Below are 115,343 nucleotides of genomic sequence, written 5' to 3'. Positions count from 1 at the left end.
CTGGTGATGAAGCTGCATAATCTTCACGATGATGCTCACCTATGCCAAACACATCAAGTCCTACCTGATCCGCAAGGACGATTTCTTCGACGACTTCTCGTAATCGCTGTGCGTGACTCATCACAACTCCGGTCTCAGTATCAGGCTTTGTTTCTATGAACGAAGTAACACCTATTTCCATAGTTAATCTCTCCTTATATTTTCTCTTGCAATTCGCCCGACATCATCGGTGCAACCCAATTTTTTAAGAAGAATGCTCAAGACAACGGATTAAAGCCGTCCAATCCAACTCACCATAACCATTGGCAATTCCTTCAGACAAGTGATGGTGGATAAGCTGACCTAAAGGTAGAGGAGTTTGAACGGACTTCGCTGCCTCAATAGCCAATGCAACATCTTTTAACCCAAGCTTCATTTTAAAACCGGCCGGTTCAAAGCGTTGTTCGCTCATGATCGCTCCATAGTTCTGATATATTGGAGATTGAAAAAGAGCATTCACGACATTCATAAATCGGGACGAATCAATACCGTGCTTTTCTACCATTAGCTGCACTTCCGACAAAGCTTCCAGCATTGAAGCAATTAGAAAGTTAACGCCAATTTTCACAACGTTCCCTTCTTCGCCGTGATCCCCAATCTCTACTATCTCTTGACCCAATGCTGTTAAAACGGGAAGTACCCGTTGTCTTGCTTGTTCCGGACCAGCTAAAATAATACGCAATTTAGCTTCTTTAGCGGCATCTGGGCGCCCCATCACCGTGGCAGACACAAAGTGTTGCTTTCGCTCCGCATGCGAGACGGATAATTTTCGAGCCAGATCTACGCTGATTGTACTGGCAGAGATGTGAATTCCATTTTCCGACAATCCATTCAGAACACCATCTGGTCCCTCGACGACCTCCTTCAAAGCAGCATCATCAGAAAGCATGGTAATTACAAGATTGCTTTCTTTCACTGCCTCTAGCGGTGTTTTGGCATATCGTGCTCCCTGTTTCATTAAGGGTTCAACTTTTTCAAGGGTTCGATTAAAGATGACTAATTCATAACCCGCTTTCAACAGATTTTGGGCCATTGGGAGCCCCATATTTCCAAGCCCAATAAACGATACTTTCATTAGACACCTCTCCTTATTTTGAGGGATTTCTCAATAATGGAATGATCGTTCCGTAATAATTAAAAAAAATATAGTCTAACACATACTCCTTAATTAGCACCTTCAAAATATGGGGAATATGATAACGGAACGATCGTTCCGAAATAATTAAAAAAAATTAGATTCCTGCTATTACAAAGCTAATCATCTCTTTTGCACGTTCCGGATTCTGATCTGCTTTGGCCATAATATTAATGCTTTGATGTAAATTCAACAATAAATAAGACAACACTTTGATATCAGTCGTTTTATCAATTTCTCCCCGTTGCTGGCCCTTTTCTAAAAGGTCACAAAAAGCTTGCTCTAATTCCAAAAAACTAGCCTTTATCAACTCATTAATTTTTTCATCTGGCGACTCCAATGTTGTAGCTACATTCGTAACAAAACACCCGCCCGGCAGGCTGGTATCGTATGCTGAAGCAATATGATACTCAAAAAATTGAAGAATTCCATCTCTAACGCTAGATGCATGTTCAAGAATAGCCTGCTTATTGAAATTCCCCTTTTTATAATGCTCAAGGGCATCTGTATACAAGGTTTGCTTGTCGGAAAACGTATCGTAAAGGCTGGATCTGCTGATGCCCATCACCTCTAGTAAATCCGGTATGCTAGCCGCTTCATATCCTTTTTTCCAAAACAACAGCATGGCTTGATGCAGCGCTTGATCTTTGTTAAATTCTTTTGTCCTAGCGATAAGTAACACCTCCCGTCATTGAAATATAACATATCTGAACTGATCAGTCCAGATTTATAAAATAAACGGACACTCATATTGGTGTCCGTTCTTAAGAGCAAATACTTATTTATTGAATTGCTCAAAAATATCTTTTATCCAAACATCAATGTTTGTTGCATATTATTCTAGTTTAATGATCAAATCAGCTAGTTCAGAGTTAGGCATCTCGTTTACGGTAAAATATAATAGCTGCTGTAATAAAGATCAGTGTCCATAGCAGGGAAATACCTGTCCCTTCCATTGGTGTAAGGACATTTATTTCATTAGAGGAAGGTGGCATATACATATAATATCCTGCTGTATCCGGAAAAAAATATTTAGTATTGTGTAGAAAATCTTTCGACAATGGACTGACAATGAAGTAATAGCCAAGCAGTACCACTAAAGCAGGAGTAGTTCGTCTTAATAATGCACCTATAGCTGCACTGAGAAGTGTGGTTAAAGTTAGATAGCCTGTTGCACCTGCTAATGATTTTATCATTTCGTCTATTTCAATCACTACTGCTGTGTCTTTCATCATGATAAAGGTATATAGCACACCTGATGCAGTAGTAAAAGACGCCGCAGGAATGGTTATAATGGCCAAGGCCAAATACTTCGTGGATAATTGGAACCCTCGCCAAGGTATCGTAGTTAAAGTAGTTCGAATCTGTCCCCCTGTATACTCTGAACAAGTAGCTAAGATGCCAAGAATAATGAACCCTGCTTGTAGATATCCCATAGAAGAAAGTCCTGTATTCAGTATATTTTGCGTTCCTGCTGCCTCTTGTAGATCAACAGAAGTAAAAGCTGCGGCTAAACCTAAATTAAGAATGAATGTAACCAAAAGAGTGAGCCCTATCAATGGTAATGTAACTAATTTATCCAGTTCAGCACCCAGGATTTGTGTTATCTTTCTACTAGATGAGACACTCATGCTGCAACGTCCCTCCTATGGAATACAATAGCTGCAACAATGAAAACAACGACTACCCAGGCAAACATGACTAAACCGCCTGTGAAGGGGGTGTGAAACCTCTCGAATAAACTGCCTGTGGACGTGTTGTCCGTAAACATAAACATTTCAGCGCCAGCCCTATCTGGTAAGTAAAACGCCAACTTTGTAACCCTATACAACAGGACACTAAATGATACAACGGATGAATTTATTATGAGCACAGCAAGCGGGAGGATGCCATTCTTAGTTAGAAAAGTAATTCCAAGTGCTAAAAGAGCAGTGAATGTCCAGTAACAAATGGCACCGATAAGTCTGGACCATTCAAATGCAGGGGCATATTCACCAAGAATAAGATGCGTTGCAGACACAGTTGTCATAATAGCAACAATACAAAGCAGTATGCTGATCAAAGTCACAGCACCTGCTTTTGCCAATAAAAAATGATGTCGGGATGAAACAACAGTTAAACTCGTTGTAATCTGTTGTCCTCCACCAGATTCACTACTCTCTGTCATATACTCACTGCTGACAGCAAGCACACCAAGAATAATAACGCCTTGAATACCAAGAGCTAACCCGATATAGCCAACTTCCGATAGCCGCGTGCTAACTCCAGCTATAATCTCTTCTTTTTGTGCTATGCTGTCCAAGGCAGAAATGAGTGCTGGGGCAAACGCTCCAATGAGAAAAGCAAGCCAAATACCCGGTAAGGAGAACAATTTAGATAGTTCCGCGTTAAATACTCTCATACAACATCACCTGTAATTTCAGATGTCAGGGCAAAAAAAGCTTCCTCCAGTGTGGAATGGTTACCTATTACTTCTTCCAATGTTCCATCTGCAACGATGGTTCCATGCTTAATAATCACCACATCATCAACCGTCTCTGCAAGCTCTCCCATTAGGTGACTGGATAACAACACCGTATTTCTAGACTCAGCACGTTCACGTAAAAATGTCCGAATCCACCGAATTCCTTCTGGGTCGAGCCCATTTACGGGTTCATCTAAAATCAATATTTTTGGATCACCGAGTAGCGCAGCTGCTATTCCAAGTCTCCTCCCCATACCAAGAGAATACTTCCCAACTCTTTTTCCGGCTGCATTAGTAAGACCTACTATTTCCAGAACTTCCTCGACACGTGAGTTAGACAATCCTGCGGCACGAGCAATCCAACGCAAGTGTGCCCGTCCTGTTCGCATACGATGAGCACCGAATCCATCAAGTGCGGCACCTACTGTTGATACAGGATTATGTAATTCTGCGTATGGCTTTCCATTGATTAGTGCACTCCCTGAGGTAGCACGATCTAATCCAAGCAGGATGCGAAGTGTAGAGCTTTTACCTGCTCCATTTGGACCTAGAAAACCAGTTACTCTGCCAGGTCTAGCTTTAAAACTGATACCTGATAAGATTTTCCCAGTTCCGCGATGTTTGACTAAGTTATTAATTGTAAGCAACCATAACACTTCCTTTCTGTTATGGTTCTAATTATAAAGAAGCAAAGTTACATCTCGGTTATCCTGCTGTTTACTTCTGGTTTAACTTTAGGTTAAGCTCTACCAATAGCCACTGTTGTGCCGTTTTCATTTGATGTAAAGCCAGCTTTCAGCTTCATTTTATTCAACATATAATTTGAAGTCGATATACCTATCCCCGCCCCACGCTCATAGGAAGAGTTATCCATCCCCGGACCTCTGTCTGCAACAATGATCTGTTCTTTTTCTACATCAACCACAATGTTTACATATTTCCCCTCTGCTGCATGGCGAAGAATATTCTGAAATAAATTATCCAGAACACGTGTCATCCATTTAGGATCTGCTTCCCAATAAAAAGTCTTCTCTGTCGGTAAATCAACCTCGATCCGGATTTCTTTTTCTTCAAATACAGGATACCACGCAGCAACAGATGCTCTTACTAAACGTCCAATATCTGTTGAAGTGGGCTCAAAAGGATGTTTTCCTGATGTAAGCAATGTATAGGAAAGTAAATCATCCATTAGATCTCCGACTCTAGTAATCGTATGGTTCATCTCTGATAATGAGTTTTGTCCTTCTAGACTCATTGATTCTTTATTTAATCGGGTGACATGTCCTCTCAAAATGGTAAGCGGCGTTCGTAAGTCGTGAGATAAATTCGCGATGAGTCGATGTCGTAACAATTCCTCTTCATGTTCTCGCTTGCGACTGTCTTCAAGCTGTTGAATCATCCAATTAAAAGAACTTCCTAACTGGTCTATTTCATCCATACGATCACTTTGAACAGCTATTGGTTTAGGAAATGAGTTATGATTAGCTGAAAATGACATGACTTCCTGTAAGCAGGTGAGACGTTTACGAAGTCTCAAGAAGAAAATCCAAGAGATTACCACAAATGCGACAATAATAAAACCAAACACAAGAAGTACAATGTAAAAATAATTTAACTTATTCAGCTCTTCTTCATTAAAAGGAGACGCAATGAACGCAGATAAGAAAATAAGTACGATCGGAGGTAAAAAGATAAATAGAAAATGTCCTTTTAGAAAACGACGAAATAATGATTTAGTCTGTTTCATAGTTTCACCCGATAGCCTATTCCCTTCAATGTTTCAATAATCTCTGGGGAGTCTGGATGGCGTTCCAGCTTTTGACGCAGTCGATGAATATGTACCATTAATGTTTTATCACCTGTGATATAAGCTTCTTCCCAGATGGCTTCATAGATTTGTTCTTTTGGTAAAACTTGATTAGGGTGGCGTAAGAAGTACATCAAAATATGATGTTGTTTCCCTGTCAATATAATTTCTTCTCCTGTGTGTTTGTCAAATACCATTTGGATTTCTGGATCTACTTCAATATAATTCCCTAATGAAATGCGTTCGGAATGTGTTCCGCCCTTTCGACGGATTAATACTTCTAATCTAGCAATTAGTTCATCCGTATGGAATGGTTTCGTTAAATAGTCATCAGCAAATTGTAACCCTTCTACCTTATCATCTATCGATGTTCGAGCAGTTAACAGCAAAATAGGAACAGCAGGAGCTGCCTTTTTTAATCGTTTTCCCACAGTAAAGCCGTCTAAACCGGGTAACATGATATCCAAAATAACGATTTCATGCTGATTTACTTCTTTTTCAGCTCCTTCACCAGAAAGCAGCCACTGTACTGAAAATCCTCGTTGTTCCAATTCTTCCTTTACCCAACTGCCTATCTTCTCATTATCTTCAATATATAATACGTTTCTTTTCAAGTAACTTCCCTCTTTCTAAACCGAGTTCACTATTAGACAGATTAACACAATCTAAAGAATTGTTTCCAGTTAAGATAATTTTATCGTTCGTGCGGACTTTCACCGCCAAGTTATCGTCCATGACTGGCGCACACTAGAAAACCCTCTAACATGGCAGTGCATGTTAGAGGGTTTCGAGCGTAGCTGCTAATTTTAGGAAATACTACTTCATGATACTAATAGATTTCAAAGTATTATCAAAGAATATATTTGCACCAAAATACTCAACAATGAAACGTAATGGGAGCATAGTACGACCGTTTACAAGTTCAGCTGCTACATCCATTCCTGGTGCAAGTTCACCGATCTTAATCGATAAAGTCTGACCTTTCAAGGTGATCATTACGGTTTTCGTAACGTTATCCCAGCTTACATTTGCTCCTAAGCTCTCGGCAATGAAGCGCAGTGGGACTAACGTTCTGCCTTTAACTACCGTTGAAGCAACGTCCATACTCATTTCGATTCCGTTTAATTTATATCCTGTCTTTCCTAAAGTGAATTCCAATTTCACAGGTTCAGGCTTGGCTGTAATGAAGATATAACCTAGTCCTTTTGCCGTGAAAGTAAATTTACCTGTCTCACGCTCATAGTTGCCGCCTAAACGCTCCATGTTACCGTTCAATTGAAGCATAACACCGCATAACATGTTAAGCTCGTTTGTCGACAGCTTCTCTTTTGACAGATCGAAGGTTACGGGTATAAGCCCTGTATAATCCGTTACTTCCCGGCCATCCACGAAGATCTTTAACTCATATCCCCGCCCTATAGCTCCGCCTCTTTCATCTACAGGTATAATGACAACCTTCATCCGCTTTCCTGTATTCAACTGCTTCAACAATTCAGCGGACAATTTAACAGATATGGTGTCATTCGTAACGATTAGCGGTTTGTCGGCATTAATAATCGCACCGATCGTATCGCTTTGAATCTCAAGCTCATCTTTTCCGGCTGACATCGTCAATTCAATGGAATTACCCTTCTTCAGCTGCTCTTTGATTGTAGCATCAATACGCTCCGCTACTGATGACTCTGGCGAAGGAGTCGGCGTACTGCTGTGGCCATTTGAATTGCCGCCATTGTTATTGCCATTATTGCCACCACTGTCATTTGTAGTAATTACAATAGTTAACTCTATCGTATCCATGCCAGCATGATTGGAAGCCGTAATATTGAATTTGTAAGTTCCCGCTTCAGTAGGCACGCCTGAAATAATACCCGTAGCTCCTTCTAAATTCAGCCCAGCAGGTAAATAATTATCACTCACTTTCCAGGTAATCGGTTTGTCGCCGTAAACCGCTAATGTTACCGTATACGGTTGTCCAACGTTGCCGCTTAGAAGATTCTTAGTGATAATCTCCGGAGCTGTATCCACTGGCTTATCTTCTTTAATCTCGATGCTCAATTCTCGCTCATCTTTACCAAAATCATTCGTTGCTACAACAGTGAATTCGTAATATCCCGCCTCTAGAGGCTTACCCGAGATAACGCCTGTTGCTTCATCTAGGTTCAAATCTACTGGCAAATCTCCTCCCTGGACCTTCCAAGAAATCGGTTCACTGCCATATACCGCTAGTGTTACTGTATACGGTTGTCCAACTTTGCCATTTGGTAAATTCTTAGTGATAACCTCCGGAGCTGTATCAACTGAGACATCTTCAGTGATCACTATATTGAACTGTTTTGTGTCACTGCCAACGTCATTGTTTGCTTGAACTTTGAACGTAAATTGACCCCATTGATCCGGTGTACCAGAGATAACACCAACATCTTCATCCAAGCTCAATCCTGATGGTAATTGACCCTCTACAACAGCCCATTTGATCGGCTTATCGCCATCAGTGGTAAGAACTGCCGAATAAGGTTGTCCTACCTTGCCATCCGCAAGCGAATTCGTCGTAATCGTTGGTGCCGTACCTGCGTCTTCAGCCCATTTCGCATATAATTCAATATCCCTTGTAACAGGATCAGCATCGAAATCCCAAGCATCGTTTAATCCTTTATCTTGATACCAACCGCCGAAAACAGTTTTATCTTTTGTCGGCGCTGTTGGCTCGGTAATTGTACCGCCCATGTCAGCGAACTTCACCGCAACTTCACTGCCCCCATTGGAATCAAAAGTTACCGCATAAGGGTTGTGCGCGCCGATGGAATGCGTTCTAGCGCTAAGTGAATTGCCGAAGAAGTCTGTTCTCTCCGTCATATGAGGCAGAGCATTCGCCCGATCCACATATGGGCTTACAATCTCGGCACCTGCACCATAGGCCAGGTTATTACCATCCGCAAGACGGAACCCGTTCATCGCACTGTAATCAAGCTTGGCATCCACTGTCCCACTGTTGGTAATCCAATGTTCAGGCGCAGATTTATAGTCTTTTAATATAGAATTCAGTTCCTCTTCCGTTACATAGCGGTTGTCTGTTGCTGTTACGCCTGCACCTAGATATCCGCCTCCACCTGCGTTCATACTGCCAAAAAGATTAGCCGGATATACAATGTTGTTCGTAAACCGTCCGGCTGCAAATGGAGCTGATGTTCCCCCGCCTTTCAGACCAACCTGGTTGTTTGCCCCAGTGTAGGCAAATATATTATTTTGGAAATAAATGTGCAAGTTGGAGGCTGTCGGGTCAAATACTAACGAACTGCTATTCTTCAATGGTGTGACGATGACATTGTTATAGTATAAGCCACTTAATTCCTCGCTCGTTGAAGAACCTCCTGCAAGCAATATTAGACTGTTAAAGCTCTTGTTAAAATCGGGGCTGCGGCCGTCGTTCACGCTAATATTATAGCGAACGATATTGCCCTTGGCAGCATTCATCTGTAAGTACCAACCACCATAGTTATTTCGGCTGTAATTGTATTCATACACATTGTCCTGACAATAGTTGTCAATGTCCCAAGCCATACCGTCATTACTTGCATGATAAGGGTTATCCACAGCTTCATTATAGCGGAAGATGGTGCCTTTACTTGCCATAATCCACGCAGCCGCATAGTTTTGCGAACCTAGATATGTTGGTGTTGTATTATTTGGCCCCCAGTTCGTAACCAGATTGCCGCTCTTATCGCTTAAATAGCTATAACCGTTGTCTGTGACCACATTTCGTTCCACAAGGGAGTTGTTCCCGCCGGACATGACAATGCCATCTCCAACCGAACTAGAAACCCAGTTGTTTCTAAACACAGCGTTGGATGCCCAAGGATAGCTAGAATTACTCCAAGTAATGCCTGTGTTATTAGTCCCAGGATTGCTTGGCCCGTAGGCATTATTGCGAATACCTTCGTTATCACAACGAAGGGTTTTGTTGCCTTCAACCAATATATCCACATAACCATTAATAATGATGCCGCCGGATACCTTACTTGCTCCATTTGCTTGGTGCAGCCCATTAACATCATGAACATAGTTATCTCGAATGACGATTCCTTGCATACGAGCATCAGCATAATCTTGAATATTAAACTGACCTTGTCCCAGCTTGGAAATCCGTGACATTACAGCGATACCGGAGCGGCCGTCACCTGCCGCATTGCCGATGTTCGTTACTTCAATTCCACTGACTACCCAATAGTTTACGTCATATAACTCTATGGTACCGTTTAAGGAAATGCCTGATGGGCTCGACGCTGTTCCTCCACCATTAATTACCGGGCGTTGGTTAGGGTCGGTCGTATTATATTTTGTAAGCGTAATCGGATTTCCTTCCTCACCATTGCCGCGCAGTCTGATTTGTTCGTTCCATACGCTATTCGCATCCAGATAAATAGTTGAACCTGGCATAAATACATATTCATTAATCTTGGAGATTGATTTCCATGCCGTAGCTGGTGTGCGTCCATCTGCATGATCGTCACCGTTATTGGAGAGATAATAATCACGGACTTCAAGGGGTACAATGTTCAACTCGAAGGTGATTTCGGCAGGATACAGATCAAGTCTAACGGTATATTTTCCCGGCACGATATTATTTCTTGTGAATGATTCTTTGTTAATCTTCAATACATTACCGCTAACCGTATAATCCACATCCCGCAGCAGAGTTACAGCGCCGATCTTCACTCCAGCCAGATCCGTTAAATCAGGATTTACGGTGATATTATAGTCATCCAGACCAATAACATATGTGCTGTCTTCCAAGTGACTATACTCTTTAGGCAAGAGCTTTAGCGTAATAGAAGCTGTTCCGGTTTGGGCTGCTATTCCACTATCGATAACATATACGTCATCGATAAAATGCCTGTTCTGTATATCCTTAACCGTTCCAGGTTTGTTGCCCCAGTTCGTAGCAAGCTGCAATGCATCGATCTTGGAAATATTGTTCTTAACTGGAGTATCAAAATTTCCGCCAGCTGTTGTTTGCCTTTGAATGTCTTGTCCATCGATTTTATAGGTTGTTCCTGTTGATGTAACGAACCATTGAAATTTATGCCAACCTTCGCTTCGCTTGACATCTACAGGATAGAATCTCCCGGATGAACCAGGCCTGACTGCGTAATTGGTCAGATTTGCCGCCCAGTCACCATCTCCATTGCCATAATTTATTGCGATATGTTCATTGGACGATGGGGTTAAGCCAAAGACAGCGTGGTCATTGGAAGCCGCTCTGCCATCATCATAGTACCAAGCAGTAACGATTGTTGTCTTACCGGTTGCAGGGGCATAATTATAGGTACCTGGAACAGTCGCCACCTGACCGGCGCCGCTTGATGTCGCGGCCTTTCCTCCGGTACGGGACATCACATCGCTGTGAACATATCCGTTCGCACCATTTGAAAATTTCTTCTCCCCTTCAAATCCATCGTAAAACTTAGTGTCAGCCTTATTGAAGTAATCAACGCTCACATGTACAGTAACTTCTTCGTTCCCTGTCGGAATATAACCTTTCTTAACCGTCACGAATCCGGCATCATCAACTTCAATCTTATCCTTGTCTTGATCCGCCGGACTGAAGCTGATGTTATCAGCAACGAACATATCAGCTGTGTCAACCATTAACCGCGTTCTATCTCCTGCCCGTAATGTATCGTTCTGGCGAATTAGCGCAATGTTCGCTGAATATTGTGCACTCTCCCCTGACTCATCAGAGTCTAAGAATCGTGACGTTGCGTTGCCGTTTGCTTTTATTTTAAATGTATCATTTAAAGTCGGGGACAAAGCCGCATCATTGCTTGTTGCTGCAATCGGGCTTCCTTTAGCCACTCCATTACTGAAGAGTTGAACCGAATAGGCAGATGCGTTAGCGACGCGATCCCATGTAGCGTATGTGCCGTTCCATCTGGCATTTGCCGGTACAGGCAATTTCTCAATCTTTAATATTCCGGATGCTGCAACTTCTTCACTGATATCTCCCGCATTATTTATGACAATAGCTGTAACAGTGTAGTTGCCCACTCCCAGTGCCCTTGCATAGGGCAGAACATGATGCCTTTCATGATTGTTAGGCTGGTCGGGTCCCCCATTTTTCGATAAATAATAACCAACAGGTCCACCGTCTTTGAACAGTGTTACAAGGGTATCCCCGTAATTGGAAGCGCCATTATAAATACCCGTATCCGAGTCAAGCGTTGGATTAATTGGTGCATTCACCTGCGTATTGGTGGTTATCAACAACGGTACAGCATGGGATTTCACTACAACTCCCTCTGCCGAGGAAACTTCGCAATAATAAAAATTGCCTTGTTGTGAAGCTGCGTCCACATTGGAAAGTGTTAATACTGCCTTATCAGCTCCGCTGACTTTTGTCCCGCTCAAGCCAGTCTCATCATCAGATACATACCATTGATAAGCAGTAGCAGCGGCTGATGCCGTAATGCTAAATGTTGCTGTCTCACCTTGTTTCACTTCTGCAGCTGTTGGCTGAGTGCTTATTTCTAAATTTGGCAATCCGCCGGGAGGCACCAAATTCACTGTTAATGTTCTGGTTCCTGTTGTTGTAGCCACATCTTTTACAACATAAAAATCGTCGATTAGATGTTTATTTTTAATATAAGCTTTGTTCCCTGTCTGGCTATTCCATCCTCCCGCTATTTTAGGCTGAATGGTTGTACCGCTCTTCATAGCTCTGTAAATATCACTTTGCGCTGAATCGGATATTAATGTTCCGTCTATTTGTAACGTCGCACCATTTGGTGTAATAAGCCACTCGAATTTATGCCAGCCTGTGGAACGTAAAGCCCCGCTATCTTTCCAACGGTTGCCTGCTGTACCCGCTGATGATGGTGCATAAGCCCAAGTATATTTCGTCGGGTTATGAATAACATCAGCCTCTGAACTTTGATAGAATGTCCCGGCAAAGGTGGCATTTTTGCCATCTACAATAGCAAATTGCGTTCTATCCGTCGCTGTCTTCTCCTCATTAGGATACGGGTCAAAATACCATGCCGTCATCTTATAATTGCTGCCAGCCGGCAATGGCACGTCTTGGGCTACCTTTTCATTATTCGTATCATCCGAAGGTGTAATCGCTTTCAATCCAGAGCGGGACTGTGCATCGGACAGCGTGAATGACGAACCTAATTTGCTCATCGATGTCATCGGACCATTGTTGTTCTCGAAGTCCTCCATGAATAACACTTCTGAGTCAGGGTAATAACCCGCCCTGGCCGTGATTGTCACCGGGACGCCCGGAGCATCTGGCGACGCAAATGTATAACCGTTAGATAAAGTAATGTTCCCCTGATTATTAACAGTTAAAAGTTGCGAATTGCTGGAATCATAACTTACCTCGTCAATAACCGGTCCTTTAACCAGACTGCTTAAAGGTGAACCTTTATACGTAAGATTTACCCTACCTGTTTGACCTGCCGCTTGTGTCAATTCTAGTACAACGGAGTCAAAAGATTCACTCCCTCCCGCAGCTGACACTTCGGATGAAGGTGCCAAGCCGAACAGACCAGGGAATGCCAACGTTGTAGCCGTAACTATCGACAAAGCTTTTTGCATCCATTTCGATCGTATCATTCCAAAATTTCCTCCCTTTGAAATTAATAAATTTATACTTTATAAAAAATCTGTATCTATGGAAGTCTCAATAGACATAGATTTTTATAAACTTAAAAACTAACTATTCTAGTTCACTACTAACTCACTGAATCGATTACCGTTATACACGATCTTCAATTCATTCGTATTTGCAATTAACGCTCGCAAGTCAGACTCCGCCGATCCGTATAGAATGGAATCTTTCACTTCTTCCAGTTTAAGCTTGGTGATTTCCGGTTTTGTGGTTAATGTAGCAACGACATCCTCACCCATATATTTACCGATTACTGTCTCACCTACAGAAGCAGCAGATAAAGACTCCCAGAACTTAAGAGACTCGGTATCTTCTTTGGATATATCCAAACGATTTAGCACTTTTTCTTCTTTGGCCTGCCCCGCTGTCGCTAACGCAGCCGTTAATTTATCAGCAACACGAACATATTCCGCACTTTTTGATGCATACTCAACTTGTAACTCGGTGTCGCTCATTTTCGTTTTCTTTACCTGGGTTTCTATCAAATCCGGCCAACGGGCGCCACTTAAATATTGCATGTATTGATATAAATCAAACTGAGGCAACCCATAGTAAGTCTCTCCTGAATCATCCATCTTAGCTCGCTTAACATTTTCTTCTTCCATGTCGGATTTAAGCTCATCAAAGCTTTGGTAAGGGGCGATTCCTCGCTTGTCTGCAATAAATTGCTCCTGCTTGGACATTAGCAATGCTGTCATCGCAGAATTTTTGGCGTATTCAGAGGGGGTTTCATGATTTTTGCCGTATTGACGTGTCCAGAAGCCCTCATCTACTTGGGCCCCATAAGTTCTGAAGAAATAGTCTACCGTTATAGCTCTCTGCTCTTTGACAAAAGATTGAAATTCTTCCTCTGTTACGGCGTATCCATCTACTGAAAATATCCAATTTTCAGGCAGTTCCGCCTTTTTGTTAGTTAAGCCCAACATGAGTAAAGCAAGAACAATCAGAGCGGTAAACAAGATAATCACTGTTGGTTTTCGTCTTGTAATCCCCATGACAGCCTCCTCTCCAATATTCAACCTAGCTTTGCATGAAAGCCATGACAGTGAAATTCTTCGCCGTTGCAGGAGAAGTTCCCAAATTTAAATGGTTAGACATTATTGTAAGTTTAGCCACCCCCTAATGTAAGCGCTTATTTATACTGAATTAGAACAAATTTGACATGTTCAAATTACCACGTTTGGTTGAAAACGCCCTGCTAATCTAGCATGAGCAGTATTATGTAGATATCACCCAGTTGAGAGCCTTGAAAGAATAGCTTTTTGTATAGCTCTATACTAAATTCCAGGAAATAAAAAAGCCGAATGGATTGTTCTCATCCACTCAGCTCATAAGTTTATTTTACAATAATCTGTATCGTATCACTTTCCGTTGTTCCACTTCCATTCATAAACTCACCGCGATAGTGATAGATGCCAGGAGATTTCCCTGAAATTTGTGTAATGGCCGATTGAGCACTTGGTGTTTGTGAAGATAAAGATTGCGTCTCAATAAGTTCGCCATTTTCATATAATCGATACTGTACTGCGTTCGTGCCCCACCACATATTAGCAGTAATACTATAGTCGCCATCTTGATCCCAGTTGTCACTAGACAACACAGGTTTGCCGGGATTCGCCTCAGCCACGGTGACGGTGTGTGGATCACATGAAGTCGTTCCATACAAATTCGATAACTCACATGTATACACATAGGTTCCATTCGGCTTTCCTTGAATAGGAATAATGGAAGTCTGGGCGGCTGGCGAAACATCGGCCAGTGACTTCGTTTGGATCAATTGACCATTCTCGTACAACTTATACTGTGAGCCATTGTTTCCCCACCACATATTCATTGTAACCTCATAATTGCCATCATTTATACCTGTCGCAACACCGCTATTATTCGAAAGTATCGGTTTACCTGGCACCCCATTTGCAAGCAATTCCGGGCTAACGGAATGCCGTTCGAACTTGACTGCATCAGCCCTCGTATAAATCATATCGGCAGGTAGAGTTGGTGGATCTACCGTTGTCGGAGTAACCCTGGTTAGACGAACGTACTCGCTGCCGTCTCCAGTAAAGTCGAACGTTCCTAGATTAACCCAACCTGATGAGCCGACGGTTGCATCAATATACGTAACCTCGGTAACCGACTGATGCTTCACTTCCACTTTGACATAGTTATCGTTTGCCGTCGTATGGACGAGTTTGTAAATGGAGACCGTATATTTCCCCTCTGGAAACTGGCCTTTCCACGTCGCTGATGAACCTTGAACGGTAGAATAACGGGACTTAACCCCAATTTTGTATCCAGCTAAATTGCTTTGGCTCCAAGATCCTTCTGTCGTGTATAACCCAGTTGTATTCGTGCTGTCGACAATAACCGTTAAGTCCCTGATCGCAATTGTCATAGAAGGTGTTGTTAAGGTCACCCCGTCAATCGTTACAGTGGCCCATACCTCAATATGATCCGTTTCTCCGTCGAGAATTAGAAGGGTCAACATACCGCTACTGTCCACTTCAGCCAGATCGGTTCGATCAACGAAATACTGCACATTTGCCTGTGATAGATCACCAATCAGACCGTTATCCAAATAGCCGGTCACGCTTAGTTGTGCGGTTTGAGTCATTTGCAGTTCATCCCGATCCGACAGGATCACCACAGACTCCAATTGCGGCATACTGTTTGGATCCACCCACATCATCGCATCGGCAACTACCCGTGACTTGTTGGCCTTATTGGTTAATTCGACATATCCGCTATCGCCTGCTGCAAAAGGATAATCTCCCAGGTGCACCCAAGTCCCATTGGCCGTTGTCTCATCAACGGTAACCGTCTCGGAGCCTCCACTATAATAAACGGTAAATGAGGCATTCGTTGCCCAATTTTCACTTGTAGCGGTTATTTGCGGAAGCTTGTAATACACACTGTAAGTAACACTTTCCGGCAGCTCAGGCCGCCATTTAATTCTGCTTGTCGCTGTGCCGGCAGCCGATTTGGCGTACACATAGTTATCATAGTAATAGTCGTTAGCCGTTGTATCCCGTATCCAGACGCCTTCTGTCTCTGCCTCCGTATTATCCACAATGATCGATGAACTCTCCTGCCAATCCGGTTGAACTGGAGTTTCTTGTACTTGATCAGGCAAATAGAGTGTCCGCTTGCGGGTCTGTTTCCCATCCGATTCCACATAATAAGTGAAGGTTTGGGATAAATCGTTTACCCGTATCGACCATTCCATCGGATAGATCGTATCTGGAATGGTTGTATACGTTACTCCGCCATCCAAGGAATAATGGATCGTCGCTGGTTTTGTCGTTTTTGCCTGCACATAAGCATCATAGGCCGTTTCGTCGGGCTTGACGATCAGCATACCTTTAACCGCATCTATTGGACTGTGGATATCGAAGAAATAGCTTGCATCCGATGTATCAGCAGTTCTGACCTGGTGCAGCGGCACATCAATGTTGAGTCCTTCTACAATGATAGCGGTTATTCCCTTGCTTGAAACCGTGGCTTGAATGATTCCGCCACTCATAACCGCTTGCTCTGGTATGCCATTGTCGCGGATGATGGTTACGGTATAATCTTGTGCCGGGTTGAACCCAATGATTTGCGCATTCAATTCGATCGGAGTCTGGACTTCAGCTGACGATTCGTTACTTAACCCGATGTAGAATTTATTCCCGCTCTCTCCCGTTATCCAGTTCAATTGAGGATGGTTGGTCTTGATAATCCCCTTGGGCATCCAGAGCCAAACGTCGGAATTACCGTAAAAATCCCCTGGTTTATTTCCATAAAGGTGATATTTGAACCATAAAAAATTAGTTTCAAAAACAGAAGGAAATGTAATACTACCATTCGATTTCAACGTTTGTTCGCTGATCAAATAATCCATCGTTTGCCCGAGCTGTCCCGGGATATGGTGATAATAGATGGATGTAGCCCCGCTTGGGCCTTCCAGAGGAAACTCTGGCTCAAGTTGGCTAACGGCGAAGCCCTTATAGTAATAACCTGGATAACTAGAATATCGTCCAATAACTGCATTATGAGCAATATCCTGCAGCAGTTTATCACCTGTATAGAGCGACAATCTCAGCATGAATGGAGCTTCCTGAGCATTCATCCGATAATAGCCAGTTGTACTTCCCGCTTCAAACGTCAATCCATTGGGAGAAACAAGCCAACTATCCGCTTGTACGCCTCCGGCTACATCTTCTGGGAGCTTGATCCGAGGATATTGATATTTACCACTTTCCGGCCAATGGAACGACTCCGCGTAATTATACGTCTCAGGCTGCGGAATCGTAACGCTACCTTCAGGAACCGGACGAGCAACGAACATCGTTGCATACCGTTTGGCTTCCTTATAAGCAGCATTCAAGTATTTGGGATCCTGAGTTTCCTCGTAAAGCTCCAAGATCTCCATCCACAGCTTGCTATAATAATAAATGAACTCATTTTTACTAACATTAACAGATGCAGGCGTATCAATATGCTGCATGATATAGCTGTCGGCTGCATCCTTGGCAGCCTGTAAATACTGCGTTTCTCCCGTCATACGATACATCATCAGGGGTTGAATAACAGGACCCCGGTCTTTCTGGTCAGGATCACGTACGAGGTACTCTTCTTGTGCCAGCGCCCCAATTCCTGCCGAAGTACCCATCATCTGATTGACAGCGGTTACGCTTGAAAAATCAAACGGCAAGGTTGCCATTTTCCATAACGACGGCACACCGTATACTGGCTTTTGCGTCGGCGACCAGCCTATACCATTTCGCGATAAGCCATACTGGACGGACGGCAATGCTCTCGTATCGTAGAGCTGGTCATCCCCAGTCAAATAGTAAGCCCCCAAAAGAACCGCATTCGAGCTTGTTCGAACGCTATCCTCGTTTTCGATGTCAATAAAGCCCTTGGCACGGCTCCACCACCCGCTGGGTGACGGGACATAATCAACAGAGTCATCCCCTTGCGGCTCTATCTTAAGTAAATCGATCATATTGAACATCGCGTCAGTAAGCGACTGATCTGATACATTTTCCCGGTATGCAGAATAACCGTACTCTTTGCGAAGAATATCCGCGTAGGACTCATACAATTTGCTTTTTTGAGCGATTAGTCCCATATGAAATTGATAAGTGCTTTCTGCGTTCATTTGCGAATAGGTCCCTAATTGAGGAGCATACAAGATTGGCTGCACGCTGCCTTCGTTGTTGACAAGGCTCATGCCAAGCCTTTGCTTCGTAACGCCTCCCGTCGGTTCAAATTCAACCGGAAGCTCATCCGACGGTACAAATACCCCATATGTCAATGGATTCCCCGAACCGTCATTCTTCTCAATTAGACTCATCGGAGCGCTTAGTTCCCTTAAGCTTGTTGATTCCACTGAACCTACCATTTTGGCGTGTGATCTGAAACCATTTAACACTTCATTGACGTCTGAGATTTGCTCTGTTGTGAAGGACTGATAACCGATTACATAATTGCCATCCTTGCGAGGTGTAAAGGCGAAGGAAACATCAGGTTTGTCCCCTGACATGGACCAGTTCACTTGTAAATCGTAATCGCTTTCATGTGAAGAATCGGTTAATATCGCCGTGTGGCTGTCTGGGAAATTGATCTCGTCGAATGTAATCCAGCGTTTGTTCATCGTATCGTAATAATTGGTTCGACTCCCCGCATTCCCATCCAATAAGACCCATTGTTCTTCAAGTCTTTCCGCCACATTATTGACAGGCACCCAGTTCCCCGTATCCGTATCCTTGTAGAACATATCACGAACGATGGTTTTGCCTTCATCCCAAGCAGCTTCATAAAAGGAAGCCTTATAGCTGGCATTCTCGATGCTGCCTTTTTCCGTGTAACTGAGATTCGCCAATGTACGGCTGCGCAGCGGAGGCAACGGCGGAGCTTGCTGCCGTATATTTCCTTCAAATTTGACCGCATCGGCCCGCGTAATGATTTTTCCGGTCGTAGGTTGTGTTCGGGTCAGTCTGACAAATTCGCTATCATCACCACTGAAATAATAGGACCCCAAATCAACCCATCCGGCCGATGGCCCCGACGAGGGTCTCAGATCCATAAACATAACATCCGTAATCCCATTGTGAACAATTTCGATTTTAACATTACTGTCTGCTTTATCCGCCCAATCAAGCTTGTTGAATGAAATTTTCGCCGTCCCTGCTTCTAATCGCGGATTCCATGTGATGCTTCTTCCTACTGCATCGGTAAATTTGGAACTGGAATTATTATATCCCTTCACTCCCGTACTTGTAGTCCAATCAGGAGCGGAGAACCCGTTATTTGCGTTATCTACATCAGTGGTGACGACATCATCAATCGTGAGGCTTCCATCATCAATGATGATCGTCTTATGAGGCTCTTTTTGCTGAATATTCCCTTCGAACTTGACCGCATCTGCACGAGTAAGTATCGTGCTGGTTGTGCTGGTAGACCGAGTTAATCTAACGAATTCGTTACCAACTCCGGAAAAATAGTACTCTCCCAAATCAACCCATCCCACAGAAGCGCCAAATGAAGGTCTCAAATCCATAAAGAGAACATCCGTCGTTCCATTGTGGACGATTTCAATTTTTACATTGCTATCCGCTTTATCTTCCCAGTTAAGCTTGTATAACGAAATTCTCGCCGTTCCTGCTTCCAATCGTGGATTCCATGATATCGTTCTGCCTGCTGTACTCGTATATTTGGAGCTGGAGTTATCATACCCCTTCACCCCTGTACTTGTGGTCCAATTTGGAGCCGAATATCCGTTGTTCTCGTTACCCACATCAGGTGTCACAACATCATTGATCGTGATGCTCCCGTCATCGATGATAATCGTCTTATACGGTAAGGTCTCTGCATAAGCGGTCCTTATTCCGTCTAGGCTGAAAGGAACTAATATCGTCACGATGAAAACGATTAAGAAAAACAGCTTCCTTTTTATCATACAACTCACAGCCTCCCTTAAGTTGATAACGCTTACAAAATAATAAAACCCTCCTTTGTTCTAAGATCATAAAGAAGCAATCAGCCGTATTCTTCTGGCTAATCCCGCTCCGTCGTTTTTATCATAGCATGTCACATAACTGTGAAATTTCTTTGATTTCAAGAATTTCTTATAAGATTTTAAGCAAGAAGAAACGACATTGTCTTCCTTTAAAAAGAGACCTACATCATAACTGGCTGCTCAACTGCAGTCAGTATGATATAGGTCTTTCAATTGGAGAAAACCTTATGATTAATTATAATGGCGGCTGCACCAATAACAACTTCCCAAGCTGGATCACCGTTTGATCATACCAATCTGGATGCTGCCGAACATGCTCAATACTTCGTTCATTGTCGCATGCCTCAAATACAGCCGCTTTGTCTGTCTTTTCGGTATCGACTTCGAAGCGCACCGTATGTTTCCCATTCGGGAGCTCCGGCAAGAATACATACTGATTACGATTATGATCGTTGTGTAGTGTGAATCGATCGACAATAAAGGGTTCCCCACCATCCACCGACACCTTCAATCTGCCAGAATCAGGCCCCCCGATATCGAATAACCCGATATGGGTTCCCTCGAACTGCACCGTAATAGCCTCTCCAGGATCGACTGCTCGCCACAGGCCGGGGAACAACCAATTGTACTCGCGTACTAAAGCACAATCATCGGGAGTCATGTAAGACCATCCTGCGGAAAAATCGGTAAGACTATCCAATGACAGCATGCTCGCATATTCCCAAGGATTAGCCGGGACCAACGGATTCTGAGGTAAGTGATGTACTGACCTTCCTGGATGATCCTGAAGTTCTCTAATTTTCTCAAATGACCGGGTGATCGTATCCGTGTAAATCTGATGTCCTTCGGGAATAGTCGGATGGATCGAATCATGTGTAAAAACAACGGCTCCGGAAATGGACACGTCTTCCCTTGAGGTGAAAACGAGTTTTCCCTCCGACACCAAGTGACTGACCGCTACGCCCAGATGAATCGAAGGAATACCGTAATAGTCGGCCACTTCCTCTTGCATTAGAGCCCCCTTCTGGTATTCTCCAGACTGAAATAAGGCCACATCCCGCTCCTTCAGCGTATAAACGAACAGGATATCGGTAAACCGGCTCCGCTTGCGGATCTGACGGACAATCCCTTCGATCCGCGCCTTGGATTCGGGATCTCCGCCATCATTACCGACAAATTCAACAAATACTAGATCAGGTCGATGACGCAGTACATCTGTCTCCAAACGGGCACAGCCCAAATCCGATCCTGTCCCATCAATGCCTGCATTCACAGAGCGGATATCCGCCTTAGGATATTGCTTACGAAGCCAATCCGCCGTCATAACCCTGTAGCCTTCAGAACGTGTATTACTGCCGCCGAAATAGACGATTGTTACGGTATCCCCATTTTCCAATTTTTGAATTATATTGGGGAGCCCTTTACGAGGGAATAATTCCTTCATCGTGACTTCACCTGTCCTCATTTATCGATTTTAGGAGCAAACAATTTCACAGCAAACACTTCAAAATAAGGCAAACCATAAGTTGCGCAGAAATTAATCCGGATTCGGGTTACACCGTTCGCATCTATCTTATGTTTATTCAACGTGAGATAATTTCCACGAGTTATGATTGTCCTCTCGGTTCCGTCTTCTAAGGTCAAGGTCATATCATAATCTTGGATAAGGGACTCAATCGGGTCGTTGAAATGCTCCAAATCCAGCTGCGAATTAAAAACAAGATGAATTTCGTCCAGATTTTTGGGGCTTGCAAAACAGAATTCCAACCATTCCTGTCCTTCCGAATGTTCAGAAATCCAGCCATTCGGTTGGCCATAAGGTCTGGAGTAGCCATTGACAACATTCTCAGGACTATACATATTCTGAGCTGGCACCAGGTCCTTAAAGCAAATGCTCTTATTGAATTTCTTCAGCCTGGACGGCTCTTCCGGCCTATAGTGGAAGCTGACCGCTCCTGTCAATTTCTCTTCATTACCGTATATGGCAAGGCTCGCCGTGCCCTCCAATATGATGTAGATTTTGTCGTCAGCCGGTTTCTTGCAGTCCAAGTCTAGCGTAATCCAGTCGTCATGACCGGCTGTAATAACCAAGTGGTAGTCTCTCAACTCGCTGGTTGGAATGTAGTTTTCCTTCCATTCCCCGCCAAAAAGCTTCACATGTAGAGTTTCCGAATGCTTGGAGCTATTTTTAATTTTGAACCGTACGCTTTCAGCCACGGATGTCTGAATCGGCAAGACCAAACATAACCCTTTCTCCAAGGAAATCTCTTCGGTTGGATGAAGATTGTCATAGCTGCGCTGAGACGAGGCACGAATAGTTAATCCGTCAGCGAAGTAAGGATCCAATTCCTCTTGAAGGCCTACAATGGTTTGTCCGTCTCGAAGCAATAGCGTCTGCAGCTCCCCCATATGAGCTTCGACTATGGCCGCGGGGTCTACCTCATATTTCGAGCACAACGAAGCAGCCGTTCCAACCGCCTGCCCCATACAACCGCAGGTTGCCATAACCCTTGTAGATCCGAAAGCCACATGGGTAGCACTTATATTGCGACCAGCGAACATGAGATTAGGAATATTTCGTGAATATAAGCTGCGGAAAGGGATATTGTACAATCCAGGCACGAAATTCCAAGCTGTAGCCGGCCCCTCATCGTAGATGCCCTTATTAGCATGTAAATCCATATACCATCCACCGACCGATACAGCATCTTCGAAATGCGGCTTTGCTGTGAGATCGTTCTGAGACAACATGTGATCCCCAATAAACCGCCTCGACTCCCGCTTTCCCGGGATCGGGCATACATAATCCAAAATGAGATTGTCTACATCATCAAATTCACCGCTATTTTTGAGATAATCCCAAATCCCGTATACCAATTTCCGCAGCTCCAACGCGATGTCTTCATTATTTTTGATAATATCCATATGTCCGCCGTATTCCAGCCACCACAATCCGCCAAGCCCGTTGATTTTTCTTGGAAAAGCCCGATGGTTTAAGCCTTTTCTGATACTATCGAAAAAGGCCAACTTCGTAATATCATACGCAAAGCCAGGTCTTTTGTATGGAACGGAATATCCTACGTCACGGGCTTGAAACAGGATCGTATCGCCCATGGTGTAATGGTCCGCCACTTCAGGAGCCAATTCTTCCTTGTATTCATGTTTCGCTTCTCTCCCCCATCGGAAGAGAGCACCTGCCTGATATCCGACAACTCCATCTCCAGAGCAATCGATATAGGTTCGGCTTTCAAAACGGAATTTCCTTTCGGAAGCCAATTGAAGGCCTTCCACCCATTTAATTCTGCCGTTCTCCATGCCCGTCTCATGCACGCATGTATTCAGAAATAGAGAAATGTTAGGCTCAGCATAGACCATATCCAACAAGACCGTATCCGAAAGCGAAAGCATCAGCTTCTTGTTGTATAACGGATTATAGTGGAAAATCTTCAACTTGAGTTCTTCCACCAACCCTCCTTCGCGTGCATAATAGGATGGACTGTTTCCGAGATATGCCGACCCGTTGATATGAACCCTGACCTCGCTGCTCGCATTTCCCCCAAGAACCGGTCGATCATTAATAAGTGACACTTGCAGCCCTTGGCGTGCGGCAGCAATGGCAGCGCATATCCCAGCAATACCTCCGCCGACGACGGTTACATCTGCTTTAATAAGCTCCATTTTGATAACCTCCATGATTAGATCCTTCTATCATGGTAATCCTTTTGCTCCCTTTTTTTTTACATGATTTCGCGAAAAAATCACACATTTTTTGCAACCTTAATTGGATTCATACCGTGTCATTTTTATCCGATATTGCTTAGGAGTATCACCCGTATATTCCTTAAATAATTTACAAAAATAACCTTCATTCACAATTCCTACTTCTTCGCACAATTCCAATATAGAATAATCCTGAACATTTAACAGCTCGAGAGCTAATTGGATTTTTTTACGATTGATGTAGCTGATAACGCCTTCATTCATTGTTTTTTTGAATAAGCTGCTAAAATACGATGGAGCTAAATTCACTTCCTCGGCAATCGCCTCGAGCGTTAATCGCTGTTTCAGATTTTTCTCTATAAACCGCATAGCACTCATGATTTCTATACGATGCAAAAGTTGGCCAGCGTGCACATATTCAAAGGTAAAGTCGCCAATATAGGCAAGCTGCTCCCGAAAGGCTAAAAATTCTATAGGAAACTCTGCTACTTCCGTGGCTAACTTGTTCCCCGATTTAAACTTCACAATAATGTCTCTGTATAAGTCTCTTAGCATAGGCGCCATGATGGACTTATGGATTTTATGGTCCGTAACAAATTGGTTCAGATCAGCAAATGCTTTCTCCAGCTCTTCCTTGGAAACCTTTCTTTTCACCCCAGCAAGAAAATCAGCCAATTTCTGCTGAACTTCTTCTTTTCTGTCATTATGGTACTGGAACCGATGCATGGGTGTTTTTACAACTTTCTCTGTATGATAATAGAAATCATCACTCACATTTTGTGCTTCCGTGTAAGCTTGTTTGATGGATTCCCAGCCTCGGTGCGGACCTCCAAAAGCGACGGATACTCTTTGATTCAAATATTGATGCAAATGGGAGACGATCTGCCCCCCCAATGTCTGGCAATCATATTCCGTTTCCAGATCACTGCGATTATTTTCCCAGGATAGAAAGCCAATAAAACGATTATCGGATAGATCCGCAGCTACACCACTGCCACCATTCATCACCGTTTCTTCGATTATATTTGTAATCGCATACCTCAATATGTTCTGATCAGACGCTGAATAATCATTTCGGAAACTTTCATACATATTCATCTCGACAATGAAGCAGCGATAGTTGGCTTGAAAGAAATGAAACTGCATACGATTGGCAAAATCTGATGCCCGATGAGAAGGGATTTCACCTCTGATAAGCTCGTTAAAAAATTGTTTGCGGACTCGATATTTATTTTCAAGCACGGATACGTTTAAAGATTGAAATTCCGCTTCTTTTTTCTTAACTTCATTTAAAATCCCGGCTGCCTTATCTAAAGCTCGATCCAAATCCGCATCTCTGAGCGGAACCTTAACAATGTACTCCAATACGTTGGCTTGAATAGCTCTCTGGGCGTATTCAAAGGATGAATAAGCGGTCAAAAGAATGAATTGGGTATGGGGAAGCTTTGGCTTTAGCTGCTCAATCATGGAAATCCCATCCATTCGCGGCATGACGATATCAGATATTACGATATCCGGCTTAAGCTTTACGATCTCCTCTATCCCCTTCAGCCCATTATTCGCTTTTCCCACTAAATGAAATCGCTTATCCCTAAGGGAGCGCTCGTGAAAAAACAATTCCAATCTCTGAATGATTAGATCTTCATCGTCAACAATGAAGCAGGTGTAGTCTCTCATCATCATGCATCTCCTTTAAACAAGCCTGCTGGGAATAAGGCGCGAACCCGGGTTATTTCCTTAGGTATGCTTATGATTTGGAGCCCGAACTGTTCTCCGTAGTGAAGTCTGATTCGGTCATGAATATTGTTTAACCCGATTCTTTTCCTTTTCAATTCCACATCCCCCGGTTCTGAAATTAAAATATGCTTTATTTTATCAGTTGGAATTCCCTCGCCCTGATCAACTACTTCTATGATGACGTTGCCACCCTCCCTGTACGCATGAATAGTAATAGGGCCTTCGATCCCCCCTCCGTTATAACCATGGAAGATACTATTCTCCACAAGGGGCTGCAACAGCATTCGAAAAACCGGAAAATCTATTAGCCCTGCTTCAATATTTTCGATTAAGTGGAAGTTTCGGTTATAGCGGATGTTCTGGATCGCGATATAGTCTGATACATTTTGCAATTCCTGACGCAGTGATACCTTCTCCGAAGCGTCGGCTATCCCATATTCCAATATTGAAATGAGAGACTCGATCACCACATCTACTTTCTCTATTTGTCCGAGTCGTATGACATTGCTGATAGAACCAAGCGTGTTATACAGAAAATGAGGGTTTATTTGAGACTGCAGCACTTGAATTTCCAGCTTTCGTTCAAGTTCGTTATGAAGCTCTGCTCCCCGAATCAGTTCCACAATTTGCTGCAGCATACGATCGAATGCTCGGGAGAGATCTCCAAACTCATCATTTCGGTTAATCGATATTGTAGTTGTGAGGGAGCCTTGCTCCACCCGCTTCATTTTTGTTTTGAGTGCATAGAGCGGGTTCCTTATATATTTGGCAATAAAGAAGGAAACGAACAGACTTAAGAGAAAACCAGCAGCTAGAAGCTCGATATAATAGGTTTCCAATCTGGATAAAGCAGCTTTCAAGCGTGATTCATCGTTGATTGAGATGATGGTCCAGTTGAATTTTTCAGTCGGTTTTTTTAGAAGGGAGACTTGAATCCCCTCCTTGGTGTGCAGTTGAAGGTTTGTTTCTGTAGTATCCAGAATTTCTTCTGCTGACGTTTCACCGATTGAAAAAGTATGATCTTGAACATTCAGGGGGCCTTTATTTTCCGAAAATCCGGCAATGATTTTTCCCGATGCGGTGATTAGAGCCAAATTCATTTGTTCTTTTTTATTAATCTTGAACAAGGTATCTTCAATGGCATTTAGATCTAAATCTACTGCAATGGCCATAGGAAACGGAGCACTGTTCAGATATCGGACCATCGTAACTGTCCAGCCGGAATATTTAGATTTGTAAGGATCACTGACAAATGTAATTCTTCTATTCTTGTCAGCTGCATTAAACAATGGTTCTCTTTCAGCTAAAGGTTCATCAAATATTCGGGTAGGTGTACTTCCGCCTAGAATAGATAAATCGTTTTTGATCAAATAAATATTACTGACGTAATTACTGTTGAGTTCATAGAGCTCTCTTAATTGCTTTTTAATCACGTCCGGATTGTCAATGTTGGCTTTCACCGATGACTCGACCGAGAACAGCATCGTCTGGAAGGAGGAAAAATTAACTGTGAAATACTGATCAATCTTATCAAGTATTTGGTTGGTGTAATAAATGTCAGAGGTTCTTATTTCCTTTTGGACATAACGATAAGACAATTGGCTTATCAAGATTATGCAGCTTAATACAAATGCAAACACGATAAAAAATAGTTTTAAAGGCAAGCTGATTCTTCTTCGCATCGATCATCTTCCTTTTAAATCTGTAATAAACAAATAATAGCATATGATAAGAAGAAACGCCTTCGGCGTCCTTTTTAAGGACGATAAGCGTTTCTTCGAAAAATAGAAGGATAAAGTATAAAGTAAAACTTATACTTTCTTATATTTCAATAAAGAGAGGGGCTAATTATAGCCGCTCTCTTCGTTTGATTTACTTGATTAAGCCTGCTTCTTTAAATTGCTTGATTACTGAATCTTTATACTTCTGCATGTCAAACTTAGATTCCAATGTATTAAGGAAATTGTCCCAGTTCGAAAGAGGCTCTTTGCCAGTCATAAATTTGACCAAGCTTTCATTAATGTAGCGTTGGCGGTCAGCAGCCAATGAATCGTTCGGGTCTTCAGTCAATAAATTCCCGGGCAACGTAGCCGCCACGTATTTCTGATTGTTCTCAAAAGCTTCTGCCGTCTTAGGATTCTGGAAGCTGAAGTACTCAGCATCATCACCACGACGCGGCATTCTATAATGATCGACCCATAAGTACTTTTCTTTCATTTCCTTTGATAATTCGGAGGTTTTATTTTTGATCTTGCCGTCTACCAAATCCCAATGAATCCCTTTAATTCCGTATGCAAAATTCGGATATGCGTCTTTGTCGGTAAAGAGATAATTCAGCATGGACAAGATCCGAATGATTTTGTCCTTATCCGCTTTCTTGGATATGGCCCATGAATTGCCTTGGAACGATTTTCTCTCTACAATTTGATCACCATAAGGACCTGTCATTGGAGGGATGACGATCCATTCCGGCACCTCTCCACTGATTTCTTTCATTTTTTGCTGATAATCTGGTTCCAGCCTGCGGGCATCTCTTATCATAAAGCCAACTTTACCCTTAAATAACTTTTGGTCCAATAAATCGGGAGTATTCATCGTCACCCAGTCTGGATCTACAACTTTAGCTTCCATCATTTTATTGATATAAGCGAGCGCTTCTTTCATTTTTGGGTCGGTAAACAGGAACACCGGTTCATTGTCTTTCACATCAATGGCTGAGGGAGGATTGACTCCAAACATCCACATCAAACTATCGAAGCCATAGGTTTGCAGATTGCCTTCTTTATTCATACCGCCTATGAATCCGTACGTATCATTTTTGCCATTGCCGTCCGGGTCTTTCTCTGTAAAGGCTTTCATAACTTCAAATAGCTCGTCAGGTGTTGTTGGCACTTCCATATTCAGCTTTTTCAGCCAATCATTACGGATAAAGAAGCTTCGACTAATACCGTTTACATTATCATAACCTGGAACTCCAATGGTTTTTCCCTGATAGGACATCGCCTCCCAGGAGTCGTTGCTAAAACGTTTCTGCAATTCAGGAAATTGATCCAGATACGGTGTCAAATCCGCAAGAACGCCTTGGTCATAATATTGCGCGAGATCAGCACGGCTCTTCAAAAAGATCAAATCTGGAATATCTCCGCCAGCAATGAGCGTATTTAATTTAGTCGTTGCTTGCCCTGATTGAGGAATCATCATTTCCAAGTCGATATTTACTGCTTTCTCCAACATTTGGCGTTGGATATCTTCTTCACGGGGAGGAATCGGAGCAGCAGCATTGAAAGTTCCTTGGTTAAACATCGAAATTTTCAATTTGGTTTCAAAGGGACTAGACTGGCCTTGTGAATTACCCGAAGCTGTCGATGTAACCTCTTTTTGTTCCCCACAGCCTGACAATACTGTTCCCACACCGACCATTGCTGTCAGAATAGCAAATGTAATCGCTTTACGTTGCATAATGACCTCTCCTTTGCTTCTATATTATCACGGTTTCCCCGTAACAACTCAGGTTGGAATATCTTTTTAACCTTTAACCGATCCCAAGAGCACACCTTTGGTAAAATGCTTTTGCATAAATGGGTAAACGATCAAAATCGGAACTGTAGTCACGACAACTGCTGCCATTTGTATAGCGAACGTACTAACAGCTCCGGTATTGGCAAGCGAATCAGCACTTTGTGTTGCGACGTTAAGCAGGATGTTGCGCAAGATCACTTGGAGCGGCATTAAGTTGGAATCATTGATATAAACAATAGCATCGAAGTAACTATTCCAATGCCCGACTGCGTAAAATAATGAAATTGTGGAAAGGACGGGCAAGGACAGAGGTAAAATGATCCGCCATAACGACTGAAGTTCACTTGCACCGTCTACCCTCGCTGATTCCTCGATTTCAGCAGGCAATTGCTCGAAAAAGCCTTTAATGATCACCAGATTAAATGCACTAATGAGATTTGGAATAATCAGTACCCACGGACTGTTTAGCAATCCCAGAGAGCGGACTAGTAAATAAGTCGGAATTAATCCTCCCCCAAACATCATGGTAAAGACAATGAATAGTAAAAATGGGCTGCGACCCGGCAAATATTTTTTGGATAACGGATATGCCGCGATTACCGTAAAGAACACATTGAGAGCAGTGCCTACAATCGTTCGAAACAATGTGATTTTATACGCCTGCCCAATACCATGAGAAATGAATACTTCTTTATAGGCTAGAAAGGTAAAGGTTTCTGGTATAATAACAATTCCTCTTCTTAGCACTTCCGATTCTGGCGTTACTGAAACAGCAACCACATATAGAAAGGGTAGTAAGCAAAGTAGAGCTAGCAAAATAAGAATAAAATAAACGAATGCTTGCCAGACCTTTTCTCCGATTGTCAAATTGATCATTTTGATAACCACCTCACCAAATTTGCCCATCGAATTTTTTGGCGAGCTTATTCGCTGCCAACACTAAAACAAATCCGATGACCGCTTTAAATAATCCCACAGCAGTAGCCAAGCCAATCTTAAGTCGCTCGAGCCCTTCACGGTATACCCATGTGTCGATAATGTCGATCTTCTCCTGATTAAAGCTGTTGGCAAACATGAATATTTGGTCAAAACCAGCATCCAGAATATGGCTTAATTTAAGGATCAGCATCAGAATCATCACGCCTCGAATGCCGGGAAGTGTTACATGCCATAGCTGTCTCCACTTGGAAGCGCCATCAATTCTAGCCGCTTCATATAAGCTTGGATCGATTCCTGCTAATGCTGCAAGGTACAATATCGCTCCCCATCCAATATCCTTCCATATTTCAGATAAGATGATCAGCAGTCTGCCCCAGGCAGGTTCCGTTAGGAATGAGATGGGTTCAACTCCAGTTTCCTTCAAGATCATGTTAAAAAGACCATCCCCTGGGGCTAATAATGCCACCATCATTCCATAAACAATGACCCATGATAGAAAGTGGGGTAAATAAGTGATCGTTTGTACGATTTTCTTAAACCATTGGGTATAAACTTCATTGAGCAGCAAAGCAAGTATGATAGGAGCTGAGAAACCGAACAACAGCTTATACAGGGATATGATAATCGTATTTCTCATGATGTCCCAGAAATAAACGCCGTTCATAAAATCTGTGAAATTTCTAAATCCCACCCATGGGCTATCCCATAGTCCCAAAGCTAGGTTATAGTTTTTAAAGGCAATAATGATTCCCGCCATAGGAATGTATTTGAATACGGCAAAGTAAACTAATGCCGGGAACAAGAGAGCGTACATCACTTTATACTTTTTTATCGTCCTTATCCATGAGTTCCGCTTTTTGGGGAGGGGAATGGCGTCCGCTGCCAATTTTGCTTGCATATCATCACCTCGTCTTTATTTGTATTTGTATAATAGCATCCCCCTATTGGATAAATTTCTGTAATTTCAAGAATTTCTTATAAGATATTAAGTAAGTACAGCCCTGGATAATTCCAATGCAATAGGCATGATTGTCTTGATTTAAAGCTGTACAATAACTCTGGCTCGAAAGTTTGAGTATAGACCAAATACAATCCTGAGGTCCCAAACAAAAAAAAGCCCTAGAAAAAATTGGGCTTAATTTAATGAGTCATGTTTTTTATATAATGCATCCACGTATTTTATTTTCCATTACTAAAAACTACATTCATGAGCAAAAAAAAGGTATCCTCCATCCCTGTTCACGTAAGATTAGACTTCCCAATATATAAATCAATAATGCTTATGACTGGGCTAAAATTCCTTTAACAAACAATGAGACACTATGCTTGTAGAACTCTTCCTCGGTGACGAATTGGGATTGATATTGCCGGTGAATCAGCTCGCTCATCTGAAATCCGTAGCACATCGAGAGAAAAGACATTGCGACAAGACGCTCATCCTGTCTGGCGATAACTTTTTTCTTCTGCAAGCGTTCAAAATATTCAACCAGCAAGGAGTGAAGCTTCGCCGGCGGATCGGCGAGCATTCTGTCTAATTCGGGAAGCATTCCTTTGTCGCGGATGCCAATCAAAATGATGTCCGCATTTTTATGGAAAAATAAACGGTACTGCTGACTTACATTCAGCAGATCGACTTCCGGATTATCGGTCGCTTCCTCTTTTAACAGCTTCTCAAATTGCGGAATATCCGAATGTCTTTCAATGATGGCTTCCAATATGCCTTGCTTGCTTCCAAATTGCCGAAAAATCGTAGATTCATTGACTTTAGCTTCCGTTGCAATGGCTTTGGTGCTTACTCCCCGATAGCCATTCTTTTTGATGAGCTGTGTCGCGGCTTCAATGATTCTGTCTGAAGTTTGCATTGTAGTTCTCCTTTTGCATATGTTAATCCTATTCTACTACAAGTTCTGCATATGCAGCAGGGTCGGGGTTCATCATTTTGATAAACGTTTTTTAAGGCAAATCGCTTCTTTTTTCCCAGCGGCTTGGTTCCGTAATCTTGATATGATCAGGCACCAATTGCGTGAGCGTGCCTAATTTATCAAATGTAATCTGGATTCGGTCAGAGGGCAACAGCCATTCTTCGGTCTCGATTGCGCAGCAATCCGGTATCGTCCCCATTCCTATAATCGTGCCCGGGAGCGGCGTGAAAACTTTGAGAACCTCCTCCATCACTTTTGCAGGGTGTGCAGAATACTCGGATGTGCTCCCCTTCCAGTGCAGTCTCTCCCCGATGCATACATTCACATCCAGTACCAGCGGATTGTCGATTTCATCCGGCGTAACCAGAAATGGCCCTATGCCTTTGCTGCGATCAAAATCTTTGCAGCGCGTCGGTCCGGTCAGCCCCTGGAAATCCGGCCATTGCACATCACGGACAGTACTGTCATTAAAAATAACATAACCTGCAATGCAGTTCTCCATCCCTGTAACAAAGGCCAGCTCCGGCTCAATATCCAGGTAGGAAGAGTACGAAGGCCAATGAATTGTATCTCCATCGCCAATTAATGCATTATGGTTACATTTGTAATAACTGAAAGTTACTTTATTCGGATCTTGCTGGAATTTTTCAGTGATTTTTTGTTTAAGCTCTTCTCTTTCCGACCCTGTATATTCTCTTTGCAGCAGATTTACGCCAGCATTTCTCAGATGTCTTGGCGTCAGCCCGAAATCGATAAGCGCAGCCGGATTTGGAACTGGCGGCAGCAGTTTTACTGCTACAATCGGGCAGATTTCATTTTCATTAAATTGATGCGACTGTTCGACAGCATATTGCATCAATTCCTTAGCGGCATCATAACTTGCCGGCAAATAATGAAGATAGCTGTCCATACTTTCAAGACTGTCAACGAATGTTCCCTGCTTTTTCATGATTGCGGCAAAAGACACGACAAATTTCTCGTTAATTACAAGCCCAAACAAAGGTTCCTGGGATATTTTGGTTTGAAAGGTTACTAGCTTCATGTTGCAGCGCCTCCATACATGTAGTGTGATGTTGTTCTGTTACTATCATATCGTACAGCATAAATGCATGCAAGTACATGCTTGCATTTTTGTTTTCCGTTCTCTATAATAAAGCCATAGTCAGTATGCCTTATCCTAAAAACATATACGTAAAGGAGAATTTTTATGAAGTATGGACGTATTATCCAAAAACCTCGCGTTAAATTTTTTGAAGTCGCAGATGGCGTCTTTGCTGGTATTTCGCCGTATCGTGGGATCAGTTGGGCCAATGCCGGATTCATCAACAAGGGTGATGGGTTGGTGTATGACACGTTCTTCGATTTGTTCCATGCGCGGGAAATGCGGGAGGCTTTTATGGAAGTAAGCAACGGCGGCTCTCCCGCATATGTGGTGAACTCGCACTATAACAGCGACCATGCCTGGGGAAACAAAGTGTTTGAAGATGCTTGTATTATTATGCACAAGGAAGCCTCTAGAGAGCGTCTCACCGAAAATATCTCTTGGATGGACAGCGTCATCAGAAGAGGAAAGAATTCTCCGGAATCGACTCCGGGCGAGCGGTTTTTTGCAGCGGAATTTGAAGGATTTGACCTGGAAGGCGTAGAATGGGTGCTCCCGAATATTGAGATAAAGGACGATATCAACATCCGTCTTGGCGATACAGAAGTTATGATTCAGAACGTAGCTCCAGCCCACTCTGATAGTGACTTACTGTTGTGGATGCCAAAAGAAAAAGTACTGTTCGCTGGCGATGTCGTGTTTAATGGTTGTACGGCATACAGCGAAGAGGGAACCCTCAATTGGGTTAAAGTGCTTGATCGCATTATTGATGAAATTAAACCCGAAATCGTTGTTCCAGGGCATGGCGCCATTTGCGGCTTGGATTTCGTAAAGGAGCAGAGAGACTACCTCTTGAACCTGATCAGCGAGTTCAACAAGCATTACAATGACGAAATCGATTCCTTGTCCCTGACCAAGCAAATGGATATTTCCCGCTTCCTTCATTGGATTCAGCCAGAACGCTTGTATGTTACAGTGGATATCCTATTGAAAAGCAAACGAGGGTTACCACCCCATCCAGTTTGGAATGAGGTGCCTGCTAAGCTGGAAGACATGAAAGCTTTTTTGGCTGGAAAATATGACAATCAGATCAAGCCATGGGACCCTATGAGTGTTTGGCAAGAATAGCAATTTACAGCTAACCTATGAAAAACAAAAAAACGGCCCTGTCGCAAATGATGCGAACAGCGGCCGTTCTTTTGCATTGTTCCACGGAATTAAAATCGGTGCTTAGAAACGATTATGATAAAAAATGAAGAAGGACTATGGTTTACTAGAGGGGAATCCCCCCAATTGGATGGGAGGAGATTCCCGTTGTTGTTGTATTTATTATTCCAAATAGCCTTCGGCAAGTTTCATTAGGGTTTCTTTGCTTACTTTATTTAGGTCACCCCGTAAAGTATAGGCGTATTTCACCTTTTTGTCTGGGCTCTCGTATACCCATTTCAGCTCGTGCGTCTGCGAAGGAGCAAATTCTGTATGCAGCATCTCTACTCCCTTCACTTGAACCTTCTCCTGCTTAAATTCAACCTTCTCGTCAATATACATTGTAGGATCGCTCTTTCCACTCAGATTAGTGATATCAACCCCGATTTTATCTTCGCCATTTTGATACGTAGCAAAGAGAAGGAAAAACTGATCTGTCATTTCAACCGGCATCATGGCATATCCCTGATTGGATTCTTCCGCCTGCCTTCTCAGCTTTTCTGCCATTTTCTTTTTTTCTTCCGAAGAAGGAGGATTCACTTCCTGAGCATTTTTAAAGATTACGTCCGCCTTTTGGAATGTATAATTTCCATTGATGTTGTCTGCGATCTTAATGGATTTATCCGTAATCTTATCGCGCAATTGAGATGGATCATGGAAGATCGTCAACTTTGTTCCAAGATCTGTTTGATGATTCGGGTTATTGGCAACCATATAGAACAGCCCAGCTTCCCCGTTCTTAAGCACCTTTTCCTTCACTTCAAAAAATGCCTTGAACCGCGCTGCCTCATCTTTCGTTTCTGTTTTTACGTAATCTTTTGTAGATTTAGTTTCATATACGACTTTGCCATCTTTATTGGTCAAAGAATGATATTGAACTGCCGCATAACCCGTGGAGGCCATTAACATCATCCCTACACACGCAGTCAGAACAACTTTATATTTCATAAAAAACCTCTCCTTTTCTTTTGGCTTAGCATGTATTATTCTCATTACTTTTCCTGTCAAGTCGGCGTCGGGAATGCGCGCGTCATCAAACAGTTTTTTCAAATCCCGATCCCTGTCCATATTCATACACTCCCACTCCCTTCACTTGCGCATAATACTTTCGAAATTTTGCAGATGTACGTTCGTATCTTTTACGAAGGCTGGCGCTGTTTTTACCGAGAATCAATCCGATCTCCTGATAGCTTTTATCCTCGACACAACGTAAGATTAACAAATTACGCTCTTCCGCCGATAATTTTGCCATGGCCTGATGTACGGATTCATCAAAATAGTTGGCTTCAATATGCAAATCGACTTCATTATTTTCTTTCTCATCTTGGTAAAAGAAAGGCAAATATTTCACCAACTTTCGCTTACGGATGATGTCGATACATTGATGGTAGGCAATCTTGTATACCCAGGCACCAAAATCCATCTGATATTGGGTATATTTTTTCAAGGTGCGGAAGGTCTTCAAAAATACCTCCTGTGCGTTTTCCTCGGCTTCGGCATAATTGCCCAGCATGTGATAACAGTAGAGAAAAATCGGTTTTTGATAAATCTCCATGATTTTCTCGAATTGTTCTGTGTTCCCATCCAACACATCTGCAATGATCTGATTTAACTCCGTATCATTCAAGCTGTCTCCCCCCCTTTCACTCTATACAACGAAGAGCTCGACCTAAAATGTGACAGCAATAAAAATCTCAAGAATAAATCTTCTTTATTAACCCCTCGTTTTTTAGCATCTCCCTTGGCACATATAGCTTTTCAAACTTTAATGTTAATAAACATAACAAAGAAGCCCTTCTTGTGAGGGCTTTCTTTGTTTTTCTTACTCAAATATCAGGAGCCTATGAATAATTATTGAGGTTGAAAATCTGAGAACCCTGAGATTAGTACCCTCAACCCCTTGCTGACGCTATCGACCTTCCATACACCATTCGTAAATACGAGAGTGATCGTACGATCCTCGGCATATTGATCTTCTCCTGTTAGACCATTTGCCAATATAACCGATTGCGCAAGCGTGGCTAAAGTCTTGTTAATGTATACTGGCGACGAGGCAGGCGATTCATAGGTACTAGCTGTATTCAAGCCTTTATTTTGAACGATAGACTTAATTAATTTATCGGTAAAGTACGGTTTGAAGTAGGAACTAATATTTTTAATTGAAGAGATATCAGCTGCTTGATTTAATTTATCGGAGAGTTGTTTTAACCGTGGATCCATAATTTTCTGCTTATCAGAGATTTGAATAGGTTGTTGCTCCATGTTGACTACGAGTTCCTTACCCCCCAATGTTATGGTCGCCTGCTTAGACTGTTGGTTCCATAAGACATTTGCACCTAGCGATTGACCGACAAAGCGTAGCGGAACATAGGTTGTTCCTTTAATGACCTGCGTGGCAGTATCTATATCAATATATTCCCGGTGCGGAATATCCGGGTTATCTGTAGTCGGTGGTGATTCAATAATTGCGCGTTTGAAATTTGCAGCAAGCCAGAGGGTCGAGTCTCCATTTTTAATCTTTACTTCTTTCTCCGTTTGAAACCATTCCACACTTGCGCCTAAATTTTCTGAAACAGCTCGTAACGGAATGAGAACTCGACCGTTGTTAATTTGGCCGTTATTTATGATCGTAGGTTTGGATGTATCCGCTGCAAAGCTATGCACCGGTATTACTGGAAGCACAAGTAAAGCTGAGGCAAATAAGGAAATCATCAATTTTTTCTTCATAATAAAACCTCCCATAATAGATTTATCTTAATAATAGAAGTTTTCCTTTCTTATTTTGTTTGAGTTGTTTGAATACCCAAATTGTTATAAGTTTATCCAATATTTATACACTATTACATGCAACGAATCTAGAGAAACTTCCATACTATTAATGAGCTGTAGCGTAAGCGATGCTGTATCTCAGAATCGCGTCCGTAGAAACATCAACAAATTGCCGAAAGCTTTAAGCGCTTTATTTGACTTGAAAGATTTAAGTACATCCAATGCGCTAGTTGAGAAGCACTGTCCGGGCCGGCGTTCGAGAATAAACCTGTTCATCAAGTCCTGCCGATCAATCTTTAAGTTCATATGACCACTCCGTTATATGACGAGTGTTTTCAAAATTTCAATACCAAATTCATCGCTGCATATTCTGCTTTCTCCAGGCCTTCGGTGTCACCCCTATCATTTTTTTAAATACTGTAGCAAAATGCTGACTTGTCTTAAATCCAAGTTCCATGGCAATATCCGTGATGGACATCTTCGATTCCTTCAGCATCTGGCTTGCACAATCTATACGAACTCGTTCCATATACACTATAGGCGATTGTCCATTCGTCTCTCGGAACACACGATAGAAATGCGACTCACTCAACCCGAACTCCTTTGCAAGCTGTTCAATTGAATAACGAGCAGATGGATTCTGCTGAAGTCTGTCCTTCAGCTGCTGCGTGTAGGTATGCATGTTTGGGGAATGCACAACAAGCTGCGAATGATGAAATAGATGCAGCAAAATTTCCATGACATAATGCCGAAGTTGAAATTCCAGCAGTACCGTACTCTGGTTCTGTAGAAGCTGCTTCAATTGTTTGAAATAGACGACAACGTCCTTGCTGACCAATTGAATGCGTGGACAGTTCTGCATCCAATTAACGAAGATCTGACGCTCCTCCTCTTGAAGCCCGAACCATTCCTTGTTTCGGGCTGGGTCGCGAATAATCATCCACCAAATGGTGGATGGACCAATATAATCAAATTTGGCACGGTGCCGCTCCCCCGGACTTGTATGTATAACTTGCTGGGCATTCGTATGGTATGTTTCGTCTCCGATCTCCCAGTCGACAGCCCCCTGATCAACATAGACGAATTCGTATGCATCCTCATGCACATGATTCGTTAAAGGCATCGCTTTGCTAAAATGGTCATACCCCATTAACAATAAATCCTTTACTCGAGCCGAGTTGCCATTCTCTCCCTCTATGACATATACCCACCGTTCATTTTTGATATGATTCGCCACAATCTATACTCCACCTCTGCATGATTTGTTTCTGATCCTATTCAATATAAATCGAAAAGTCAAATGAGATAAATTGCTATACACTGAAATCGTGATTATGAGGAAGGAGCGATGAACTTGAATCAGAGCGCAACACACATTCACGTTATATTCAAAACACACTTGGATATTGGCTACACGGATTTCGCGAAAAATGTGACGGACCGATATATGGGGCAACTTTTTCCAAGTGCGATTCAAACAGCGAAATATTTTGCCGAGAACCCGGAGAAAGGTTCCTTTATCTGGACAACGGGCTCATGGTTAATCCATCATCTATTAAAGCACGGTTCCGACGAAGTAAGACAACAAGTCGAAGAAGCGATTGCAAAGGATTATTTAAGATGGCATGGTCTTCCTTTCACCACATATACCGAGTTATATGATCGCGAATTGCTTGACTATGGCATTCAAATGGCGACGCGACTTGATGAGCGATTTGGCAAGCGTACGATCGCAGCCAAAATGACGGACGTTCCCGGTCATACACGCTCGTTAATCACGCATATGGCAAAGGCTGGTCTAAAGTATTTGCACTTAGGCGTTAACCCTTCCAGCTATGTTCCTCACGTTCCTGAAATGTTCTTATGGCGAAATACGGACGGATCTGAAATTGTTGTCCACTACAGCAAAGATTACGGCACAACCTTTGACATCGAAAGTTTGAACGATATCCTTTACTTCGCGCATACCCATGATAATCATGGCCCTTCTACGGTGCAGCAGATTGAAGCTGAGTTCGCCAAGCTGCGAGAAGCTTATCCGCAGGCAGTGATACAAGCTTCCACATTAGACCAGTATGCCGAAAAGGTATGGGCTATTCGTAATACCTTAACTGTCGTAGAAGAAGAAATCGGCGATAGCTGGATTCACGGTTCTTCCACCGACCCTTACAAATTAGCATGTTACCGAGAATTGCTACGCTTGAAGAGTAAGTGGCTGCAAGAAGGGGCGTTAACAGACAGCGATGAAGAATATCGCAATTTCTGTGATGAGTTAATTATGATTCCTGAGCATACGTGGGGTGTAGATATCAAAAGATATCTTGCAGATTATATCCACTATGGTAAAGATGACTTCCAAGAAGCGCGCAAACGCGATAAGGTCGATATCAACTTAAACCCGCTGGAATATCGGTTCTACGAAATGAACTCCCGCGCTGAAATGATTGAAATGTTTGGTGAGGAAGCCGATGCCAAGCTGAATGCACGTTCCTTTAGTCTTATAGAGAAGTCTTGGCAGGAACAGCGTGAATACTTGAAACAAGCAATCCAAGCACTTCAACCTGAACGACAAGAGAAAGCCGAAGTTGCCCTGCTCGCGTTGAAACCATCTCGTAGCACTCTAACGGATGCAACTATCTTATCAAGTGACCAGCCTTATGTATTAGGAGATTTTGAGGTTGTGTTTGAGGATAGTGGCGCAATTGTCGGACTGAAAGATGCTCGCGGTCGGGCATGGGCCGGTCCAAAAAATCAAATTGGTTTATTCTCCTACGAAACTTATTCGCAGGCCGATTATGACCGATGGTATCGTGAATATCATCTCAGATGGAGACATACGCATGTGTGGGCAACCGGAGATTTTGGGAAACCAGGGATGGACTTAACCCACGAGTGGATAGCACATGAAGTTATGACACCAAGGCTTCAGTCCTTGCAGGCTGTCTTTTGTGAAGAGCAGGATGTCGTGCTTGCAAACCTACGTATGCCGAGAGCGGCATGTGAGCGTATGGGCGCTCCACGGGAATTAACGCTTGAGTATGTCTTTAAAAAACATACGCATACAGTGGAATGCAAGCTGCAGTGGTTTGACAAAGATGCCTATCGCCTTCCTGAAGCTTCTTGGATGAGCTTTAATCCGATCGTGAACAATCCAAATCAATGGAAGCTGGACAAAATCGGACAACTCATCTCACCTTTGGATGTCGTTCAAGGTGGAAATCGCAACATGCATGCGGTTCAGCAAGGGATGTACTATGCAGCAGCAGATGGAAAAGTGCAAATCGATACGTTGGATGCTGCACTTATCTGTCCTGGGAAGCCACGCTTGCTTCAGTTTGATCATACTTTTGCTCCGCTTACCGGAGGTATGCATGTGAATTTGCATAACAATGTATGGGGAACGAACTTCCAAGCATGGTATGAAGAAGATGCTTTGTTCCGCTTCAAGCTGTATTTTCAATCACATATATAATTTCCCTTCGTTTATATCTCGATTCGATAATCCTGTAATTCCGAAAGGAGCTCTACGATGAATCAGCACAAACCTTGGACAATTTACGTCATTCAACATTCCCATACCGATGTCGGCTATACCGAGCGTCAAGAAAAAATTCGTCAATATCATGTCAATTATATTCGGCAGGCTCTGCAAATTGTACGTGATATTGAGAGCGGCGCCAGACCTGACTTAAAAGGCTATAAGTGGGTATGTGAAACCTATTGGCCTGTTGAATCCTTCCTATTGAAAGCCACAGACATAGAAAAAGAAGAACTCGCTCATGCGGTGAAGAAAGGTTATATCGGTCTCTCCGGCACCTATCTCAATTTCGGTGAGCAATTAAATCAAGAGATACTCTCTATCATGATTAAGCGGATAACAGATTATGGACAATCGATTCAATTCCCGGTACGTTCTGCGATGACGGCAGACATTACAGGCTTTGGTTGGGGATACAGTCAAGTGCTGGCGGATGCAGGCATCGAGAATTTGATTACATGTATTCATACGCATCATTCCATGTTTCCACTGTGGAAGAAGCAGATTCCGTTCTGGTGGGAAACGCCGAAAGGAGATCGTATTCTCACCTGGAGCGGTGAGCATTACATGTTCGGCAATGATCTTGGATTGACCCCAGGCATTGGCGGATCTTATACGATTCGCGATGATCATGATGTCCGAAACGGTGTATCCTTTGAAGTGGCCGAAGCACGTTTTGATCGTTATTTACAGCAATTGGTTGCTGATGGTTACACGTTCCCGTTCGTACCGGTGATGGTGTCCGGACTTCCTACCGACAACGGCTCGCCGAACGCAGCGTTGATGGATTTTGTGAATCCATGGAATGAGAAGCATGGCGAACGCATCCGGATTCAACCGGCGACCTTGGACGATTTCTTTGCAGATTTGAGAGCTTATGCAGAGGAGCATCCCGAGGAAATCGAGACCTTCCGTGGGGACTGGCCAGATTGGTGGACAGATGGCTCGGCGACGACGCCGATGCATGTACAGATTTTCCGTGAAGCACAGCGTGTCTATACAAAGGTGAAGCTATTAGATCCCGCATGCGAGATCGTCTCCAAAGAACGTCTTGAAGCAATGGAATATGAGCTAGCGCTATTCGCTGAGCATACATGGGGTTATCATTCCTCGGTCACCGAACCTTGGAATCCGTTCGTTCAAGAGCTTGGCTGCAGGAAAGAAGCCTATGCGGCCAATGCCAGCTCACTCGCTCATACCGCTTTATACGACATCCTTGAGGCTCGCGGTGACGCTTTGCTTCGTCCTAATTGTCCAATGAAATTTGAGTTATATAATCCTAATGATTTTTTGCAAACTGATTATGCTGAACTCATTATGGAAGGCTGGAATATATCGGAATTGAAGAACGGTTTTGAAGTCATGGATGAATCGACGGGCACTGAATATGAGGTGCAAATGGTTACAGGGCACCGCGGTGTCATCCTTACCATTCCGGTAACGCTTCAGCCAAAGCAGCAGGTACAATTGACGATCAAGTCTCTTATCAATCACAAACCTGTAACTGCGTATCGAACAGATTACGTAGGCTCGGATCGTATGTTGGATATCATCCCGCCAGTCGCACCGAAGCTTCAGGTTACGCCGAAATATATGGAATCGCAATACGTAAGACTTGAATGGGAGATCGGTGCTGGCATCACGAAATGGATCGACAAGACCGTGAATCAGAACCTGCTTCGTGCAGATCGGAATCACCATGCATTTTCTCCTGTTTATAATGTGACTCGGGCAGCTAACGAATTTGGTATGTATGATGTTCGGCGCAAGATGGGACGCAATCGTAGAGGCCCTGATGCAATTACTTCTGTGGGAACACTGGTTAATGTTGATATTGTTGAAAAAGGCGCACTATACGCTAAAGTTCGTCTGACATACAGCGTCAATGGCTGCAGTCATTATTCCTTACTTGTCACCTTATACAGTGATCGTGCGCGAATTGATGTTGCCGTACGCATGCATAAGGAAAGTGTATGGGACCCAGAAAATCTATACATTTCTCTTCCGTTCGGAAGTGCTCCCTCTTCACCGCAGCAAGAACTATGGATTGAAAAAACCGGTGCGTCAGTACGACCGCGTATCGACCAACTCCCGGGTTCCCTTGCCGATTTCTACTGTGTTGATGAGGGTGTGGCGTATATCAGTGAAGGACGAGGGATTGCGATTGCCATGCCGGACACGCCGCTGATTCAAATCGGTTCATTAGACTATGAGGATCGTCTTCTGAGCGGCCATCCGGAGCTTGCCCATGATCCAGCCCACCTGTACTCATGGCCCATGAATAATTATTGGGAGACAAACTTTAAGGCGACACTGGGAGGATTCTATGAATTCCGATATTATGTTACTTGGGGTGAGGAACTTCATACCCCAGAATCTGCAATGAAGGCGTGCAGGAGCATGAACGCGGGTATCCTGTCTTGGAGAACAAATTTATAAGCAATAATCATTGAAAATAATCTCCCTACAAGATGTCTCTTCTGCCTTAACATAGTAAACTAAAAAGTTGATCTGCAAAATAGATCAACTTTTTAGTGTCACGTAAATTGAGGGCTTCTCCGAGATTAAACCTCCCCATCGTTCAACATGCCATCATTAATGGATATAATGGATATTTTACTGTTTAATTTTATATATTGCTTCTTCCAGACGTTCCAATTTACGTGTGCTAATACAATTTGAGCCGGTTTAGCGTTTTTCTCTGAAGCGATTTTTACTACCAGTTTTTGAAGAACTGCTCATCGTTTAAGACAAACGTGGATTATAGTCTAGGCGAGAATCGCAAAACAGGCTAAAGAACTGCTCCCGATATTACACCGGAAGTTATTCTTTAGCCTGTTGCTTGGTAAGATTGATCGAATGCTCAGAGGAGCTCTTGCTTTTTTTACACTCCAACTTCTCCGATCATTTGCTGTTCGATTTGTTTCATCTCATAAAAATAGCCTTTTTGCCCCATCAACTCCGAATAGGACCCCGTTTCGACTAGCCTGCCTTGGTCCATGACCACAATCTGGTCCATCTCTTCCAATCCGGTTAGCCGATGACAAATCAGGAGAAGCGTATCATTAGCCGCCTGTGCGTAGAGATGCTTCAAAACATGATGCTCTGTCACATAATCCAGCGATGAAGTGGGTTCGTCCAGAAGCCATACCCGTCCTTTGCGGAGCATCGCTCGCGCCAGAGCCAACCTCTGCTTCTCGCCGTCTGACAGATTCTCCCCTTTTTCATACACCATATCGGTCAACGATGTATCGGGCAGCTGCATTTTTGCTAGCACATCCAACAATTGTTCGTCTGCATGTTCTTCTCCATTCAGCAGCAGGTTGTCCCGGATCGTTCCCCGGAAGAAATGACTTTGCTGAAACACTACAGTAGCCGTTTGCCAAATGCTCGTTTCATCCAGTTCCTTCACCGAAATGCCGTTTAACCGTATATCACCGGCCGTTGGTGTTCGCAGCTTGAGCAGCAATTCGATAATCGTTGATTTTCCTGATCCACTCGGCCCGACAATCGCCGTTTTGGAACCAGGTAAAATGTGCAGGGATACATCCCTGAGCGCCGGTCTCCACTCCCCTTCATATTGAAACGTAACATCGGATAGCTCCATCGTAACGGCATGATCAACAGACAATGTGCCACTTGGCTGCGAAGACTGCTCATCAAAGGTCTGAACTGTTTCCGTCAGTCGTTTGGCTGCGTGTTCGCTATCCTCTTTATACGCGGGTAATGTGGCCATAGCCGCCGCTTCTTCAAATACGGTTTGTGATGCCATAACCAGCATGGCAAGAAATACGCCTGCAAGCGCTCCTTCCATAATTAAATAGGCGCCAAGCGTAAGCACTCCCCAGGAAACGAAAAACGTAACAAAAGTGTGCATCGATTGCCCGCGCAGCAGTTGCCCGGCTGCTCGTTGCTGCTCAGCTGCCAATACAGTGGAAGCATGCTGGAGATGTTCCTCCCGCTGTGCCAATTGACCATATACTTTTAAATCCCGGAAACCGTACAACACTTCGGTAACTTCCGTGGACAGCTGCGCCCTCTGCTCACGAACGCGTCCATGTATTCTCCGCTGCCCGAGTAACACAATTCCCGGTACAACGAATGCCGTTACCAGCATACCTATTACAAACAAAACGGCAATCCAGATCGAAAAGGTAGAAGTAAACAGCACCGTAGCCAAAAACACCATGACGACCATGATCGGAGGATAAGCGACTCGCAAAAAATAATTTTGCAAACTTTCCACATCCCCAACGATCCGCGCAAGCAGATCCCCGCTTCGATTTTTGTTCAATATACCAGGCGTTAAAGGAATAAGCTTGGCAAAAAAGGATGTACGTAAACGGCTAAGTATGGAGAATGTCGCCCGGTGAGAATACAAGCGTTCTCCATAACGACTCGCCGCCCGAAGCAGACCCAGCAGTTTGACCATGGAGGTGAGTACAATTAAAGTATAAAGCGGTGGCGCAAATACCGTTTGCGAAATCAGATATCCGCTCGCAGAAAAGAGTGCCACACCGGCTATGCCGGCGATAAATCCACCCAAAATCGAAAGAATGATATCCTTGCGCTCCTGAATCATCGCCTTTGACAGAACAGCCAGTTCATTCATGAGGATATCCCCCCTTTCCGCTCTACATCAATCATCTCGGCATACTGAGGCAGGCGCTCCAGAAGCTCGTCATGTCGTCCCGAGTCCACCAACACTCCATTGTCCATAAACAAAATCTTGTCGGCTTGTTGAATCGTATATAATCGGTGAGCTACCGTAATCATTGTAGCCGTTTTTGCCAGTTTGGCTATGGAGCGTTGCAGTACCCGCTCGGTGTGCAAATCAAGTCCAACTGTGGGTTCATCAAACAAAATGATAGCAGGACGCTTCAAAAAAGCGCGTGCTAAGGCAAGCCGTTGCTTTTCCCCACCAGACAGTCCCCGGCCTCCTTCACCAACAAAGGTATCAAATCCATGCTCTAATTGGGCTGTAAGCGCAGCGAGTCCTGCTTCTTCCCCCGACCGCTCAATTTCTGCTCTGGAGATGCTCCTACGAGCACCAATCGCAATATTTTCAGAAAATGTGCCTGCAAAAATATACGGATGCTGTGTAATGTAGCTAACATGTTCGAACCATTCGGTTTCATCGTATTGCGAGAGTGGACTTCCATTCACCAGAAGCGTTCCCGATTCTGGTTTCAGCAGACCGGCAATGAGATGTAGCAAAGTCGTTTTGCCGGAACCGCTTTTGCCAACAATGGCAATGTGTTCTCCTGGACTAAGCTGGATCCGCCCCGTCTTAAGCTCGAAAGAATCTGGAGCATACTGAAACCGGAGTTGGTCAATTACGATGGACGGCGGTATTAAAAGGTCTCCAGAATGGGTGAGTTCCAATTTGCTTATTCTGTCGGTCCTATCACCGACCTTATCCATGCTGTCGATCTCGTCGATTCCATCGGTTGTTAATGCTCCTTCAATGCCATTAGCGTCCCTGCTCCCCCCTGCCGTTTCCTCAAGCATCTGTTCTACCTTACGAACCGCACCCATACTTGTCCGGCCGCTGTGAAAGGCCGTTCCCGTATTCTTTAACAGGTTGTAAAACTCGGGAACGAGCAGCAAAACGAGAAAGGCGGTGTGGAACGTCATAGATTTGAAAACGAGCAACTGGATGGCCAGTTCAAGAGCGACAATGCCAATGCTTAGCATCACGATCGATTCCAGCATGAAGGTATTCGTAAACGCAATCTTCAAAATGCCCATTGTGGCATCACGATAACCCAAGCTACTACGCTCAATCTCCTGTTGCTGACGGTGAGCCCGTCCAAATATTTTCAATGTCACCAGTCCTTGAAGAGAGTCTAGAAACGTCCCTGAAAACTCAGCCAGTTGCGCGTATTTTTCTTCGGACTTGTTCTTCGTTTTCAGCCCTACCAAAATCATGAACAGCGGGATGAACGGAGCAGTAAACAATAGAATGAAACCTGTGTTGGCATGTTGGATAAATGTAACGACCAAAATCAGAACCGGGATGATAGCAGCTTCCATCATACGCGGCATGTATTGACTGAAATAACTATCGGCCTCATCCACAGCATCCAGAGCAATACTGACCTTTCCTCCCGTCTGTCCACGAAGGGTTGAAGGCATGGAGGCATGAGTCAAGTTTTGCAGCACGGCAGCGCGCATATTTGTCTTAGCAGTGGCAGCCATATGTAAGCCAACTATACCGTTTCCATAAGACAACAGTGTGCGTACAGCCATAACAGTTAGAAGTATGCCGAGCAACAGGATAACCGATGAAAATGAAGCTTTCTCGACAAAAATCCGTTGGACTGCTTCAGCAAGCAGTCCAGCCTGACTCACAATAGCTATACCGAGCGCGAGCGAAATGATTGCGAGGAGAGCCCTGTTTTTCCTTTGTGAAGACATTTGTTGAGAAATCAGACTGGATTTCCTCTTCACAGATCACACCTCCTTTATCTATAGGCTTGTAGGGAAACCTCAAACATGCCGTAATGGATTAAACAGCTTTATTTTTTCCCTTTTACATAATCCGCATCAAACAGGAAGAGTTTGAAGACCAGAATAAGGGATGGGATCAACAGGCATAGACCGCCGATAAACACAATTACTAACGCTAAACCCATTGCCGGTGAAGTTGCACTGCTCTGAATCGTGATATACGGATCAAGAATATAAGGGTATTGCCCAATCCCATAAGCGAAAAAGGCACAGAAAAACTGCAACATGACGCATATAAAAGCTAATCCGTAACGGCGTCCGTTATATAACAGCCACATCGCGATCATAAAGAAAGCAACGGAAAGTGCCAGCAACCACCATAAATCCATCATATTTTGAAAATGGCGCTCATTGTGTTGACCCAAATAGATAAATGCTGTCAGTGCGAGGATTATCGTCGGTGTGCTCCAAAACAGGGCGTAGTTGCGCATCAGCTTCAACGCGGAATGATCCTCCGCCCGAGAAGCGTAAAATGTCAGAAATGAGCCGCTAATGAACAAAACGGACACGATTGCCAGTCCAACGATACTCCACGATAACAGATTGGTAAACAGCGCCCAGTAATCCAGAGAAACCGTCTCCCCCTGCTTCACGATAAAGCCGCCTTCAGACAAAGTTAGCGCCACTGACAACGATGCTGGAATAAGCAAACCTGTAGCTCCGTACAAAAAAAGATATACTATGTTTTTCTTGGAACCGTAATTTTCAAAAGCATAGAATGAACCGCGAATCGCAAGAAGAATCACTGCAATGCTTCCCGGAACAAGTAACGCGGAGCCATAATAATAGGCTGTGTCCGGAAAAAATCCGACGATGCCAATATAGAAAAAGATAAAAAATACATTTGTAATCTCCCATACGGGTGATAAATATCGGGAAATCAGACGATTAATGAGATGATCCTGCTTCGTTAAACGTGCATAAAAGGCGAAGAAGCCCGCTCCGAAATCAATGGAAGCTATAATTAAATAGCCGTACAAAAACAGCCAGAGCACCGAGATGCCAATCAATTCGTAACTCATCATTCAGTGCCCCCCTTTTCCGCAGATTGATTAGGATGATCCTTCATCCATTTCTCCATCTCAGCTTCTGCCGGATTATTGTTGAACAAGCGTCTTAGCACGATTACACACATACTGCCGAGTACGATGTACAAGAGCAATAAGGCGAAGAATATAATTCTTACATTCGGTGAAGACGTGGCCGCCTCCTCAACACGCATATATCCACGGATAATCCACGGCTGTCGGCCAACCTCCGCATAAAACCATCCCAGCTCAACAGCCAGAAAAGCGAGAGGGGCGCTCAGTGCGATGATGCGAAGCATCCATTTGTTAAGCTCATTACGCTTTTTCCAGAACACAAACAGAAAATATAGAAACGAAATCGCGAGCAGAGTAAATCCAATTCCGACCATTAAATCAAACAGATAATGAACGAGAAGCGGTGGCCATTCTTCCTTGGGGAATTCCTCGAGCCCCGTCACCTCTGCATTAAAGTCACCAAAGGCCAGGAAGCTGAGCAGCTTCGGCAGATGAAGAGCCCCTAGAACTTCATGCTCTGCATTCAGCCATCCCAATAGTACCAAATCCACACTGCTGCTCGTCTCAAAATGCCACTCTGCCGCTGCAAGCTTCTCTGGCTGATGCTCGGCCAAAAACTTGGCGGACACATCACCGGCTAACGTGTTCAGCAAACCGAATAGTAAAACAACCGCCATCATGAGATTTAAAGATTTTTTGTGGTATGCGGACACACCTTTTCTCAGCATCGCGAAGGCTGCAATCCCGGCTAACAAGGCAGCTCCTGTCAAATAGGCCGAGCTTAATACATGGAACACTTTGGAGAACGTCGCCGTATTCAGCATCGCTTGCACCGGGTTAATCGCTGTGAATTGGCCTGCTTCCATGACAAAGCCCTCAGGCTGGTTCATGAATCCGTTCACCGTCGTAATAAAAACGGCAGACATGCCTGCCCCGGCGACAATCGGAATCGTCAGCAGCCAATGGATATACGGATTTTTGAAGCGATCCCACGTATACAAATAAATGCCCAAGAAGATAGCTTCAAAAAAGAACGCGAACACCTCCATGAATAACGGAAGTGCAATGACATTCCCAGCCAGTTTCATAAAATTCGGCCATACCAGGGCCAGCTGTAGTGAAATCGCTGTACCGGTCACGACACCAACCGCCACAGAAATGACAAATCCTCGAGACCACCGCTTTGCCATAAGTGTATAATGGGGGTCCTTCTTCCGAATCCCGATAAACTCTGCTATAGCGATCATTAGCGGTATACCGACGCCAATCGTCGCAAAAATAACGTGGAACCCGAGAGTCAAGCCTGTCACCAGCCTGCTCCATAGCACCGTATCAATTGCCATTCTTTAATGCTCCCTTCAAAACACTGTTCATTTTTCTATGATTAGGCCTGCTAACTGTTGGCTGCATTCAATATCAGGTTTAGCAAGGTTCAGCGACATCGTTGCCTGTTCGTTTTAGTATGACGTTCATCGTTCTTTGCTATGTAAAAAGAGAAAAAATTCACAAAGCAAGAGTTGGCGAGCCCGATTTACCTGATACTGAACAGTCAAAATTATAATGTGACCTAATGATTAAAATCATCTTATCTTAAATTGCAAGTAATTCAATCACAGATATCTCTTAATCCCTAAACGTTCAAGAAAGGGTCAAATCTTTCTGACAACTCAGTGAATAACACAAAAAGTACCCGAAGGAGCTATTGATTGATTAGTGCATATGTGATGTCACAAGTTCCCTCCTACTTCGATGCTGGCAAAAAAACGATATTTTCTCATTTTGAGCCGTAATATATCCCCTTTTTTGCAACAAAAAAACACTGACTCAAATCATCAGTGTTTTTTGAATTAAAGCTAATGTCATCTTTGTCATGACAAATCTTGAACTGCTACTATCATTTAGTACGTCCGTAGAAAAAAGAATACCCATCTGATTTCCCAAGCTTAGTCGTCTCCGTTCCGTCCACTAGCTTGACCGCTTTCAGCAACGATACAATTTGCGTATGCATTAGCTTTGCATCAAATTTGTCCATCTCTCTGTTGTCACTATCCACGAGCAGATAGTCGGGCATTGGAATGAAACCAATCACCGGTATCCCTGCTTCAAATAAGGGCTGACTCTCTCCAAACTCAAACTTGTTATGTCCACGCAATAATACAGTACGTGTGCTATCTGTCTTTTCAATAGCCTTCAGCCAAATGCCTGCCATCATTTCATTGCCTGCATAGGTATATTCTGTACTTATTTGTCCAGTTGGACCATAATGACCCGTATCATCGTCCTTCCACTCCATGCTGCCTAAATGCTCAACCGTAATTCCAGCTACAGCTTTTAAATGGCCATTCTTGCCATCCCACAGCTCTCGATGCCCCTCCATCCAGGTGGAAGTTGCCTGAGAGGACCCTTTGAACTCCGGTAATCTAAAATGCCCTGTCACAAAAGCAAATATCATCGTACGTTCCGGCTGCTCTTGCTGTAAGTAACGAATCATAGACAGCATGCCCACAGCGCCATTCTCCTCCACCACATTTATCCCATCCGTATGGGTATTTACGATAATTGCTTCGTCTTTATTCTTACCGTCAATTTTCACATAAAAGGATTCTGTTGGGGCATCTTTTTGTATTTCCGCTTCTAAAATAACCGTACCTTCTTTATGCTCCTGAGCTGCGCTGATCACCTTTTTCCCTTCCGTTTCATTAACCCAAATCGCAGGGATTCCAGCATAATCGGTGGTAAAAGGCACATATTGCTCTTCAACCTTATCGTCAGATACCCCTTTCCAGACTAAAACAACAGCTTTTACGCCCATTTCCTTCGCTTGCTCCAATTTAGCTTCTTTTAATGCTGTAGTGAGGACCAGATCGCCTTCATTTGGGGCAATTTGGTTGTCCATTGGTGATGAATCCCGCATATTCATAACGATCCCACTTGGAAAATTTCTGAAATTCTCAATTTCAATGACAGCAATTTTTCCGCTGGCCTGGCCATATTCACCACGCTTCGTATACACCAGCTCCCCAGTTACACCTTTTTCGTCAGTTTCCCCGGAATAGGGAAAAGCTGAAGAGACATGAATTTCCTGCTGATCAATCATTAAAGCACTGTTCTTTTCTTCCCATCGGTCAAAAGTATAGCGATCACGATAAACTTGCAGCCCCATATCCGATACCTGCTGCTCCAGCCAAGCAATAAACTGATTGTGACCCTCAGAGCCGGTTGTACGGCTTCCAAAAGAATTCATTACTTCAATATCTTTGAGCATCACTGCTGCAGAATCCAAATTGCGTTCATCGATCGTCACTGTCGTATCAGCAGCTAATGCTACAGGTGTTGTAATAGGTTTTGCATAGACTCCAATACCCCAAAGTGCAGTAACGATAAGTGCAGCAATGCTGAATAACACTTTACGAACCACTAGAAACGGAGTAACTCTTCTGCTTACCTTTTGCCCCAAGAGTCCTCTCCATATGCCCGCTATGATCAGCAAGAGGATAGAAAGCGCAAGCAGCCAAAAATTTCTTGTTAGTAAGAATAACCCTTCTGCCACCATCGCACTAATAAATACTACATGTAACTTCTCACGCTTCTTTAATAGTAAAAAAGAGATGCCTAATTCTGCTAATAAAAAGATGATGGTCACGATTGAGATTACCGTTTCTTCGCCAATGAATACCGTAGCACTTAGTGCTAGGATCAAAAGCAGCACTGCTGACAATCGTCTATATAAGATTTCTAACATGACGCCCTCCCATTTTAACTAACGATTATTTTGACATTACATTTGTAATGCCTTATGGTTTTAGCATATTGAAAAGACTCATGAAAAACAATGAAACGAACATCAGAATGTACAAACGGAGGGGAAATGTCATCTCAAATCATGAATTATACAGTCCAAATACCTCTCAGCATCGTTCCAATAAAGAAACCAACCGTTTGACAAGAGAAGCCATCTGTACGGCATTAGTCTTCTTGATCCAGGAACAGCCTTTTGACAAAATCACCATCACCGATATTGTGAAGCGCGCAGGGGTTTCTCGAACAGCCTATTACAACAACTATTCCTCCAAGCAAGAGATCCTGGTGGATTTGGTCGATTCGCTTATTTTTGAAATTAATCAAAAACTCTTACCTTACACCAATGAATTAACAGGCAAAGCTAAAGAACCTCAAAAATTTATCAAAGTGCTTTTTGAAGTTATTTTTCAGCAGCGGAACATCTACAAAGCACTTCAGAGTGCAAAGTTTGATCATGTAATTCTGGATTGCTTGAATGAAATGATGCTTTCTACTGCTCATGACAAAAGCGACGAGAATGTGTACCGAATATACTTTAAAGCGGGGGCCCTCTATAATGTTCTCCTTAAATGGATACAATCAGACTTTGCAAAATCCATAGACGAAATGACCAAAATTTGTCTTGAGGTATACCATACTCCAATGTCCCAGGAATAAGGTTTAAAAATCGTGTTTATAAATGAAAAAACAAAGAAACCACGGAACCAAGTTCGGCTCCGCAGTTTAATTATCAACCCTACTATTGAATTTGAATTTGTTTCATGTACTCTTTGAATGCCTCGGCGATTTCTTTGTATTTTGTATGATGCAGATAATGTGAACCTTCCATTGGGATCATTTTGCCCTGTGCGGATTGTTTGACTTGCTCCTCATGCAGCGGAATCCACTGTTTATTGTGCTCGTTATTTGATTGAACGAAGAGAAGCAGCGGCAAGTCATTTGGCATTGTGATTTTTTCTCCATTTTTGAAATTGGAACCGAGGTGGCCCAGTTCATTCATCAACGTTGGATTGGTCGCGACTTGATTCGAAATCAAACGCATCTGTTCTTTGGTATGCTCATCGAACGCAAGCGATTCATAGGGATCTCCGCTCACTTTTTGGACCAATCTCATTAGACCTGATTTTTGAAGAAATTTCATGGCGTTCAAAGGTAATTTGACATCCATTCCGGGTTGATTGGGAACGCTGCTATCGATGCCGACAAAAGCAAGAACTTCATCCGGATATGTGTTCACATAGGTCGCTCCGTAAAGTCCCGCGATGGAATGTCCCATTAGAATGTAACGGTCTACACCCAGTTGCTGCAATGCTTCGTGAACCTCACTTACTATATTCTCAGTCGTTCTCTCCTTCTCGGTTTCATCGCTCAAACCATAACCGAAAGGCTCGACCACCACGACTTTATAATTAGGGGTAATTTCATCGATCAGCAATTTGAAATCAAGTGCAGGCGTCGGGGTTCCTTGTCCCGGTAGGAGTACAACAGTTTGTTCTCCACTGCCTTGAATAAGCACATTCATCTTTTTCCCATCCACATTGACATACTGGCCATACGATTCGATTTTCTTTTTCTCTACCCCGTCGCTGATTGCATCAACGATAAAAACGATGCCCATGAACAGCACGAGCGCCCCTACAATACCTCCGATTATTTTTAACCATAGGTTCCGTTTCTTGTGGCTCTTAGTCCCTGTTGTTTTTATTTCCACCTTATTTGCCACGTTCATCTCTTCCCTTCCTTGTCCCTGTATCTGAAGTGCCGCCTTGACGACATATTCAAAGTGTAATCAATCAAGATGTACTCTTCGTGACGACAATATGAACGGAATATGAACAAGCCCAAAAAAAAGAAGTTTTAGATTAACATCAAATCGGAAATGAAATAATGTTCTTGTCCTTTACTCAAAAAGCAGCGCCTCTCATTAGAGATCGCTGCTTTTTATTGTATACTTCATTTAATATGTGTAGGTTCTCACTTTTCTATTATTTCTCAGCACAAATCATGAATATCGGTGTTGACCGGTTTAAGACTTGCTGTTTCTCATCCAGAATTTTTGAGTTCAAATTCTCTTCAGCAAAAATATTAGCGAAGCCTTCTTTTTTGAGAGTCCGTATATCCCACTCGGGACGCCATTCTCTGGTCAGCGGCAATACAAGACTCAGACGGTCTGTCTCCTCTATGTCCTTGTGATGCGGGAGTTCACCAAAGCCCTTATCTACATAGGTTTGCTGATCCTCTACTCGCTTTTGCTGCATCTCTTCGTCCCAGAGATGGCGATTCCAGTTGGCATCAAAAACCAGCAGCCGTCCCCCAGGCTTAAGTACTCTTCTCCACTCTTTGTAGGCTGACTGCGGATCGGTAAGGCTCCAGGTGACATTGCGGCACACGATTAGATCGAAGCTCTCCGCAGCAAAGTCAAGCTTGTGCGAATCCATCTTGCGGAAAGTAACGGTTACACCTTCCCGAATGGAGTGGGCACGTGCTTCTTCCAGCATATTGTCGGTACAATCGATCGCAGTAACCAGATGCCCGGCACTCGAAAGAATCACAGAGAAGAAGCCAGGAAACCCATTTATCATTCACTCCTTCTTGGCAAGTATCATGAACCGGTTTACATTCTGGTAACCGTATTTCAAATAATCTAGCGGCATCGCACGGGCAGGGATAAAGTTCCGGTGAACATCTATGGTTCGGAACCCGGCCTGTTTCAGCGCTGTCTCGTCAGCTTCAGGCCGTAATACATTAACATATGGCAACTCGCTTAGCAGGCTTTTATCTTGACTGCTTCGCTGGCGGATTCTTTGTTCTGTGAGCAGAATCAGTGTCCAGGACAAGGCATACCAAAGTCTATGGAATACAGTCTTGCTCTCTTTATACAAATAGTTGCCGTCAAAAATAATCAGGGTCCCGCCCGGTTTTAGAATCCGATACCATTCAGCATAAGCCCTCTGTGGATCAGGAAGCGTCCATACTACATCCCTGCAGACCACTGCCTCAAAGCTATTCTCTAGCTCCATATGCAAATCGGCAGCATCAGCGACATAAGCTGGAACTTTATATCCATAACTCTCAAAATTTCGTGAAGCTCTATCGATCATTCCCTGAGAGGTATCCACCGCTGTAGGCAGATGACCCATCTGTGATAAGAGTATGGAGAAAAAGCCAGGCCCTGTTCCCACATCCAGCACCTTTTGCTGGGGAGTTGTTCCCAACCCTTTAATAAGCAGTTGTTTCCAGAGGTTTATGGTTTTTTTGCTGCGGAATTGAGTCTGTATGACTTTGTCATAACTCTCCGAGCTTGATGTCCAGTATTTCGAAATCTCTTTTAACATCATTTTTCTCCTATGTCGAGTAGATTCCAGAAGACCGGCATAAAGGTGGAGTACCCCGGTTTAAATCCAGTCACTCTATTATTTACTGCCAAGATATCGTCAGGAAAATAAATAGCTGCAAACATAGCCTCCTGATACAATTTGGAGAAAATGGAGTCATATGCGGTCTGACGTTCCTGAATATCGGTTGTTCCTACTGCTGTGTCAATCAGTGATTCTAGTCCAGGATCAGACCATACGACAGCAGATGCGTCAGCTGTTTTATGAAATAGGGACAGCAAGAATGCATGCGGATTATAGGCATCATCATAAGTCCGGTACATGATTAGATCATAGGCTTTGCTTGTCCATAAGGCATCGTAATAGGCATTCGGCTCAAGAACCTGAAGATTCACTCTAATGCCAATCTCCTTTAACTCAGACTGAACCAGTTCACTAATCGACTTCCATTCGGGATATTCAGCCTGCTGCAGCACGAAATTAAGCTCAAGCGGCGCTCCGTCCTTCTGTACAATTCCATCTCCGTCCGAATCCGTGTAACCGGCAGCTGCTAGCAGTTGCTTCGCTTCCAGCAAATCAAAGCCGTACCAAGTATTATTGGACTCCGTCACATAAGGAACTGTCAGCGGGAACAGGCTTTGAGCTTCACTGCCGATACCGTCCATAAGATCTTCGACAATGTTTTTTTTATTAATTGCCAAATTGATAGCTTTGCGCACATTCAGATCTTGAAGTGCGGGCGTTTTGTAGTTAAAGATCATGAAATGAGAGCTTGTTCCTTGTGCTTTTTGCAAGGTCAGTGAAGAATCCGCTTCAATCACTGGCACGCTTTCGACTGGAATCTTTCCCATTTGTCCCCCGGCAATGTCAATGTCTCCAGCTTGCAGCGCTAGTACTCTGGACTGTGGATCTGGGATTACCTTCAAAATAATTTTCGACAGCTTCGGCATTTCTCCCCAATAATTCGGATTTCTGACGAGTATGGCTTCCTGATCTGTTTTGTAGCTCTCTGCCATCCATGCGCCAGTTCCAATCGCTTTGATGAATTTACCCGTAATATCTCCTGCGGGTTCCACAGCGGAAGGGCTGATAATTCGGACCGGTCTTGCAAAGGATAACTCGGTTAAGAAGGGATAATACGCTTTGTTGAATGTCATTGTAATCGTATGTTCGTCCACAACAACAAGGGATTGCATCGCAGTTGCTACATTTAACGAATTGGCTGGATCCTTAATCCAGCGTTCGAAGGAGAATTTAACCGCGTCGGCATTAAACTCCGTACCGTCAGAGAATTTGACGTCATGGCGAAGATGGAACGTATATACTTTCCCATCTTCTGAAATATCCCAAGACTCCGCAAGCGACGGCAGTATTTCGCCTTTTTCACCATACTCCACTAACCCCTCATATATCATCGCGTGCACATTCATCGAACCATCATAGGCACCGGCATCCAATCGGTCTATACCGGCATCAGACGATATAGCAACAGTGACTGTCTTGTCCTGAGCTTCAGATCCTTGTGCAGCTTCATTATTGGCGGTATTATTGGCTCTAGCCGTAGAATTGCTGTTATTACTGTTGCTGCAACCTGATATCAACACAACTATTACAAGAAGCATAAAGAATAACGATTTTGATAATAGTTTTTTTGTCTTAGGGTTCGTTCTCATTCTTGGTACATCCTTTCTCTACTTAACATCATAGGAATGGCTGGGTTGCCACTCCTCTCCCAGTCTCTTCTTTCTTAAGCGGGGGTCCTGCACAGGTACCGAGGAGAGCAATGTTCTTGTATAAGGGTGGTCTGCTTGCTGCAATATGGTTGCACCCGATTGCTTCTCTACAATTTCCCCTTGACACATTACAGCCACACTGTCGCAAAAACGATTTACAACTGACAAGTCATGTGTAATGAATACATAGGATAATCCCAGCTCATGCTTCAACTCCTGCAGCAGATCCATCATTTGCTTTCGCAGGGTGACATCGAGACTTGAGAAAGGTTCATCGCAGATAATCAGCTCCGGCCGCAAGGCGATTGCGCGCGCAATTCCGACCCTTTGCTGCTGTCCGCCGCTGAGTTCATGCGGATAGCGGTGAATATGCTGCCGTTCAAGTCCCACAAGCTCAAGTGTGTCTGCTACCGTGGCCCTGCGGGCTCCAGCCTTCCTCTCTCCGTAGTTCTGAAGAGGCTCCCCGATAATCTGCTCTACCGTAAACAACGGATTAAATGAAGCCAGACTGTTCTGAAACACCATCTGCATCTTCCTGCGGATCATGCGCATTTCGCTAAAGGTCCAATCCGTATAATCCTCGTTCCGGTACATAACTCTTCCGGAGGAGGGTTTCTCCAGTCCCAGCAGAAGTCTGGCCAAAGTGCTCTTACCACAGCCACTTTCCCCCACTAAACCAAGGGTCTCACCGCTCTCCAGACTGAGAGACAGGTTGTTGACGGCATGAACACTTCTGGCTTTACGTGTGAACCACCCCCTTTCCAACTCATATTTCTTGTTCAGGCTTACCGCTTCCAATAACTTCAAGATCACCACGTCCCTGAAAAATGTAATATTACCGTTGTTATCTGCACTCCATTAAGTATTTAGTATAGGGATGCACGGGATTAGAAAAGAGTTCAAACACATTGCCTGATTCCACAATCTTCCCGGACTTCATCACATATACATAATCTGCAAGCTCCGCAACAACGCCAAGATCATGGGTAATTAATAGAATGCCGACATTGTTCGTCCATCTGATTCGGTCCAGCTCTTTAAGAATCTGGGCTTGAATGGTTACATCCAATGCCGTTGTAGGCTCATCTGCAATTAGCAATTGTGCTCCGGATACCAGGGCGATGGCGATCATTACTCTTTGACACATACCACCGCTAATTTGAAAAGGATATTTATTGAAAAGCAATTTAGGCTCGCTGAGCCCTGCTTGCTCCATCTGCCTCATGGCAAGCAGCTTTGCTTCTTTTCCCGATATACGCTTGTGCAGTTTAATCGTCTCCATGATCTGCCTGCCAATAGTAAGTACCGGATTCAGCGCGTTCATAGGATCTTGAAAGATAACAGCCATTTCTGTTCCCCGAAGCTTCTGTAACTGACGGCTGGAGCACTCACGTAGATTGTTACCCTTAAGCCAGATTTCTCCACTCTCAACTATGCCTGGAGAATCTACTAATCCTAATATGGACATTGCCGTAACACTTTTACCGCTTCCGCTCTCACCTACAAGTGCGACAATCTGCCGGGATTTCACCTCGATACTGACATCATCAACCGCTGTAACTTTATAACTGCCTGTGTGAAAGCAGGTGCGTAAATGACTGACCTTCAGCAGTGGAGACTCTGCCATCATATTCTGGCCCCCCACTTTACTACAGAATTGAAAGCACGCTCTGGTTGTCGCAAGCCTTCTCCCAACAGATTAAAGCCCAGAACCGCCAGCATGATCATCATTCCCGGAAATAGCATCAACCGCGGCTCCGTTTGAATATAGGCACGGCTGTCGTTCAGCATTACTCCCCATTCCGGTGTAGGCGGCTGAGCTCCCAAACCCAGAAAGGACAAACCCGCAATGGAGAGCATAATCGTACCCACTTCCATAGAAGCAAGAACCAGAATAGGCCGGGCTGCGTTCAGCAGAATATGCCTGAAAATAATTTGTAAATGAGAAGTGCCTAACGCTTTGGCCGCTGTAATATATTCACTTTCCTTGATTTGAAGGACCATACTGCGTATCACTCTGGCATACCCCGTCCACCAGACAGCAGCAAATGCGATTAGCAGATTCTTCATACTGGGACCTAGCATGGCTGTAATAGCAAGTGATAGGATTAAGCTGGGAAAGGCAAGCAATATATCTATGATCCGCATAATCAAATGATCGATCTTGCCGCCAGCGTAACCAGCCAGTAAACCAACAGGGATGCTAATCGCAAAAACAACGATCAACACCATAAACGAATAATTTAGGGAGGTTCGGGTCCCATAGATTAATCGGGATAAGACACAGCGTCCCAGATGATCCGTACCGAGCGGGTATTGCCAGGAAGGTATAGCCAGTTTGTGTTCCATGTGAATCTGCAGCGGATCGGAAGGTGAAAGCCATGGGGCAAAGAGTCCAACGGATATGAACAAAAGTACTATGCCCGCTCCTAACCTTGCTCCCTTATTCTTAAATAAGCTAATACGAAATATGACAATCCGCTCCTTCTAAATCGTCACCGCAGCCTGATTCGCGGATCCAGCAGCAGATGTAATAAATCCACTGTCAAGTTAATCAGGACAACGACAACAGCCATCCATAATACGTAACCCTGAATGACAATATAGTCTTTCGCAAAAATCGCCTCAACGGCATACTTACCAATTCCCGGCCAAGAAAATATAGTTTCAACAATAACGGAACCGCCTAATAGCCCCGCTATGTTAACCCCAAGGAGGGTAAGACTCGGAAGAAGCGCATTACGAAGTGCATGCCGAATGATTATTCTCCATTCCTGCAGCCCCTTAGCTCTAGCTGCTGTGATGTAACGCTTGCCCAAAACGTCTAGGAGACTGGAACGAATCAAGCGGATGTAGACTCCTGCCATACCAAATCCTAGTGTGAAGGCAGGTAGAATGACACTGGATACCTCATCCATTCCCATCACAGGAAATAGCTTAAACTTCACCGCACCATAATAAATCAGAAGCAGACTTAGCCAGTATCCTGGCATTGAAACACTGAGCATTGCACATACTCTTCCCAGTCGATCAAGCATTCTACCCGGATATAATGCAGACCCCACTCCTATCGGCAGGGCAATAAGAATAGCGGACAATACGGAACAGGCACTGAGCAGTATAGTTGCCGGAAAACGACTCATCAGCTCTGTGAACACTGGACGACCGCTGCTGTAAGATAAGCCAAAATCGAGATGGGATACCCGGTTCAACCAGTGAAAATATTGCTTATGTACAGGACCATCCAGACCAAGTGTATGTCTGGTCGCCTCAATAGCTTCCTGCGTAGGTTTGATGCCGTCAGCACGCAGCATGATCTCCGCTGGATCACCTGGTGTTAAATGCATCAGCGCAAAGGTAATGCAAGAGATGCCGAGCAGCACGGGGATGAGCTGCAATAAGCGTTGCAACAAGTATCGATTGATGGCATTCAACTCCAAAATCTTAATCGTAATAATTACGATTATAGCATAATCTATTTAAATTAATAGTCTTAAATTGATTTATTTTATGTAGGACATAAAAAAATCAACCCCTATTAAATGAGTTGATCTTTAAACATTTGGTCTCTGCACAGTCGCAACTATTTTTCACAATAATATTGTCAAATCCTTAGGAATCATGTCATTATAAGTAGGTTCATATTAAAAATAACAATAAAGGAAGTGTGTATTTGAGTCGGTTCAATCTAGTCCTCATCTATGTTTTATCCATCATGATAGCTTTTCTTTTAGGGATTTACGTGGCCCCTAGCGTTGAAACACGCTTGAATGGGCAGACTGTGGCAAGTAATCCCGTTATCGAAGAAATACCGCCTAGTACCGTAGATAAAGCTGCTATTGCTGCTGAATCCAACACTACTGGATCCAATCCTACTGAATCTTTACCTTCACCTTCCCCGGAAGCCGTTGTCTTGGAAGATATGCCTTCGGACGATGATACTGGACCCGTTGGTGATGACTCTGAAGATCTGTCAGTAGCAGATACCCCATCCGGGCAAGGGATTGGTGCGCCATTAGAATTCAAGTATAGTACGAACTCTGCCGATGCTGTTAAGCTTACTTGGGAAGCTGACAACTTAACTGGAAAAAGGATCAATTATTACACAGCCCACATCAGCACGTTTAATCCAGTAGGCGATCCTTCCAATGATCAGCTGAACGGCAAGAGCAGCTTTTCACTTAAATATGTGGGGCCGGTTGAGCCCAATGATACTTTATTTATTTTCAGTGATTTTACATATCAGAATACAATACATACGATTATTATTGACCAGCTCACACTTCAATATGATGATGGTACTATCGAGACCTTCGACTATGGTTACGAAACTACCGATGATAGCGGCCTATAATCCACATGATTTGCAGCCCTGGTGCGAACCAGGGCTTTTTGCGAGGCACAATTGAACTAATGGTAAAGTAAAAAACGAAGAGCGGCCTGGAATCCAGCGCTCTTCGTTTTTTACTTTTATTGTTACTGTCAGTCTGTTTAGCGGATGACCGTTACCTTGATCGTATCACTGGCAGTCACTCCCGCCGCGTTGACCAGCTCCGCCCGATATTCGTACACACCGGCAGTGCGTCCGCTGATAGTGGTTGCTGCACTTTGTGCCGAAGGCGTATGGGCATTCAGCGGCTGCGAGTCGATGAGCTCCCCGTTCTCATACAGGCGGTATTCTGTAGCGTTAGTCCCCCACCACAGATTCATCGACACCTTATAGGTGCCATCTCCGTCCCAGTTATCTTCGGATAGTATCGGCTTGCCCGGCGCGGAGTCACTTATGGTGACCGTAAGCGGATCGCTCTTGGTCGTGCCATATTTGTTGATTAACTCCGCAGTGTAAACATAAGTGCCGTTCACCTTACCATGAAGCTCTGTACTTGCCGTCTGGGCAGCCGGCGATACATCTTTCAGTGTCTTGGAATCAATCAGTGTGCCGTTCTCATAGAGTTTGTAACTCGTGCCGTTATTACCCCACCATAGGTTCATGGTGACTGTATAGTTACCATCACTAAGTCCATTAGCATAGCTGCTGTTGGAGGATAGCACAGCTTGTCCTGGCTTACCAGTCGCAATCACCTGGCCGCCAATAACCTGGAACGTATTGCTCTTTTCAGTCGTATTGCCGGCTGCGTCATGCACGATGTATTTCACGGTGTGGGGGCCGGCGCCTAAATCGGCGGCGCTCAGGGTCTGGCCTTCGGCAATCGGTCTTCCATCTAATAGAAGCTGTTTCGAGGTGACACCTGACAATACATCGTCAGCAGTCAATTCAAAGGAAAGCTGTGCTCCTTCTTCTACATCTCTCACCTCATGACCGGATTCTTTCAGTTCGGCAACCGGTGGAGCCGTATCAATATTGAGGTTCAGCGTCTTTAGATCTTCCGCTTTGCCTTTTGCCGGCACAGCATGGTATGTCAATGTATGCCGCCCGTCTTCCTTCAGGTCCACAGGTGTACTGTACTCAGCGTCCTTGTTGCCGTTCAGCGAGTAATAAACATTAGCTGTATCTGTATTCGCCTTCAGGGTAACGGTGACCGGCTGGTTAAACCAGCCGGAATCATTAGGCTCGGCAGAAAGCGTCGCCGTTGTTACCGGAGCCCCCTCTTCTGCTGCTGCGGCGAAGTCATCGAGGCTTCTCGGCTTGAGCTGGTAGATGCCTTTAAAAATTGCGGCAACACCTGTAATATTAAGTTTCTGTCCCTCTGTATAAGGGAAGATATCCTTAGTAATGCCTGTCCGGGCATCCACGCGCACATGATTGCTTGTCCCGTCGGCATTGACGGCGTCGAATTCAAAGGAGCCGCTTGGCGTAGCGTTGATAATGTTCGCCACGGTCACACCGTTCAGTTGAACCAATTGGCCTTGGTTGGCATCATTCACCATGCTCGCTGCAATCGGCTGCGGCAGTGTCGCCGTGCCCGTCTTCGCAATTTGCACTGCTTCTGTCAGCTCCTGCTCTGTGTTGTACAATGCGGTGGATGCTGTTACCTTGACCTTATCGCCCACGTGGAAGCCGCTCTGACTCTGAAAGACATAAACCCCACCGGTTCCATCTTGGAGATAGAAGGACTGTCCGCCGAAGATACCCGGCTCAGTCGTCACGGTCCCCTCCACCGTTACCAGTGATCCGGCTGCCTTAGCCCGGGAGTCGCTGATAGAGATTGTAGCCGGAATGGGATCTTCCTCAGCCGGAAGCGGTTCAGCAGGAACATTGCCCAGCGTCACCGATTCAGTCTTGAGGTTTGTACTGTTCTGGCGAAGGCGCAGATTGGATGCAGCTGTGGTGCCCGGCTTGATCTGGATCGTCAGATCCTTATAGGCATGACCGTTCAGATCAGCTGTCAGATTGAATGAGGAGCTATAGCCGTAGCTGCTTGGCCAGGTACCGTCGCTGTTCTGAATCTTGGCGATTTGGGCGCCGCTGCTTACCTGGTAGACACCTACCTGGAAGCCGGATACGCTTGTGCCTGCAGGAAGATTATCTGCACTCACCCGAATCTGAAAATTCTGTGCATTTGGCAGCACAGCCTGGTGCGTGAAGTTATAAACCGCACTTGCAGTGGCTGCCGGTCCGCCGTAGGAGCCTGCTTTGAAGGTGCTGCGATCATACCATTTGTAGCCAGCATTAGGTTGAGCCCAAGGCTCCGGCTGCGGCTCAGTGGACAGCGCCGGCTCCTCGAATGGCAGCAGTGTTGTCGGCTGATCTAGCGTCAGGCCATTCACCTGGGTGAAATCCGTATAGCTCTCCTGCTCGGCGAGCCAGTTCACGGTGTTAACCAGCAGTGTGGCATCGTCTACTTCCTTGAAGCCATCGTAAGTTGTTTTCTTGGCGCCGGTATCTTCGCGCAGGTATTTCGGTGTTGCATCCTCTACAGGAGATGAGTCACCGATGAAGGCTGCCTTGCCGGCGCCTTTTTTAGCAACTGCCACATAGGGACCTTCTGCCACACCGCCGCCGTTATAGACCCCCTGGTCTACGGCATTGGCCCAGGCAGCATTGGTTTGCGGCAGGTAGACGATACCTTTCGCACGGGCTGGGTCTAGAATGGCCAGCGTGGAACCGGCATGCATAGCTACCGCTGATACGCCCGTTGTAATGCCGAAGGCTTGATCGGGAGCCACGACGTTGGTTGCGTTAATGTCGCCAAGCGCATTGTAGCGGAAACGGACACCGAACTCGTCCGCCAGCCAGTCAGAGCTAACCACACCCTGCATGGCTGAAGAAGCGACCTCATCGGCATTCATGCCTTTGGCTGGATTGTCCCACGCTCCACGGCGGTAGCCGTTGAAAGCTTCTGAACCATCCCAGCGGTTTTTGTTGCGGTCGGCGTTATAATGGTCGCCGATGAAGAAAATACTGCCGCCATCCTCCACATATTCCGCCATCGCAAGCTGCTCGCTTGCTTTGTAGGGCACGTTGGATTCGGCGACGATGTAGACATCATAATCGGAAAGATCACTCAAAGTAATTGGAGTCGTCTTGCGGAGTTCTTTGACATAATAGCCTTCCTGGGCAAGGGCATTCCCAAAGTCTGAAAAAGCGCCGTCAATCACCCAATCGGCTGCTCCCGCAGTCTGCTCATGGGTGTTGTCGAACAGGATCTTCTGGCCTGCATGCTCATTGACGACTTTGGCCTCAATGTACGGCGCAGGATCGTTTGGTCCTTCTGCGAATACCGCCGAACCGGCTCCGAACGTGAACAGCTGAAGTGGTACGGCCACCGCCACAGCTAGAGTGCTGTTCATCAGCCTCTTTTTCCAAACTGAATTCTTCTCCTTCATACCCTTCCTCCTCAAGATATAGTCCGGTGAGTAATTACCATAAATACCCACCTGCTAGACATCTACTATCCTATCTCAAAACAATTAAAAAAAAGATAGATTTATGTAAACTGCTGTAAAAATTATACTTTTGGCCTATAAAACGGGTCGAATATAGAAAGGGTATTATGAAAAAAGTCACAGTTGCTGAGGCTTATGATGAAGGATTGGACTATCGGGATATTAGCAAAAAAAAACGAAACGGATAAATGCTCCGTTTCGCTCTCTTCCTATGTCGCCGCTGGCAGTTTCTGCTTGTTGTCCTGGTATCAATATTCCAGAAACATCAGTGGCTTAAGTATATCTATTAAACTATTTACTAGTGCCAAGTAACAAATTCACAATCGTATCAAGCTGAAGCTCTAATGAAAAAGGATCTTCCATTACGAATTCATCATGATAATTATCACCATACAAATAAACTTTGCCATTTTTCACTGCAGGGATGCCTTTCCATATGTTACTTTCCATTGCTTTATTGGTAGCATCCGCATCGCCATTATAAACAAAAACATAATCACCTAAATATTCTGGAAGCACTTCTAATGAAATCGATTCAAATCCCTCCGCCATATTTTTTGCACTTTCTGTTGGAGGCAGCTGAAGCATATTATATATAGTGGAAGAACCATAGTTTCCTCCCTTTGCCGCTAAGACGTATACCGCCTTTTGTGAAAACTGAACAATCGAAACGGTTTCCCCTTCCTTGATAACCCCGGCAAGTTTAGACTTTGCTTCAGCTACTTTCTGTTCATATTCCGTAATCCATTCTTCTGCTTCTTTTTCTTTTCCGAATATTCTGCTTACACTCCTAAATTTATCAAGCGGCCCTGCTGTTTTTAACCCCTCCCAATAAGGCAGAAATACAGTGGTCCCAATTTTCTCATATTGTTCTATGTTCTCATCGATCGAACCGATAATTAAGTCCGGATCTAGCATCGTTAATTTTTCCAGATTTAAAGGGAAATCCCCTAAATCCTCAATTTTCTCGATCGTTTCTTTGGGTATGTCCGCTTTTTCCATCCAGCCTTCATCCAGCATAAACGTTCTTGCTCCGATGGGTACAATTCCTAATTTCAATAAATGCCCCATATATTGGTCAGCCGCCACTCTTTTCGGCTCTGCTGGTACTTCCACATCTCCCTTAGGCGTTGATACTATTCGAGTGTTCGTACTTTCTTCTGATGTTGTTTGATTTACGGTTCCATTCCCATTACTTTGTTCCTTCGTAGCAGTACCCGTCCCACTTGAGCAAGCACCTAATAATAGAGAACCGCAAAGCAGTAAAGCGGCCGTCGTCTGAGATTTTGTCATTTTAAACATATGTAATTCCCCTTTTTCCGTATTATGATAATGATTATCATTATTAATATACTGTTGAACGATGGGTTCAAAAATAGAGGATGTGGGGAAGTTTAATGGACTTTCAGCAACTTTTGGCCGCTGTGACTCTTTTGTTCTAAAATGTGCAGGGGATACACCTTTTCTTTTCTTGAAAATTCGGCTGAAATAATATACGTCTTTATAACCAACGCTTGCTGATATTTCACCGACCGAAGCATCTGTTGTTATTAGAAGCTCTGTTGCAAGTTCAAGCCGAAACCGAATTAAGTAATCAATCGGACTCATACCTGTGTACTCTTTAAACAAGGATGACAAATGATAAGCACTGAAATTAAATACTTCCGCAAGAGAATCTAATGTAATTGGCTCCGCATAGTACTCCTGAATGTAGGTGATTACTTGGACTGCAACACTGGTCTGTTTCACCTCAGTCTCTTTTCTATGTAATTCTTTTAAAACCTGATGAATGAATTGATAAAAAAGTGATTTTACGTTGAGTCTCTCTTCTTGCTCGTTCCATTTTAGATACATCAATTGCATTTTGTTATAAAGTAAAATGGGTGCATCAGGGGAAAAACAATATTGTGATTGGAACAGATCCTCCTCTTGAATCCATGCACGGTAATAAATGATATAGTAAACAAAATTCTTACTTGTCGGAACAATATTAAGTATCGCCCCTTTCCCGCTATGCAGGACTTGAAATCCTGTAAAAGAAAATTCAGAGTGATCTAACTGAACTTGAGCGCTCCCTTGTACCGAAAGTAAAAATATACTGGCAGGAATCTTGTACTTATGAAGAATTTCGCCTTGAACCCTTTCAATATGGCGCACATCCAATAACTTGACCGTCGCTTGGTCCCAAAGCAATATTTGATTGCTTTTGTGCATAATGACTACCCCTCCGTTATCTGTCTAATCCTCATCATAAATGATAACCATTATCAATAATAGTCAAGATATTTAACTTAATAACAAAAATCCGATTGCCCTAAAAGGTGCAATCGGATTTTTTAATATAAATTTATTGTTCAGACGCCAATTGCAGAAAATGATCTGCAGCCAAACGGACAGCCAGGATACTTGCGCTATTAAGTGAGTTATCAAAGATAAGAACATGATTATTTTTCACTGCTTCCAGTGAGTTCCACACGTTCGAAGTTTCCTTGTCCTTGATGGCTGCCTTTGCGATATTCATATCATGCTGGATAATAATATAATCAGGATTCATGCTGTATATCCCTTCCAGAGAAAGGGCCCCTCCCTCTTCAGGATATCCCTTCGGTGGCAACAACCCGAAGCCTACAGTTTGATTGTAGTACATCGTGTTTTTAGAGCCTTGAGCATTAAAATTAGCTTTTCCGTCGACCCGTAGTAAAGCAAAGGTTTTATTCTCAAGACTACTTAGCTGTTCTTTTGTTTTTGCAATCATTTCTTGGGTTTCCTTAATGGCTTGTTCCGCTAATGTCTCTTTACCAACAATCTGAGCACACAGCATCGTCGTTTTTTCCCAGGTATCGGTGTAGTCAATTAAGATGACTGGTGCAATCTTATTCAACTCTTCATAATTGCTATCAACAGAACCCTTGAAGGTTACAATCACATCAGGCTTTGCATCCATGATCATTTCCAGATTCGCATTGCTGCTGCCCAAATCAATGATTTCAGCAGTTCCAGCGTAAGGCTGTAAAGTAGCAAAATCCTTCATCGCTTCCGCTGCGTTAGTTGATGCGATTGGAGGCGTATCAAGAGCAAAAAAGTAATCTAAATACAAGGGATGCAGAACCGCTATACGCTCAGGTCGTGTCTCGAGCACCACTCCATTGTCGCTGGCATCCGCAATTGTTCTTGGCCATCCTGCTTCTTCGATCTTGCCAACTTCTGGTGTAGGCGTGACTGAAGTTTCGGAACACCCAGCCAGTAATCCTGCTAGTATAATTAAGGATGCAATCCATCCATATAGTCTTTTCATTTGGCTCCCCCTTGAGTTGTTATCATTACTGTCTGTATAAATGCTTCATTAAATCACGGTTTTTCTGCGTGAACAGGTCATTATGTGAAGACACCATCCCGGACGAATTTGCCTCCGGTGTGATGTATTGTTTGGCTTGGTTTACCGCATTGGCAGCATCCTGGAATGCCCCCGCGATCAGGTGCAGTTTCCCCTCATGATGTAGAACATCCCCTGCCGCATAAATACCCGGCACGGATGTCCCGCTCATTACTGATCCTGAAATCCGGTGTTCCCACAGATCCATTTTAATTTCACTGTTCACCAGCAGTTCTTTGTCGCGCTCATAACCGTGATTAATGATGACCTCATCGACAGACAGCTCAAATCCCTCTCCGTTGTCATTACTTTTTAGCAGTACAGTCCCTATTCTTTCGTGATCCGGTGTTGCAATCAACTTTTCGATTGAAGTATTTAACAAGCACTCTACGCCATTGTTTGCCAAGCGTGAAATATCGGCTTCATGCCCCTTTAAGTTCTCTTTCCGGTACGTCAGAAACACCTTTTTGGCAATCGGAGCCAGTTCATTCGCCCAGTCTACAGCAGAATGGCCGCCTCCCGATATTAGGACAGTCTTCTCTTTAAAGCGGGCAAGTGACTTCACCGTATAATGCAAATTTGTGATTTCGAATCTTTCGGCACCCTTGATTTCGAGCTTGACCGGCTTCAGAATGCCTCCTCCAATGGCCAATATGACAGTTTTAGTGAAATGCTTCCGGTTTGCGGCCGTGTGTAAAATAAAGTAACCTGCTTCATCTTGCGAGATGGATGTGACCTTTTCATTAAAGGCAACCTCCGGTTGGAAAGTCATCCCTTGACCAACCATTTGTTCAATAAGCTGCGAGCCAAGAATAGGCTGTAAGCCTCCCACGTCCCAGATCATCTTTTCCGGATAGACATGCACCTTGCCGCCAAGCACAGGTTGGAATTCTATAATTTTGGTTTTCATTTCACGGAGTCCGCTATAAAATGCAGCAAATAATCCAGCCGGACCGCCGCCAATAATCGTAACATCAAACAATTCCTCTTCATGCATCGTTCAATCGCCTCATTTCTCTTTTTTAAATCCCTAAATGCTCACGGAAAGTGCTACCCGTATATTCGCTCCGGAATAAGTCTCTTTCAACCAGCTCCGGTACCAACTTCTCAAAAAACAGCTCCATAGATTGTTCCGAGCCGCCTGGCAGGGCGATGAAGCCATCTATAGCCCCCGCTTCAAACCGTTCAATAATATCGTTCAGCACATCCTCGACTGTCCCGACAGATACCCAGTGTGCAGATCCGACAACCTCCGGCCTGTCCAAGATTTCTTTCACTGTAGGCTGGTTTTTGATCATATACCGCCGTAACAATTCGGCATGAGTCCGGCTGCGGACAGCCTGACTGGAATCGGGTAACATATCGGCAGTTACTCGCTTATCTAAGGGATAACCGCTTAAGTCAAGACCCAGCACCGATTTGAGCGATGCATGTCTGCGTTCAAGGCTTAAATTCGCATGTGCAGCTTTATGTAATTCAAGTGCTTCTTCGCGCGTATCGGCCAGGAAAAAATATAAGCCCGGCAAAACTTTGATAGCATCCGGATCACGGCCCTGCTCAGCCGCTCTTCTTCTCAGATCATTCCTTAGTTCCACTCCCGATTCGATATCCGGCATTGCGGCAAAAATAGCATCAGCTACAGATGAGGCGAAATTCCGTCCAATTTCCGAAGCCCCAGCTTGGAATAGCGGCGGCGTTCCTGACTTGTGAGCAGGCAAAGTAAGCGGCCCTTTTACACTGAAAAATTCCCCGGAATGATTAATGGCAGTCACTTTATCCTTATCCGAAAACATACCTGACTGACGGTCGATAACAATCGCTTCATTCGGAAAACTCTCCCAAAGCTTGCATACAACATCCGTGAACTCCATAGCCATGGCATATCTCTCTTCCGGTGACGGCATGGGTGAGGCGCTGAAATTATCGGCGCCTTCAATAGAAGTGACAATATTCCAGCCGGCGCGTCCATTGCTCAGCCAGTGTAAGGACTGCAGCTGCCTTGCAACAACATACGGCGGATTAAAAGTAGTGGAAATCGTCGTTACCAGTCCGATCCGCTCGGTTTCACGAGCTATCGCTGCAAAAAACAATGCAGGGTCTGGGCTGCCGAAATTTGAGGAATCTCCTAACATCTGCGGGCTAACATACAGATAATCAGCTCTGAAAAGAAAATCGAGCTTTGAATTCTCAGCCATTTTTGCCAAATCAATATAGTAATCAATAGAATCCATCTTTTCTACTCCGCTATCCGGGTGCCGCCAGCCGTCTCCTTTCATCCAGGTTGCATTTAAGGACAAGCCAATACATAATTGTTTGGGTCTTTTTTCTGTCATATCTACCAGCCTTTCATTTATAAATCAATTTACTGATAATGATTCTCAGTTACAAAGGTGAGTTTATCAAAAATTTAAATAAATTCAAATGTACAAATCTCAAATCCAGCATGCATCATTATTTAATCTAAATAAAAAAAGTCTGCACTTCTGGCTTATCACCAGTAGCTGCAGACGTAGTTCAAGTACAAGAAGCTCATTATGTACATTATTTATAGGCAGAGGGAGAAACACCGAATTTCTTTTTGAATAATCGGCTGAAATATAGTGGATTGTCATAACCGACACGGTCAGCAATCTCGCGGATAGGAAAATTACCTGCTTTGAGTAATTCACAGGCCCGTTCCAAACGATAATTAACAACATAGTCGATGGGTCGTAGTCCCGTATATTTATGAAAGAGGTAAGAGAAGCGGTTGGCACTCATTGCATGCTGTTCCGCTAACTCACCGAGTGTAAGTGAATTCATATAATGAAGTTTAATATACGCAAGGGCTTCGTCTACCATTCTTTGATTCGGAGAACGATCGTTCTCTCTGTAACTGCACGCAATCAGAACCTGGTGCATCAGGCTTAAGAACAACTCCTTGATACGCAGCTTCCCAATTTCTCCGGATGGATGGGCATTCTGATGGAGCATAATTAGTAATTCAATAATTTTTAGATTCGCTCCCGGCTCCAGCTTGAAATGAGAGTCAAATTCGTGAGTACTATTCAATTCTTCCGGCATATCCAATTTATAAAAAAGGGAGTAATACTCGAGCTCAGATTGTCCTATAACCTGCGAATCCATCTGCATGCCCGGAGCAGCATGAAAAACTGATCCTGGCCGTAATTCATATACCGTTCCATTCACACATATTCTGGCTCCCCCGCGAATGATAAATAGAAATCCATGCTTAACGGTGGTGAATTCACTTAATAAGCTTTTGGGCTGGATGACTAAGCGGCTTCTATCTTCTATTTCATAGACACCTTTAGTAAATGCCTTTGCTAATTTGTCCAAATTTATCAATGCTCTGCACCTGCTTCCTAGCACCATGCTTCTTATAAAAATCAGATCCAATTCTGATATTTATTTAAAACAGTATAGACAATAGTATGCGAAATTGCTAGAAGTGTAGTAGATATTCTACTGTACACTGCAACCCAAGAAGATGCTCAGGAGATTTTGCTTGAAAATATGCCGTTTTCATTACAATCAATTTGAAGAAGTTCATCCTGTAAAATCCAAACATCAGTTTTTTCAACAAAGAAATGAAATCCGCCAATGGATTGAACCCATGCGGGATCGATCGGTGTAGCACTTGCATTAATTCCAACAGTGAAAGCATCAGAGCCTCCACCGGCATATTTTGCGTAAATTCTTACATATTGCCCCTCTTCCAAACCCCATTCATTCTTAAATGAATCCAATGCTTTTTCGGATACTGCAAATGATATCATTCCTCTTCTCTCCTTCCTGCTGTTTAATCACATTTTTTTATTTCGCCACGATAATTGGCCATTCTGAAACTGGCTCCGCATCCACATGAAGCTTTTGCATTAGGGTTATTCATAGTGAATCCGCCTACCATTCCACTCTCTTCATAGTCAATTTCAAGACCGTCAATATATGGAATACTATTCGGGTGAACCAATATACTAAAATCTTGTTTATTTAATATAATATCCTCTTCTGCTTGCTGCTCATCCACGACTAGGGTATAGGATAGTCCACTGCATCCCCCTTCATCAACACCTACTCTTAGAAATGGATTTCGGATATTCGCACTTGATAAGATTTCGGCGATTTTTTCTGATGCTTTGTCACTGACCTCGATGATCATTGTGAACTCCTCCTTCGTTTATTTGTTTTTCAAACCTAAAGATTGGATACCTGTTCCTATTTGTTCAGCTACTGGTGAGATCCGAGTGCTCGCAAATAAACTCATTACAATCAACAAGAGATGGAAACCCATTGCTACAATTAATCCGGATTGGAGTGACATTCCGCCAGCCTGACAAACCACAAGGATGGAACCGCCGATCCCGATAACTACACCGGGTGTAAAAGAATCCGCAAATTGCAGATTAGCCGAGGTGTTGCCGACACCTCCTTCTCCTGTCTGAGAAAACGCCACAACACCGCTAATCGGATGCGCCAATCCAATGCCGATTCCAGCGATGATCTGTCCAATAACTGCTACGGTAACGGTCACAATGGGTATCCAAAATACGATAGTAATTCCTATGGCAAGCAGCAATACACCCAGAATAATTCGCGTATGCCGTCCACGGCCCTGATCAGCCGAATCCCACCGTCCTTGCAGATACGCTATGACGCACCAACTCAACGCAGCACTCGCTACAATCAATCCGGCCTGAGAAGGCGTTATTCCTTTCACATCGATTAGAGCCAATACCAAGAAATTCTGTGTGCTGGTATAGGCAGCGAAGAACAGCCCACGTGTTGCCAGAATAGCTGGCATGCCTCTTCGAAGCGTAAGAGTTCCCTTCGGTAGCAGTTTGCGGAGCGGAAATATCATAAGTACTAAGCCGATAATGACTAAAACAAATCCCATAATGCTCGGAAGCATGCTTAGACCAACTAAGAAAATCCCTGTACCCATCGTTAACAGTAACGCATTCCAAGTTGATGAAGCTCCGATATCCCCTTGCGTCTTCGGTGTTTTTAATTTCGTGAACGCAGGTAAACTAAGCAGTGCTGAAATTATCAGGATCGGTAATATTCCCCAGAAAACAAACCGCCAGGACCACTGATCTGCGATAAGACCTGCAACGTATGGACCGAGCATGGACGGAAGAACATAGGCCGTACCAAATGCTCCGAGTATTTTGGCGCGTAATTCATCCGGGTAGCTTAAGGATATTGCTGTGTACACACAAGTCATCATAGCTCCGGCACCCAAACCCTGCATGGCCCGTGATCCTATCATGGTATACATATCGCCTGATGTTGCGGCAGCAATCAACCCAACGATAAACAAAAGAAGTGCGATAGTGAACGGTACTGCAGGTCCTCTTCTATCTATGATTCGACCGACGACCAGAGTCCCGATAATCTGCGCAAGCAGATACGTACTGAATATCCAGCCAAACAGGCTAAGGCCGTTCAAATCTCCAGCAATTGAAGGAGCAATGGTGGTTACGGACAGGCCTTCGAATCCAACGGCCATCACTGACAGAATAATACCTATGGATAGTGCAAAATAACGTGGGCTGAAAATACTTTGATGATTAGACGACATGAAATGTGACCTCCAAGAAAATTGGTATGTATACATCGTATCCGGACACTTAGTAAACATTTTTGTTTATAATGTCTAAGCTACAGTTCAGCTTTGACTTTGTCAACATTTTTGTTTAAAATGTAGTCTGTGATGTAGATTTAGTTGCTTCAAAAGGAGGTGCACCTTGAGCCGAAATCAAACCAAAAAGGATGTCTCAACCAAGACCCGAAGAGCGATCATTGATCTGTTAAAGCAGCAAGGGGGAATGGATGTTATGGCACTCTCCTCGCAGTTTTCGCTATCTGGAATGGCTATTCGTCAACATTTGAATGCGCTGAAAGAAGAAGGGCTGGTTACTAATAAAGAAGAGTCCCGTCCCATGGGGCGACCCACCAAGCTATGGATCTTAACACCCGCGGCCGATCGGTTTTTTCCAAGCGGATATTCGGATTTATCCGTCAGTCTGATCCATTCCATGAAAGAAGCTTTCGGAAACGAGGGGCTGGACAAGCTGCTGGCTGTTCGAAATAAGAATATGCAAGAACAATATCTTCAGCATCTTGGTGATACAGCAGACGTTAGAGTGAAGCTGGAGAAACTAGCTGAGATTCGAACAAGTGAAGGGTATATGGCCGAGGTTAAGGAGCAGGATGATGGCAGTCTTTTATTCATTGAGAAACATTGCCCGATCTGTGAAGCTGCTGCTGTATGTACCGGGTTATGCAAAAATGAGTTACATCTATTTAAAACTGTTCTAGGTAATAATGTTCATATTGAACGGGGGGAGTACATATTAGCGGGAGGAAGAAACTGTGTTTATACGGTTAGACTCTGACAATTGCTGTGGCACTTTCCAAACCCTTTCCATGTCACACATGAGCATCCAATGACTAGCGATATGAACCATTATCATAATATTCATTACAAATAAATAACAACCCACAGCCGAGATTTATAATAAATATGATCTTGGCTGTGGGTTGTTATATTTTAGCTTTTACCCTCTAATGGTTTATAACGCAGGAATACTTCAATCAATCCAAGGCTTACGAACCCAACCATCTGTCCATTCAGACGCTTGAGTTATAGCACCGCTTAATTTTTTGAAGTACCACTTTCCATTTACCTTAACGAAATGATCAACATAGTTCCCGGTCATTACTACTGCGTCTTCTTGGGATCTATCATTTTTATTAATAATGGTAGCAAGACAGTTCAAATAAAACTTTCCAATAGCACTATTCCCATCAGAAGCTATTACGATTTCTGGTGACGTTATATAATGTACGACCCATACAATATCCTTAGAAGCTGCAACGAAATGCTTCTTTATCTCATCATGGCCTGTTGCCTCGCCACCAATACCAGTAACTAACCAATGTCCATCTGGTATGAATAATGAGGCGATTCCATCCGGGTCATAATGGTTATCACAATAACGTGCGTACTGATACTTTAACTGTTTGATTGCTTCAATATCTTCTAACCGAGCTATTCTTTGTTCTAAGCTTAGATTATCGTTTAATGATTCATTTAAATTCAACATTTTTGACTTCCCCTTCAATGATAAATTTGATAGTTGTGCTCCGTTTTTCTAATCCTTAATAAAAATTATAATTCTTTCAAATTAAAAGCTCGCGCCAGCAGTTCAATAGATTTAACTCTATTATTAGCTCCTGAGATATTTGGCAGAATAGTTACTTCGTTCACTCCATATTTTTTTGCAAGATTCTCAATTTGTTCCTTAACATGATTTACATCACCAACTACAACGCGACTGCGATTACGATGAATAGTTTCTTTCTCAAATGAACTGTATGAATAGATCTTTGCAGTTTCAATTGAAGGGTAAGAATTTGGAATTTGTGCAGACTCAGCTTTCAAAAGCCATAAATCAAATGCTTTTGCGAGCTCTTCTGCCTCTTCATTTGTTTCTGCGATTACAGCAAATACAGCAATCATTACATGAGGTTCTTTAAACAATTTGGATGGTTTAAAGTTTTCTCGATAGTGATTTATTGCTCTTATCCCTTCTCCATAAGGATTAATAAAATGAGCAAACGTATATGCAGCGCCATTGTCAGCAGCTATTTTGGCACTTCCTCCTCCCCCACCCAAGACCCACATTTCAGGAGTTGTAGAAATATCAGGCGTAGTGAACAAATCTTTGAAACGATGTTCTTCTGGAAAATCATTCGTTAAGAAACTTTTTAGATCCATAACTTGTTGCTCATAGGAAAGTGGTCTAGTTTTCTCTTCATTAAGTGCGTGAGTGACTAATCTATTTGCTCCGGGAGCTCTTCCTATACCTAAGTCAATACGATTAGGGTACAGAGCCTCTAGCATCCGGAAGTTTTCAGCCACTTTATACGAGCTATAATGAGGAAGCATCACTCCTCCAGAACCGATTCTTATGTGATTTGTTGAAGCCGCAAGATGCATCATGAGCAGTTCAGGAGTACTTCCTGCTAAGGACTGCATTTGGTGATGCTCTGATACCCAAAATCTCTTATATCCAAGTTGATCCGCTCTTTTTGCCAACTCCGTTGTCTGAATCAATGCTTCTTGTGCATCGTAATTTTCGTCCACTGGCGAATAGTCCAATATGTTTATTGAAATCATGTTTCTCAAAGGGCTCCTTTTATAAGGGAATATTTATTATCCTCGTATTGAACAATTAGTTGGCGTATTTATTTTGAAAACACCCATATATTTGCATGCGCATGCATATAAAAGGTTAATATGATTATCCTGTTATTTATGTTTACTAGTTTTCTAAATTAGAATGTTTTGCTTTACTTTGAGATTTTAATCCATAGTTCCGCCCTTACACCACCCTATTCATTTTTTTCGCCACGGGTACCCAACCTTCGATAAAAAATAGTTTCTCCCAAGCAATATCTCCTTCATTCCCATCCATCACCTTCTTCACCCGATGCGGTTCCACAATAAATTCCCGACCCATGGCAACAAGAGTAATCCCACTGTTTAGGATGTCTAGCATTCTTCTGGACTATGAATAAAACCTACTGCCACTAGGGGAAAACGATCACCGTGTAAAGTACTCAAACGCTCAGTAAATAGTTTTTCATCCTAAGGTCTCCATAAAGACCCCCGGTTGGCGTTGCTTAGAGAACAAATAACCATTTCTAGAACGTGTTCTAAATTTAAAACAAAAATCCATAGTTGTCAAATAACTATTTCCAAAAATTTATTCGTACAAAGCTCTATACGCCTCTGTAACTATACTATTCAAATAAATCCTTAAGATTTTTTGAACATTCTTTTGTAGGTCATAGCTCCCATCTGTCAGGCACCACTCGAAGATGAGTCCTTTAACTAAAGTGCAAATATCATTAGCAGCTTCATGTATATCTACATCTGGCGATATAAATTCCTGTTCTTGCCCATGTTTTATGGCAATGATCGACTTTTCAAAAAATGGAACCTTGTGGATTTCTTCTGGGGAATGTTTATCACGTGTATTTAAGCTTTTATTTTTAGTGGAATAGTAATTTGATAAAAATTCAATACCCATCTCCATACAATAAGAAATGTAAATATGATAAATTTGAGCGATGTTCTTTTTCACATCATCATCAAACAGAATCTCGTTTTCATCCATGTACTTTTCGTACCCGTATGCTAAATAATAGGTCAAAAGATCATCTTTGTTTTTAAAATGATGATAAAACGTACCTGTAGATACGTTGGCTTCTTTGCATACATTACGAACCGTTAAATAGTCGTATTCATATTCTTTCAGCATCCTGATGGCTGCATTATGTATATTTTCTTTGACTTGTTGCGATTTTAACTGACGTTCAGTTAGTACCTTTTTCTTCATTGTAAAACTCCCCCCTGATCAAACCAATACATTCAGAATTCTTATATCAGCCATTTTACTTGATACTCTTAATGTTGTACATGTCATTGGAAATAAGTCAGCCTTGGAACAGGTCTGCGGAGTTCGACCAGAAATCTAAGTAAAGTTTTGCCTAGTGTGTATACCAGTTCACGCATTTCTTCACTAAAGTCACTGTTGATATTTCATCGACACATAGGGAGCGTCTGTATGACAAATGCTGGGATTAATTTAACTATTAGTCAGAGCAAATACTCATTACAACCCTGCAGGTGTTATGTTTCTAATATATACATCCACATATGTTTTTTTGACTCGGACCAAACAGAACAGATCTACGTCCTCTGACGAATTAATAAGTTCGATCGATAAATAGGATGACATAGATAAAGGACGGCACGCGAGAGGTCTCTTCTTAATTTATCTACCCTGGCTCTTCACATGAGCAACCCAATCGATTCGAAATTATTTTCTTAATGTCCATTCCTTTCTTCTATTAAACTGCATACTTTATTCTATCAAAAAGAAAGGAGCTGAATGCAATGGGACTTAGTTTTCGTAATAGTACCAGTGTAACCATATATGTTGCCTTTGCATATTACTCCTCTGCAAGCTGTAATAAGGGCTCTATCCCCTTAATACCTTGGCCCAGCTGGTACGAAGCGGTAGGTTGGTACACAATTAATCCAGGTCAAACGGTAGAGGTATTGAATGGGGCAGTCAACAATCGTGAGATATATTACTATGCCGAATCTGCAGATAGGCGTCTTGTATGGTCAGGTGTTAACTATCTTACTCTACCGCAAAATGCTTTCAAACTTTGTGGTGGCGCAGGTTACTGTGCTGCTCCGCTTTGTAGAAGGCTTGGATTGAGAAAAATCAGTATTGGTAACTACAGAAATTACACGGTTAATATTGTATCCACTAGTATTCAAAGTCAATCTAAGTTTTTAAATGTCAACACGGCAGTTCCTGGTAAAAGGAAAAATGTTGGCCGGAGTACCTCTCCTATTAAAGGTCTTCGAGTAGTACAACCTGCTGCAGGCAGGAAATCTATCTCGAAACATTAGGCGGAAAAAAGTAGAACAGTCTTGGACTTTCGTATTCAGTCCAAGACTGTTTCAACTTCTCTCATATACAAAACTTCAAGATACAAACCCCCAGCCTCTTCCTTACCGGAAGAAGGTTGAGTTACTGATTATCACTAAAGATAAGGGTTCCTTGTTAACCCTGCTGCCGGTATTATGCGTTCTTCTGCTGCTGTCCCGCTGCTACCCTCTTTCTTTTGTAGTACAATCGTGAATTCACCTATGCCCGGAACGTAGATACGTGCTGCAGAATGCTCTTTGTCCATACTCGACAATAGGATCATAATTTCTTCTGCCGATTTTATTTTCATCGTATGATTCACCCCCTGCGGTAAGATGAAGAACAGAATTTAGAGTGTACTAAATTCTTTGTCCTTGCTTCCTACGGATTGACACCGACTGAGAACGGACGTGCACCTACAGGAATAACACTAATCACAGTCTGGGTAACCCCATCAATGACCGATACCGTGTTATCATCCTGATTGGTGATATAGATGCGGTTGGTCAATGGATTAACTCCTGCACCATTAGGATTATTCCCGACCGGAATGGTAGTAATCACCGTATTCGTTAATCCGCCAATCACCGACACATTGTCGTCATCCCGGTTTGGCACATAGATGGCATTGGTTGATATGTTCACTCCCAATTCAGCCGGAGTCGTTCCTACAGGCAAGTTAGTTATCACAGTATTGCTGGCTCCATCAATGACTGAAACGGTGTTACTGGTAAAGTTCGAGACATAAATCCGGTTCGTTAAGGGATCAACGCCCACCCGAAATGGATTAACCTGAACGGGAATCTGCATAATAACCATATTCGTAGACCCGTCAATGACGGTAACAATATCCGAGTTGAATTCAGCTACATAAATAGTATTGGTTAAGGAATTCACGCCGATCCCCGTTGGAAAAGGAGAACCGCCGGCGGGAATAATGGTAGTCACCACTGTGTTGGTTAATCCGTCAATGACAGTAACACTATTATCATTAAAGTTAGCAACATAGATAGCATTGGTAGCAGTATTGACCGCGACAGCACCTGCTCCATCCCCGGCAGGAATGGTAGCCAGCACCGTATTGGTCGCTCCGTCGATAACGGATACGTTGTCGCTGTTCAAATTAGCAACATAAATACGATTAGTTAACGGGTTTATGGCTACTCCCGCAGGATTCACACCTACAGGGATGACTACTATCACCGCACCTGTTGCCCCGTTGATCACAGAAACATCATTGCTATTGAAATTGGAAACATAAATGCGGTTAACGGAGCCTGTGGCTCCCCCATTTTCAGTTCCCAGCAGCTCAGATGATACAAGCCGGTGGGCGGTAACCAGCTCCCCGTCTGTATTTTTGCCCCACATGGAAATTTCCGTCTGTAATTCTGCAAGACCTTCCGTTGTAAAGACAAACTCATAGGCATCCAGATTGGCAAAGTAATTTCTTGTAATCACCTCGTCTGGAGAAATAGTAACAAGCTCGCTTACATACAAGGTCCTTGTGAGGGTTAAATTGTACCCTTGGATCAGAATTGCGGACTGATTTAACGCATCCCGGTTATCAATCTTGACCGTCACCTGTTCAGTAGGTCTGAAACCGCTCACAGCGCTATTATCAATAGGTCCTGATGATAGAATGGCCATTCTAGTGAATCCTCCCTTAATTAAAGATTTAATATAAACTACCAGTCTCTCTTTAATGTATGTAAGAACTGTAGTCGGGATTGGACTATACAATAGCTAGAATTAAATTATAGCTTGACTGCCTATTTATCTAGGAAAGGTGTGTGCGAGTCCAGTTGCATGCCTAGAGCAGCATGAAAAACTGATCCTTCTCGTAAATTAAAATATCGTAACATTCATACTTATTCTGGCTCCCCCTGCGAGAGATAAACAGAAATTCATGCTTTATTTCACAATTGGAAATTTTAGCGGGAAATTTTGGATGGATATGTTCATGGGAAAATGGTAGATTATTCTATGGTTAATCCCTCAGCTTGTTCGTGTTCGATATATGTTATTGGGATTACGCGCAAGTCGGGAGATATGTTTAGGCTTATATAATCTATATTTGGGGCGGGTGTCTGCATGGACAAAAATTCTGGTTATAGAACAAACGTTATAGGCGCTGGTGAGGTTGGCGTCGCCATCTCGGTCGATATGGATACGAATACTATTCATGAAACAAACAGCTTATTTTGGGATACAAAAGGAAATGAAGTTTTAGGAGCTACTGCACTTCCTCTTTATGGAGCATTTGTATCGGAAGAACAATGCCAACTTTTTGGTGATGTCTCAGGGAAAAAGTTGCTGGAGATAGGCTGTGGAAGCGGTCAATCTTTGCAATATCTGGGGGAACGCAATGCATCTGAACTATGGGGTACGGATATAGCAGAGAACCAAATCGAAAAGACTAGGCAACTTTTGACGGAGCACGGTCTTTCAGCAAAATTGATCTGCTCACCTATGGAAGAAGAATGTGGCCTGCCAGAGGATTATTTTGACTTTGTATATTCGGTTTATGCCATAGGCTGGACAACTGACCTTGAGGGTACTTTTAGCCGGATTGCTTCTTACCTTAAAAAAGATGGATCATTTATTTTCAGCTGGTCTCACCCTATACACAAATGTGTTGTTGCAGAAAATGATATGCTTGTTTTTAAAAAATGTTATTTCGATGAATCTTGGTATTCAGTATCTCTTGATGAAAGTACGCTAACTTTATCGGATCGTAAATTATCAACTTATGTGAATGCGCTATCTAAAGCTGGATTTGTTATTGAGCAAATGATTGAGCAATCTGATGATGAACTTATGCAGTCGCGGGACGATAAAAGCGATTTTGCAAAAAAAGCAAAGATGCTTCCTGTAACTTTTGTAATTAAAGCAAGAAAACTCTAGCATCCGATACCTATTGAACAACCTTACAACGTAAAAATTTATTTTTCTAAGCCGATCCAGAAAAGGATCGGCTTATTTGATAGCTTTTTAAGATCAATCTTGTCTGTTCTCAACAGATTTCATGCGGTTTTGATCATCTGGCACTCGGTCATTACTGAATTCCTGGCCTGCTTCTGCTTCACCATGACCGGAAGCACTTCGGGCAAAATTTGTGAACTGCCTCTTCTGCTCATCCAGCTTGTGTTTACTTTTAAGAAGCTCCTGCGGATCTTGATTTGTCATCATTATCACCTCGCAAAATAGATTCATGCTGTTTATTCGCACTACATAAGTTTTCCATAATAGGGCGGTGCTTATGCAAGATAAAAAAACTCCTGCTCACCATAAGCAGAAGTTTCTAAATGAAGTTCTAGTTAACGAAAAATATCAATTATTTTATACAAAACAAGGTATTCCAAAACAACAATCCCACCGCAAATGAGTATAAAAAACTGAAGCCTTGCCGTATTCATTCTATCCTTCCAATACTCTCCCCGGAATAATGAAATGATGTTAGGTGTAAAAGTATGCCTAATCGATTCGCTATAATCATCTTTATTCACGAAGAACACGCGAAATAAAAATTTATATACTGGAATATTTAAGAACAGTAATAAAATGATCATCACAAGACTCAATGTCCTCGCCTCCCAAGATCCAATTATCCTAATTTTACCACATGGATAACTATAGAAATCGGAAACTGATGACAACTTTATAACCACTCCATTAAAAAAAGACCTTCCTTTTAGGAAGGCCCTTTTGAGTAATATTCACTTTCAGCTGCGTAAACGACTATTTATGCTCCAACCACTTACACTCTGTAATTTCCATTTCGGTGAAAACACCTTTAAATGAAGAATTCTCTGGGCTACAAGCATATAAGCCAAAATTTATTTCCTCATTCCCTTCAAACAAATGAAAAATACGCATCTGTTCAAATATAGTCCCGTCCAAAGAGCTTTCAATACAGAAATCACTTTCGCGTCGACTTAGTCTATAATACATAGTTTTAATGTTTGCATCGATATCAGTTGTTGCCCAATCTGAATATCCGTGATTTGTAACCACACTTCCAAGTCTTTGGAATTCCTCATTTTCATATTCTACCGATGCCTTGAACCAATTATCACTGTCCTGATAGATGACTATCCCACACTGCTCGTATCTATGTGTACTATCATAATCTGTTCTTACTATAAATGAAAAATACTTCTCAGCAGTTTTCATTAACAGTGCAGGTGAATTATCATTTCTAAAACCATAATAGGTTCGTTGCCAAAAATCTGTATTCGGCATCGTTACAAATTCAATCCTGTTTTCTGTAATAGAATAATCATTGATTGGATTTATCCAAAAAAGCTGTTCTTTATCAAAGTTCATTGCTCTACTCCTCACTTTTTATAAAGTTTTGTCAACTATTTTCATTGCTAAGATTCCAAATACATTTTAAATAGTTTTCAGCAGTTCATCCTAATAATACCATTTGAAAAATATAACGCACATCATTTTCTAATCTTTTATATTGAAATATCCAGAGAATTAAATAAAAAGGTTGTCCCGTTCACATAAGCTCTCAAAATCGCTTGAGCATATGGCTGCTCTTCAATTAACCCCTCGGTCTCCAGCGGATTCTCTGCATGAAAGCTATAGGCTTCGATTATCGCCATGACTAAGAAGCACTCTAGCTTCATTATATGTTCATCTTCCAGCTTCCTGATTCTCTGATATCCTTCGACGAAATAAGCTCTTTGTGTTGGGTATAATCCCATAATAGCCTGAGCTATATCGTAAAGATGATAGCCGAAGCCACACCTGCCAAAATCGATAGGATAAGGTTCATTATCCCGAAAAATGACATTTCCATTATGTAAGTCCGCGTGGATCATCCCATAATTTTGTTCATGTCTTGTGAACGTTTCGAGACATGTTGCCACTTTAGTGGCGGCTGCGGAATATAACTTAAAACCCTCATCCGATATGAAATGTTTGCGATGTAGACTTAGGTGATCCCAGTCCCGTTTAAAGCTCAGTACACCCCAAGAAGGACGAGTAAAACCGCTGGAAGGACTAAAATCAGAGCTGGCCTCATGAAGCTTTGCCATCAATGATCCTGTTTTACGGATACCCTCCTCCGTTAGTTCGCTTTTGTCTACATGCTTTCCCTCGACCCATCGCATTAAGCTCGAATAAAACCGTTGTCCGTCACACACCGATGTTTCCGTAATAAAGGCCCCTTCACGATTGATTACAGCTTCGGGCAAGAGGAGGCCCTTGCTCTTCAAAGCGAACAACCACTCAATTTCTGAAATGGTTCCTTCGCGTTGTTTGTTATCCGGGTGAATGCGGAGCAAGAACTGTTCCCCCACATCGCTTACAATGCGGAAGGTGACATGTTCGGATACTTGAATGAAGTGAATGGAGTTCCAGTCTATTTCATATTCCTGTAAAGCATGAAACGCCGCTTGTTTTACTTGCCTCAGAGTTCGGTGTCGGTTCTCCTCAGTATTGATCCGAAAGCCATTATTCATTGCTTATCTCCTTTGTCTACCATACTTCCATCATTTTAACAGTCTAGACGGATAGCTGTAATGATAAAGAATGAATATGAAAAGAGTTTTCTCTTTTTGACTCACCTATAAAAATAGGAAATTCATTGCCACTTAGGCATGAAATTCCCTACTCTTCAAATCTAATAAGATTCTTCTACAAGCGAAATTGCAACAGGTTCTATGACATTAGTATAAGTGCCATCACCAAGCTGGGCTAACCCATTATACCCCCAGGTCAACAAGGTCCCCTCCTCACTAACCGCACCGCCGCTCATATAACCTGCACTAATAGCGACGATACGATTTCCAATGGTGAGCTTAGAAGCAAGGGAACGCTCCGATTCAGCGCTACCGCCGAGCTGGCTCTCATTGTTCGCTCCCCATATCCATACGTTTCCATCGCTTTTCAGAGCCATGCTATGCAAGGCACCAGCGGATACACTGATAACTGAACCAAGATCCAAGGCTTGAACGGGAGTATAATGATCTTCGGTTGTCCCATCCCCCAAGATTCCCTTAACGTTCGTTCCCCAGCTCCATACGGTTCCGTCTTTTTTCACTGCCATGCTGTGATAAAAGCCGGCAGATACGGAAGTAACGCTGCTCAACTCAGCAACCTGCACGGGAGTTGAGCGGTCGCTCTTTGTGTTATCACCGAGCTGACCGTAAGCATTGAATCCCCATGCATAAACCTGACCATCGTGGCTAACCGCTAGATTATGAAAGGCTCCGGCTGAGATCGATGCGATTGAGTCCAAACCTGCAACCTGCACTGGTAATGCACTATCCTCGGTGGTTCCATCTCCAAGCTGACCATATGTGTTAAGTCCCCATGCCCACACCGTTCCATCGGACAATAACGCTAACGAATGCTGCTCACCTGCTTGAACAGCTATGACATTCACCAATCCAGGCACTTGCTGCGGCACAAGCTGGGGCTCCGACGTACCATTACCCAGCTGGCCCACGCTATTGCTTCCCCATGTCCAAACCGTTCCGTCCGTCGCGAGTGCGATGGAATGGTCTTGTCCAACGGATGTGGCGCTTATCTCCGGCAAGCCAACAATTCGCACAGGCTTATTACGAGCAATAGTTGTGCTATCACCGAGCTGCCCCTTCCTATTATTGCCCCAAGCCCATACGGTACCATCCGGCTGTACAGTCAATGTATGAAAGGAATTCCCGTTGCCCATGCTCATAATGGGACCAACATTACTTACAACATCATGTGTACTAACCTTCAACTCGTTACTAATTGCTGATTTGTTCCCTGCTTCGTCTATAGCTTGTACTAAAAAGGTATACTCCTGCCCAGCCTTCAAGTCGACGGCCGTGTAGACAGTTGTGCTAACCGTTACTTCTGCCAACAGATCAGAGTCCTTATATAGAACATATTCCGCAACTCCGACATTATCCTCGGATGAACTCCATGCCAAGCTAATGCTATCTGATGTGCGACTGTAAAGAGTTAACTCGGGCGTACTCGGTGATTCTTGATCGGCTGGAGGGAGTTCCTCTTCCTTCGTTGTTGGTGGGTACGCTTCCGCTGGAAGCGTACTTGCGGTTAAAGGTGGACTTGTTTTTGACACGGGTCCGGATATGTTTACGGCTTGGACCGTGAATGTATAGCTCTGGTCGGAAACCAATCCCTTCACCGTATACTCCGTTAATTCGCCTGAATCGAAGGTATAGACCACATCGGTTACGCTAGGGTTGGTAGACTCCATTAGATTTACCTTATAACTCACATCCGTGTTAGAGGTTCCCCCTACGGCATCCCAGGTAAGGCGAATGCTTGAGGAGGTTGAATCGCTGACTGCCAGATTCGCTGGTGCAGCCAATAGCTTTACTTGTTCAAAAGAGCGTCCTTTTGCATCTCCTACAGACGGGAATTGAATGACGGATGGAAATATAAGAACTAACACCAACATTAAGCTCAATTTTTTTATCGGAAATAGCTTCCTTGCCATTTTTAATCACTTCCTATCAAATAAAATGAATGGTTCCTACCTTAAATCTTGAATTACTTAATCTCAATTCCGGCGCTCGCATAACCTGTTACAGTATTTATCAAGCTTAGACCGGAAGCCGTCGAAGAGAACACTAACATTAAGCGATCGCCAGCCTGAACAGCCGTATTTATGCCTTTGACTGATCCGTCACTAGTAGATCCAATAGAAATTATTCCTGTCAAACTAGGCGTCAAAGATACTGCTGAACCAATAACAGGTGTAAAACTGTTGCTATTACTATCCGCTTTATATATTTCTGCTTGAACGTTTACGGTCGTACCTATTAAAGAAAAAGCTAATGTTGGGCTGAAAAAAGCATATATTGAAGTGATCGTACCATTACGTGGAACGATAAACGCTTGGTTGTATGGATCTTTTGTAGGATCAGAACCATTACTTTTGGTTAAATCTATTGTTCCACCTACTATACTAGCTCCTGAGTACGAACTGCCAAATCCAAGCATCGCAACTGTCCCTTTTAATCCCCCGGCGATTGTTGTTACAGTAATTGGTGATCCGGAAGAGAATGGAATTATAGTTGATGCGCCAGATGCCCCGGTAGCTCCGGTTATCCCTTGAATCCCTTGTACACCCGTAGCTCCGGTTGCGCCAGTTACTCCTTGAATTCCTATTGCCCCTATGGCTCCGGTTGCTCCAGTTACCCCAGTTACGCCTTGAACTCCTTGTGCGCCTGTATCCCCAGTTACGCCTTGAATTCCCTGAACTCCTTGGGCTCCGGTAGCTCCGGGTTCACCTTTAGAGACAAGCAGGGTGAAGTCGTTATTTATATCAGAAGGTACTCCAGATGGGTTGTTTATGGTAACGATGTAGATACTTCCTAAATAAGTAACGACTTGTCCTGCATGATAGGAAATCGCTGAACTAAACGGAGTAATGCTATCAAGACCAATGCCAGTTGCACCAGTCGATCCGGTAGCACCGGTTATCCCTTGGATACCCATTGCACCTGTTACGCCAGTTGACCCCATCGCTCCATTAGCGCCTGTTACACCGTTAGCACCGGTCGCCCCATTTGCTCCGGCTGCTCCAGTAGCCCCGACAGCACCGGTAGCACCAGTTGCACCAGTCGCCCCTTCAGCACCAGTTGCACCAGTCGCCCCTTCAGCACCAGTTGCTCCGATAGCACCAGTCGCTCCGATAGCACCAGTCGCTCCGATTGCGCCAGTTGCACCGTTAGCACCAGTAGCCCCTTCAGCACCAGTAGCTCCGATAGCCCCAGTCGCTCCGATAGCACCAGTAGCCCCGGTTGCGCCAGTTGCTCCAACAGCCCCAGTCGCGCCGACAGCACCGGTAGCTCCGGTCGCACCAGTTGCTCCAACAGCCCCAGTCGCGCCGACAGCACCGGTAGCTCCGGTCGCACCAGTGACACCTTGCGGTCCAATTGAACCAGAAGTCCCGTTTTGACCCGCTGGGCCGGTTGCACCTGTGTCTCCTTTTTCCCCTTTTGGACTAGTCTGACCTACAGCCCCTAATCCCAACACTTCAACGAAGGATGCCATTCCTCCATTATGAATGAGCGTCACCAAAGCCCCCGTAGGAAACACGCCCTTGCCATTGTCCCCGAACAGAACAGATTTGCTATTGATTTCGAACTTCTCTGTCTGACCGCTGCTGCTTAAGAGTTCGATCGAATTTTTGGACATCGAGACGACAGAGCCATGGATAATCCGATCGGATACCTTACTCGCAAATATTTCTGTCTTAGACAAGATAGCTGCAAACTCGGCGCGAGTAGCCGTCTGCTTAGGCTTGAAAGTATTATTAGGGAAGCCAGATATGACATTGCGGTTAACTGCGGCATTAATGTAGCCTGCTGCCCAGTCCGATGCATCTGATGCATCTAAGAAACCTATGTCGCTATCCTTAAACTCGATGGCCTCGGATTCTTTGCCTGCGGCACGAATAATTAGACGTGTTATCCACTCTCGACTTGCTTGCTCTTTTCCCCAGATGACGGTGTTGGGTCTCACTTCCTCGCTTGGAATCACGAGGCCGATGTCAATCGCTTGCTGAATCCAAACAGTAGCCCAAGAATCTACGGTGAAGGGCAGGCTGCCGCTAGTAGCCTTAGGCTGCTCATATCCCATGAACCTGAGTACCATAACAACCGCTTCCTGATTCGTGACTGGTCGGTTAGGGCTAAAGTATCCGGAACCGTCTCCTTCGATTACCCCAAGCGCGGAAGCTTTAGTGATATACTGATATGCCCATGAGGTAGAATCGACATCACTGTAAGCTGCTGCACTTGCCCGGGGTAGAATACTGCTATAAGCAGGGCTGAAGGGAGCAATCAGCTGACTCATCAGAATAAATGCCATTGAGCTCTTGTAAGCTAACTGCTTGCCACTTTTCTTGCCACTTGCTTTCGTCCTCTTCAATCTTGCCATTACTAAATCCCCCTCAAATTTATAAAGTTATGTATTGCTTCAAATAATCGCGATTAGCTATGACGCTCGGATAATCTGGTACATAGCTACCAGCTATCTCGTTGTGACAGTGAGCTTGTTCGTATTGTCGTAAGCGATCGTAACAGACACATAATTGCAAATGCGGCAGCCACGCCCATGCCGGAAAGTCTACTCTAGCGTTAGGCTCAGTCGGCTTTGGTACTTCCGTGGCTAGCTTGTACCAAAAAGCAGCATTCTCGAACCGTTGTTCGATTAGCTCGTAAGACCCTAATTGACAACAGGCTTCGGCTCGGGGAGGCGACAAGGTAAAAGCTTGAAGTACTTTAAGCTTGGCTTCTTGAAAGAGACCTAATTGTGACAACGCATCTCCGGCACGCCGACTCGCAAGTAGCTTGTCCTCCATCCAGCCATTCGGCATGGCAATGAAGGCATCGTATTGCTCTATCGATCGCTGCCATTGGCCGTGATCGTATAACTCGTTGGCATAATAAAATACATCCCGCGGAGTGAACCTCATTTGCGCTTCCAACATCCCCTCATAGATGAGAAGATTACGCGAGGACTGCGTATGCTTTCGATCATGTGTTATACCTAACTCGGCATAGAACACATTGCCTGCGACCTCAAGGTACTCATGAACGACTCCAATCCAACGGAATTCACAACTTCGTCTTACCAGACGATTACGTCTCAAGCTCGAAGTTACACTTCCGTCTTTATCACGGTCGAGATAATAATGCATCGATACAGCATCGATATCCCATGATAGTTCGGATACGATGGACTGGAGAGCCTCTGCATCCTCTGAATGCAGATAATCGTCCGCATCCAACCACAGCAGGTACTCTTGAGTAGCGAGACTGAAGGCATAATTTCTTGCCTTGGAGAAATCGTTCACCCATTCGAAATCATAAACCCGCGCTCCATAAGATGCCGCGAGCTCTTTGGTCCCATCACTCGAACCTGTATCCACAATAATGATCTCATCGACAAGCTCCCTCACGCTGGATAAACAACGCCCTAAGGTGTGCTCTTCGTTTTTTACAATCATGCATAGGCTGACAGTGACTTTCCTTGTGCCGCTATACAAGGAAGAAGTTAAATCGAATCCCCACTTGCTTATGGCCATAGCACGATTCAAGATTAATCGGTTATTGTACCAATCAGAATCATTGGGATCTACTGAAGGAGGTTCCTTCCGGAAGACTACGCATCCTTCGGCGATGTAAATATTCAGGTTCATAGATAACGTGCGATAACACAGATCGTCATCCTCGTAAGATTCGACTTCAAATCGCTCATCAAAGGACCCAATCTGCTCAAAGTAGCGACGGGGTATCATCATTAGTAAACTGACAAGTCTAGGAACCCGGGTCCAAGACTTTGATTTTCCGATGGCAAGCATCGATGACGACTGATAGAGTTGCTCCATGTTCTGATATACAATCGGAATCCGTTGAGCGCCGCTAACATCATTCATCCTCGGACCCACGATTGCAGCATTCGAATGATGGTCCAGACAGCCCGACAACTCTTCTAACCATCCCTCGTTTACCATAATCTGATCGCGGATGAATACAAGACGGTCTCCCGAAGATGACACCGCGCCCAGATTGAATGCTGCTGCAACCCCTTTGCTCCGGCTATGAATGACATGAACGCCGCATTCATACGCAACGTACTTCGACACTTCGGCAGATTCGTTATCCAAGACGACAATCAGCTCATAGGACATAGGCGTATATTTCTTAATCCGATCCAGACATTGTACGGTCAGGTTAAAATGCTGAGCCAACAATATAATGCTAATATTCAATTGATTTTCCTCCTATATTCGACATTTTCCCTAAATCTAGCATTCTATTAGCGTTGCATTCAAGACAACCGAAGTTGCTATTAGCCAGTTTCACAAATCATGATAAGCTCAAAAAGGCAGCCGGGAATCTAAGATTTTCCACCCATTTATTCTGACTTGCAACGTTTACCGTATTTGTTACGACTAGCTATGAAGGTATCGCTGTTTCCATATTCCAACAATATATATGTATAAAGAACATTTAAATAGTGTGGGTTGTCATCACTTTTGTCATATGACAATATGGTATTTAATGGTTTTTACATAAAAAAACTGCCTCTGAGGGCAGTTTTTTTTCTTAATATATCGTTTTTGCGAATGGAGCGAATGAACCTCTAAAGCGCTCTTGTATCGAAAATTTGCACAGTATTGGCTATATAACTCCAACACACCTGATAGTGATTGAAAGGGATAGAGATTTCATATTTCACAATCGGATTGTATTTTTTTCACAGGGAACTCTCATGAAAAAAGGATATCCCAAACTGGGACACCCTCGGATCAGCTTATCGTCTCACCCTCCGAGCAAAATCCACAAACTGGAATTTATCCAGCCGGTGTCTAGACTCGGTATATTGGTAAAGCACCGTGTTCTCCAAATACACATAGTTTCGTACTACTACAATATGCGTAAGTTTCTTCAAATCGAGCAGTCTATGATCCTCCTCGGTAGAAGGCTCAACGGATATCAGCTTCTTCGCATAACTGATCTTAAGACCCAATTCCAGCTCCAGATATTCATAGATTGAGCCTTCCGCGATTTCCTCACTCAGAAAGGAAACAATATCCGCACGAAAATAATCCTTATCCAAAATGATCCGTTCACCTTCAATTTCCCTGGCGCGAACAACCTTCCAAATCAGAGTTTCAGGTGGAATCTGCAGATGTCTTGCGATTGCGGAGCCTGCCGGCTCTTGTATCGTCCGCTCTACCAGTGTCCGTGAGGCAGTACCCAGGGTATCGGCCATCTCTTTAAATGAAATCAAACCGGTAACAGGGAAATCCATTCTGGTCATGTCAAGCACAAAGGAGCCTCTGCCCTTAATTTTGTGAATATATCCTTCACGGAAAAGTAGATTCAGCGCTTTGCGCACGGTCTCTCGTGAAGTGGCGTAAGCTTCGGCGAGTTCACTTTCGGAAGGCAGCTTGGTTCCCGGCAGCAGTTGTCCAGAATGGATTTGGTTGCTGTATTCATTATAAATTTGCAAATATTTATTTTCTCTCAATTTTGATCACCGCCCTTTATTGTATCACGTCATGCCTTTGGAAGCATCGATTCAATTGGAGGGGAATTTATAGCGTTGAACATATAAATTCTTATATTTATAGAAAAACAGCCCCCAAGGGGCTGTCTTTCTAAAGTATAAAGTCTTTGCCAATATAGCCTTTATCAACCCTTGAGATGAATAGTCAAGATACTTGTTTGTTTGGCCGTAGCTGGTCCGGTCTTCTCCTCGATCTTCTCGACCATCTCCTGACCTGCAGGAATGATGATTGGAGTAATCACCGGGTAACCTGCTGCGCGGATAGCTTCCATATCAAATTCTAGTAGAAGCTCTCCTGCTTGCACCTTATCACCAATATTCTTCAGGCTGGTAAAACCGCTACCTTTAAGCGCCACCGTGTTAATTCCAACGTGGATTAATACCTGAACACCGCTGGCATGCTCCAGTATAAGCGCATGTTTGCTCTTAATCACATGGGCTACTGTAGCATCAAAGGGAGCATATACTTTCCCCTCAGAAGGTTCGATTGCAATTCCCTCACCCATTTGCTTTTCAGCAAAGGCAGGATCGGGCACCTGTTCCAGCGATACTGCAGTTCCACTAAGCGGTGAGACAAGCTCCAGAATATTAACTGATTCCTGTGACCCTTGAACTGAATGACGGCTGCTCAATTCCTCTGGTTCGCTCGTAGTACTAGAAGCCTCTGTAGCTGTGTTCTTTTCGGAACGACCCACTACAGAACGTCCGTACAATACTGTGGCGGCAAATGGCACAACGAGAACAATAACCATGCCAATAAAGAAAACGCCCCACTGATTCGGGAAAATCGAAAGGAAACCGGGAATTCCCCCTACGCCAATGGATGAAGCTCGAACCTGGTTAACGGTAAGGAGCATACCGGCAATTGCTGAGCCGATCATCCCGAAGATGAAAGGATAGCGATAGCGGATATTCACCCCAAAGATTGCCGGTTCAGTCACACCGAGGAACGCAGAGACGGAAGACGTAGCCGCCAAACCTTTTGCCTTTTGTTCTCTAACAACGAACATCATCGCCAGTGCCGCAGCGCCTTGCGCAATATTGGAGAGCGCCAGCATCGGCCAGAGGAAGGTGCCTCCCTCACTGCCGATGAGCTGAACATCGACTGCCAAGAAAGTATGATGCATCCCAGTGATGACCAGAAGTGCATAGAATCCACCATAGATCAAACCACCAAGGAGCGCAAAATGATCAAATACATAGATCAAACCCGAGGTGATAGCATTGGCAATGGCGAACGTAACGGGTCCGATAATGGTGAAGGCCAGAAAACCTGTAACCAGCAGGGTCACTGGAGCAACGACCAGTAGTTTAATGGAATCAAGCACCCGGCGGTTGAGGAACTTCTCCAGTCTAGCCAGAATATAGGCCGAAACCAGTACAGGCAATACTTGCCCCTGATAACCGATCTTCTCCAAATGCCAGCCGAACAAATTCCAGGTCGGAACGGTTCCCTCAGTTGAAGCACTTGCATAACTGTAGGCACTTAATAGATCCGGATGTACGAGAATGAGACCCAGCACGATTCCGAGCAGAGGACTGCCCCCGAAACGTGTAACAGCTGCCCAACCGATAAGGGCTGGTAAAAAGGTGAAGGCTGTGCTGGCAATCGTGTTAATAATCGCAGCAATGTCTTTCCATGCAGGATAGACATCTACCAATGACTTACTATCAAAAAAGATACCAGGTCCGGTCAAAATATTATTAATCCCAAGCAGCAAACCTGCGGTTACGATGGCCGGAAGAATCGGAATAAAAATATCAGCCAGTGTTTTGATCGCCCGCTGCAATGGATTCTGTTTCCGTGCTGCCGCTGATTTCACGTCATCCTTGGAAGAGCGGGCACCACCAGTGATTTGAATCATTTCATCGTATACTTTATCTACAGTTCCTGGTCCGATAACGATCTGGAACTGCCCTTGCGTAGAGAATTGTCCTTTTACGAGTTCGTTACGGTCCAGGGCTTCCGAATCCACCTTGCTCTCGTCATACAGCGAGAATCTCAGCCGGGTTACACAATGCGTCGCAACCTCAATATTCTCCTTGCCCCCAACCGCCCGTACAATATCTTCAACATTTTTGCGGTCTATAGCCATATCTTCACTCCTTACAAAATTGTTGTGTGCTCCTTCTCAAGTACACCTCGTTAGCGGACTAACCACATGTAGGAAGCATAAGGACTAAGCTGAAGCTCTTGTGTTAATGATGGTGCATCTGCTGTATTCCCAATCAGAAGCTCGTCCTTACCACTTGGCGACAATTCAGTCCAGTGATTGTCTTTAAAGCGGAAAGAGATCTCTTTACTGCTGAAGTTCGAGACCACAACAAGTGTCTCTCCATCTCCTGTTCTGGCGTAAGCGAAGACTTCAGGATGACCTTCATCGAGTCTCTTAAAAATACCATCTATGAATACTCCATACTCCTTGCGTAGTGCAATCAGTTTGCGGTAATGGTGGAAGATGGAATCAGGGTTTTCCAGTTCCTTCTGCACATTGATGTCTGGATACCGCTCATCTACCTTCAACCATGGAGTACCAGTGGTAAATCCGGCATTCCGGCTGTCATCCCACTGCATCGGCGTACGTGAATTGTCCCGCGAACGCTCCTGTAGAATGCTGAGGGCAACCTCCGGGCTTTTCCCCTGTTCACACAGAATGCGGTACATATTTAGTGACTCAATGTCGCGGAACTCATCGATGCTTTTCCATACCGGATTCGGCATACCGATTTCTTCCCCTTGATATACATAAGGTGTTCCCTGAAGGCCATGCAGAGTTGTCGCGAGCAGCTTGGCGCTTTCCACACGGTAGACCTTATCATCAGTGAATCTGGAAAGAGCACGCGGTTGATCATGATTGTTAAAAAATAGTGCGTTCCAGCCTCCGCCTTTCTGCATTCCGGTCTGCCATTGCGCGAACAACCGTTTCATTGCCTCGAAATCATAAGGCATCAGTTCCCACTTCTGTCCATTCGGATAGTCGACTTTTAAATGATGAAAATTGAAGGTCATGGAAAATTCCCGCTCTTCAGGACTTGAGTACCGGATACAATGCTCCAGTGTAGTTGAGGACATCTCTCCTACAGTCACCATCTCAAACGGACCAAACACCTCTTCATACATTACTTTGATGTATGCATGGACCTGTGGACCGTCAGTATAGAATTTACGTCCATCCCCCGGTGGAACACTCCCGTCATCGTTAGGGAAGCGCTGATCTTTGGAGATTAAATTAATTACATCCATGCGGAAGCCGTCGACACCCTTTTTAGCCCAGAATAACATCATATCATTCACTGCTCTACGTACCTTCTCATTCTCCCAGTTCAGATCCGCTTGGGTTTTATCGAAGAGAGTAAGATAATATTGTCCCGACGCTTCGTCGAACTGCCAGGCAGGCCCACCGAACTTCGACTGCCAGTTGTTGGGTAAGCCGCCGTCCGGAGCCGGGTCCTTCCAGATATAGTAATCACGGAAAGGGTTGTTCCTGCTTGAAATGGACTGTTTGAACCACTCATGTTCAGTCGAGGTATGGTTAACCACGATATCGATCATTAGCTTCATTTCGCGTCTATGCAGTTCCTGTATTAGCTCGTCAAAATCCTCCATCGTACCGAAATCCGGGTTGATATTTTCATAATCTGCTACATCGTAACCGTTATCATGTTGCGGCGAAACATAAACCGGCTGTAACCAAACAATATCGATTCCAAGCTTCTGCAAATAATCTAATTTCTCAATAAGTCCTTTAATATCTCCTGTTCCGTTGCCTGTAGTGTCCTTAAAGCTTTTCGGGTACACCTGATACACCGTGGAGCGGCGCCACCATTCCGAATACTGGGACTGACTCAAGTTGAACACCTCCAAAAAGAATTCCTTTATTTCAACCATTAAACCTGTATATACAAGTTCAAACACTTCACACAGTTTAAACCTGTATATACAGGTTGTCAATACTATTACTATCGAAGGAGTGGCATGAGTAGAAACTAGATTATTTATAACGTTGTATTAGAATGCGATTCATCGAAAAAAGGGTTAACGACAGGTGGCTCTAAAATTAACCCCTTTAATAATTGATTATTACCCTAGTATTTGATCCGTAATAACAAAAAAAGCCGCTTTCTCGGCAGCTTTTTAGATACAAAGATATGTAGATAAAAAAACAAACAGGATACCTTTTACTAATACAAGTTAGGTATCCTGTTTCTATTCAAAGTGTCTATTCAAATTATAGTTTATTTAAGCTCCTGTAGGAGGCTCTTACCAAATTGGGGCATGGCCACAACAAAGTTATCAGCAACTGTTGCTCCAATATCCGAAAAAGTCCTCGATATAGGCAGCTCCCCTTGTCGATTGAAACTCTTACTGTAGAGGAGTAAAGGAACATATTCACGGGTGTGATCCGTGCCCGCATGAATGGGATCATTCCCATGGTCTGCCGTAATTATAAGAAGATCATCTTCACATAGCTCCGCTAGAACTTCATGTAATCGATCATCAAATTCTTCTAGCGCTTTCCCATACCCGATCGGATCTCTACGATGGCCATAAAGTGCATCAAAATCGACAAGATTCAAGAAACTAAGTCCTGTAAAATCAGTATGAAGGGTCTCCATGAGTTTATCCATGCCATCCATGTTAGACACTGTTCTGAAAGACTTGGTGACACCTTCCCCATCGTATATATCTGAGATCTTGCCAATCGCTAGTACATCGAACCCGGCATCCTTGAGCTCATTCATCACGGTTCTTCCATACGGCTTCAAGGCATAATCATGACGGTTCGATGTTCTTTTGAAATTTCCGGGCTGCCCGAGGAATGGTCTAGCAATCACTCTTCCTAGCATGTACTCCTCACGTAAAGTAATCTCTCTGGCAATCTCACAGATTTGATACAGTTCTTCCAAAGGAATAACCTCTTCATGAGCCGCAATCTGAATCACGGAATCTGCAGAAGTATAGACAATGAGTGCACCTGTGTTCATATGCTCTTGTCCAAGCTCATCGAGAATAGCTGTACCACTAGCGGGTTTATTCCCAATCACCTTTCGTCCTGTTCTTTCTTCTAATTCATTAATTAATTCATAAGGAAACCCTTCAGGAAACACTTTGAAAGGAACATCAATTCGTAGGCCCATGATCTCCCAGTGACCTGTCATCGTATCCTTTCCATTAGAAGCTTCCTGCATTTTGGTCCAATAAGCTAAAGGGTGCTCTACGTTGGGAACTCCGGGTATTGGGTCAATATGACTTAACCCTAGCTTGGATAACGCAGGAACATGTAGCCCATTCATTTTTTCTGCAATATGCCGTAATGTATGTGATCCTGCATCCCCAAACTTGTCAGCATCTGGAGCTTCACCAATGCCTACAGAATCCATAACGATGACGAAAATCCGCTTAAACCGGGGTGTTTGTTTCATGTTAATACTCCTTGCATCAACTAGAATATGATACCGATAATCAAAGCTGATAAAACGCTTACAAGTGTGGCGCCAAATAACAGCTTTAATCCAAATCGTGCGACGATATTCCCTTGCTTTTCATTCAATCCCTTCACTGCACCCACAATGGTACCAATCGACCCAAAGTTAGCAAATGAGATTAGAAAAACGGAGACAATGGCTGTAGTACGGCCACTTAAACCTTCTTGAATCTTAACAAAGTCAAGCATAGCAACGAATTCATTCGCAACAAGCTTTGTCGCCATAATACTACCGGCCTCAACAGCTTCATGCCATGGCACACCGATAAGAAAGGCGATGGGTGCAAAGACGTAGCCTAACACTCCTTGGAACGAGATTCCGAATATGCCACTGAAGACTCCGTTAATTAAAGCAATGATTCCTACAAAACCAACTAACATTACCCCAACTACTATGGCTACTTTAAAGCCATCCATAATATATTCGCCCAGCATTTCAAAAAACGTTTGTTTTTCTTCTACCTGAACTTCAACAATATCTTCTTCAGGTGTAACTTCATACGGATTAATGATGGATGAAATGATAAATCCGCCAAATAGGTTTAATATCAATGCAGCTACTACATACCGAGGTTCTAGCATCGTCATATAGGAACCAACGATTGACATGGATACCGTAGACATTGCAGACGCACATAATGTATACAAGCGATGTTTTGGCAATAGTCCAAGCTGGTTTTTCACCGAAATAAATACTTCATTTTGTCCGACAATTGCGGCTGCAACTGCATTATAAGATTCCAATTTACCCATGCCATTTATTTTACTTAGCACCAAACCAATATACTTTATAATGAATGGCAGTATTTTGTAATGTTGCAAAATCCCTATCAATGCTGACATAAAAACAATGGGCATCAAAACATAAAGGAAAAATGTATGCGCCCCTTCATTTGCAATGCCGCCAAACACAAAGTCAGTACCTTCATTGGCGTATCCAAGTAATTTTGCAAAACTATCAGCAAACCCTTTAATCAAAAATTCTCCAATGCTCGTTTTTAGGATAATTAATCCCAAACCTATCTGAATAGCAATCATTACAATGATTGGACGATATTTAATCTTTTTCTTATTGTTACTTCCTAGCCATGCCAGTAATAGAACAATAACCAGACCAGCAATAGAAATTAGATAATGCATTTTTAGCCCTCCAAATTATCGGTTAATTTTCTTGGAATCCTCATATCGAAATGCATCTTTCCACATTAACCCTTGTTCCAAAATAATCGCTAACAGGCTTCCGCATATTAATCCATTATTTAAAATGGCTATCACAATCGGAGATAAATGGGCCGTAGCTGATGCAGGAATAAACATTAAACCTACACCCACTAAAAGGGAAAGCCCACTGACAATAAATGTTCGCTCTTCATGAATAACCTTTTTCAATTCCTTTAGCGCTAGTCCGACCATCTTCACAAAAATGACGAAGGTAACAGAATAGCCTATGGGAGCTGGAATCGCAGATATGAAATTCATCATAGGCGGAAACAAGGATATTGAGATCACTAAGCTGCAGCCTATTAAAAATGATTTGCGCTCCCTCATCCCTGTTTGCTCAACATATCCCGCCGCTCCCGAAATAGGGACTGAGCCGACCGCTCCTAAACCACCACTAATAAGATGCGTAATTCCAGAAGTAAACCCGGCGCGCAAATAACGACGATGATCCCCTTGCTTTGGTTTCATAACGGTCTCCATCAAACGGATGGATGCCACTGCATTGGTTATTAATAATAGGGTTAGTAAAAATGCAGTAGTAATTGTCCCGGCATCGAATCGGGGTGTTCCAAATGGGAATATTTCCGGCAGCTTAAATAGAGTATCCGCACGAGAAACCGCCGGCATACTACCGCAGATTATAAATAATAGGCAGCCTATCACTATACTGAGAATTATTGAAAACTGGCTTAGTAATACAAAGCGGCTGTTGCCTAACCAAAAGGTAATGCAGACCACGATCACACTAAGGATGAATACTTTAACATCTAACATGGTGTGGGCTATGGTAATCCCCATCATCCCTTTCATAAAAGATCCGCTTAATTGAAAGATCAATAAAAGTAAATAAATAAAGGTGATGGTTGGAGTAAAAAGACGAGCGATTTTATCCATTAGCTTAAATGCTGAAATTAGGATAAACAACACTCCGCTAATGATCATCGCTCCACTTAAAGCCTGTAAAGCGCCGTTGTTAGAGGAATAGAGTCCCCCCACTAAACTCGCGTAAATGGTAAAAATGCTCCACCATAACCCTGCTGGACCTTCATGAATAGGGAATTTATGACCCATCAGGCCTTGTAAAAATCCAGCTATTGCTAAAGTAATCATGGTGCTCTGAATGAGTCCAGAAGTCTCTATGGGTGTTAAGTTATATAAATCTGCGATAGCAATGGGTGCTGCAATTGCACCAGCGATCATAAAAATCATCCACTGCAATCCTGACAGTATTACCTTCATTTCTTTCTCACTCTCTTTTCTAACAACACTGCACTCTTATCAATAAATCAGCCTTCAACGACTGTGTTAAGAGCTACTTCGACCATTTCATAAAAGGATTGTTCACTTTCTTTATGAGTTAGGTGCTCCTGTCTTAACAATTGACTGCCGACGGTCAAAATCGATAACGCTTTTACACCATATTTAGCGGCTAAAGTGTATAGGGCGGTACTTTCCATTTCTACAGCTAATACACCGAAATCCATGAACTTATGAAGCCGATCTAAATTTTCACGATAGAATTCATCAGAATTATAGATGTTACCAACAAACACCTTTGCATTTTTAGCTTGTGCTTGTTGATATGCTTTCATTAGCAATGAGAAATCTGCCGTTGGTGCAAAATTACAGCCATGAAAGATCTTTTCCGTCATATTACTGTCTGAAGATACTGCTTGGGCTAATATAATATCGCGGATATTGATATCTTCCTGCATCGCGCCACATGTACCAATGCGAATCAATTTCTTAACTTCATAATCGACGATCAATTCTGTTGCATAGATACTCATCGATGGATTTCCCATCCCTGTCCCCTGAACCGACACAGGCACACCCTTGTATAATCCAGTGTATCCATACATCCCTCTTACTTCGTTATAACAATAAGCCTCCTCTAAAAAGTGTTCTGCCACAAACTTTGCACGTAAAGGATCTCCTGGGAGCAAAACGAGCTCTGCTATTTCTCCCTTATTTGCACCTAAATGCCTACTCATAGTTCTTCCTCCAACTTTTAATAGTAAACTGAGGTTTACCGAAATCGCTTTCCACTTGCCTTCAAGTAAAATCAGTTTCGAAACTAGATTGATCATAAGGTTTTTTAACATTACAAACTAGACCAAAAACTTACGGAGCTTACGGAAAATAATTGGTCAAATTATAAAAGCAGTTCTTTACGAATGTTGTCTAAATCTCTTTTAGAGGGGATCGTGGAAATAATAACAACAGGCACTGTCGTTAATGCAACCGGGATATTACTAATGACAAGATCGATATTATTTTGCTGCATGATCTCGTCGGTCAAGCCTTTCATTATGGAAGTATTAAGGATCAACTGATCCCCAATCTCCTTCTTTATCAAATCTGCTATGTAATGACGAATTGAAAATTCTTCCCCGATCACTAAAAAGGCCCTCTTACTTTTATAACGTAAACTCGAGCGGACAATTAAGGTTAGCTTTGTTAAATGAAAATGATTAAACAAAACGGAAGGGTAAGTTTTATTCCACGTTTGCATACAGGTTTGCAATTCTTGATAAATCTGTTGGCATTCCTTTTGAACATATGTTGTTAAATGACTTGTTGAAATCATCATCCATTCAGGAATGGCATTTTCGATTAATAGCTTGTCAAAGAAACCGTAAATCTCCAAAATAAACCGTTCTTGCATATCTAAGTTCGGGTATACCTTTGCTAATAACATTAGAAGTAGATTCCCCATTTGATATTCTTCTTTATCCTTGTGTAATTCGACTTCTTTCATCGGAGTGATCTCTGACCCTTCATAATAATGATATTGGCTGAGACTAACCATGGATTGCATAAAGAATATTTCACTGTTTGGAAATTCAAGGGACAGCTTGTCCTCAAGACGTTTTGCAATAGTTTTCACTGGGAAATAAAACATCCCCTTTTCCCAAGGGTAAGCATTTTCGTCGATTTTCACACATTTTCCTTTAGCCACTCTTTCTATAACAATGGCCAACAAAAACGATAATCTCCTTTTGGAATTGATAAAATATACAATGTTATTCTCATTTTCTATATTTGTGATTAACTGATTAATATAAGCAAAATCAACATTCGCAAAGGGCCAGCCTGTAAACTCATACGCATCACAATATAACTTCCAATAAAAATATCGAATATTCATTTCATTCCCTTTGATCATGGGGGTAGAAAAACTAATGCGTAGCTTATAAGCTTTTAGATCATCATTATTTAATTGCACAATCAATTTCTTCAAAGACGAGGTACTCATAAACATGGCTTCGGAGAGCTCTTCCACTGACAGTCGACCCACATTCGTAAACAAAAAATCCATCAGCCGATAAAAGATGGTTTGTCTGAACATAGAAGAAATCACTTCACTAATCGTACTTCGCCCATCACGTTGAAGAACTATTCCCTTTCCTCTAGAAACCTCAATGGTTACAGTAGATGGTAATTGCTTGCTGATTTCCTCCACCATCTTCCGGATGGTCTTATCAGAGATCCCTAAACTTTTTTCGATTTCCGCTAAGGTAAACCATCTATATTCTGTATCAAGCAGCGTTAATAGTTGACTAGCTAAATTAAATCCCTTATCCATTTTTCCACACCCACTTCAATTTCGTTTTAATTTTTATAGTATAAACAAATTCGCAACCATAACCCTATTATTTTTCAATAAAAAAACCCGGGTTTTATTTACCCGAGTTTCACATCACATTATATTTGTGTTTTTTCTTCTATAGGGCTTATTGCTTTCAACTGCATCGTTATGACGGCTGCAATAACGGCTTTGATGATGTCTCCCGGAAGAAAGGCCAACGCTCCGACAAGACCAGCCCAGATCGAAGTATTGGTTATCAATGCCATGACAGGGGCACCAATCAGACTCACTAGTAATACACCGAAGATTATGTTGATAGCTACCAGCTTCCAAGTTCGAACCTTCGGCCAGATTTTTTCGGAATACCAGCCAATAAGGCCAGCCGCGATTGGAAAACTAAATATGTATCCTGCAGAAGGTCCAACTAACACCGCGATTCCGCCGCGACCGCCAGTCAGTACAGGCAGCCCAATGGCTACTAGTATGATGAAAATAATGAGACTGAGGGCGCCCATCCGTTTCCCCAGAAAACATCCAGCCAACATGACGCCAAGCGTCTGGGCAGTGATCGGAACGGGGATGAAGCCGAGGGGGATGGGCGGTATCATCCCCAACACCGCGATAAGTGCTGCGAATAATGCAGCATAAATAAGTTCTTTTGTCTTCAAAAAAATGACCTCCATTGGATATCAATGATTGTATTCTGGTTAGTAAATACGTCCAGTAAGCTGAATTATAATGGAGATATTCTTTATTGTAAACCATAAATTAATATATGGTTTACAATAGAATGAAATACCATGCTTGAGTTTTTCATATTGTTATATAGAATTAGAGTATCAGTCGCAATCGTTGGATGTTAATCTATTCAATGGGTTTTGGTCGGAGAGTTATACTTTTGGAGGTTTAAGTTCATGACAGTAAAAGAACATATTCTTGCCTTGCTCGACAGTAATAAGGGTGAATATTTTTCCGGCGAGGAAATAGCCGTTCAGTTATCCGTGACGCGCAGCGCGGTCTGGAAAGCCATAAAATCTTTACAGACAGACGGTTATTCCATACAAGCTGTAACCAATAAAGGATATTCCATGTCACCACAAACGGATATCTTATCAACCAGTGCAATTTCAAAGTACCTGGATACTCAGGGGCAAAAGTTACGTGTTGAAGTCTTTAAGACCATATCTTCCACGAATGAAGCCGTAAAAAACCTTGCCTCAAATGGAGAAGCTGAAGGTAAAGTGATTCTTTCGGAAGAACAAACAGCTGGTCGCGGGCGAATGGGCCGGAAATTTTTTTCTCCACCTGGAACGGGTATCTATATGAGCATCCTGCTGCGTCCCAAGCTGTCCGCAACAGACTCAGCTTTATTGACCACTTGCGCCGCTGTAGCTGTAGCCCTTTCTATCGAGAGCGTATCCGGTAAAGAAACGCAGATTAAATGGGTAAATGACGTTTTTATGGAAGGTAAAAAAGTATGCGGGATCCTTACCGAAGCATCCGTGTCACTGGAAAACGGCTGGCTTGATTATGCTGTTCTCGGCATCGGTATCAATGTAGCCCTCCCTTCCGAAGGCTTTCCCAATGATCTTACCGAGATTGCGACAACTGTAATTTCCGAAAACAATCCTTATGGTGATCTCCGCAACCGTCTCGTTGCAGAAGTACTAAACCATTTCATGAGATATTATGAACATTTAACGGACAGATTGTTTCTTTCCGAATACAAAAAAAGGTTAATTTCACTTGGCGAACCTGTGACCGTGATAAAGGATAATGAACAACGTAAAGCAACAGCCATTGATATCGATGACGATTGCCATCTGAAAGTCAGATATGAGAATGGTGACGAGGAATATCTTTCAAGTGGAGAAGTCAGCATTAAAATTTAACTGGAGCTTCGCCTCCAAAGCAGCTAGTGCTGCCTCATGGCAGGCTGCTTCATCATACGAGCCAAAAAAACCTTGCTGATCCAAGGTTTTTTTAGATGAACTTAAAATATCAACTTAAAGCTTAGGATTCTACTGTACTAAAGTATCTAAATCAGGCTGCAATTTGTTCCGCAGAACATACAGCATGATGGCACCCACAAGGAACGCAACAGCATCTGAAATGACGAGCGACCAGACTACTCCGTGGAAACCGTTCATTCGATTAGCGATATACAATACTGGAATCAGAGTAACACCTTGAATAATTGACATAATAAAGGCGGCGGTTCCTTGTGCTGTCGCTTGGAAGATCCCCGTAAACAACGCGGTCGTTCCTGAAATGAACAGGGATAAGAACGTTACATGAAGAATATAGCTGCCCAGTTCAATTAATTGCGGGTCATTCGTAAATAAACCGATTAAGTGGTCGGAAATCAGATATACAATAATGCCGAACACGGCTGCTAATGCCACAGTCACTTTGATTGTGAATGTAATGGTATGCTTCATGCGTAATTTATTGGCTGTAAAAGAGAAGGCAATCAGCGGCACGACTCCCTCACATAAGCCCATCAGAATAACCTCTGGAAATTGTAATAATCGTGATGAAATTCCGAAGGCCGCAATGGCCTGCTCCCCATATTCAACCAGAAAACGGTTAAAGATAAGTGACATTGCACCCATGAAGAGACTCATAACAAAAACGGGTACTCCAATTTTAAATACATTGCTGAGAATGTCTTTGGAAGCTTTGAACCATTTTACAGAGATGGTTAAGAATTGGCTCTTATATCCCATGTGGAAGGCGTAGAATGCACTTGCAACCAAGTTAGAAATGACTGTAGCAGATGCAACCCCGATCACGTCCCAATGGAAGACGAAAATGACTAGCGCATCGAGAATAATATTCACAACAACACTGAGAAGCATGCCGATCATCGAAGTGATCGCTGCCCCCTCCGAGCGCACGATATTCTCCAGCGTGAAGAATAGAACGACGAAAGGTGAACCAATAAGCATAATCGTGACATAGTCCTTCGTGAACCCGAAGGAGTCAGGCGTCGCTCCCAAGCCATGAACGATTGAATCGATCAACGGGATGCCGGCAGCCATCAAAATAAGACCGAGAGCTAAACTGCTGTAAAAGGCGAATGAAGACACATGCTTTACATCATCATATTTTTTCTCTCCCAGCAAACGGGAGATGAATGCACTGCTACCGATACCAATCAAGTTACCTAGCGCCATAATGGCGGCGAATAACGGTAAAGTCAGTGCGAGTGCGGTTAACATCGCAGTATTGCCCAGTGTACCAAGGAAATAGGCATTCAAAATGGAGTATATGACACTCATCGACATGCCTAGCATCATCGGTACTGCGAAGTGAGCTACGGCTTTTGCGACAGGTGCTTTTTCAAAGTAATGGAGGTTTTCTGCATCCATAAGGTTCACCACTATCTTTCTTTATTTTGTTTTTTGAAATTACTTAGAATTCTAACTATCGGTCCAATATGATCCGTGACGCAGCAACAAGCAAACCTGTACCCTAACGACGAGTTTTCAGATTTGGCGTACGAAATTTGACTATTCTTCAGTTTCACATTACGCTGCCTTTGCCGTTCATCTTTCTCTGGTGGAAAGGCAGCGCCTCAGCTACTGTTTGCTAAAAGACTTTAATTACTTATCGTCTGGGCCATGTGATTTGTCAGGTGACGAATTACTGTCATCGCTGGAAGGCCAGCCGAATCCGCGCATGTCACCACGCCCTTCTCCGCCAAATCCAGGGAACCTTCCGCTAAAGCGTTCGTCCCTAGAATTTCCCCACATTCTGTGCATTTGTCCGCGCATAGCCATCATTTTTTCAAATTCCTCTGTTCCCATACGCGCCTTGGCAGCTTCCATCCACATAGCCATCAAATCACGTTCTCCGTCCGATCCAAGTTCTTCCTCCAAAGCTGTAATGACGCGAGTTAGGTAATCCCCGAAAGCTATCTGCTCTTCTGGCGATAAGCGAGAAAATATGTTGCCGCTGTCTATCTCTTGTTTCTCTTCCTCTTGTCCTTTTTGCGTTAGGTAAATCAACATGATACGTTTGTCTGTTTCTGAGGGTTTACGGGTGATGTATTCTGCTTTCTCCAGTTTACCAAGCAATTCATTGAGGGATGATACACGGATGTCCAACATATAGGATAAGTCTTTGGTGCTGATACCGTCTTTCATCCGAAGAAACGCTAATATCCTCCCTTGCCCACGTGATGCGTCGGCCATAGGACCAACCGCGGCATGAGACTTCAAGTGTTGCCTTTGCAACAGCCATTGCAGTTTCGCGAGTTTTTCGTACAATTCAGTATTCATGTCCATAATGAATCCTCCATTAAGTTTTTACGGTACCTGTTTAACTTTATAACGGTACCTGTTGATTTGTATTATAACGGTACCTGTTAGATATGTCAAAATGTTTTTTACAGGTACCGTTAATATGTTGTTTGACTGTTTATGGACGTGGCTTATAAGCTTGCAAACAAATATAAAACCCGCGCGGTGCGCGGGTTATTTTAAAATTATATTGTGATTAGTTTTCATTTTTTATATCTGCAAGCAATCCTTCAAACCACTTCAGAACGGTTTGCTCGCCTATTCGATGTGCCTTGATATTCTACTTATCACCGGCAAGTGTAAGCCACTTGCGGTTATGATGTTCCTGTACTTCAACGGGGGTATCAAAGAAATCACTCAAAACATCTGACTGCAAGCAGTTTACTGTCTCGTCACCTTTGTAGATTTCACCGTTCTTTACCAGCAGCGTGTGCGTGAAGCATGGTGTTATCTCCTCGATATGATGGGTTACATACAGCAAGGTTGGTCCACCAGGTTGCTTTGTTATCTTCTCGATCATCTGCAGCAGCTGTTCACGGGCAAAAATATCTAGTCCCGTGCACGGCTCATCAAGGATTAGTAGATCTGGATTGGCCATTAGTGCGCGTGCAATGAGGACTTTCTGACGCTGTCCTTGCGACAAGGTATCATATGTACGACCAGCCAAAGAAGAGCAGTCTAGAAACTCCATTAACTCCTCGGCTTGTTTTTGATCCTCTTCATTCGTCTTATCATACAGACCAATGGTCGCAAATTTTCCGCTTAGGACGATGTTCAGGGCAGTCTGATGGCCGTACAGCTTCTGCTGCAAGGAGGTGCTTACCCAACCGATTCGTTTGCGTAGCTCTCTCAAGTCCACATCGCCGAAGCGATGGTCCAGCACCTCGACTTGTCCTGTTGTCGGCCAGATATAGCCGTTCACTACATTTAGCATCGTCGTTTTTCCTGAACCGTTCAAACCGACGATACACCAGTGTTGTCCCTGCTTCACTTCCCAATTCATATCGCGTAAGATCATTGTCGTATCACGTTGCCATGATACATTTTTGAGTGATATAATCATGCCCAATTTTCCCTCCTTAAACATGCTTCAATGAGTTCAATATTATCATGGGAAAGTCCTTCCCGTAAAAAAAACATAACCTCAAGATTTTTTTACCAGCGGTTCTACGGACAATTAATCTTTGATTCTCTGTTTGTTTCGGTATACTGTCGGAGGGATCCCGTTAAGCTGTTTAAAAATCTTACTGAAATGATATTCTTCGTAGTACCCGCATAATTTGGCGATTTCCTTAACTGGATAATCGGTAAAAACCAGATAACGACAAGCTTGCTGGTTCTGTAAGTGCATATGGTATTCCTTCGGCCCCATCCCCGTAAATTTCAGAAACATCTTCCGCAAGTAAGATGGCGAAATGCCGTATTTCTCCGCTAATTTCTCGATCCGGTGATGATCCTTATAGTCGTTCTCGAGTGTTTTCTTGATCTGTTCGAAGGCGGCAAAAGCTCCAGACTCCATCAGATTCCAGTCCGGTTGTACGGTCTGGTGCAGCTTATGCAGCAGGATCTGCATTTTAGCCCGGGATACAGCTATGCCATCGGTTAGTCCGGGCAGCCAGTCCTGGTGAATCCCCCAGACCAGCTGGCTAATTTCCTCAGCTTGCTGTTGGTTATATTGGCTTAAGAAGGGAAGTCTCAGTTTTACGATTGGCTTGACTTCCTTCCATACCGCATCATAACTAAGCTCTGCACAATCGAAGAGCAGCATCGTTATGCGAAGTGGAGCATCCATCTGCGAGCGCATGGACAGTTTAAGGCCTGGTTTTAAATAGATTAGCATTCCAGCCTCTACTTTGTGCTCAACATTGGTCAGGAAAACCCCTTTACCTTCATGAATCCAGTACAAGCTGTGCACATTTACCATGTTACGGATGTCCTCCCAGCCGGGATAAGTAGCTTTGTCGAGTACAAAATGGATATGCACTGTGAGGTCATTCAGCTTGTAATCATTTTCTTCCAATTAATATCCCCTCCTGCTGCTAAAAGAGCGATTTAAACAAGACGGCAACGTTTTTTTCTATTCAATGCTTAAACTCCAAATGTTACTATCCATATTATCAAGATGTCTGAAATTCACAATACATTACAGGAAAAAAAGGAGGAACACACTTGTTAAGGACTTTTAGCGAGTATCAAATTCGGAGAACTGCACTGTTGGATGGGCCTTGGGATTTCATGAAGGATCCGTTAAATACGGGTGTTCAAGAAAAATGGTTTGAGCGATTTCCACATTCTTGGCAGTCTCTTTATGTGCCCTCGTGCTGGAATAATGAACTGGGAATGTACGATTATGAAGGTGTCGGTTGGTATCGTAAAAAAATACAGACTGTGAATTCGCAGCATGTCAGACTCATCTTTCATGCCGTGCTGGGCCATGCCGACGTCTATTTGGACGGGCAGCACCTTGGGTATCACTATGGAGGATTTACACCTTTTGAATTTATTGTTCCTTCCTTAGGGGCAGGAGAACATGAGATTATCGTCCGGACGGACAGCACCTTGGACCGACTTACGATTCCTACGGAGCAGGTGGATTGGTTTCATTATGGGGGAATCATACGGTCGGTGGAGCTGCAATATTTGCCTGAACTTTACATCGAACAACTGAAGATTGATTATGAACTGCATGGACCAGATGCCGATGTCACTGTTCAGGTGAGGCTCCATTCCTTCTTTAAGGAGCAGCACACTACAAAGATCACATTCTCCGAAAGCGGACATGAATTGCACTCGGAAGAAGTACAGATTGAAACTGGCCAGACCCTCAGTCATACGTTCAAGTTGCTTATGCCTGAAGTACGTTTGTGGAACGTAGGTCTTCCAGAACTGTATACCTTTCAACTGCGGACAGAGGAAGACGACAAGATTGAACGGATCGGTTTTCGCTATATTGAAACAAAGGATCATCGGATTCTAATTAACGGTTCACCCGTTTATCTTAAGGGGGTGAATAGACATGAAGAGCATCCTGAGTGGGGTTTCGCCTTCCCTCCGAAGCTGATGCACAAGGAGCTCAGTATCATTTTGGAGTTAGGTTGCAATTCCGTCCGGGGTTCTCATTATCCCCAAAGCCCATATTGGCTTGATCTACTCGATGAGCAAGGGATTGTATACTGGAGCGAAATTCCGATATGGGGAGCCTTTCTGCCGAACGAAACAGTAAGTGAGCCGCTCTTCCAGGAGCGTGCACTGACTATGATTGAAGAAATGATCAGCTTGCATATGCATCACCCAAGTGTGATCTTTTGGTCCGTTCATAATGAGATTGATACCCGGACGCAAGAAGCATATGCTTTCACACAAGCTCTAGTCGGATTGGTGAAGAAACTCGACAGTACTAGGCTTGTCACCTACGCTACGATGCATCCACTCGAAGATATTCTACTTCCTTTATTCGATGTTATCGGTATTAATAAATATTTTGGTTGGTACGAAGGCGATACAGCCAGCTTTAAAGACATGCTGGAACAGTTCCATGTGCGTGCGGAGCAGATGGGAGCCGGTGACAAGGTAGTGCTCATGACCGAATTCGGTGGTGCTGGACTATTTGGGGATGTGGGCTGGGAGCAGAGATTGTTCAGCGAGGATTATCAGGCAGATATTGTAACTGAAGCACTGGCGATCTTCAAAAATGATTCGAAAATTGGCGGGACTTACATCTGGCAGTTTGCAGACATCCGCGGCGATCTGAAGAGCAGCAGCAAGAACTTTCGCGACCGTGCCCGCGGCTTCAACAACAAGGGTCTGGTTAATGAATACCGCAAACCTAAACAATCCTTCCGTGAAGTGCGCCGTATCTATCGATCTTGGACAGATTAATATCCACATTGACTAAGAAGCCCATCGTCAACATGGGTTTTTTTAGTGTCTGCATTCTTAGTTCCTTACAGCTGGTGTCGGACGCGATATTTATATAGTTAAGCTGGGCGTATTAAGTCGGTTCTATTCTTCGCGTACTCGGGTAGCAGTAAGTTGATTGTCTATTTTCGGCATTCGATACAAGTGCTTGTCCTCTTACACTGCAGATAGATAAAGGAGTTTTAATCTAGAGTGATCAGTATGGTATGAATAATACTTGTTAATTTCCCATGGTCCGTTGCCGTTTTTACCATTGTACGTAGTCCTAACCAGGCATTCATTAAATAATGGGAAATAGCCTCGGGCTCCAGTGAATTTCTAAGTTCACCTCTTTGCTGGCCAGTCTGAACGAGGTCATATAACAACTTCTCCGTTTTTGAATAGCTATTCTCAACAAAGGATGCAACCTCCGGATCCAGTACTCCCAACTCCACACCCGAATTAACTATGAAACATCCTTGAGGTTCTCCTTCGCTCCTCATCGAAGATTCTAGAAATTGTCGAATGATCTCCTTTACGGGTTCTTGTTTCTCAACCAAGAATCTCATTTTTTTGTTTTGAGTAGATTCGTACCGTTGGAGTGCCGTCAAATATAAGGCGTGCTTATCACCAAATGTATCATAGATACTTCTTCTGTGAATTCCCATACAGTCTACCAAATCTTGCATTGAAGTTTTCTCGTAACCTTGCATCCAAAATAGTTGTATCGCTTTATCTAGTACTTCATTAATTTCAAATTCTTTGCTTCTTGCCATTGTAATCACCTCAAGCAATCATTATACATTTAAGTAAACGATCCGCAAACTAATATATAAAACGTAAATAAAATCAAGCAAGATGCTTGATTTTATTCATAACATGATAACTTAACTGATGCTTACCGAAGAATTCTTACTTTGTCTGCTTATAAACAATCCAGAGTCCAATCTTTTTCCAGCGTATGCAAAAAAGTTGTACCCCACGTTTAAGAATAGGGAAGCCAGTTCTTTTTGCTCCAGTTTCTTCAACGATCGTTTTAGTGACTAATATCTAATTCGATTTAAAACTCAGATATAATTGGATAGATTTGATCTCTCAGATTGAAATCATAGTTCTGGTCAACAATCCCTATCATATCATTGCTATCATAAAGCTCTACCATGAAACTCGCCATTTGTTTGGCAATGTGGTATTTAGGCATGTTTGCTTTGTAATCAAATTCTTCAGCATCTATAGATTTCTTTACAAATTCCGTTTCAGTTATTGCTGGTGCTAAAACCTTTGCTTTTAATTTCGCGCCTTTAAGCTCTAGTTCCTTTGCAAGCCCTTCGGTGAAGGCACTAACATAATATTTAGATGCAGAATAAGCAACGCTCCCAACAGCAATGGCATATCCGAGTGCGGATGATACGTTAATTAACTGAGTTCCTTCTACATCAGCATAATCTCGCACAAATAGTGTTGAAAGGATCGTCAAGGATTCGATGTTAACACGTAACATAATTTCAACTTTATCTAAATTCTGTTCTACCACAAAAGAAGCTTCACCAAGTCCTGCATTATTAATCCAGGTTTCTATTTGGTATTCCTTCAAAGTGTTATACAGTGTGTAAGCCTGCTCTGTAATAGACAGATCATTTGAACGAACAATAACATCTACATTAGGATCAATATTCTGAATTGTTGATTTAAGTTCTTCTAATTTATCTAATCTTCTAGCTACCAAAATTAAATTTTTACCGCGTGCAGCAAACGCCAATGCTGTTTCATACCCAATTCCTGAGCTTGCTCCTGTAATCACTGTATATTTCATATTATTCTCTCCCTTTTAAGTTTTTTGATCAATTAACAACATTTCAATAGAGTTTATATTCACGATTAAACTTGTATCTCATTCACCCCCTCCCTTAATAAATTTCTTCAAAATATTCAAGAACGATCATTCTAGTTAAGGTAAAAAAACTACACTATTAACTCTAATTTGCATCAGTATATCAATTCTAGAATGATCAGTAAAGAATTTTTTGACAACAATTGAGACCCTCCTTAAAATCTGATAATAACTTTTCCTTTAGGATGACCTTCAGCAACAAAAGTCAGTGCTTCGTTAATATCTTCTATGTGGAATTCTGTAGGGTCCACTGCTGGTACAATCCCATTATCTTCAATAATCTTCGTAATTTTCTTTAATTGTTCGCCATCACTGCGAACAAAAATGAAATGATATTGAATCTTCTTTTTCTTCGCTTTATGATCATACTTAGCCCCGGCGATGGTGAAGAGCTTTTGTTTCCAGCCAGAGAAGCCCAAATCTTCTGCAAAACGTTTGTTAGGACCGGTCCGCAGAGAAAGAAGGCGGCCTCCTGCTTTAATAATTGAAAGTTCATGATCAAATTCGCTGGGTCCCAAGGTATCCATCACATAATCAACATCACTAAGCTGTTCCCAATAGTTCGTAGTCGTATAATCAATATATTGGTCTGCACCAGCGGCCATTGTCCGTTCACGTGCTTCTGGATTTCCACTGATGATGACCTTGAGCCCCATGCTTTTGGCGATAGGAATGGCCATTTGGCCAAACGAACCAGACCCTCCAAGGATAAACACGCTTTCGCCAGCTTTAGCATTTAATTCTTCATTTAATCCTTGATAGGCTGTCAATCCTGTTAATGGCGCAGCAGCACCAGTCACAAAATTCAGATTGGTGGGTAGGTACCCGATGGCATCTGCATTAATTGCCGCGTATTCCGCAAAGGCACCGATTTTTTGTAGTGGCAGACGTGAATAAATTGCATCGCCAACTTTGAAACCTTGCACCTTCTTACCCACTTTTTCAATAACACCCGTCAGCTCGTTACCAAGTACTAATGGGAATTCATAATCCTGAATCAGCTTTACACTTCCGGTACCAATAAGCAATTCCAAATGATTAACTGCTGCTGCTTTCACCTGAACCAAGACTTCGTTATCACTTATTTCTGGGATTGGAATATCGTTCACTTTTACTATGAACTTTTTTGAATATTTGGTGATCTGTGCTGCTTTCATGATAAATGACCTCCTATGCGTTAAAAAAGTAACATTTATTTATTTTTGTAACTTACACAACAAGCATAAAACTATAAGTTACAAAAGTCAACAATTGTTACTGGATATTTCATATGTTAAAATACTCGCAAGTGTATAAACGACAAAAAGGAATTTATTGAAGAAAGAAGGGTTGACAGTCGGTGGCTAAAATCACTCAAGAGCTTGTTATTGAAACAGCTGAGGCATTAATTAAACGCACGGAAAAATCCGAAGTGACACTCTCACAAATTGCGGATGAATTAAGTATCACCCATGCAGCGCTCTATAAGCACTTTAAAAATAAGCAAGAGCTCTGGGCAGCTGTATCTAAGAGCTGGTTCAACCGGATGATTTCAGAACAAATTAAATTAGATATGACTAATTTAACTAAACCGCAAGAATTGCTTCACGATTGGCTATGGGCATTTGTTAACGCAAAAAAACGCGCTTATAACGAGAATCCCAAGATGTTTGCCTTGAATACTCAATACGTGGATAGCAATCCACTGGTATTACGCGATGTTCTCTGGGATTCCTACCAAATCATTGACGGCCTCATGGACTATCACGATCCCCACTTGGAACGGGCTGAGGCGATTCTCTCTGCGTTTGCAGTATTTAGCCTCCCATCCTTCAAAGAATCCTGGAATTTACCTGACTACCAAGACAGGTTTGAACGCATCTGGAGTTTAATTAATAAGGGTCTTTGAATTCAAATCCCTTAGTTTTAAAAAAATTATTCTTCAATCATAAACATGGTCCAGAAGCTTCTGTCTTCTGAAGTACTGTAGTTGTTCTCCCACTTTTGTCCGGTTCCGCCAATTTTCGTAAACTCGGAGTAAAATTATCATTGCGAAGTCCTGCTTCGGTGGAATACGCGGAACTCCTCACTGAGCATGCCAACATGTGCGGGTTACGGACGACTCTGGAACCTGTGGCTGGTGCTAGATATGCGCCGCACGGCGTAATCCTTTATTGGTTCTTCTAACTCTCCTAAAGATGATTTGCTAAAAAAATGTAAAGCCGGTTATTCAGGCTCATCCTGAAACCGGCTTTTTATTTGAAACAAATTAAAGGTATAAATTTTTTGACGAGTCTGTAAATACAGTCCCAGCTCAGGATCCTAATCATAAAAAGGGCCCCTACAGTTCCCTTTAGCTCTAAAAAGTTTAGCTTTTTTTCTCGGCTTCTATTCCGCAAGCTTGTAAGTCCAAGCAACTCTAAGAGACCAACCACCTCCTATTCTCGATACTCATCCCCGACTGCCTGCGCTCGGTTCTACCGCTGTTGAATTATGATTACCCGTTGCATTAATATTCCTTGCATACAGGTTATCCTTTGTTTGATTAGCTGAGTACTTACCAAAGGTGTTGGAAGTCTCAATGACTCCCCATCAATCCCTGCCTCGGTTGGAGATACACTCCACCATCTCCAGTGATAAGCAACTTCATTGAATGCAAAAGGCATTTATACTTCCAATCATCACGTTGAAAAACATTTGATTCCTCCACAACTCGTGTTCAATTTTATCGTTCCTTATTTTCACATTTATCCTTAAACTTGCACGAATGACGACGCCTCAAATTTACATACCTATTTTATGCGAAAAGCTGCAATTTCCGTGTTTTTGTGGGCATGCTAATGTTTGTTCAAATTCAACAATAAAGGAGACTGTTTATGACAGGGATTCTAGGCGGTAACCCCAAAGAAGAACCGATGCATTATGGAGAGATTTTTACGGTTTGGCAAGCCTCAATGGTAGCAAAGGGAGCACTCTCTTGTTACAGAGCTTATATGTATCACGCTGGTGACAATGACCTAAAAAAAATATTAGGAGCTTTAATTGATCAAGCGGAGCTTGAAATCAGTGAGTGTGATACACTGCTCTCAGAGCAAGGTATTGCATCTGCACCAGTAATGCCAAATCGGCCCGATGCCAAGCTTGAAGATATTCCTGTAGGGGCACGTTTCACAGATCCT

At 43.3% G+C, this 115,343-nt stretch carries 87 protein-coding genes (2 of these 87 cut by a window edge); 12 read left to right on the top strand and 75 right to left on the bottom strand.

The window, feature by feature from the left end; all coding sequences use genetic code 11:
* From MHI25_RS16400 to MHI25_RS16305, 20 genes are all read right to left on the bottom strand, one after another.
* On the bottom strand, positions 1-181 hold the 5' end (the start) of the coding sequence (locus MHI25_RS16400) for an LLM class flavin-dependent oxidoreductase (RefSeq protein WP_076126567.1). Its footprint begins 872 nt before the window's first position; 181 of the gene's 1,053 nt are visible here — the first part of the coding sequence; the start codon lies at positions 179-181; its stop codon lies off the left edge, out of view.
* A gap of 63 nt (positions 182-244) precedes the next feature.
* Entirely contained in the window at positions 245-1,114 is an 870-nt protein-coding gene (locus MHI25_RS16395; RefSeq protein WP_076126565.1) for an NAD(P)-dependent oxidoreductase, read from the bottom strand.
* A 157-nt stretch (positions 1,115-1,271) separates the two neighbouring features.
* Positions 1,272-1,856, bottom strand: a complete 585-nt coding sequence (locus MHI25_RS16390) for a TetR/AcrR family transcriptional regulator (protein ID WP_254857069.1) — start codon at positions 1,854-1,856, stop codon at positions 1,272-1,274.
* A gap of 190 nt (positions 1,857-2,046) precedes the next feature.
* Positions 2,047-2,805 (bottom strand): ABC transporter permease, encoded by a 759-nt coding sequence (locus MHI25_RS16385; RefSeq protein ID WP_076184881.1) that lies wholly within the window; start codon positions 2,803-2,805, stop codon positions 2,047-2,049.
* Entirely contained in the window at positions 2,802-3,575 is a 774-nt protein-coding gene (locus MHI25_RS16380) for an ABC transporter permease (RefSeq protein ID WP_248548655.1), read from the bottom strand. Before MHI25_RS16380 ends, MHI25_RS16385 begins: the two co-directional genes overlap by 4 nt.
* On the bottom strand, positions 3,572-4,294 hold the full coding sequence (locus tag MHI25_RS16375; protein ID WP_340393646.1) for an ATP-binding cassette domain-containing protein: 723 nt from the start codon (positions 4,292-4,294) through the stop codon (positions 3,572-3,574). The genes MHI25_RS16380 and MHI25_RS16375 overlap by 4 nt, the downstream gene beginning before the upstream one ends.
* An 83-nt stretch (positions 4,295-4,377) precedes the next feature.
* Entirely contained in the window at positions 4,378-5,385 is a 1,008-nt protein-coding gene (locus MHI25_RS16370; protein ID WP_340393643.1) for a HAMP domain-containing sensor histidine kinase, read from the bottom strand.
* Positions 5,382-6,059, bottom strand: a complete 678-nt coding sequence (locus tag MHI25_RS16365; protein WP_076184885.1) for a response regulator transcription factor — start codon at positions 6,057-6,059, stop codon at positions 5,382-5,384. Before MHI25_RS16365 ends, MHI25_RS16370 begins: the two co-directional genes overlap by 4 nt.
* A 202-nt stretch (positions 6,060-6,261) precedes the next feature.
* Positions 6,262-13,059, bottom strand: coding sequence for a stalk domain-containing protein (locus MHI25_RS16360; RefSeq protein WP_340393639.1), 6,798 nt, complete (start codon positions 13,057-13,059; stop codon positions 6,262-6,264).
* A 108-nt stretch (positions 13,060-13,167) separates the two neighbouring features.
* Positions 13,168-14,109 (bottom strand): hypothetical protein, encoded by a 942-nt coding sequence (locus tag MHI25_RS16355; RefSeq protein ID WP_340393637.1) that lies wholly within the window; start codon positions 14,107-14,109, stop codon positions 13,168-13,170.
* Between the two features lie 341 nt (positions 14,110-14,450).
* Entirely contained in the window at positions 14,451-20,057 is a 5,607-nt protein-coding gene (locus tag MHI25_RS16350; protein ID WP_340393635.1) for a hypothetical protein, read from the bottom strand.
* Between the two features lie 295 nt (positions 20,058-20,352).
* Positions 20,353-21,561 carry a GDSL-type esterase/lipase family protein gene (locus MHI25_RS16345; RefSeq protein WP_340393633.1) on the bottom strand — a complete coding sequence of 403 codons (1,209 nt, stop codon included), beginning with the start codon at positions 21,559-21,561 and terminating at the stop codon, positions 20,353-20,355.
* 17 nt (positions 21,562-21,578) lie between these two features.
* A complete protein-coding gene (locus MHI25_RS16340; protein ID WP_340393630.1) occupies positions 21,579-23,810 on the bottom strand; it encodes an FAD-dependent oxidoreductase in 2,232 nt (743 codons plus the stop codon).
* 84 nt (positions 23,811-23,894) lie between these two features.
* On the bottom strand, positions 23,895-25,514 hold the full coding sequence (locus MHI25_RS16335) for a response regulator (RefSeq protein WP_340393628.1): 1,620 nt from the start codon (positions 25,512-25,514) through the stop codon (positions 23,895-23,897).
* Positions 25,515-25,516: 2 nt separating this feature from the next.
* On the bottom strand, positions 25,517-27,256 hold the full coding sequence (locus MHI25_RS16330; protein WP_340393626.1) for a histidine kinase: 1,740 nt from the start codon (positions 27,254-27,256) through the stop codon (positions 25,517-25,519).
* Between the two features lie 190 nt (positions 27,257-27,446).
* Positions 27,447-29,033 (bottom strand): extracellular solute-binding protein, encoded by a 1,587-nt coding sequence (locus tag MHI25_RS16325; RefSeq protein WP_340393623.1) that lies wholly within the window; start codon positions 29,031-29,033, stop codon positions 27,447-27,449.
* A 66-nt stretch (positions 29,034-29,099) separates the two neighbouring features.
* A complete protein-coding gene (locus MHI25_RS16320; RefSeq protein ID WP_036677077.1) occupies positions 29,100-29,969 on the bottom strand; it encodes a carbohydrate ABC transporter permease in 870 nt (289 codons plus the stop codon).
* Positions 29,970-29,982: 13 nt separating this feature from the next.
* A complete protein-coding gene (locus MHI25_RS16315; protein WP_036677080.1) occupies positions 29,983-30,930 on the bottom strand; it encodes an ABC transporter permease subunit in 948 nt (315 codons plus the stop codon).
* 382 nt (positions 30,931-31,312) lie between these two features.
* The gene (locus MHI25_RS16310) at positions 31,313-31,894 is read right to left on the bottom strand and encodes a TetR/AcrR family transcriptional regulator (RefSeq protein ID WP_076279708.1); all 582 of its coding nucleotides are present in this window, start codon (positions 31,892-31,894) and stop codon (positions 31,313-31,315) included.
* A 91-nt stretch (positions 31,895-31,985) separates the two neighbouring features.
* The gene (locus MHI25_RS16305) at positions 31,986-32,996 is read right to left on the bottom strand and encodes a fumarylacetoacetate hydrolase family protein (RefSeq protein WP_340393619.1); all 1,011 of its coding nucleotides are present in this window, start codon (positions 32,994-32,996) and stop codon (positions 31,986-31,988) included.
* A gap of 165 nt (positions 32,997-33,161) precedes the next feature.
* On the opposite strand from MHI25_RS16305, the gene MHI25_RS16300 reads away from it, so the two are divergent.
* Positions 33,162-34,184, top strand: coding sequence for an MBL fold metallo-hydrolase (locus MHI25_RS16300; protein ID WP_312149996.1), 1,023 nt, complete (start codon positions 33,162-33,164; stop codon positions 34,182-34,184).
* Positions 34,185-34,385: 201 nt separating this feature from the next.
* Here MHI25_RS16300 and MHI25_RS16295 read toward each other — a convergent pair whose 3' ends face one another.
* The 4 genes from MHI25_RS16295 to MHI25_RS16280 form a co-directional block, all read right to left on the bottom strand.
* Positions 34,386-35,210, bottom strand: a complete 825-nt coding sequence (locus tag MHI25_RS16295) for a hypothetical protein (RefSeq protein WP_076281795.1) — start codon at positions 35,208-35,210, stop codon at positions 34,386-34,388.
* 85 nt (positions 35,211-35,295) lie between these two features.
* Positions 35,296-35,889, bottom strand: a complete 594-nt coding sequence (locus tag MHI25_RS16290; protein ID WP_076184897.1) for an RNA polymerase sigma factor — start codon at positions 35,887-35,889, stop codon at positions 35,296-35,298.
* Positions 35,890-36,113: 224 nt separating this feature from the next.
* Positions 36,114-36,989 (bottom strand): stalk domain-containing protein, encoded by an 876-nt coding sequence (locus MHI25_RS16285; protein ID WP_340391761.1) that lies wholly within the window; start codon positions 36,987-36,989, stop codon positions 36,114-36,116.
* A gap of 397 nt (positions 36,990-37,386) precedes the next feature.
* Complete coding sequence (locus tag MHI25_RS16280; RefSeq protein ID WP_076126531.1) at positions 37,387-38,268, bottom strand: AraC family transcriptional regulator; 882 nt, start codon at positions 38,266-38,268, stop codon at positions 37,387-37,389.
* A 117-nt stretch (positions 38,269-38,385) separates the two neighbouring features.
* Here MHI25_RS16280 and MHI25_RS16275 point away from each other — a divergent pair, with 117 nt between their 5' ends.
* Positions 38,386-40,503 (top strand): DUF5054 domain-containing protein, encoded by a 2,118-nt coding sequence (locus tag MHI25_RS16275; protein WP_340393613.1) that lies wholly within the window; start codon positions 38,386-38,388, stop codon positions 40,501-40,503.
* A gap of 57 nt (positions 40,504-40,560) precedes the next feature.
* Positions 40,561-43,008 (top strand): hypothetical protein, encoded by a 2,448-nt coding sequence (locus tag MHI25_RS16270; protein ID WP_076302960.1) that lies wholly within the window; start codon positions 40,561-40,563, stop codon positions 43,006-43,008.
* A gap of 445 nt (positions 43,009-43,453) precedes the next feature.
* Here MHI25_RS16270 and cydC read toward each other — a convergent pair whose 3' ends face one another.
* The 5 genes from cydC to MHI25_RS16245 all read right to left on the bottom strand — a co-directional run bounded on the left by cydC (position 43,454) and on the right by MHI25_RS16245 (position 51,867).
* Positions 43,454-45,181 (bottom strand): thiol reductant ABC exporter subunit CydC, encoded by a 1,728-nt coding sequence (cydC, locus tag MHI25_RS16265; RefSeq protein ID WP_340393610.1) that lies wholly within the window; start codon positions 45,179-45,181, stop codon positions 43,454-43,456.
* Complete coding sequence (gene cydD / locus MHI25_RS16260) at positions 45,178-47,022, bottom strand: thiol reductant ABC exporter subunit CydD (RefSeq protein ID WP_340393608.1); 1,845 nt, start codon at positions 47,020-47,022, stop codon at positions 45,178-45,180. Before cydD ends, cydC begins: the two co-directional genes overlap by 4 nt.
* A gap of 68 nt (positions 47,023-47,090) precedes the next feature.
* Entirely contained in the window at positions 47,091-48,107 is a 1,017-nt protein-coding gene (locus tag MHI25_RS16255) for a cytochrome d ubiquinol oxidase subunit II (RefSeq protein ID WP_340393606.1), read from the bottom strand.
* On the bottom strand, positions 48,104-49,468 hold the full coding sequence (locus MHI25_RS16250) for a cytochrome ubiquinol oxidase subunit I (protein WP_248548643.1): 1,365 nt from the start codon (positions 49,466-49,468) through the stop codon (positions 48,104-48,106). The genes MHI25_RS16255 and MHI25_RS16250 overlap by 4 nt, the downstream gene beginning before the upstream one ends.
* A gap of 551 nt (positions 49,469-50,019) precedes the next feature.
* On the bottom strand, positions 50,020-51,867 hold the full coding sequence (locus tag MHI25_RS16245) for a hypothetical protein (protein WP_340393603.1): 1,848 nt from the start codon (positions 51,865-51,867) through the stop codon (positions 50,020-50,022).
* Between the two features lie 80 nt (positions 51,868-51,947).
* Here MHI25_RS16245 and MHI25_RS16240 point away from each other — a divergent pair, with 80 nt between their 5' ends.
* Entirely contained in the window at positions 51,948-52,583 is a 636-nt protein-coding gene (locus MHI25_RS16240) for a TetR/AcrR family transcriptional regulator (RefSeq protein WP_217696907.1), read from the top strand.
* Between the two features lie 82 nt (positions 52,584-52,665).
* On the opposite strand, the gene MHI25_RS16235 is transcribed toward MHI25_RS16240, so the two are convergent.
* From MHI25_RS16235 to nikB, 8 genes are all read right to left on the bottom strand, one after another.
* Positions 52,666-53,655, bottom strand: coding sequence for an alpha/beta hydrolase (locus tag MHI25_RS16235; RefSeq protein WP_248548641.1), 990 nt, complete (start codon positions 53,653-53,655; stop codon positions 52,666-52,668).
* Positions 53,656-53,911: 256 nt separating this feature from the next.
* Positions 53,912-54,508: a class I SAM-dependent methyltransferase gene (locus MHI25_RS16230; RefSeq protein ID WP_340393598.1), complete on the bottom strand. Its 597-nt coding sequence runs from the start codon at positions 54,506-54,508 to the stop codon at positions 53,912-53,914.
* Entirely contained in the window at positions 54,509-55,261 is a 753-nt protein-coding gene (locus MHI25_RS16225; RefSeq protein ID WP_076184908.1) for a class I SAM-dependent methyltransferase, read from the bottom strand.
* Positions 55,261-56,934: a nickel ABC transporter substrate-binding protein gene (locus MHI25_RS16220; RefSeq protein WP_340393595.1), complete on the bottom strand. Its 1,674-nt coding sequence runs from the start codon at positions 56,932-56,934 to the stop codon at positions 55,261-55,263. The genes MHI25_RS16225 and MHI25_RS16220 overlap by 1 nt, the downstream gene beginning before the upstream one ends.
* 18 nt (positions 56,935-56,952) lie before the next feature.
* Positions 56,953-57,801 (bottom strand): ATP-binding cassette domain-containing protein, encoded by an 849-nt coding sequence (locus MHI25_RS16215; protein ID WP_248548638.1) that lies wholly within the window; start codon positions 57,799-57,801, stop codon positions 56,953-56,955.
* Between the two features lie 37 nt (positions 57,802-57,838).
* Positions 57,839-58,624: an ABC transporter ATP-binding protein gene (locus tag MHI25_RS16210; RefSeq protein ID WP_076126508.1), complete on the bottom strand. Its 786-nt coding sequence runs from the start codon at positions 58,622-58,624 to the stop codon at positions 57,839-57,841.
* A complete protein-coding gene (gene nikC / locus MHI25_RS16205; RefSeq protein ID WP_340395687.1) occupies positions 58,621-59,457 on the bottom strand; it encodes a nickel transporter permease in 837 nt (278 codons plus the stop codon). Before nikC ends, MHI25_RS16210 begins: the two co-directional genes overlap by 4 nt.
* 32 nt (positions 59,458-59,489) lie before the next feature.
* Positions 59,490-60,404, bottom strand: coding sequence for a nickel ABC transporter permease (gene nikB, locus MHI25_RS16200; protein WP_340393590.1), 915 nt, complete (start codon positions 60,402-60,404; stop codon positions 59,490-59,492).
* 263 nt (positions 60,405-60,667) lie between these two features.
* On the opposite strand from nikB, the gene MHI25_RS16195 reads away from it, so the two are divergent.
* Positions 60,668-61,348, top strand: a complete 681-nt coding sequence (locus MHI25_RS16195; protein ID WP_340393589.1) for a hypothetical protein — start codon at positions 60,668-60,670, stop codon at positions 61,346-61,348.
* Positions 61,349-61,485: 137 nt separating this feature from the next.
* On the opposite strand, the gene MHI25_RS16190 is transcribed toward MHI25_RS16195, so the two are convergent.
* From MHI25_RS16190 to MHI25_RS16150, 9 genes are all read right to left on the bottom strand, one after another.
* A complete protein-coding gene (locus MHI25_RS16190; protein WP_340393587.1) occupies positions 61,486-64,782 on the bottom strand; it encodes a chitinase N-terminal domain-containing protein in 3,297 nt (1,098 codons plus the stop codon).
* 351 nt (positions 64,783-65,133) lie between these two features.
* A complete protein-coding gene (locus MHI25_RS16185) occupies positions 65,134-67,056 on the bottom strand; it encodes an AraC family transcriptional regulator (protein WP_340393586.1) in 1,923 nt (640 codons plus the stop codon).
* Positions 67,057-67,189: 133 nt separating this feature from the next.
* On the bottom strand, positions 67,190-68,137 hold the full coding sequence (locus tag MHI25_RS16180) for an ABC transporter substrate-binding protein (protein WP_340393585.1): 948 nt from the start codon (positions 68,135-68,137) through the stop codon (positions 67,190-67,192).
* Between the two features lie 25 nt (positions 68,138-68,162).
* Positions 68,163-69,212 carry an NAD(P)/FAD-dependent oxidoreductase gene (locus MHI25_RS16175; protein WP_076130518.1) on the bottom strand — a complete coding sequence of 350 codons (1,050 nt, stop codon included), beginning with the start codon at positions 69,210-69,212 and terminating at the stop codon, positions 68,163-68,165.
* A gap of 25 nt (positions 69,213-69,237) precedes the next feature.
* The gene (locus tag MHI25_RS16170; protein WP_340393584.1) at positions 69,238-70,548 is read right to left on the bottom strand and encodes an NtaA/DmoA family FMN-dependent monooxygenase; all 1,311 of its coding nucleotides are present in this window, start codon (positions 70,546-70,548) and stop codon (positions 69,238-69,240) included.
* Positions 70,549-70,756: 208 nt separating this feature from the next.
* Positions 70,757-71,554, bottom strand: coding sequence for an AraC family transcriptional regulator (locus MHI25_RS16165; RefSeq protein WP_254848963.1), 798 nt, complete (start codon positions 71,552-71,554; stop codon positions 70,757-70,759).
* Positions 71,555-71,709: 155 nt separating this feature from the next.
* The gene (locus MHI25_RS16160; protein WP_076217679.1) at positions 71,710-71,994 is read right to left on the bottom strand and encodes a hypothetical protein; all 285 of its coding nucleotides are present in this window, start codon (positions 71,992-71,994) and stop codon (positions 71,710-71,712) included.
* 23 nt (positions 71,995-72,017) lie between these two features.
* A complete protein-coding gene (locus MHI25_RS16155) occupies positions 72,018-72,374 on the bottom strand; it encodes an iron-sulfur cluster assembly accessory protein (protein WP_076130520.1) in 357 nt (118 codons plus the stop codon).
* 21 nt (positions 72,375-72,395) lie between these two features.
* Positions 72,396-73,799 (bottom strand): MFS transporter, encoded by a 1,404-nt coding sequence (locus MHI25_RS16150; RefSeq protein WP_340393581.1) that lies wholly within the window; start codon positions 73,797-73,799, stop codon positions 72,396-72,398.
* Positions 73,800-73,965: 166 nt separating this feature from the next.
* Here MHI25_RS16150 and MHI25_RS16145 point away from each other — a divergent pair, with 166 nt between their 5' ends.
* Complete coding sequence (locus MHI25_RS16145; RefSeq protein ID WP_076130513.1) at positions 73,966-74,616, top strand: metalloregulator ArsR/SmtB family transcription factor; 651 nt, start codon at positions 73,966-73,968, stop codon at positions 74,614-74,616.
* A 195-nt stretch (positions 74,617-74,811) separates the two neighbouring features.
* Here the strand turns inward: MHI25_RS16145 and MHI25_RS16140 are convergent, their stop codons facing one another.
* The 4 genes from MHI25_RS16140 to MHI25_RS16125 form a co-directional block, all read right to left on the bottom strand.
* On the bottom strand, positions 74,812-75,327 hold the full coding sequence (locus MHI25_RS16140) for a nuclear transport factor 2 family protein (RefSeq protein WP_076130512.1): 516 nt from the start codon (positions 75,325-75,327) through the stop codon (positions 74,812-74,814).
* A gap of 65 nt (positions 75,328-75,392) precedes the next feature.
* A complete protein-coding gene (locus MHI25_RS16135; RefSeq protein ID WP_340393577.1) occupies positions 75,393-76,403 on the bottom strand; it encodes an LLM class flavin-dependent oxidoreductase in 1,011 nt (336 codons plus the stop codon).
* A gap of 205 nt (positions 76,404-76,608) precedes the next feature.
* Positions 76,609-76,785, bottom strand: coding sequence for a hypothetical protein (locus MHI25_RS16130; protein ID WP_339187052.1), 177 nt, complete (start codon positions 76,783-76,785; stop codon positions 76,609-76,611).
* 207 nt (positions 76,786-76,992) lie between these two features.
* Positions 76,993-77,628 (bottom strand): TetR/AcrR family transcriptional regulator, encoded by a 636-nt coding sequence (locus tag MHI25_RS16125; RefSeq protein ID WP_076184924.1) that lies wholly within the window; start codon positions 77,626-77,628, stop codon positions 76,993-76,995.
* Positions 77,629-78,357: 729 nt separating this feature from the next.
* On the opposite strand from MHI25_RS16125, the gene MHI25_RS16120 reads away from it, so the two are divergent.
* Positions 78,358-78,519, top strand: a complete 162-nt coding sequence (locus tag MHI25_RS16120; RefSeq protein ID WP_239498742.1) for a hypothetical protein — start codon at positions 78,358-78,360, stop codon at positions 78,517-78,519.
* Between the two features lie 331 nt (positions 78,520-78,850).
* Here the strand turns inward: MHI25_RS16120 and MHI25_RS16115 are convergent, their stop codons facing one another.
* Positions 78,851-79,045, bottom strand: coding sequence for a hypothetical protein (locus tag MHI25_RS16115; protein WP_339167884.1), 195 nt, complete (start codon positions 79,043-79,045; stop codon positions 78,851-78,853).
* 71 nt (positions 79,046-79,116) lie between these two features.
* Positions 79,117-80,382 (bottom strand): YncE family protein, encoded by a 1,266-nt coding sequence (locus MHI25_RS16110; protein ID WP_340393574.1) that lies wholly within the window; start codon positions 80,380-80,382, stop codon positions 79,117-79,119.
* Positions 80,383-80,826: 444 nt separating this feature from the next.
* Here MHI25_RS16110 and MHI25_RS16105 point away from each other — a divergent pair, with 444 nt between their 5' ends.
* The gene (locus MHI25_RS16105; RefSeq protein WP_076130506.1) at positions 80,827-81,639 is read left to right on the top strand and encodes a class I SAM-dependent methyltransferase; all 813 of its coding nucleotides are present in this window, start codon (positions 80,827-80,829) and stop codon (positions 81,637-81,639) included.
* Positions 81,640-81,732: 93 nt separating this feature from the next.
* On the opposite strand, the gene MHI25_RS16100 is transcribed toward MHI25_RS16105, so the two are convergent.
* From MHI25_RS16100 to MHI25_RS16025, 16 genes are all read right to left on the bottom strand, one after another.
* Positions 81,733-81,924 (bottom strand): hypothetical protein, encoded by a 192-nt coding sequence (locus MHI25_RS16100; protein ID WP_076130505.1) that lies wholly within the window; start codon positions 81,922-81,924, stop codon positions 81,733-81,735.
* Positions 81,925-82,052: 128 nt separating this feature from the next.
* Entirely contained in the window at positions 82,053-82,316 is a 264-nt protein-coding gene (locus tag MHI25_RS16095) for a hypothetical protein (RefSeq protein WP_339167879.1), read from the bottom strand.
* Between the two features lie 157 nt (positions 82,317-82,473).
* Positions 82,474-83,061, bottom strand: coding sequence for a DUF1349 domain-containing protein (locus MHI25_RS16090; protein WP_076184931.1), 588 nt, complete (start codon positions 83,059-83,061; stop codon positions 82,474-82,476).
* A 137-nt stretch (positions 83,062-83,198) separates the two neighbouring features.
* A complete protein-coding gene (locus MHI25_RS16085) occupies positions 83,199-84,209 on the bottom strand; it encodes a phosphotransferase (RefSeq protein ID WP_340393570.1) in 1,011 nt (336 codons plus the stop codon).
* A 161-nt stretch (positions 84,210-84,370) separates the two neighbouring features.
* Positions 84,371-86,200, bottom strand: a complete 1,830-nt coding sequence (locus MHI25_RS16080) for a fibronectin type III domain-containing protein (protein WP_340393569.1) — start codon at positions 86,198-86,200, stop codon at positions 84,371-84,373.
* 53 nt (positions 86,201-86,253) lie between these two features.
* Complete coding sequence (locus MHI25_RS16075; protein WP_340393568.1) at positions 86,254-88,650, bottom strand: exosporium glycoprotein BclB-related protein; 2,397 nt, start codon at positions 88,648-88,650, stop codon at positions 86,254-86,256.
* A gap of 19 nt (positions 88,651-88,669) precedes the next feature.
* The gene (locus MHI25_RS16070) at positions 88,670-90,487 is read right to left on the bottom strand and encodes a glycosyltransferase (protein WP_340393566.1); all 1,818 of its coding nucleotides are present in this window, start codon (positions 90,485-90,487) and stop codon (positions 88,670-88,672) included.
* 545 nt (positions 90,488-91,032) lie between these two features.
* Entirely contained in the window at positions 91,033-91,752 is a 720-nt protein-coding gene (gene treR, locus MHI25_RS16065; RefSeq protein WP_340393564.1) for a trehalose operon repressor, read from the bottom strand.
* 164 nt (positions 91,753-91,916) lie between these two features.
* Complete coding sequence (treP, locus tag MHI25_RS16060; protein ID WP_076130501.1) at positions 91,917-93,887, bottom strand: PTS system trehalose-specific EIIBC component; 1,971 nt, start codon at positions 93,885-93,887, stop codon at positions 91,917-91,919.
* A 50-nt stretch (positions 93,888-93,937) separates the two neighbouring features.
* Entirely contained in the window at positions 93,938-95,680 is a 1,743-nt protein-coding gene (treC, locus tag MHI25_RS16055; protein ID WP_340395686.1) for an alpha,alpha-phosphotrehalase, read from the bottom strand.
* A gap of 347 nt (positions 95,681-96,027) precedes the next feature.
* Positions 96,028-97,215 (bottom strand): phosphopentomutase, encoded by a 1,188-nt coding sequence (gene deoB, locus MHI25_RS16050; RefSeq protein WP_340393562.1) that lies wholly within the window; start codon positions 97,213-97,215, stop codon positions 96,028-96,030.
* Between the two features lie 20 nt (positions 97,216-97,235).
* Positions 97,236-98,417, bottom strand: coding sequence for a NupC/NupG family nucleoside CNT transporter (locus tag MHI25_RS16045; RefSeq protein ID WP_036677141.1), 1,182 nt, complete (start codon positions 98,415-98,417; stop codon positions 97,236-97,238).
* A gap of 15 nt (positions 98,418-98,432) precedes the next feature.
* On the bottom strand, positions 98,433-99,737 hold the full coding sequence (locus tag MHI25_RS16040) for a purine/pyrimidine permease (RefSeq protein ID WP_076302118.1): 1,305 nt from the start codon (positions 99,735-99,737) through the stop codon (positions 98,433-98,435).
* A gap of 47 nt (positions 99,738-99,784) precedes the next feature.
* Positions 99,785-100,492, bottom strand: coding sequence for a purine-nucleoside phosphorylase (deoD, locus tag MHI25_RS16035; protein WP_076130497.1), 708 nt, complete (start codon positions 100,490-100,492; stop codon positions 99,785-99,787).
* 161 nt (positions 100,493-100,653) lie between these two features.
* Entirely contained in the window at positions 100,654-102,087 is a 1,434-nt protein-coding gene (locus MHI25_RS16030; protein WP_076184941.1) for a helix-turn-helix domain-containing protein, read from the bottom strand.
* Between the two features lie 119 nt (positions 102,088-102,206).
* Entirely contained in the window at positions 102,207-102,758 is a 552-nt protein-coding gene (locus tag MHI25_RS16025) for a biotin transporter BioY (RefSeq protein ID WP_076277335.1), read from the bottom strand.
* Between the two features lie 246 nt (positions 102,759-103,004).
* Between MHI25_RS16025 and MHI25_RS16020 the strand changes: the two genes are divergently transcribed.
* On the top strand, positions 103,005-103,982 hold the full coding sequence (locus MHI25_RS16020; RefSeq protein WP_340393557.1) for a biotin--[acetyl-CoA-carboxylase] ligase: 978 nt from the start codon (positions 103,005-103,007) through the stop codon (positions 103,980-103,982).
* Between the two features lie 129 nt (positions 103,983-104,111).
* Here the strand turns inward: MHI25_RS16020 and MHI25_RS16015 are convergent, their stop codons facing one another.
* The 4 genes from MHI25_RS16015 to MHI25_RS16000 all read right to left on the bottom strand — a co-directional run bounded on the left by MHI25_RS16015 (position 104,112) and on the right by MHI25_RS16000 (position 108,417).
* The gene (locus MHI25_RS16015; protein ID WP_076130493.1) at positions 104,112-105,464 is read right to left on the bottom strand and encodes an MATE family efflux transporter; all 1,353 of its coding nucleotides are present in this window, start codon (positions 105,462-105,464) and stop codon (positions 104,112-104,114) included.
* A gap of 234 nt (positions 105,465-105,698) precedes the next feature.
* Complete coding sequence (locus tag MHI25_RS16010; RefSeq protein WP_076130492.1) at positions 105,699-106,382, bottom strand: MarR family transcriptional regulator; 684 nt, start codon at positions 106,380-106,382, stop codon at positions 105,699-105,701.
* Between the two features lie 295 nt (positions 106,383-106,677).
* Entirely contained in the window at positions 106,678-107,460 is a 783-nt protein-coding gene (locus tag MHI25_RS16005) for an ABC transporter ATP-binding protein (protein ID WP_076130491.1), read from the bottom strand.
* A gap of 114 nt (positions 107,461-107,574) precedes the next feature.
* The gene (locus MHI25_RS16000) at positions 107,575-108,417 is read right to left on the bottom strand and encodes an AraC family transcriptional regulator (RefSeq protein WP_076130490.1); all 843 of its coding nucleotides are present in this window, start codon (positions 108,415-108,417) and stop codon (positions 107,575-107,577) included.
* 149 nt (positions 108,418-108,566) lie between these two features.
* Between MHI25_RS16000 and MHI25_RS15995 the strand changes: the two genes are divergently transcribed.
* Positions 108,567-110,276: a glycoside hydrolase family 2 TIM barrel-domain containing protein gene (locus tag MHI25_RS15995; RefSeq protein WP_340033097.1), complete on the top strand. Its 1,710-nt coding sequence runs from the start codon at positions 108,567-108,569 to the stop codon at positions 110,274-110,276.
* Between the two features lie 221 nt (positions 110,277-110,497).
* Here the strand turns inward: MHI25_RS15995 and MHI25_RS15990 are convergent, their stop codons facing one another.
* From MHI25_RS15990 to MHI25_RS15980, 3 genes are all read right to left on the bottom strand, one after another.
* Positions 110,498-111,070, bottom strand: a complete 573-nt coding sequence (locus MHI25_RS15990; RefSeq protein ID WP_076302114.1) for a TetR/AcrR family transcriptional regulator — start codon at positions 111,068-111,070, stop codon at positions 110,498-110,500.
* A gap of 284 nt (positions 111,071-111,354) precedes the next feature.
* Entirely contained in the window at positions 111,355-112,107 is a 753-nt protein-coding gene (locus tag MHI25_RS15985) for an SDR family NAD(P)-dependent oxidoreductase (RefSeq protein ID WP_340393552.1), read from the bottom strand.
* A 233-nt stretch (positions 112,108-112,340) separates the two neighbouring features.
* Entirely contained in the window at positions 112,341-113,342 is a 1,002-nt protein-coding gene (locus MHI25_RS15980; protein ID WP_340393550.1) for an NADP-dependent oxidoreductase, read from the bottom strand.
* A 182-nt stretch (positions 113,343-113,524) separates the two neighbouring features.
* Between MHI25_RS15980 and MHI25_RS15975 the strand changes: the two genes are divergently transcribed.
* Positions 113,525-114,073, top strand: coding sequence for a TetR/AcrR family transcriptional regulator (locus MHI25_RS15975; protein ID WP_076184956.1), 549 nt, complete (start codon positions 113,525-113,527; stop codon positions 114,071-114,073).
* Positions 114,074-115,040: 967 nt separating this feature from the next.
* A protein-coding gene (locus MHI25_RS15970; RefSeq protein ID WP_036677170.1) for a DUF3231 family protein crosses the window boundary here: on the top strand, positions 115,041-115,343 show its 5' portion. The gene runs 219 nt beyond the window's last position; the window shows 303 of its 522 coding nt (coding positions 1-303); its start codon is at positions 115,041-115,043; its stop codon lies beyond the right edge, outside the window.

Origin of the sequence: Paenibacillus sp. FSL E2-0177 (assembly GCF_037992975.1) — a bacterium.
GTDB classification, from domain to species: Bacteria; Bacillota; Bacilli; order Paenibacillales; family Paenibacillaceae; genus Paenibacillus_AQ; species Paenibacillus_AQ odorifer.
Note: the sequence above shows the minus strand (reverse complement) of the source record. Positions and strands in the feature narration are given on the sequence as shown.

Excerpts from the sequence above, each read along its gene's own strand:
- MHI25_RS16240 (WP_217696907.1), top strand. The coding sequence starts at position 51,948 with ATGAAAAACAATGAAACGAACATCAGAATGTACAAACGGAGGGGAAAT.
- MHI25_RS16395 (WP_076126565.1), bottom strand. The coding sequence starts at position 1,114 with ATGAAAGTATCGTTTATTGGGCTTGGAAATATGGGGCTCCCAATGGCC.
- MHI25_RS16335 (WP_340393628.1), bottom strand. The coding sequence starts at position 25,514 with ATGAGAGACTACACCTGCTTCATTGTTGACGATGAAGATCTAATCATT.
- treP (WP_076130501.1), bottom strand. The coding sequence starts at position 93,887 with ATGGCTATAGACCGCAAAAATGTTGAAGATATTGTACGGGCGGTTGGG.
- MHI25_RS16220 (WP_340393595.1), bottom strand. The coding sequence starts at position 56,934 with ATGAGAACGAACCCTAAGACAAAAAAACTATTATCAAAATCGTTATTC.
- MHI25_RS16015 (WP_076130493.1), bottom strand. The coding sequence starts at position 105,464 with ATGGATGCAGAAAACCTCCATTACTTTGAAAAAGCACCTGTCGCAAAA.
- MHI25_RS16315 (WP_036677080.1), bottom strand. The coding sequence starts at position 30,930 with ATGCAAGCAAAATTGGCAGCGGACGCCATTCCCCTCCCCAAAAAGCGG.
- MHI25_RS16355 (WP_340393637.1), bottom strand. The coding sequence starts at position 14,109 with ATGGGGATTACAAGACGAAAACCAACAGTGATTATCTTGTTTACCGCT.
- MHI25_RS16030 (WP_076184941.1), bottom strand. The coding sequence starts at position 102,087 with ATGGATAAGGGATTTAATTTAGCTAGTCAACTATTAACGCTGCTTGAT.
- MHI25_RS16245 (WP_340393603.1), bottom strand. The coding sequence starts at position 51,867 with ATGTTAGAAATCTTATATAGACGATTGTCAGCAGTGCTGCTTTTGATC.
- MHI25_RS16020 (WP_340393557.1), top strand. The coding sequence starts at position 103,005 with ATGACAGTAAAAGAACATATTCTTGCCTTGCTCGACAGTAATAAGGGT.
- MHI25_RS16345 (WP_340393633.1), bottom strand. The coding sequence starts at position 21,561 with ATGAAGGAATTATTCCCTCGTAAAGGGCTCCCCAATATAATTCAAAAA.
- MHI25_RS16295 (WP_076281795.1), bottom strand. The coding sequence starts at position 35,210 with ATGAAATATAAAGTTGTTCTGACTGCGTGTGTAGGGATGATGTTAATG.
- MHI25_RS16225 (WP_076184908.1), bottom strand. The coding sequence starts at position 55,261 with ATGTTAAAAGAGATTTCGAAATACTGGACATCAAGCTCGGAGAGTTAT.
- MHI25_RS16010 (WP_076130492.1), bottom strand. The coding sequence starts at position 106,382 with ATGGACATGAATACTGAATTGTACGAAAAACTCGCGAAACTGCAATGG.
- MHI25_RS16170 (WP_340393584.1), bottom strand. The coding sequence starts at position 70,548 with ATGACAGAAAAAAGACCCAAACAATTATGTATTGGCTTGTCCTTAAAT.
- MHI25_RS15980 (WP_340393550.1), bottom strand. The coding sequence starts at position 113,342 with ATGAAAGCAGCACAGATCACCAAATATTCAAAAAAGTTCATAGTAAAA.
- MHI25_RS16180 (WP_340393585.1), bottom strand. The coding sequence starts at position 68,137 with ATGAAAAGACTATATGGATGGATTGCATCCTTAATTATACTAGCAGGA.
- MHI25_RS16300 (WP_312149996.1), top strand. The coding sequence starts at position 33,162 with ATGAAGTATGGACGTATTATCCAAAAACCTCGCGTTAAATTTTTTGAA.
- MHI25_RS16105 (WP_076130506.1), top strand. The coding sequence starts at position 80,827 with ATGGACAAAAATTCTGGTTATAGAACAAACGTTATAGGCGCTGGTGAG.
- MHI25_RS16130 (WP_339187052.1), bottom strand. The coding sequence starts at position 76,785 with ATGCTAGACATCCTAAACAGTGGGATTACTCTTGTTGCCATGGGTCGG.
- deoD (WP_076130497.1), bottom strand. The coding sequence starts at position 100,492 with ATGAGTAGGCATTTAGGTGCAAATAAGGGAGAAATAGCAGAGCTCGTT.
- MHI25_RS16210 (WP_076126508.1), bottom strand. The coding sequence starts at position 58,624 with ATGATGGCAGAGTCTCCACTGCTGAAGGTCAGTCATTTACGCACCTGC.
- MHI25_RS16125 (WP_076184924.1), bottom strand. The coding sequence starts at position 77,628 with ATGAAGAAAAAGGTACTAACTGAACGTCAGTTAAAATCGCAACAAGTC.
- MHI25_RS16140 (WP_076130512.1), bottom strand. The coding sequence starts at position 75,327 with ATGTTGAATTTAAATGAATCATTAAACGATAATCTAAGCTTAGAACAA.
- MHI25_RS16270 (WP_076302960.1), top strand. The coding sequence starts at position 40,561 with ATGAATCAGCACAAACCTTGGACAATTTACGTCATTCAACATTCCCAT.
- MHI25_RS16230 (WP_340393598.1), bottom strand. The coding sequence starts at position 54,508 with ATGATAAATGGGTTTCCTGGCTTCTTCTCTGTGATTCTTTCGAGTGCC.
- MHI25_RS16385 (WP_076184881.1), bottom strand. The coding sequence starts at position 2,805 with ATGAGTGTCTCATCTAGTAGAAAGATAACACAAATCCTGGGTGCTGAA.
- MHI25_RS16110 (WP_340393574.1), bottom strand. The coding sequence starts at position 80,382 with ATGGCCATTCTATCATCAGGACCTATTGATAATAGCGCTGTGAGCGGT.
- MHI25_RS16310 (WP_076279708.1), bottom strand. The coding sequence starts at position 31,894 with ATGCAAACTTCAGACAGAATCATTGAAGCCGCGACACAGCTCATCAAA.
- MHI25_RS16370 (WP_340393643.1), bottom strand. The coding sequence starts at position 5,385 with ATGAAACAGACTAAATCATTATTTCGTCGTTTTCTAAAAGGACATTTT.
- MHI25_RS16040 (WP_076302118.1), bottom strand. The coding sequence starts at position 99,737 with ATGAAGGTAATACTGTCAGGATTGCAGTGGATGATTTTTATGATCGCT.
- MHI25_RS16285 (WP_340391761.1), bottom strand. The coding sequence starts at position 36,989 with ATGAAGAAAAAATTGATGATTTCCTTATTTGCCTCAGCTTTACTTGTG.
- MHI25_RS16360 (WP_340393639.1), bottom strand. The coding sequence starts at position 13,059 with ATGATACGATCGAAATGGATGCAAAAAGCTTTGTCGATAGTTACGGCT.
- treC (WP_340395686.1), bottom strand. The coding sequence starts at position 95,680 with ATGGTTGAAATAAAGGAATTCTTTTTGGAGGTGTTCAACTTGAGTCAG.
- MHI25_RS16325 (WP_340393623.1), bottom strand. The coding sequence starts at position 29,033 with ATGCAACGTAAAGCGATTACATTTGCTATTCTGACAGCAATGGTCGGT.
- MHI25_RS16255 (WP_340393606.1), bottom strand. The coding sequence starts at position 48,107 with ATGATGAGTTACGAATTGATTGGCATCTCGGTGCTCTGGCTGTTTTTG.
- MHI25_RS16160 (WP_076217679.1), bottom strand. The coding sequence starts at position 71,994 with ATGATATCATTTGCAGTATCCGAAAAAGCATTGGATTCATTTAAGAAT.
- MHI25_RS16120 (WP_239498742.1), top strand. The coding sequence starts at position 78,358 with ATGGGGCAGTCAACAATCGTGAGATATATTACTATGCCGAATCTGCAG.
- MHI25_RS16005 (WP_076130491.1), bottom strand. The coding sequence starts at position 107,460 with ATGATTATATCACTCAAAAATGTATCATGGCAACGTGATACGACAATG.
- MHI25_RS16150 (WP_340393581.1), bottom strand. The coding sequence starts at position 73,799 with ATGTCGTCTAATCATCAAAGTATTTTCAGCCCACGTTATTTTGCACTA.
- MHI25_RS16085 (WP_340393570.1), bottom strand. The coding sequence starts at position 84,209 with ATGAATAATGGCTTTCGGATCAATACTGAGGAGAACCGACACCGAACT.
- deoB (WP_340393562.1), bottom strand. The coding sequence starts at position 97,215 with ATGAAACAAACACCCCGGTTTAAGCGGATTTTCGTCATCGTTATGGAT.
- MHI25_RS16135 (WP_340393577.1), bottom strand. The coding sequence starts at position 76,403 with ATGATTTCAATAAACATATTGGACTATTCGCCAGTGGACGAAAATTAC.
- MHI25_RS16185 (WP_340393586.1), bottom strand. The coding sequence starts at position 67,056 with ATGCACAAAAGCAATCAAATATTGCTTTGGGACCAAGCGACGGTCAAG.
- MHI25_RS15990 (WP_076302114.1), bottom strand. The coding sequence starts at position 111,070 with ATGGCAAGAAGCAAAGAATTTGAAATTAATGAAGTACTAGATAAAGCG.
- MHI25_RS16090 (WP_076184931.1), bottom strand. The coding sequence starts at position 83,061 with ATGAACTTTGATAAAGAACAGCTTTTTTGGATAAATCCAATCAATGAT.
- MHI25_RS16190 (WP_340393587.1), bottom strand. The coding sequence starts at position 64,782 with ATGAAGGAGAAGAATTCAGTTTGGAAAAAGAGGCTGATGAACAGCACT.
- MHI25_RS16250 (WP_248548643.1), bottom strand. The coding sequence starts at position 49,468 with ATGGCAATTGATACGGTGCTATGGAGCAGGCTGGTGACAGGCTTGACT.
- MHI25_RS16380 (WP_248548655.1), bottom strand. The coding sequence starts at position 3,575 with ATGAGAGTATTTAACGCGGAACTATCTAAATTGTTCTCCTTACCGGGT.
- MHI25_RS16100 (WP_076130505.1), bottom strand. The coding sequence starts at position 81,924 with ATGATGACAAATCAAGATCCGCAGGAGCTTCTTAAAAGTAAACACAAG.
- MHI25_RS16330 (WP_340393626.1), bottom strand. The coding sequence starts at position 27,256 with ATGCGAAGAAGAATCAGCTTGCCTTTAAAACTATTTTTTATCGTGTTT.
- MHI25_RS16340 (WP_340393630.1), bottom strand. The coding sequence starts at position 23,810 with ATGGAGGTTATCAAAATGGAGCTTATTAAAGCAGATGTAACCGTCGTC.
- MHI25_RS15985 (WP_340393552.1), bottom strand. The coding sequence starts at position 112,107 with ATGAAATATACAGTGATTACAGGAGCAAGCTCAGGAATTGGGTATGAA.
- cydC (WP_340393610.1), bottom strand. The coding sequence starts at position 45,181 with ATGAATGAACTGGCTGTTCTGTCAAAGGCGATGATTCAGGAGCGCAAG.
- MHI25_RS16175 (WP_076130518.1), bottom strand. The coding sequence starts at position 69,212 with ATGCATGAAGAGGAATTGTTTGATGTTACGATTATTGGCGGCGGTCCG.
- MHI25_RS16080 (WP_340393569.1), bottom strand. The coding sequence starts at position 86,200 with ATGGCAAGGAAGCTATTTCCGATAAAAAAATTGAGCTTAATGTTGGTG.
- MHI25_RS16075 (WP_340393568.1), bottom strand. The coding sequence starts at position 88,650 with ATGGCAAGATTGAAGAGGACGAAAGCAAGTGGCAAGAAAAGTGGCAAG.
- MHI25_RS16305 (WP_340393619.1), bottom strand. The coding sequence starts at position 32,996 with ATGAAGCTAGTAACCTTTCAAACCAAAATATCCCAGGAACCTTTGTTT.
- MHI25_RS16115 (WP_339167884.1), bottom strand. The coding sequence starts at position 79,045 with ATGAAAATAAAATCGGCAGAAGAAATTATGATCCTATTGTCGAGTATG.
- MHI25_RS16235 (WP_248548641.1), bottom strand. The coding sequence starts at position 53,655 with ATGAACGTGGCAAATAAGGTGGAAATAAAAACAACAGGGACTAAGAGC.
- MHI25_RS16045 (WP_036677141.1), bottom strand. The coding sequence starts at position 98,417 with ATGCATTATCTAATTTCTATTGCTGGTCTGGTTATTGTTCTATTACTG.
- MHI25_RS16320 (WP_036677077.1), bottom strand. The coding sequence starts at position 29,969 with ATGATCAATTTGACAATCGGAGAAAAGGTCTGGCAAGCATTCGTTTAT.
- MHI25_RS16350 (WP_340393635.1), bottom strand. The coding sequence starts at position 20,057 with ATGATAAAAAGGAAGCTGTTTTTCTTAATCGTTTTCATCGTGACGATA.